92 protein-coding genes and 1 pseudogene (2 of these 93 cut by a window edge) are annotated in these 115,343 nt (G+C 37.9%); 50 read left to right on the top strand and 43 right to left on the bottom strand.

From position 1 onward, the window contains the following. The 4 genes from R2R28_RS18855 to R2R28_RS18840 all read right to left on the bottom strand — a co-directional run. Positions 1-1,437: the 5' portion of a TonB-dependent receptor gene (locus R2R28_RS18855; protein ID WP_316827234.1), read on the bottom strand. Its footprint begins 1,254 nt before the window's first position; 1,437 of the gene's 2,691 nt are visible here — the first part of the coding sequence; it begins with the start codon at positions 1,435-1,437; the stop codon falls past the left edge of the window. Further along, entirely contained in the window at positions 1,421-1,654 is a 234-nt protein-coding gene (locus R2R28_RS18850) for a DUF1456 family protein (RefSeq protein WP_316827233.1), read from the bottom strand. The genes R2R28_RS18855 and R2R28_RS18850 overlap by 17 nt, the downstream gene beginning before the upstream one ends. Before the next feature lie 151 nt (positions 1,655-1,805). Beyond that, a complete protein-coding gene (locus tag R2R28_RS18845; RefSeq protein WP_316827232.1) occupies positions 1,806-3,110 on the bottom strand; it encodes a DEAD/DEAH box helicase in 1,305 nt (434 codons plus the stop codon). Between the two features lie 50 nt (positions 3,111-3,160). Beyond that, positions 3,161-3,379, bottom strand: a complete 219-nt coding sequence (locus tag R2R28_RS18840) for a hypothetical protein (protein WP_316827231.1) — start codon at positions 3,377-3,379, stop codon at positions 3,161-3,163. Positions 3,380-3,616: 237 nt separating this feature from the next. On the opposite strand from R2R28_RS18840, the gene R2R28_RS18835 reads away from it, so the two are divergent. Together R2R28_RS18835 and R2R28_RS18830 are read left to right on the top strand one after the other, a co-directional pair. After that, entirely contained in the window at positions 3,617-4,090 is a 474-nt protein-coding gene (locus R2R28_RS18835) for a ribonuclease H-like YkuK family protein (RefSeq protein ID WP_316827230.1), read from the top strand. A gap of 313 nt (positions 4,091-4,403) precedes the next feature. Then, the gene (locus R2R28_RS18830; RefSeq protein WP_316827229.1) at positions 4,404-4,871 is read left to right on the top strand and encodes an SRPBCC family protein; all 468 of its coding nucleotides are present in this window, start codon (positions 4,404-4,406) and stop codon (positions 4,869-4,871) included. Between the two features lie 10 nt (positions 4,872-4,881). Here R2R28_RS18830 and R2R28_RS18825 read toward each other — a convergent pair whose 3' ends face one another. The 5 genes from R2R28_RS18825 to R2R28_RS18805 form a co-directional block, all read right to left on the bottom strand. After that, entirely contained in the window at positions 4,882-5,460 is a 579-nt protein-coding gene (locus tag R2R28_RS18825) for a DUF4468 domain-containing protein (protein WP_316827228.1), read from the bottom strand. A 92-nt stretch (positions 5,461-5,552) separates the two neighbouring features. Continuing rightward, positions 5,553-6,590, bottom strand: a complete 1,038-nt coding sequence (locus tag R2R28_RS18820) for a porin (protein WP_316827227.1) — start codon at positions 6,588-6,590, stop codon at positions 5,553-5,555. A 37-nt stretch (positions 6,591-6,627) separates the two neighbouring features. After that, positions 6,628-8,034 carry an ammonium transporter gene (locus tag R2R28_RS18815; RefSeq protein ID WP_316827226.1) on the bottom strand — a complete coding sequence of 469 codons (1,407 nt, stop codon included), beginning with the start codon at positions 8,032-8,034 and terminating at the stop codon, positions 6,628-6,630. 349 nt (positions 8,035-8,383) lie between these two features. Next, positions 8,384-9,328, bottom strand: a complete 945-nt coding sequence (locus tag R2R28_RS18810; RefSeq protein WP_316827225.1) for a TIGR01212 family radical SAM protein — start codon at positions 9,326-9,328, stop codon at positions 8,384-8,386. 493 nt (positions 9,329-9,821) lie between these two features. Then, positions 9,822-11,264, bottom strand: a complete 1,443-nt coding sequence (locus tag R2R28_RS18805; RefSeq protein ID WP_316827224.1) for an APC family permease — start codon at positions 11,262-11,264, stop codon at positions 9,822-9,824. 361 nt (positions 11,265-11,625) lie between these two features. On the opposite strand from R2R28_RS18805, the gene R2R28_RS18800 reads away from it, so the two are divergent. The 4 genes from R2R28_RS18800 to R2R28_RS18785 all read left to right on the top strand — a co-directional run bounded on the left by R2R28_RS18800 (position 11,626) and on the right by R2R28_RS18785 (position 17,817). Beyond that, positions 11,626-13,872: a sodium-translocating pyrophosphatase gene (locus R2R28_RS18800; protein ID WP_316827223.1), complete on the top strand. Its 2,247-nt coding sequence runs from the start codon at positions 11,626-11,628 to the stop codon at positions 13,870-13,872. A 140-nt stretch (positions 13,873-14,012) separates the two neighbouring features. Beyond that, positions 14,013-15,737: an amino acid permease gene (locus R2R28_RS18795; RefSeq protein WP_316827222.1), complete on the top strand. Its 1,725-nt coding sequence runs from the start codon at positions 14,013-14,015 to the stop codon at positions 15,735-15,737. 102 nt (positions 15,738-15,839) lie between these two features. Then, on the top strand, positions 15,840-17,171 hold the full coding sequence (locus R2R28_RS18790) for a porin (RefSeq protein WP_316827221.1): 1,332 nt from the start codon (positions 15,840-15,842) through the stop codon (positions 17,169-17,171). A gap of 79 nt (positions 17,172-17,250) precedes the next feature. Then, complete coding sequence (locus R2R28_RS18785) at positions 17,251-17,817, top strand: MarC family protein (protein WP_183768734.1); 567 nt, start codon at positions 17,251-17,253, stop codon at positions 17,815-17,817. 525 nt (positions 17,818-18,342) lie between these two features. Here R2R28_RS18785 and R2R28_RS18780 read toward each other — a convergent pair. From R2R28_RS18780 to R2R28_RS18750, 7 genes are all read right to left on the bottom strand, one after another. After that, complete coding sequence (locus tag R2R28_RS18780) at positions 18,343-19,512, bottom strand: RsmB/NOP family class I SAM-dependent RNA methyltransferase (RefSeq protein ID WP_316827220.1); 1,170 nt, start codon at positions 19,510-19,512, stop codon at positions 18,343-18,345. Positions 19,513-19,541: 29 nt separating this feature from the next. Then, a complete protein-coding gene (locus R2R28_RS18775) occupies positions 19,542-20,753 on the bottom strand; it encodes an amino acid ABC transporter substrate-binding protein (RefSeq protein ID WP_316827219.1) in 1,212 nt (403 codons plus the stop codon). A 106-nt stretch (positions 20,754-20,859) separates the two neighbouring features. After that, positions 20,860-22,389 carry a glutamine-hydrolyzing GMP synthase gene (guaA, locus tag R2R28_RS18770; protein ID WP_316827218.1) on the bottom strand — a complete coding sequence of 510 codons (1,530 nt, stop codon included), beginning with the start codon at positions 22,387-22,389 and terminating at the stop codon, positions 20,860-20,862. 282 nt (positions 22,390-22,671) lie between these two features. Beyond that, complete coding sequence (locus R2R28_RS18765) at positions 22,672-23,070, bottom strand: type II toxin-antitoxin system VapC family toxin (protein WP_316827217.1); 399 nt, start codon at positions 23,068-23,070, stop codon at positions 22,672-22,674. Further along, positions 23,067-23,303 (bottom strand): prevent-host-death protein, encoded by a 237-nt coding sequence (locus tag R2R28_RS18760; RefSeq protein WP_316827216.1) that lies wholly within the window; start codon positions 23,301-23,303, stop codon positions 23,067-23,069. Before R2R28_RS18760 ends, R2R28_RS18765 begins: the two co-directional genes overlap by 4 nt. A 279-nt stretch (positions 23,304-23,582) precedes the next feature. Continuing rightward, the gene (locus tag R2R28_RS18755) at positions 23,583-24,041 is read right to left on the bottom strand and encodes a dCMP deaminase family protein (RefSeq protein ID WP_316827215.1); all 459 of its coding nucleotides are present in this window, start codon (positions 24,039-24,041) and stop codon (positions 23,583-23,585) included. 64 nt (positions 24,042-24,105) lie between these two features. Beyond that, on the bottom strand, positions 24,106-25,542 hold the full coding sequence (locus tag R2R28_RS18750) for an MFS transporter (RefSeq protein WP_316827214.1): 1,437 nt from the start codon (positions 25,540-25,542) through the stop codon (positions 24,106-24,108). 294 nt (positions 25,543-25,836) lie between these two features. Here R2R28_RS18750 and R2R28_RS18745 point away from each other — a divergent pair, with 294 nt between their 5' ends. Beyond that, positions 25,837-26,463, top strand: coding sequence for a LysE family translocator (locus R2R28_RS18745; RefSeq protein WP_316827213.1), 627 nt, complete (start codon positions 25,837-25,839; stop codon positions 26,461-26,463). 496 nt (positions 26,464-26,959) lie between these two features. Here the strand turns inward: R2R28_RS18745 and R2R28_RS18740 are convergent, their stop codons facing one another. After that, a complete protein-coding gene (locus R2R28_RS18740) occupies positions 26,960-28,861 on the bottom strand; it encodes an amidophosphoribosyltransferase (protein ID WP_316827212.1) in 1,902 nt (633 codons plus the stop codon). A 234-nt stretch (positions 28,862-29,095) separates the two neighbouring features. On the opposite strand from R2R28_RS18740, the gene R2R28_RS18735 reads away from it, so the two are divergent. Genes R2R28_RS18735 through R2R28_RS18720 form a run of 4 tightly spaced genes read left to right on the top strand, consistent with a single transcriptional unit; the run spans position 29,096 to position 35,825 of the window. Beyond that, positions 29,096-31,804, top strand: a complete 2,709-nt coding sequence (locus R2R28_RS18735; protein ID WP_316827211.1) for a TonB-dependent receptor domain-containing protein — start codon at positions 29,096-29,098, stop codon at positions 31,802-31,804. Positions 31,805-31,809: 5 nt separating this feature from the next. After that, complete coding sequence (locus tag R2R28_RS18730; protein WP_316827210.1) at positions 31,810-33,147, top strand: DUF4876 domain-containing protein; 1,338 nt, start codon at positions 31,810-31,812, stop codon at positions 33,145-33,147. Positions 33,148-33,152: 5 nt separating this feature from the next. Beyond that, a complete protein-coding gene (locus R2R28_RS18725) occupies positions 33,153-34,682 on the top strand; it encodes a DUF6850 family outer membrane beta-barrel protein (protein ID WP_316827209.1) in 1,530 nt (509 codons plus the stop codon). Positions 34,683-34,685: 3 nt separating this feature from the next. Next, entirely contained in the window at positions 34,686-35,825 is a 1,140-nt protein-coding gene (locus R2R28_RS18720) for a cytochrome-c peroxidase (RefSeq protein ID WP_316827208.1), read from the top strand. Between the two features lie 231 nt (positions 35,826-36,056). Here the strand turns inward: R2R28_RS18720 and murI are convergent, their stop codons facing one another. The 13 genes from murI to ubiE form a co-directional block, all read right to left on the bottom strand. Further along, positions 36,057-36,875 carry a glutamate racemase gene (gene murI / locus R2R28_RS18715; RefSeq protein ID WP_316827207.1) on the bottom strand — a complete coding sequence of 273 codons (819 nt, stop codon included), beginning with the start codon at positions 36,873-36,875 and terminating at the stop codon, positions 36,057-36,059. A 311-nt stretch (positions 36,876-37,186) separates the two neighbouring features. Further along, positions 37,187-37,765 carry an OmpH family outer membrane protein gene (locus R2R28_RS18710; RefSeq protein WP_316827206.1) on the bottom strand — a complete coding sequence of 193 codons (579 nt, stop codon included), beginning with the start codon at positions 37,763-37,765 and terminating at the stop codon, positions 37,187-37,189. Between the two features lie 62 nt (positions 37,766-37,827). Then, a complete protein-coding gene (locus R2R28_RS18705; RefSeq protein WP_316827205.1) occupies positions 37,828-38,358 on the bottom strand; it encodes an OmpH family outer membrane protein in 531 nt (176 codons plus the stop codon). Between the two features lie 100 nt (positions 38,359-38,458). Then, the gene (gene bamA, locus R2R28_RS18700; protein ID WP_316827204.1) at positions 38,459-41,002 is read right to left on the bottom strand and encodes an outer membrane protein assembly factor BamA; all 2,544 of its coding nucleotides are present in this window, start codon (positions 41,000-41,002) and stop codon (positions 38,459-38,461) included. 151 nt (positions 41,003-41,153) lie between these two features. Beyond that, positions 41,154-41,894 carry an isoprenyl transferase gene (locus tag R2R28_RS18695; RefSeq protein ID WP_316827203.1) on the bottom strand — a complete coding sequence of 247 codons (741 nt, stop codon included), beginning with the start codon at positions 41,892-41,894 and terminating at the stop codon, positions 41,154-41,156. A gap of 19 nt (positions 41,895-41,913) precedes the next feature. Further along, entirely contained in the window at positions 41,914-42,726 is an 813-nt protein-coding gene (locus R2R28_RS18690) for a DUF6089 family protein (RefSeq protein WP_316827202.1), read from the bottom strand. Between the two features lie 2 nt (positions 42,727-42,728). After that, positions 42,729-43,610, bottom strand: a complete 882-nt coding sequence (locus tag R2R28_RS18685) for an NAD kinase (RefSeq protein ID WP_316827201.1) — start codon at positions 43,608-43,610, stop codon at positions 42,729-42,731. A gap of 9 nt (positions 43,611-43,619) precedes the next feature. Continuing rightward, entirely contained in the window at positions 43,620-44,282 is a 663-nt protein-coding gene (locus R2R28_RS18680; protein WP_316827200.1) for a CBS domain-containing protein, read from the bottom strand. Then, a complete protein-coding gene (locus tag R2R28_RS18675; RefSeq protein WP_316827199.1) occupies positions 44,282-45,046 on the bottom strand; it encodes an alpha/beta hydrolase in 765 nt (254 codons plus the stop codon). Before R2R28_RS18675 ends, R2R28_RS18680 begins: the two co-directional genes overlap by 1 nt. Positions 45,047-45,325: 279 nt before the next feature. Then, complete coding sequence (locus R2R28_RS18670) at positions 45,326-45,772, bottom strand: GatB/YqeY domain-containing protein (RefSeq protein ID WP_316827198.1); 447 nt, start codon at positions 45,770-45,772, stop codon at positions 45,326-45,328. Between the two features lie 175 nt (positions 45,773-45,947). Next, positions 45,948-46,706, bottom strand: coding sequence for an SDR family oxidoreductase (locus R2R28_RS18665; protein WP_316827197.1), 759 nt, complete (start codon positions 46,704-46,706; stop codon positions 45,948-45,950). 89 nt (positions 46,707-46,795) lie between these two features. Then, entirely contained in the window at positions 46,796-47,593 is a 798-nt protein-coding gene (locus tag R2R28_RS18660) for an outer membrane beta-barrel protein (RefSeq protein ID WP_316827196.1), read from the bottom strand. Beyond that, on the bottom strand, positions 47,590-48,321 hold the full coding sequence (gene ubiE / locus R2R28_RS18655) for a bifunctional demethylmenaquinone methyltransferase/2-methoxy-6-polyprenyl-1,4-benzoquinol methylase UbiE (protein WP_316827195.1): 732 nt from the start codon (positions 48,319-48,321) through the stop codon (positions 47,590-47,592). Before ubiE ends, R2R28_RS18660 begins: the two co-directional genes overlap by 4 nt. A 167-nt stretch (positions 48,322-48,488) precedes the next feature. On the opposite strand from ubiE, the gene yihA reads away from it, so the two are divergent. The 4 genes from yihA (at position 48,489) to R2R28_RS18635 (ending at position 54,750) form a co-directional block, all read left to right on the top strand. Then, positions 48,489-49,112: a ribosome biogenesis GTP-binding protein YihA/YsxC gene (gene yihA / locus R2R28_RS18650; protein WP_316827194.1), complete on the top strand. Its 624-nt coding sequence runs from the start codon at positions 48,489-48,491 to the stop codon at positions 49,110-49,112. A gap of 93 nt (positions 49,113-49,205) precedes the next feature. After that, on the top strand, positions 49,206-50,063 hold the full coding sequence (locus tag R2R28_RS18645; RefSeq protein WP_316827193.1) for a UbiA-like polyprenyltransferase: 858 nt from the start codon (positions 49,206-49,208) through the stop codon (positions 50,061-50,063). Between the two features lie 93 nt (positions 50,064-50,156). After that, a complete protein-coding gene (locus R2R28_RS18640) occupies positions 50,157-51,860 on the top strand; it encodes a M3 family oligoendopeptidase (RefSeq protein ID WP_316827192.1) in 1,704 nt (567 codons plus the stop codon). Positions 51,861-52,326: 466 nt separating this feature from the next. Further along, the gene (locus tag R2R28_RS18635; protein ID WP_316827191.1) at positions 52,327-54,750 is read left to right on the top strand and encodes an outer membrane beta-barrel protein; all 2,424 of its coding nucleotides are present in this window, start codon (positions 52,327-52,329) and stop codon (positions 54,748-54,750) included. 1 nt (position 54,751) lies between these two features. Here R2R28_RS18635 and R2R28_RS18630 read toward each other — a convergent pair whose 3' ends face one another. Further along, on the bottom strand, positions 54,752-55,969 hold the full coding sequence (locus R2R28_RS18630; RefSeq protein WP_316827190.1) for an MFS transporter: 1,218 nt from the start codon (positions 55,967-55,969) through the stop codon (positions 54,752-54,754). Between the two features lie 289 nt (positions 55,970-56,258). Between R2R28_RS18630 and R2R28_RS18625 the strand changes: the two genes are divergently transcribed. Beyond that, on the top strand, positions 56,259-58,208 hold the full coding sequence (locus tag R2R28_RS18625; RefSeq protein ID WP_316827189.1) for an amino acid permease: 1,950 nt from the start codon (positions 56,259-56,261) through the stop codon (positions 58,206-58,208). A gap of 453 nt (positions 58,209-58,661) precedes the next feature. Beyond that, complete coding sequence (locus R2R28_RS29200; RefSeq protein ID WP_410479185.1) at positions 58,662-58,787, top strand: hypothetical protein; 126 nt, start codon at positions 58,662-58,664, stop codon at positions 58,785-58,787. Between the two features lie 40 nt (positions 58,788-58,827). Here R2R28_RS29200 and R2R28_RS18615 read toward each other — a convergent pair whose 3' ends face one another. Both R2R28_RS18615 and R2R28_RS18610 read right to left on the bottom strand, forming a co-directional pair. Beyond that, positions 58,828-58,980 carry a hypothetical protein gene (locus R2R28_RS18615; protein ID WP_316827188.1) on the bottom strand — a complete coding sequence of 51 codons (153 nt, stop codon included), beginning with the start codon at positions 58,978-58,980 and terminating at the stop codon, positions 58,828-58,830. Continuing rightward, complete coding sequence (locus R2R28_RS18610) at positions 58,980-60,959, bottom strand: KUP/HAK/KT family potassium transporter (protein ID WP_316827187.1); 1,980 nt, start codon at positions 60,957-60,959, stop codon at positions 58,980-58,982. The genes R2R28_RS18615 and R2R28_RS18610 overlap by 1 nt, the downstream gene beginning before the upstream one ends. A gap of 369 nt (positions 60,960-61,328) precedes the next feature. On the opposite strand from R2R28_RS18610, the gene R2R28_RS18605 reads away from it, so the two are divergent. The 9 genes from R2R28_RS18605 (at position 61,329) to R2R28_RS18565 (ending at position 68,616) form a co-directional block, all read left to right on the top strand. Further along, positions 61,329-61,670, top strand: coding sequence for a T9SS type A sorting domain-containing protein (locus R2R28_RS18605; RefSeq protein ID WP_316827186.1), 342 nt, complete (start codon positions 61,329-61,331; stop codon positions 61,668-61,670). Between the two features lie 71 nt (positions 61,671-61,741). Next, complete coding sequence (locus R2R28_RS18600) at positions 61,742-62,353, top strand: fumarylacetoacetate hydrolase family protein (RefSeq protein ID WP_316827185.1); 612 nt, start codon at positions 61,742-61,744, stop codon at positions 62,351-62,353. A gap of 3 nt (positions 62,354-62,356) precedes the next feature. Next, entirely contained in the window at positions 62,357-64,090 is a 1,734-nt protein-coding gene (locus R2R28_RS18595; protein ID WP_316827184.1) for a M23 family metallopeptidase, read from the top strand. Positions 64,091-64,268: 178 nt separating this feature from the next. Continuing rightward, positions 64,269-64,733: a thioredoxin-dependent thiol peroxidase gene (gene bcp / locus R2R28_RS18590; RefSeq protein ID WP_316827183.1), complete on the top strand. Its 465-nt coding sequence runs from the start codon at positions 64,269-64,271 to the stop codon at positions 64,731-64,733. A gap of 57 nt (positions 64,734-64,790) precedes the next feature. After that, entirely contained in the window at positions 64,791-65,636 is an 846-nt protein-coding gene (locus R2R28_RS18585) for a transketolase (RefSeq protein ID WP_316827182.1), read from the top strand. 133 nt (positions 65,637-65,769) lie between these two features. Beyond that, positions 65,770-66,726, top strand: coding sequence for a transketolase family protein (locus R2R28_RS18580; RefSeq protein ID WP_109931287.1), 957 nt, complete (start codon positions 65,770-65,772; stop codon positions 66,724-66,726). Between the two features lie 114 nt (positions 66,727-66,840). Next, on the top strand, positions 66,841-67,401 hold the full coding sequence (locus R2R28_RS18575; protein ID WP_316827181.1) for an RNA polymerase sigma factor: 561 nt from the start codon (positions 66,841-66,843) through the stop codon (positions 67,399-67,401). 33 nt (positions 67,402-67,434) lie between these two features. Further along, positions 67,435-68,091 (top strand): hypothetical protein, encoded by a 657-nt coding sequence (locus R2R28_RS18570; RefSeq protein WP_316827180.1) that lies wholly within the window; start codon positions 67,435-67,437, stop codon positions 68,089-68,091. 84 nt (positions 68,092-68,175) lie between these two features. After that, positions 68,176-68,616, top strand: a complete 441-nt coding sequence (locus R2R28_RS18565) for a hypothetical protein (protein ID WP_316827179.1) — start codon at positions 68,176-68,178, stop codon at positions 68,614-68,616. A 48-nt stretch (positions 68,617-68,664) separates the two neighbouring features. Here the strand turns inward: R2R28_RS18565 and R2R28_RS18560 are convergent, their stop codons facing one another. The 3 genes and pseudogenes from R2R28_RS18560 to R2R28_RS18550 all read right to left on the bottom strand — a co-directional run bounded on the left by R2R28_RS18560 (position 68,665) and on the right by R2R28_RS18550 (position 72,441). Then, on the bottom strand, positions 68,665-71,238 hold the full coding sequence (locus R2R28_RS18560) for a hypothetical protein (protein ID WP_316827178.1): 2,574 nt from the start codon (positions 71,236-71,238) through the stop codon (positions 68,665-68,667). 137 nt (positions 71,239-71,375) lie between these two features. After that, positions 71,376-72,134: pseudogene (locus R2R28_RS18555) on the bottom strand (GLPGLI family protein). Between the two features lie 79 nt (positions 72,135-72,213). Beyond that, positions 72,214-72,441 carry a hypothetical protein gene (locus R2R28_RS18550; protein WP_316827177.1) on the bottom strand — a complete coding sequence of 76 codons (228 nt, stop codon included), beginning with the start codon at positions 72,439-72,441 and terminating at the stop codon, positions 72,214-72,216. Between the two features lie 241 nt (positions 72,442-72,682). Here R2R28_RS18550 and R2R28_RS18545 point away from each other — a divergent pair, with 241 nt between their 5' ends. The 10 genes from R2R28_RS18545 (at position 72,683) to R2R28_RS18500 (ending at position 88,391) form a co-directional block, all read left to right on the top strand. After that, positions 72,683-73,405 (top strand): LytTR family DNA-binding domain-containing protein, encoded by a 723-nt coding sequence (locus tag R2R28_RS18545; RefSeq protein ID WP_316827176.1) that lies wholly within the window; start codon positions 72,683-72,685, stop codon positions 73,403-73,405. Positions 73,406-73,422: 17 nt separating this feature from the next. Then, complete coding sequence (locus R2R28_RS18540; protein ID WP_316827175.1) at positions 73,423-74,616, top strand: aspartate aminotransferase family protein; 1,194 nt, start codon at positions 73,423-73,425, stop codon at positions 74,614-74,616. An 83-nt stretch (positions 74,617-74,699) separates the two neighbouring features. Then, positions 74,700-75,377 (top strand): response regulator transcription factor, encoded by a 678-nt coding sequence (locus tag R2R28_RS18535; RefSeq protein WP_316827174.1) that lies wholly within the window; start codon positions 74,700-74,702, stop codon positions 75,375-75,377. A 268-nt stretch (positions 75,378-75,645) separates the two neighbouring features. Continuing rightward, a complete protein-coding gene (locus tag R2R28_RS18530) occupies positions 75,646-76,950 on the top strand; it encodes a HAMP domain-containing sensor histidine kinase (protein WP_316827173.1) in 1,305 nt (434 codons plus the stop codon). Positions 76,951-77,013: 63 nt separating this feature from the next. Then, on the top strand, positions 77,014-78,918 hold the full coding sequence (locus R2R28_RS18525) for a 7TM diverse intracellular signaling domain-containing protein (protein WP_316827172.1): 1,905 nt from the start codon (positions 77,014-77,016) through the stop codon (positions 78,916-78,918). Positions 78,919-79,208: 290 nt separating this feature from the next. Then, positions 79,209-82,121: a TonB-dependent receptor gene (locus tag R2R28_RS18520; RefSeq protein WP_316827171.1), complete on the top strand. Its 2,913-nt coding sequence runs from the start codon at positions 79,209-79,211 to the stop codon at positions 82,119-82,121. Positions 82,122-82,132: 11 nt separating this feature from the next. After that, the gene (locus R2R28_RS18515) at positions 82,133-83,542 is read left to right on the top strand and encodes a RagB/SusD family nutrient uptake outer membrane protein (RefSeq protein WP_316827170.1); all 1,410 of its coding nucleotides are present in this window, start codon (positions 82,133-82,135) and stop codon (positions 83,540-83,542) included. A gap of 56 nt (positions 83,543-83,598) precedes the next feature. Further along, complete coding sequence (locus R2R28_RS18510; RefSeq protein ID WP_316827169.1) at positions 83,599-85,905, top strand: glycoside hydrolase family 3 N-terminal domain-containing protein; 2,307 nt, start codon at positions 83,599-83,601, stop codon at positions 85,903-85,905. A 240-nt stretch (positions 85,906-86,145) separates the two neighbouring features. Continuing rightward, positions 86,146-87,594 carry a glycoside hydrolase family 30 protein gene (locus R2R28_RS18505; protein WP_316827168.1) on the top strand — a complete coding sequence of 483 codons (1,449 nt, stop codon included), beginning with the start codon at positions 86,146-86,148 and terminating at the stop codon, positions 87,592-87,594. A gap of 323 nt (positions 87,595-87,917) precedes the next feature. Continuing rightward, positions 87,918-88,391: a hypothetical protein gene (locus tag R2R28_RS18500; protein ID WP_316827167.1), complete on the top strand. Its 474-nt coding sequence runs from the start codon at positions 87,918-87,920 to the stop codon at positions 88,389-88,391. Positions 88,392-88,555: 164 nt separating this feature from the next. Here the strand turns inward: R2R28_RS18500 and R2R28_RS18495 are convergent, their stop codons facing one another. From R2R28_RS18495 to panB, 3 genes are all read right to left on the bottom strand, one after another. After that, positions 88,556-88,984: a hypothetical protein gene (locus R2R28_RS18495; protein WP_316827166.1), complete on the bottom strand. Its 429-nt coding sequence runs from the start codon at positions 88,982-88,984 to the stop codon at positions 88,556-88,558. Positions 88,985-89,094: 110 nt separating this feature from the next. Next, positions 89,095-89,781: an RluA family pseudouridine synthase gene (locus tag R2R28_RS18490; RefSeq protein ID WP_108198402.1), complete on the bottom strand. Its 687-nt coding sequence runs from the start codon at positions 89,779-89,781 to the stop codon at positions 89,095-89,097. Between the two features lie 196 nt (positions 89,782-89,977). Further along, complete coding sequence (panB, locus tag R2R28_RS18485) at positions 89,978-90,793, bottom strand: 3-methyl-2-oxobutanoate hydroxymethyltransferase (protein ID WP_316827165.1); 816 nt, start codon at positions 90,791-90,793, stop codon at positions 89,978-89,980. A gap of 321 nt (positions 90,794-91,114) precedes the next feature. On the opposite strand from panB, the gene carA reads away from it, so the two are divergent. The 5 genes from carA to R2R28_RS18460 all read left to right on the top strand — a co-directional run bounded on the left by carA (position 91,115) and on the right by R2R28_RS18460 (position 96,323). Continuing rightward, positions 91,115-92,227, top strand: coding sequence for a glutamine-hydrolyzing carbamoyl-phosphate synthase small subunit (gene carA, locus R2R28_RS18480; RefSeq protein WP_316827164.1), 1,113 nt, complete (start codon positions 91,115-91,117; stop codon positions 92,225-92,227). Between the two features lie 319 nt (positions 92,228-92,546). Then, positions 92,547-93,311, top strand: coding sequence for an ABC transporter ATP-binding protein (locus R2R28_RS18475; RefSeq protein WP_316827163.1), 765 nt, complete (start codon positions 92,547-92,549; stop codon positions 93,309-93,311). Positions 93,312-93,388: 77 nt separating this feature from the next. Beyond that, positions 93,389-94,510 carry an ABC transporter permease gene (locus R2R28_RS18470; protein ID WP_316827162.1) on the top strand — a complete coding sequence of 374 codons (1,122 nt, stop codon included), beginning with the start codon at positions 93,389-93,391 and terminating at the stop codon, positions 94,508-94,510. Positions 94,511-94,627: 117 nt separating this feature from the next. After that, entirely contained in the window at positions 94,628-95,584 is a 957-nt protein-coding gene (locus R2R28_RS18465; RefSeq protein WP_316827161.1) for a Fic family protein, read from the top strand. 55 nt (positions 95,585-95,639) lie between these two features. Further along, entirely contained in the window at positions 95,640-96,323 is a 684-nt protein-coding gene (locus R2R28_RS18460) for an XAC2610-related protein (RefSeq protein ID WP_316827160.1), read from the top strand. A gap of 118 nt (positions 96,324-96,441) precedes the next feature. On the opposite strand, the gene R2R28_RS18455 is transcribed toward R2R28_RS18460, so the two are convergent. The 4 genes from R2R28_RS18455 to kbl all read right to left on the bottom strand — a co-directional run bounded on the left by R2R28_RS18455 (position 96,442) and on the right by kbl (position 99,805). After that, positions 96,442-97,017 carry a TetR/AcrR family transcriptional regulator gene (locus R2R28_RS18455; protein WP_113950607.1) on the bottom strand — a complete coding sequence of 192 codons (576 nt, stop codon included), beginning with the start codon at positions 97,015-97,017 and terminating at the stop codon, positions 96,442-96,444. 1 nt (position 97,018) lies between these two features. After that, positions 97,019-97,429 carry a hypothetical protein gene (locus R2R28_RS18450; RefSeq protein ID WP_316827159.1) on the bottom strand — a complete coding sequence of 137 codons (411 nt, stop codon included), beginning with the start codon at positions 97,427-97,429 and terminating at the stop codon, positions 97,019-97,021. After that, complete coding sequence (pheS, locus tag R2R28_RS18445) at positions 97,429-98,469, bottom strand: phenylalanine--tRNA ligase subunit alpha (RefSeq protein WP_316827158.1); 1,041 nt, start codon at positions 98,467-98,469, stop codon at positions 97,429-97,431. The genes R2R28_RS18450 and pheS overlap by 1 nt, the downstream gene beginning before the upstream one ends. A gap of 148 nt (positions 98,470-98,617) precedes the next feature. After that, entirely contained in the window at positions 98,618-99,805 is a 1,188-nt protein-coding gene (kbl, locus tag R2R28_RS18440) for a glycine C-acetyltransferase (protein ID WP_316827157.1), read from the bottom strand. Positions 99,806-100,054: 249 nt separating this feature from the next. On the opposite strand from kbl, the gene R2R28_RS18435 reads away from it, so the two are divergent. The 9 genes from R2R28_RS18435 to R2R28_RS18395 form a co-directional block, all read left to right on the top strand. After that, complete coding sequence (locus R2R28_RS18435) at positions 100,055-102,502, top strand: DUF5686 and carboxypeptidase regulatory-like domain-containing protein (RefSeq protein ID WP_316827156.1); 2,448 nt, start codon at positions 100,055-100,057, stop codon at positions 102,500-102,502. A gap of 184 nt (positions 102,503-102,686) precedes the next feature. Beyond that, on the top strand, positions 102,687-103,625 hold the full coding sequence (locus tag R2R28_RS18430) for a rhodanese-related sulfurtransferase (RefSeq protein WP_316827155.1): 939 nt from the start codon (positions 102,687-102,689) through the stop codon (positions 103,623-103,625). Positions 103,626-103,838: 213 nt separating this feature from the next. Next, entirely contained in the window at positions 103,839-104,189 is a 351-nt protein-coding gene (locus R2R28_RS18425) for a four helix bundle protein (protein WP_316827154.1), read from the top strand. Positions 104,190-104,528: 339 nt separating this feature from the next. Further along, entirely contained in the window at positions 104,529-107,432 is a 2,904-nt protein-coding gene (locus R2R28_RS18420) for a triple tyrosine motif-containing protein (protein ID WP_316827153.1), read from the top strand. 374 nt (positions 107,433-107,806) lie between these two features. After that, entirely contained in the window at positions 107,807-110,821 is a 3,015-nt protein-coding gene (locus R2R28_RS18415) for a TonB-dependent receptor (protein ID WP_316827152.1), read from the top strand. 12 nt (positions 110,822-110,833) lie between these two features. Further along, on the top strand, positions 110,834-112,315 hold the full coding sequence (locus R2R28_RS18410; protein WP_316827151.1) for a RagB/SusD family nutrient uptake outer membrane protein: 1,482 nt from the start codon (positions 110,834-110,836) through the stop codon (positions 112,313-112,315). A 62-nt stretch (positions 112,316-112,377) separates the two neighbouring features. Next, complete coding sequence (locus R2R28_RS18405; protein WP_316827150.1) at positions 112,378-113,751, top strand: glucoamylase family protein; 1,374 nt, start codon at positions 112,378-112,380, stop codon at positions 113,749-113,751. 58 nt (positions 113,752-113,809) lie between these two features. Further along, complete coding sequence (locus R2R28_RS18400) at positions 113,810-114,220, top strand: hypothetical protein (protein WP_316827149.1); 411 nt, start codon at positions 113,810-113,812, stop codon at positions 114,218-114,220. Positions 114,221-114,236: 16 nt separating this feature from the next. Continuing rightward, positions 114,237-115,343 carry the 5' portion of a discoidin domain-containing protein gene (locus tag R2R28_RS18395; protein WP_316827148.1) on the top strand. Its footprint extends 648 nt past the window's final position, so the window shows 1,107 of its 1,755 coding nt (coding positions 1-1,107); its start codon is at positions 114,237-114,239; its stop codon lies off the right edge, out of view.

The following is a 115,343-nucleotide window of genomic DNA, read 5'->3' as shown; positions in this document are numbered from 1 at the left end:
GTTGGAAAATTGGATGTTACCACCAAAATTGGAGCTTGAAGTATTGTTTTCTACCATACGGTTCAGGAGCGAATCTTTAACGAGGATGTTGGTAGTTTCGTTGTAATAACGAATCATATCGTTAATGGTACTGTTGGAATTTCCGCCGTTTGTTCCAAAATTAAAACCCATCGAAAGCGACCGTTTATTATTGGATAAACGCCTAGACCAATTGATGCTTCCGTTTAGATTAGGATTATTGCTACGGGACCCTGAATTAGAAGTCAGATCCTGCCTGATAAAGCCAGTTTTGTATGAGGTAGAAAAAGCATCACTGCGGGTATTGGCCAAAGACCCAGCCAAGGAAGCGTTGAAATAATTCTTTTTCGTGGCACCGTTTAAACCAAGGTTAATATTATTGTTTAAGGAATTCGAGTTACTGTTACTTTCCCTTAAATCGTAAATGGTTCCCTGCGGATTAAATGTTTCGAGGTAATTACTCTGGATAGAACTATTGGTACCATTGCTAAAATTATAACTCCCGTTTACGCTAAATTCTTTCGAAATTTTATCCCTGATATTACCATTTAAACCACCATTGTTCATTTTGGTAAATTCATTATTGGTAATGCCGTAACGGCCGCCAAAACCAATCTGTTTTGTTTTTTTCCAGATGCTGCCATTTGTGCCCAGGTTATGTGCATTATTGGTGGCCGAACTCACGTTCATTCCACCAAAAACCCCTTTATCCATGCCGGGTTTGGTAACGAGGTTGAGCATTTTTTGCGGAGTACCAATTTTTATACCTGTAAAGTTGGCTTCATCACCATAATCGTCTATAACCTGGAGTTTGGCAATAATATCGGCAGGCAACTGTCTGATGTAATCTTCTACATTACTGGTAAAAAAGTCTTCACCATTAACCCGCAGTTTGGTCATTTTTTTTCCCATTGCCGTAACAGCGCCTTTTTCATCAACTTCTATACCCTGCAATTGTTTTAACAGGTCTTCTACTTTGTCGTTCTCTCTTACCGTGTAAGCGCCGGCATTATATTCTATGGTATCTTTTTTAATTTTAATGGGATCTACCTTTACTTTAACTTCTACATCATCGAGCCTGATGCTTTCGGTTTTGAGTATAACCGGATCAAGCTCGGTGCTCCTTTTAGCAGATTCGAGTTCATAAAGTGATGCAAAAGGTTTATAACCCAATGCTGTAATGCTGAGGTAGAATTTGTTGCGGCTTACTTTTGGAAAAGTAAAATTACCTTTCGAATCAGTATTTGAGCGAAGGGTATCTTTGTCGGTAATCAATCGGATACTTACACCCTCAATGGGCTTTTTTAAAGAATCGATTACGTTGCCACTTATTTTAAACTGAGACTGAGCGAGAGCGTTAAAGGAAAAAGTGATCAGTATAAAAAACAATAAAAAGCATAAATTATTGCTTTTTCTCATCCCTCGGACCTCTTTTGTAAATAACCAGACCGTTTAAAAAATTACGCAGGATCTGATCGCCGCAAGGTTTAAAATTCTCATGGTCTTCATTTCTGAAAATATCGCCTAACTCCGCCTTGGTTACTTTAAAGCCAACCAGGTCGCAAATGGTCATAATATCTTCTGTTTTTAATGATAAGGCTACTCTTAGTTTTTTTAATATATCGTTGTTGCTCATGCTTTTTTAATAATTGAATGACTGGATGATTGAATGAATGTTGTTAATTGTTAAAGGTTGTAAAGTTGGAAGGTTTTAAGTTTGCAATGACATTTCGATCAATTAACCAATTTATAAAACTAACCAGTTAACCAATGACGAATGAACCAAACTAACTTGCTATTTCTAATTTAAGTTTTTTTCCTTTAATTTTTTCACCGCTTAAAGTTTTCAATAGTTTTTCCACTTTGTTTCTTTTTACAGCTACATAACTGGTGGTATCTTTAACTTCGATTAATCCAAGATCGTCCTTTAACAAATTACCTTTTTGCAAAAATAAACCAACAATATCGATCTTGTTAATTTTATCTTTTTTACCATGGGCCAGGTACAAGGTTACCCAATCGCTGGCTTCGGGCAATTTGTATTTATCTGATAAAACTTCTTCTTCAATGTCATCAGGTAAATATTTATAATGTTCTTTAGTGGTTAAAATGGCATAGGCTGTTCCTTTGGCGTGCATCCGTGCAGTTCTGCCATTGCGATGAATATAGGCATCTTCGGTATAGGGTAACTGGTAATGCACAATATGTTCTACCTCGGGAATATCCAGACCGCGGGCGGCAAGATCAGTTGTAATCAAAATCCTGTGACTGCCGTTCCTAAATTTCAGCAATGCCTTTTCACGGTCAAATTGTTCCATTCCGCCATGAAAAACATCATGCCCTAAACCGTTTTCGAAAAGCAGATCGCTGATCCGGTCTACCGTTTCCCTATGGTTACAGAAAACCAGCGTATTTTCGCTTCCAATTTTGCTTAATAGCCTGAAAAGATAATCCAGCTTTTCATCAGCCGGGGCAGTTATTTTCTTTAGCTTTAAATCAGGCTTCGCCTCAACATTTTTTGAAAAATCAACTTCTGCAGGTGTTTTCAGTTTTACAAAGTTTGGAATTTCTTCCATTTTGGTTGCCGAAGTAAGTATGCGTTGTTTTAACGAAAGTAATGCACCAATAATGTATGACATATCATTTTCGAAACCAAATTCAAGCGATTTGTCAAATTCATCTAAAACTAATGTCTCGATAAAAGATTCATCAAAATTCTGATGTTCTAAATGGTAAGCGATCCTGCCCGGGGTGCCAATTAAAACTGCGGGTGGATGGGCAAGGTTATTTTTTTCAATCCTTACTGCATGGCCGCCATAACAACAGTTTACCTTAAAAGAAGTACCCATCTGTTTAAAAACCTGCTCAATCTGTAAGGCAAGTTCTCTCGAAGGCACCAATATTAAAGCCTGAACACCTTTTACCTCTGCTTTTAAACTGGAAAGTAAAGGCAATAAAAAGGCCAACGTTTTACCTGAACCCGTTGGCGCAATCAATATTACATCTTTACCGGTTTTAGCCGCCTGCAAAGAAGCTTCCTGCATCTCATTTAGTGCAGAAATATTTAATTTTTTTAAAGCATTTTCTATCATTCCGCCATAAAGGTAATCATTTCTCTTTAGGGCAAAAGCAGGGTATTAAGCTATGGCTTAAAAAATCTGTTTCTAAGTTTACGCAGGGTAGAAAAATTTAATGTTTTATCTAACAACATCAACATGTTACCACGCTTAGACATAGATGACTGCACCTTTTCATTAACGGCATCAACTGAAGATAAAATCCTGTCAGCCAATTCATCTGCAAATTTATTGGCCCTGCTATTTTGTAATAACTGGAGTTCCTGAATTAATTCTGCTTTCATAATTAAAAAGTTTTAATGAATGTACTATTATTTAACGGGGCAAAAAATAATTTGTTTCAATAATTTATAAACTGATCCGAAGTATTATCACTAACTTGTTGATAACTAACTTTTTGTTAGCAAATAAACAACTTACACTTAACACGTATTTAATTTTTAGCGCTTATTTTTATAAAAACCTGATTACCATTTGTCCCAAAGGGATTCCTTTGGAATTAACCTCAAAAAAACACATGTATGACGTGGAAAAAATTTAGTGGTGAAGTTATTCAGTCTTCCATCCTCGAAGAAGTAGAAAATGCAATTATCAGAGAAAGCGAAAACGGTTTTAAACTTAAAGTTTGCATCGGTACCGACTCTCAGGTTAAAGGTGCAATAACCGATTTTGCAACGGTAATTGTATTAGTAAGAGAGCACCACGGTGGTTTTATGTACATCCACCAGGAAAAAAGCACACAACAAGTAAGCATCAAAGAAAGAATGCTGATGGAAGTACAGAAGTCAATCGAAACCGCTTATTCCATCTGCGATTTACTTGATATTTATGATGTAGCTTTAGAGGTACATGCCGATATTAACACCAGCCCGTCGTTTAAATCGAACAAGGCACTTAACGATGCCATGGGTTATATTTTAAGTATGGGTTTTATTTTTAAGGCTAAACCAGAAGCATTTGCCAGCTCTACCTGTGCGGATAAGATGGTACATTAATTTAATCAGACTTCGCAGGTTTTAAAAACTTGCGAAGTCTAAAAAAATTAATTAACCGATTCACTTAAATATACTCAGGTGGCTTAGGTTGTCAATATTTTTGGAAAAAGCGAGGTCTGCACACTTAGGTTACTGCGGTCCTGCTATCCCTCCAAGTCCTCACTCATTCTTCGTTCCGGGCTTTTCGTTCTATCAGTTTATTTACAATGGTTCTTCACTTCATTGCGCCTTTCCAAACCCCGCAGGTCTTTAATAATATTTTATTGTTCTCAACAAAACCTCATCTTTGCTGTTGTCTTTCTAAAACAAGAGCTTGAAAACATATAGAATAGAATTTACTCAAAAACTCCCGGTTGATTTAGACAAGGCATGGGATTTTTTCTCTTCGCCTTTAAACCTCGCAGAGATTACCCCGAAAGACATGACTTTTGACGTTACATCGCCAAACATGGCCAACACCAAAATGTATCCCGGCCTGATTATCACTTATAAAGTTTCGCCCTTGTTTGGAATTAAATTGAGCTGGGTAACCGAGATTACGCATGTTAAGGATAAAGAATATTTTATAGACGAACAGCGCTTTGGGCCGTTTGCTTTCTGGCACCATCAACACCATTTCGAAAAAATAGATGGAGGAGTTTTAATGCACGATATTTTACACTATAGCATAGGTTGGGGGCCCATTGGTGGTATTGCAAATGCCGTTATTGTAAACAATAAAATCAACGAAATTTTTAAATTCCGCTATCAAAAAGTTGAGGAATTATTCGGTAAGTTTTAATTTAAAAATATTACCATTTTTTAGTAGAAATGGTTTCTGTTTTCTTTTTGGCCTTTTCGGCTTTACTGGTTGCCAAATACTTTTTAAACTCATCCCCCAGTTTCTCTAATTTATTATAGGTACTGTTTACCACATCCTTCCATGCACCTGCATTAAGCTTACCAGGACTACGTTCGAGCGGTGTTCCTGTTTTAGTTGTGGCAACAAAATTTCCATAACGATCCCGCTGGTATGGAATGTACAACAAATCAGTAAACCAGAACCTGTATTTCCCGTTACGTGCCTCAAACATAAAACTGTAGCTTACTTCTCCACTTGGATGACCAACAACCAAAACTGTTTTATCAATAACCATCGTCCCTTTGGCTAAAACAGAAGAATCGGTAATACTTTCTTGCGTCATCGATTTTTTATAAGCCGTATTGATGAAAGATTTAGCCCTTTGTAGCAAAGTATCTTTGCTTAACGATTGAGAATCGACCACTTTATAGTAAATAAATTTACCATTATCATCTTTGGTAAACTGTTTCTGCTGTGCAGAAAGATCAATTGAACAGGCAATTAAAAGAAGCAGCGTAATGTATTTCATCAGAATAAATTAATGGACTAAACGAATATTTAAAGATAAAAAAAGCCATCCTGATTTTACAGCAGGACGGCTTGATATTAAAAATTATGACCTTAAAAAGCGTAAACTGCTGCCAATGAGAACTGGCCTGCATTAGGTGCAATTGCTCCGCTCTTGTTAAAGAATGGTTTATCGCTATTATGGTCTAACCTTACCTCCGGGATAAAAGTTAAACCACCCGATTTAACATTGGCTGTAAGCGTTAAAGCTGTAGTAGAACTTGCAGCAGTAGTACCATAAGCTTTAGCTTTAAAATACTCACCCCTTAAACCTATTGTAACGGCATCAGCCACCGCGTACTGTGGATACAATGCAGCACCAGCATAACTTCCCTGTACCGAACTGTCTTTAATATCGTAATTAGCCGCATTTAAACCCAGTTTAAATTTTTCGGTAATCTGATAAGAAGTAGTTAAATCGATAATGGTTCCGTAACCGCCATAACCAGCACCAGATAAGGCATTGATATAAGCCGTCCAACCCTCAACAGGCGCAACCATTAACTGACCGCCAATTGCAGAAACACCACGCGATGCACTGTAAACGTTCCAATCGTTAAATAAACCGGCCATTAAACTTACTTTATCAGAGAATTTATAAGTTGCTTTAATACCCGCATTTTGGAATGGACCATTGGTAAATAAATATGAAGTAGAATAATTGAAGTTTCCTACCGGAGAAATTACCTCGTAACCAATAAACGTACCCATATAACCAGCCGTCATCGAAAACTGATCGGTAAAATCATAATTCACATACAAGTTTTGGATATGAAAAGACGAAGCTGATGGTACGGGATTAACTGATGCATCAGGGATAGACTGGCCCTGGCCCCTTGGACCAAAAGACAACTCGCCAACAAAAGAGGCTTTACCTGTTTTTTTCTTTAGCGCAATATCAATCATCCCCAACGAAACCGAGTTATGATCGGTTACAAAAGATGTTTTTCCGTTTAACGGGTTTTTGGCAAAATCATATTTAAAGTACGTATCAACCGACCCTGAAATTTCAAGTGGTGATGTGGTGGTCTCTTGTGCCATGGCACAGCTTGCGCTTGCCATTGCAAAAATAGCGGTTAAAAGTTTCTTCATGTTTGAGCTTGATTTGAGTTTAGATATTATAAAATCCTTAAGATACTGGTTCGGTTAATGGACTGTTTCTTTCAATATAGATGGCTCTTTCTTCAACCAATAAAGTACCTTGCGAGTATTTCTCGTCGTGTTGAGAAGCATCTAATCCTAATTCTTCTTCTTCTTCAGAAACCCTGATTGGATTAATCAAGTTTACAAATTTGAAAATGATGAATGACACCACAAAGCTGAAAATGATTACGATTAAAGCACCTTTTAACTGGGTAATAAAGAAAGCCGGGTTGCCATAAAATAATCCGTCGGCGCCAGCAGCATTTACTGTTTTGGTAGCGAAAACACCAGTTAACAACATACCAACAATACCGCCCACACCATGGCAAGGGAAAACATCCAAAGTATCATCTAAACTTGTTTTTTGTTTCCATGAAACCACAAGATTAGAAATAACAGCGGCAATGGCACCGATAAATATGCTTGAAGAAATGCTTACAAAACCAGCACCTGGCGTAATGGCTACTAAACCAACTACTGCACCGATACAGAAACCTAATACCGAAGGTTTTTTACCTCTAGCTACATCAAAGAACATCCACGATAAACCAGCAGCACCTGCAGCGGTATTTGTAGTTAAAAATGCCGAAACTGCTAAACTACCTGCGCTTAATGCAGAACCTGCGTTAAAACCAAACCAACCGAACCATAATAAACCTGTACCGATTAATACGTAAGGAATGTTTGCAGGTGGAACTTCTTTATGCTCCAGGTGAGATTTTCTGCGTTTTAAAACCAATGCACCAGCTAAAGCGGCCATACCAGCAGAAATGTGAACTACGGTACCACCGGCAAAATCTAATACACCCATTTTAAACAAGAAACCTTGTGGATGCCAGGTCCAGTGTGCCAATGGAGAATAAACGAAAATGGCGAATAAAACAATAAATAAGATATACGAAGTAAAACGAATACGCTCTGCTACCGCACCAACCACTAAACCTGGGGTAATAATGGCAAACATTAACTGGAAAACTGCAAATAAAGAAAGCGGAATGGTTAAGTCTGCTCCGCCCTGAAGATGTGGTGCACCAGAATTTACCCCTTTAAAGAACAAAAATGTTGATGGATTTCCGATAAAACCGCCAATGGTATCACCAAAAGCCAAACTAAAACCAACAACTGTCCATAAAACGGTAATTACTCCTGCAGCTACAACACTTTTGATCATGGTAGATAACACGTTTTTGCGGTGAACCATACCACCATAAAAAAATGCAAGGCCCGGAGTCATTAAAAATACAAGTGCAGCAGCGATTAAAATAAAGGCAATATCGGGTGCACTGTATTTACCTTCATCAAAATTTGGGAGAAGTGGAATAAATAGAGCGAAAATCGCGACGATCATCAAAATCGCGAAGGGCGCAAACTGTTTAAAGGAAAATTTACTCATAGTTTTTAGTTTAATTTGTTAGTATTATTTAAATAATGGGATTTTTGGTTATTTATTTTTATAAAAATACGACATAATGTATTTTTTACACTATTAAATTGAAATATTTTAATAAAAAACAGTAATTTTTATAAAACAACACAAAAATTAACCTTAAAAATAAAAATAACAAAAAATACAGCCGATTTTAATACAAGATTTTAATAAAAACAAAATCATAAATTACCCATATTTTGTATGATTTTAACTAAAAATTATAAAAATTTAGCTTAAAAACTTATAAATAACAGAAAAACCCATGAAATATCATGGGTTTTTATAAAAATTATATTAAAATTTATTCTTTTTACTAAAAATACTCAGAACCCTGAACCACTCCTCTTTTTTCGATTTCTTTATCCATATAGGTTTGAATTGCCGATTTATTAAGCCCCCAGTTAGGTGCAATAAGTAAATCCCAGTCTGAAATGCCGAAAAGACGTTGAATAACAATATCCGGACGTAAAAGCGGGATTAATTCGCAGAGTAAATCCGTATACTCTTCTAAAGAAAATAATTTAAACGGTTCTTTTTTATATTTCGCCCCCATGATAGAGCCTTCTACCACATGAAGGTGGTGAAATTTTACGAACTTAATTTGAGGAAAACGGTTAATTTCATGAATATAACCGCGCATCTGCTCCCTGGTTTCCCAAGGGAAGCCAAAAATGGTATGCACACACAAATCAAGCTTACTATCTTTTAAAAGTTCTACCGCAGCCACAAACTCAGCATGACTGCAACCCCTGTTAATCTGATCGAGGGTTTCATCATAGATCGATTCCATGCCCATCTCTAAATCCACATCAAAGCGGTCGGTATAACTTTCTAATAAAGCTACCTTTTCTGCATCAATACAATCAGGGCGTGTACCTACAGCAAAACCAACAATATCTTCCGTATTAATCGATAAAGCTTCATCGTACATCATCTTTAAATAATGTACCGGTGCATAAGTATTGGTATTAGGTTGAAAATACACAATGTACTTATCGGCCTTGTAAGATGTTTTCGCCCTCAACATCCCCTCTTCGAGCTGATCTTTAATATTCGGGTTTTTACGCGAAGGCTCCGGCGTAAAAGAATCTACATTACAATAGGTACATCCGCCAAATCCTTTACTGCCATCGCGGTTAGGGCAGGTAAAACCACCATCCACAATTACTTTAAACACACGTTGCCCCTTATACTTTTCGCGTAAATGCGTGCCGTAATTTTTATAACCTTTTATACCTGAATCTACTAGTGTTCCCATTTACTGCAAAAATACGGATTTTGAACGAGATGTGAGATTGGAGAGGTGAGATTTGAGATATTAGGAGTGAGATGTGAGATTGGGTGTACATATATAAGGTATAAGGCAGAAGGTTTAGGGTTTAGGGTTTAGGGTTTAGGAGAAACGAACGGGGTTTAAAACCAATGCTGTTTTTTGGTGAAAAGCAAAACCTGGGTTTCATTTTAATGTTAGTCCCGCCACGTGCTCATACGCCTGCAGGCCTTAGCCACTGGGCCGGTATCTGCCATGCCGGGTTTATAAAACGATGTTCCCTGCACAAAACCAACCAAACTAAACCCGGTAGTAGCGAACACGATCCCGATTTTTTCTATCGGGGGCGTAAAGCGGATAACGGGGCTTCCCCAACCGATTGGAACAGAACCCTGATTTTCAAAAAAAGATTTTAAATTATTATGGCATAAAAAAACCTCGCGGGCTTTTAAAACCGGCGAGGTATGGTATTAATTTTAACTTAAGCTTTCTGCTCTTTTTTATTAATAAAAAAGTAAACAGGAACCCCCAACAACACAATTACCAGCCCCGGCCAGGTATATTGTTGTTTATAAATAAGGAGCAAAATGCAAAATGCGGCACCTATTAATAAGTAAATAATTGGTGTAATGGGATATAACCATGTTTTATAAGGCCTTTCTAAACCAGGTTTTTTTATTCTTAAATAAATAACACCAAAAACGGTAATCATATAAAAGAGTACAATAACAAAGGAGATCATATCTAAAAGATTGCCATATTGTCCGCTTAAACACAAGGCTGAGGCCCAGATCCCCTGCATCCAAAGTGACTTTTCGGGAACCCCGTTTTTATTATTTGTAAGTGCGGCTTTAAAAAACATGCCATCTTCTGCCATACTCTGGAAAACCCTGGCACCAGCCAGCACGATTCCGTTAACGCAACCAAAGGTAGAAATCATCACCAGTACGGCAATTACAATAGTACCAATTCCACTGCCAAAAATCTGCTCAGAAGCTACAACCGCCACCCTATCGTTTAACGCAAAAGCAATACTATCCCTGTTTAAGGTATTGAGGTATACAAAATTGACCAATAAATAAAGGATCATTACTGCGGTGGTACCTAAAACCATTGAGCGTACCACATTTTTTCTTGGATTTTCGATTTCTCCTGAAACAAAGGTTACGTTTTCCCAGGCTACGCTCGAAAATACCGAACCCACCATTGCCGCGGCAATGCCCCCCATTATGGCCATTCCGGAAATGGACTCCCAGCCTGATTTTAGAAAATTCCCGCTAAGATCTGTTTTAAGATTATTAAAAGCGCTCGACCCAAGGGCCATATTCCCACTCCAAAAACTATTTTTAACCAGAAGAAAACCCAAAACAATTAAGCCGATTAAAGCAATAATTTTAGACCCTGTGAAAATATTCTGTAATATTTTGCCGCCTTCAACACCTTTAGTATTAATATAGGTTAAAAGCAGAATAACCGCGATGGCTAAAATCTGTATCCAGGTAATTTTATAACTGCCACTTTGAAAAATTGGCGCAGCATCATTTAATGCAGGTATTAAATAGGCGGTAAACTTACCAAAAGCAACAGCAACCGCAGCAATGGTACCCGTTTGGATTACTGTAAACAGCCCCCAGCCGTAAAGAAATCCCATCATTTTACCGAAAATTTCTTTCAGGTAAGTGTATTGTCCACCTGCCTTAGGAAACATAGAAGAAAGTTCTCCATAAGAAATAGCTGCCGCAACCGTCATTACCCCTGTGATTACCCAAACCACAATTAACCAATAACCAGAGCCCAAATTCCTCATAATATCGGCACTAACAATAAAGATACCGCTTCCGATCATCGACCCCATTACGAGCATTGTAGCATCAAAAAGGCTTAATTTTCTTTTAGAAGGCTTACCTTCCTTTTGAATTTCCATTTTAGTTCAGTTTAGTTTTGGCTAATTTATTTAAAAAAAAGAAATTGTAGGATATTATTTTACGATGACAAAAATTTATTCGCAGGTGCTGTAAAATTTTAACCACAAGAATATTTTGTTATCTTGCTAGAGTGTTGCTAGCGAAGAGTTTGGAGCAGGGAGTATTAAGTTGGGAGCTTGGAGTAGGGAGTTTGGAGTTGAATAACTGACGATACAAGTTTGGAGCTGGGAGTTTGGAGTCTGGAACACAACGCCTGGCGTCTAATATCAGTTAAACAATTAATCAGTTAACCCAATGACCAATGAACCAATGGCTAATGAACTAACAAACCAATAACCAAATATAAACCAATTATTAACTATGGATTTTTTACAAAACAATTTAATTTACTTTATCCCGGCTCTGGGCCTTGTTGGGATTATTGTTATGATGATTAAAAGCGCCTGGGTAAATAAGCAAGATGCAGGAGATGAGAACATGCAGGAGCTTGCCGGCTATATAGCAGATGGTGCTATGGCTTTCTTAAAAGCCGAATGGAGGGTATTAAGTATTTTTGCTGTTTTTACAGCCGCTCTGTTAGCTTATTCAGGAACAATTACCGAAATCAATGGCATCCACCTGCATTCGAGCTGGATTATTTCCATTTCATTTATTATTGGAGCGGTATTTTCTGCCACTGCAGGTTATATAGGGATGAAATCGGCCACTAAAGCCAATGTAAGAACCACGCAGGCCGCCAGAACCAGTTTAAAACAAGCTTTAAAAGTTTCTTTTACAGGCGGTACTGTAATGGGCCTGGGTGTGGCTGGACTAGCCGTTTTAGGTTTGGGTGGCTTATTTATTGTATTCCTTAAGCATTTTAATGTAGTTTCAGTGAACAGCGTTGAAATGAAAACCGCAATAGAAGTTTTAACCGGATTTTCTTTAGGTGCAGAATCCATTGCGCTTTTTGCTCGTGTTGGCGGGGGTATTTATACTAAAGCTGCCGATGTGGGTGCCGATTTAGTAGGTAAAGTAGAAGCTGGTATTCCTGAAGATGATGTACGTAACCCCGCAACCATCGCCGATAACGTGGGCGATAACGTAGGGGATGTGGCAGGTATGGGTGCCGATTTATTCGGCTCTTATGTGGCAACCATCCTGGCCACTATGGTTTTAGGACAAGAAATTAATGTAACTGATAAATTTGGAGGCATGTCTCCTATCCTGCTCCCAATGGTAATTTGTGGATTAGGCATTATATTCTCCATTATCGGCACCTGGTTTGTTACCATTAAAGATGATAAATCGAATGTTCAAACGGCCTTAAACCTTGGTAACTGGTCGTCTATTTTGATTACCGCAGTAGCTTCATTTTTTATTGTGAAGTGGATGTTACCAGAAACTTTAAGCCTGCGTGGATATGAGTTTTCGAGCATTAATGTATTTTATGCCATTATTGTGGGTTTAGTGGTGGGTACCATTATGAGTATTGTTACCGAATATTTTACGGCCATGGGCAAAGGACCTGTTAATTCAATCATTCAACAGTCTTCTACCGGCCATGCCACCAATATTATAGCAGGTTTATCTGTCGGAATGAAATCTACTGTAATTCCGATTTTGGTTTTGGCAGGAGGAATTATGGCTTCTTACCACTTTGCGGGTTTATATGGCGTGGCTATTGCAGCCGCAGGTATGATGGCTACCACAGCCATGCAGCTGGCGATTGATGCCTTCGGACCGATTGCGGATAATGCTGGTGGTATTGCAGAAATGAGTCAGCTTCCACCGGAAGTACGCGAACGTACCGACAATTTAGATGCTGTTGGTAATACCACAGCCGCCACTGGTAAAGGTTTTGCCATCGCATCTGCAGCTTTAACCTCATTAGCCTTATTTGCAGCCTTTGTTGGTATTGCAGGTATTTCTGCCATTGATATTTACAAAGCACCGGTTTTAGCAGGCTTGTTTGTAGGTGGGATGATTCCTTTTATTTTCTCCGCACTTTGTATCCAGGCAGTAGGTAAAGCGGCAATGGACATGGTACAGGAAGTTCGCCGCCAGTTCAGGGAAATTCCGGGTATTATGGAATACAAGGCAAAACCAGAATACGAAAAATGTGTAGCCATCTCTACCAAAGCATCCATTCGGGAAATGATGATGCCAGGTGCCATTGCCTTAATTACCCCCGTAATTGTTGGTTTTATTTTTGGCCCTGAAGTTTTAGGCGGTTTATTGGCCGGTGTAACGGTTACTGGTGTATTAATGGGAATTTTCCAGAGCAATGCAGGTGGAGCATGGGACAATGCAAAAAAATCTTTCGAGCAAGGTGTGATGATCAATGGAGAAATGCACTATAAAAAATCAGAACCACATAAGGCTTCCGTTACCGGAGATACCGTTGGTGATCCTTTTAAAGATACTTCAGGTCCTTCGATGAACATTTTGATTAAATTAATGTCTATTGTTTCCCTGGTTATTGCTCCATACATTGCAGTTAAGGCAATTACAACCGAACACAAGCAAGAAGTTCGAAAAGAAATCAGAATTGAGCAAAAAACTGATGCTTCAGGCAACACAATTAATGATACTTTGATAAATTCGACTGACACTTTGAGACGTTAGTTGTAAAAACATTGATAAAATAATAACTAAAGGGATTTTTAACCAAAATCCCTTTTAATTTTCCGTAATTTTTAATTACGTTTGGAGCTGAATTTATTATTACCATAAAACTATAAAACACTTTAACTAAACTTTTATTTATGAATTTTAGAAAGTCTATTGACTTACTTACACAAGAAGCACAACAAAGTGGAGAAGGGACGCTCAAGCGGACCTTAGGGCCTACCAGTTTGGTTGCATTGGGGATTGGAGCCATTATTGGTGCCGGATTATTCTCTATCACTGGTTCGGCCGCTGCAAATAATGCAGGTCCGGCAATTACAATTTCCTTTATTATTGCTGCTATCGGATGTGCTTTTGCAGGCTTATGTTATGCTGAATTTGCATCAATGATCCCTGTAGCTGGTAGTGCTTACACTTATTCTTATGCTACCATGGGTGAGTTTGTAGCATGGATTATTGGTTGGGATTTGGTACTAGAATATGCCGTTGGTGCAGCTACAGTATCCATTAGCTGGAGCAGGTACCTGGTCAAGTTTCTCGGGTACTTTGATATACATCTCCCCGCGCAGATGGTGATGTCGCCATTTGATACTGCAATTTTAGCAGATGGCACTACAGTTTCCGGAATTCTTAATCTTCCTGCCATCTTTATAGTGGTGTTAATGTCGTTAATCCTGATCAAAGGAACTAAAGAGTCAGCTTTTGTAAATGGTATTATTGTAGGTATTAAGGTTGTAATCGTATTTATCTTTATTATTTTAGGTTGGAAGTATATCAATACGGAGAACTATACACCATATTTTATCCCTGCAGATAAACCAGGTCACTTAGATTTCTTCACGAATGGATGGGGTGGTGTAATCAGGGCCGCAGCAATTGTATTCTTTGCCTATATCGGCTTCGATGCGGTTTCTACAGCTGCACAAGAGGCTAAAAACCCTAAAAAAGATATGCCAATCGGTATTCTTGTTTCTTTAGTAATCTGTACCGTATTATATATCTTATTTGCACACGTAATGACGGGCGTAGCCAACTACGATCTGTTTAGCGGTCAGGATGGGATTGCTCCGGTAGCGGTTGCTATTGATAACATGGGCGCGAAAAATGCTGCTGGTGTGGTTACCCCTGCTTATCCTTGGTTAAACAAAGCCATTATCTTAGCTATATTAGGTGGTTACTCATCTGTAATTATGGTGATGTTAATGGGCCAGTCGAGGGTATTCTTCTCAATGAGTAAAGATGGTTTATTGCCAAAAGTATTCTCTAGTGTTCACTCTAAATTCGGTACGCCGTCAAAAAGCAATTTATTGTTCATGGTTTTCGTGAGTTTATTTGCTGCATTTGTACCGGCCCGCGTTGTAGGAGAAATGACCAGTATCGGAACATTATTCGCCTTTATCTTGGTATGTATCGGTATCGTAATTTTAAGAAAACGCATGCCTGATTTACCTAGGGCATTTAAAGTGCCTTTGGTACCTTTAATTCCAATTCTTGGTGTGGTGGTATGTTTAGGCATGATGGTGTTTTTACCATTAGATACCTGGGTTCGTTTATTGGTGTGGATGATCATCGGTATTAACGTTTACCTATTCTACGGGATTAAAAACAGTGCACTATCAGACAATAAGGTTACTACCTTAATCAGAAGCAATAAAGTGGTATCGTATGTTGGTTTAATTTTAGCTGCGCTATTGGTAGTAGTAGCATTGGTACACCACCATTTATCGTTACAGGCTGCAGAATTAGATCCTAAAACAACAGCTGATTTTGGATTATATTATTTCTCTCTGGCTTTCGCTGTTTTACACTTAATTATTTATGGATTTAGGATAATGAACCTTAAATCTATCCAGGCGAAATAAACAACCCGTTTATTGACAATATTTAGAGCCCTAACATAAAGTTGGGGCTTTTTTTATGTTAATTAATTGTTAATAAAACTACCTTTGCAAAAAATCGATAACATGAACCGCTATTCGACCAGATTAAAAAGGGTATATCTTCTGATCATTGTCTTTTTCCTGCTGTTTTCTTCCATAAGCTACGCCCAAAGAACAATTAATGATGTAATGGACTCCACAACAGTTAACCATTTACTTATTATCTCCAAAAAATATGGTTCATTATCGTTTAGCGGATACTTACAGCCGCAATTCCAAATGGCCCAAACCAATGGTACCCAGGCAGAATATCAGGGTGGAAATTTTGGCGAATTTACCAATAACCGTTTCAGGTTAAGAAGGGGACGTTTAAGGGCCGATTATATGCTTTTGACAGATGATGGTGCCCCATCTACTTATTTTGTGCTTCAGTTTGACGGTACAGAACAAGGTGTTGCGGTAAGGGATTTCTGGGGACGTTATTACGAAAACAAATGGAAAATACTAGCCGTTACCCTGGGCCTTTCTGGCCGTCCGTTCGGGAATGAACTTCAATTATCATCCTCCGTAAGGGAAGCGCCTGAGCGTGGCCGTATGTCGCAGATTTTAATGAAAACAGAGCGCGATCTTGGTGCTACTTTCACCTTAAATCCCCGTTGGAAAGATGCAAAGCTTAAAAACATTGTATTGGATTTTGGTATCTATAACGGTCAGGGTTTAGCTGGTCCTGCAGAATTTGATAACAGTAAGGATTTTATCTTCAGGCTGAGCCACAAAACTTATGCATTTAATAATTTCACTATAGCAGGTGGTATCAGTACACTACAAGGTGGCTTAAACCATCGTTTACCCGTAAGTTATAAAATGGACAGGATTAACAATCAATGGAGCATGGTTAAAGACTCTTCTGCCACGACCATTAACAAAGTTGCACCCAGAAGGTATTATGGTGCCGACATCCAACTGGCTACCAAAACCAAAAGCTGGAAATCGGAACTGAGGGCCGAGGTAGTATCGGGTTTGCAAACCGGTACATCAACCAATTCTACTACGCCGGGCTCATACCCTGTCGACAATAAATCAATTGCCCTGCCCTATTATACCAGAACTTTTAATGGTGCCTATATTACTTTTATACAAACACTAAACAGTACCGATAACCAGCTTATTTTAAAGTACGACTGGTACGATCCAAACACGAAAGTGAAAGGAATGGATATTTCGGGCAGCCGGGGACTTTCTCCTGCCGATGTCCGTTTTGATACTTTTGGCTTTGGTTTATTACACCATTTTAATACGCACTTTAAGGCGGTATTGTACTACGATATCATTAGAAATGAGTCGACTCAGATTCAGGATTATACTGCTGACCGGAAAGATAATGTACTTACTTTAAGAACACAGTTCTATTTCTAATAAATAATTGTACAATTGAGAATTTAATGCAAATTCCGCTACCTTTGCTTAAAATTGTCCTGCTATGAAATTCGATTTTATGAAGTTCAACTTAAGCCAGATCCTATCGACAACGATGGTGCTATTTGCAATTATCGATATTTTAGGAGCAATTCCAGTGGTAATCGAACTGCGTAGAAAGGCTGGCCATATCGAATCAGAAAAAGCATCACTTGTGGCCGCAGGTTTAATGATCCTCTTTTTGTTTGTAGGAGAATCGTTATTAAAAGTAATCGGTCTGGATGTAGAATCTTTTGCGATTGCAGGTTCATTTGTCATCTTTTTTATTGCCATGGAAATGGTTTTAGGCCTTACCATTTTTAAAGAAGAAGCACCAGAAACAGTTTCTATCGTTCCCTTAGCTTTCCCATTAATTGCCGGAGCCGGAACCATGACCACACTACTGTCATTAAAAACAGAATACCATACCCAGAATATTCTGGTTGGGATTATCCTCAATATGCTTTTTGTATATTTTGTATTGAAAAACACCAACAGACTGGAAAAACTTTTCGGAAAATCGGGTTTAAATATCCTACGTAAAGCTTTCGGGGTAATTTTACTGGCCATTGCCATTAAGCTATTCAGAAATAATACAGGGCTTTAAAGGATGGAAAATGGGAGGTGGGATATGGACGAGGGTTCGTTCCGCATCGCGCCTCAGGTTCTCATTGCGAAAAGGCTCTTTTTCAGCCGATGAAGCAATCATAAAGCGATCGCTGCTATAGTTGCAGGATTACTTCATCGTTCCTCCTCGCAATGACAAAAATACAATATAATTGACAATCCTCTTATCAAACTGTAACAATAATTGCGTATCTTCATCTAAAGATAAAAGCTCATATTATGAAAAGCTTTGAAGAATATACCTTAATTATTGGAGCCATCGCTGTATTAATAGAAGCGGTGAAGTACCTTAAAAAGAATTTTAGGTCGTGGTTTGAGCATACCTAGCATTGGCTAGATGCAACAACGTCACCCTGATTTTATTTCAGGGTCTATTTTGCGGAAAAGATGCTGAAACAAGTTCAGCATGACGATGGCGCGGAAAATGTCGCTTAAAAAAACCTTAATAAGGCTAACTTAATTTTATAATCATCCCGATCTTAAAAATCCTATCTTTAAATCTTGCCTAATCCTGGCTTTTCCTGATCAATCTGGCCACAAACATTGTATCGGCGTGATTTCCATAACCTTTAATCAATTCCATTTTTTCCAATTCTAATGGAAGCGTATCAATAATATGCTGAACAACTTCTTCATTTTCTTTTGCAAAAGCAGAGCAGGTAATATAAATTAATGGTTTCCCCGGCTTTAAATATTTCACAATATTCTGTACAATGCCCTTTTGGATGGCCGCAAACTGGTTAATTTTACGTTCTTCGAAAAAAGTAAGCATTTCTGGTGTTCTCCCCCACGTTCCCGAACCGGTACAAGGTGCATCCAGAATAATGCCATCGAATTGATAATGGTGCAAAATCTGATCGTTATTCTGCAACAAATCGATTTCCTTTTTATGGTATTTCTTAATGCCTGCTAAGCGAAAACGCTCATCGAGGTTTAACAATACACTTTCGCGCAAATCTGAAACCAAAAGTTCAATAACTGGCTCTAAACTATGTAAAAGCAGGCTTTTTCCACCCGATGCCGCACAGCAATCCCACCATTTATCCCATTTATTGGGTTTAAAATATTCGCCAGTATGTTGTGAAGATAAATCCTGAACCTGATAACTACCTTCTTTTAGAATCGTTTCGAGTTTAGTTCCATTGGGCAAGGCCAAAGAGGTATCAGTAATCACCTTAACTGCAATATTTTCTTCTGCTAATTTCCCAATGATTGGTTTAGCATCAGCAGCTGCTACCCTGATAAAAAGATCGGGTTGCTTAAAGAACGAAGCAAAAAACGCTTCTTTATCGATATCTGCAGAAAGTGCAGGATGAAAAGGATATACTTCTTTTCTATCAAAGTCAGGATATTTAGCTTTTATCAGGCTTAATTTCTCCTCCAGGGGCAAAGTGATACGCTCTATCAGATCTGGAAAATTTTTCTCTACAATCTGGCTTAAAGTATCGTGACATAGAAAATCAGCTATACTCAACCGTTCTTCATTCGGCAAAGCAGGCAAAACCTTACCCAGCCTAAAAAAGCTATAGATATGCCGGGTTGCCCATCTCCTGTCAGACGAGCCCATTTGCTTATGCTGCTTAAAATAAGCAGGCAGAAAGCGATGCAGGGGCAAACTTCCATCATAACTACTTAAAATCTGTTCAAAGGCTCTTAACTGGTGGTCTGCTCTCATGCAATAATTAAAATGGAAGAAATGATGGATTACTCAACAATATTCAGGGCGAAGTTTTTATACTTCAACAGCATTAAACTGGTGTTAATATAGCCTAATTTTTCATCATGGATAAATGAAAAGTTATTATGAAGTCCTTTGTATTTATCTTTTACAATATAATCTTTATAATCTTCACCATAGGTTACCAATAGTTTGCCGAAGTAATAACCGATGTCAAAACCCTTAAAGGCGTACTCGCCAGGCTCGAAACCATATCTGTAACGATACTTTTTGATAAAGGTAACCACCGCGCTGTTTTTATAATCTATTTTGTAGGATGAGCTGATGATGGTGTTCAGATCCTGCAGTTTATCTGCCGGATAATTTTGTTTTACCCAATTTGGATGACCAAACAGGTTAATAGCATATCCTCCTGCCGGCAGGTTCTTTAATTTATACAGTTTTTCTACCGTTGGCAATACAAAAGCACGATCAGATGAAGTTACAATTACCACATATTGTTTGCCTTTAATCATCTTGGTTTCAAAAGTATAGGCTGAGGCATATTCCTGTACAATAAACTTCGTACTGTTTTGGAAATAGCTTCTTATCGGGGCTGCAAAAGCTTCATCTTCCGTTTTCTTCGGATTGATAAGCACGACAATGGTGCTGGCAGGATTAAAGTTTTTAGCGATATAAGTACCAATTTTTTTCCCATGCAAACCGATATTATTCACCACCGATACTAAATTGGGGTTGTTAAACTCACCCGGATCTGTAGCAGCTAAAGGCGAAACGATAGTGGCATTGTTTTCTTTGATGTAATTGGCGATAAATTTTAACCCCTCTGGAAATACCGGACCTATAATTAAATTGCTCTGTTTAAAACGTTCATTTTTATACAACGTAGCGATATGGGCATTATCATCCTGGGTATCAAAAACGTTGAGTTTAAAGTTTAAACCCTGTGCTGCAGCAGAATCCAAACCTAATTTAAAGCCCTGATAAAAATCGATGGGCATGGCATATTTCTCAATATCAGCTTTTGTGGCCGTTTTTAAGTTTAACTCATCCAACTTAAAGGGAACTAATAAAGAAACGCTCGCCTGCGAGAACTTTTTGATCGTTTTTTTATCCGCTGGCTTTTCTTTCTCGGCTGGTTTGTTGGTTTCAGGTTTGGGCGTTCTTATTTTAGGCGAACAGGCACCCAAAATCAATGTAAACAAAACGGGCAACCAATAAAGCTTCTTAAAATTCATACCTATCGTTTTTAACAAAATATGCTAGCAAAGTTTATTCCACCTTGCTAGCATCACATTTATTTTATGCAGTTTGAACCCCAAACTGAAAACTCACCACTCTAAACTATTCCCACTCGATAGTTGCAGGTGGTTTAGAGCTAATATCGTATACTACCCTATTAATGCCTTTAACTTTATTGATGATTTCGTTAGAGATTTTGGCCAGCACCGGATAAGGTAAGTGGCACCAATCTGCCGTCATACCATCTAATGATTCAACAGCCCTTAATGCAATTACATTTTCGTAAGTACGTTCATCACCCATTACACCAACAGATCTAACCGGCAAAAAGATTGCACCGGCCTGCCACACCTGATCGTAAAGACCAGCTTCTTTCAGGTTATCGATATAAATTTTATCTGCATCCTGTAAGATCGCTACTTTTTCGGGAGTTACCTCGCCAATAATACGGATACCCAGGCCCGGACCCGGGAAAGGGTGACGGCCTAAAATAAACGATTCTAAACCTAAAGCGGTACCAACTCTTCTTACTTCATCTTTAAATAAAGTTTTAAGTGGTTCTACCACTTTAAGTTTCATAAAATCTGGCAAGCCACCAACATTATGGTGCGATTTAATGGTTGCTGAAGGACCTTTAACTGAAACTGACTCGATGATATCAGGATAGATGGTACCTTGTGCCAGCCATTTTACATCCTGAATCAAATGAGATTCTTCATCGAAAACTTCGATAAAAACACGGCCAATAATTTTACGCTTTGTTTCAGGATCTTCTACCCCAGCCAGTTGGCTTAAGAATTTATCTTTTGCATCAACGCCTTTAATGTTCAGTCCGAAATCTTTGTACTGCTCTAAAACACTTTCATATTCGTTTTTACGCAATAAACCATTATCAACAAATATACAGTGCAGGTTGGCACCAATGGCTTTATGCAAAAGTACCGCAGCAACACTACTATCAACACCACCTGAAAGGGCCAATACCACTTTATCGTTACCTACAGTAGCTTTAATATCGGCAATGGTAGTTTCAACAAAAGCAGCAGAAGTCCAATCCTGACTACAGCCACAGATATCAACCAAAAAGTTTTCTAAAAGGATTTTCCCATCAGTACTGTGCGTTACCTCAGGATGGAACTGGATGGCATAAGTATCAGAATCTTTGATGTGGTATGCAGCCACTTTTACGCTATCGGTACTGGCAATCAGTTCGAAATTTGCAGGGATATCTGTAATGGTATCACCATGGCTCATCCAAACCTGCGACCCGAGGTTGATACCTTTAAATAATTTATTTTCCTGATTTACAAAGTTTAAGTTGGCACGACCGTATTCGCGTGTTGAAGATGGCTGAACCGAACCGCCCGAATGCTGGGCAATATATTGTGCACCATAACAAACAGCCAGTAATGGAAATTTTAAATGGTATTTAGATAAATCGATCTGAGGTGCATCTTCCTGACGTACAGAATAAGGACTACCTGAAAAGATGATACCTTTTACATCAGGCGTAACCTCAGGAAGATTGTTATATGGATATATTTCACAGTAAATATTTAGTTCGCGAACCCTACGAGCGATGAGTTGTGTAAATTGCGAACCAAAATCGACGATAATGATTTTTTCTTGCATCCGCAAAGGTAGGTATAAATAAGTATAAATGAAATATGGTAGTAAAACTATTTCAAAACCAATATACTAATTTTTAGTACACACATTTTACCTATATTTACCATACTTTACCACTCGTAACTTACACCATGCTTACACCAAAAATAAACTTCGGAAGGCAGCGCTCATTAAGCTAATGAAAAATGAACGTCATGATATTGGATCCTGAAACAAGTTCAGGAGGACGGATTGGGTAGAAGGTACAATTAACCAATTTGAACAGTTAACCGATTAACCCAAGCATTACCAAATAACCTTCAGTCCTACCGACTGGTACTTGTTAATGTTTTCATCTTTGCTGATTAATGTTATATCATTCTGAATAGCTTGCCAAATTAACATTCTATCAAAAGGATCACGGTGCCAAGTGGCATTTAACTGGTAATGGCTTGCTGCTGATTCTGGCGAAACTGGCATTAAATCAAAACCTAAATCTTTTGCATGGATCATTAATTCATTGGGCTTTAAACCTATAAAATTAAGTTTTCCTAGTGCATATTTAAGAGATATTTCCCAAAGACTGATCGCACTTATAATAATTTTATTTTCATTATTTTCGATAATAGACAGCGCTTGATCTGAAATTCTTTTTGTATCAATTATTGTCCATAAAAACATATGTGTATCTAACAGATAAATCATAGGCCTAAAAGTTCTTCATCAGTCATAGCAAAATCGTCGTTAAAAATCACTTGAGCCTTACCTTCTAAAGGTCCCAGTTTTCTTTTACCCTTATTTTCACCCGATTCTGGGACAAAATAACCAATAACCTCTTTTTTTCTGCCATAAGTTACGGCAACACCAATACCTGCTTTAACATCTTCTAGTACTTCTGAAAAGTGCGCTTTAAATTCTCCAACCGACATTGTTTTCATAGCTAATAGTTTTATAATCAAATATAAACAAAACTTGTCAAGTTGTCAAGATGAAATTTTATCATGATGTACTCCGAAGTCTGTTAACCATTTATGCAGCTAATTTATTTGTTGACCATTAAGGAATTAAGAACATTAAGGCTTAATCCGAAGTTAATTAACCAATTAAACAGTTAACCGATTAACCTAATTAACAAATGACCAATTACTAATTACCAATCACCAAGGTACCAATGACCAATAAACAAATGACCAGTGAACTTAATGACCAGTGAACCTCTACGATTCTATCAAAACAACCTCTACGCCAAACTTCCTTAAAAAATCAACACCTTCATCGCTTGGTAAACCTTTGTAAGCCGCATAAGATTTTGAATAGTACACCAGTTTAATCCCAGACGATAAAATCAACCGGGCACAGGCAATACAGGGAGATAACGTAGTATACAAAGTACAACCTTCTATTTTCGATCCGTTTTTAGAGGCGTATAGGATTGCGTTTTCCTCTGCATGCAAGGCTAATGAGCAGCTTCCTTTACTATCACGTGCACAACCCTGGTCAGGCCATTCCTCATCACAGTTATGTGTGCCAGCAGGCGGACCATTGTAACCAATAGAAATAATACGGGTATCTTTTGTCAACACAGCACCAACATGGGCACGCACGCAATGCGAACGGGCAGCCAGATCGGTGGCAAGATTCATAAATATAGAATCGAAACTTGGTTTGTCAGTCATGTATAAAATTAAAAAAGCCACAACGCATTTAATCGCTGTGGCTACAAAAATACTTTATTAAAAATTAATGTCCGCCAGAAAGTTTTTTGTCGAAACTAATTCCCTGAGACCTTAAAATTCCACTTACTCTCCAGGCATAGAATGCTAAATAAGAGAAACAGATAATACCTACCACATAGCTGTATTGGATACCAGTAAATTCGGATATTGCTCCCTGAGCCCAGCTAATGATACCGCCGCCCATAATCATCATAATCAAAAAGCTACTTCCCTGACTAGTGTGTTTACCTAAACCACTTACGGCTAAGGTAAAGATGCAAGGCCATAAGGTACTGCAGAATAAACCTACACTGGTAATGGCGTAAACACTCGTCATACCGGTCGTAAACATACCGATTAATAGCGCTGTAATGCCGATACCCGAAAAAATCAATAACATACGTGCAGGATTACCTTTACTTGCCATATCAGCAACAATTAATACCAGGATAATCAAGGCATACACATAAAAAGGAGCCAAATCGTGTTTCGCAATAGCGTTAACGGCTAAAAAGATACCGAAAGCTAAATAAGGTGCAATAAACCTCAATATTTTTTGTGTACTCACTTTATCCGTAAAAGCTTCTACAGCACCTGTCCAGCGACCAATCATCATACTTGCCCAGTATAATGAGATATATGGTGCAATATCTTTAATAGCGAAACCAAGATCTTTTTCCATGTAAGCAGGTAAATTACTTGCTGTTGATACTTCAACGCCTACATAAACGAAGATAGCAATCATACCCAATACCAATTGCGGATATTTCAATGCAGATCCCTTAATCGATTTAGCATCTTCTGCTGAGGCTTCTACCAGGGTTGGTCTATCAGGCAATGAAGATAATTTCAAGAAAATAGCCACAGCGATAAAAGCTACTCCCAAAATCAGGTAAGGAATTTTAACACTTTCAATACTGATATCGGTACTTGCATTTGCTGCAGAACCAAAAATGGCAAAACTCACAATCAATGGACCGATTGTAGTACCAAAATTATTAATACCACCGGCTAAAGTTAAGCGCTGCGAACCAGTGGTAATAGGACCTAATGCAATTGCCAAAGGATTGGCCACCGTTTGTTGTAATGAAAAACCCAGCGCCACAATAAATAAGCCCGAAAGCATTAAGGGAAATGAATGCAGGTTTGCAGCAGGATAAAACAACAAAGTTCCAAGTGCAGAAATAACCAAACCGAGTGCCAATGAATTTTTATAGCCCAGTTTATTTACGATATCTTGTCCTATTACGACAGAAATACCATTATAAATTAAAGCACCCACGGTATAGGCTATGTAAAATGCCAACGAAACCAATTGACTTTCGGCCTGAGATAAATCAAAAGCTTTTTTAAATACCGGTATTAAGATATCATTACTGGCGGCCACAAAGCCCCAGAAAAAGAATACCGTGACCAAGGGAATAAACTGGCCCCACTTGGTTTGTGTTTGTTCTGAACTCATTTTTTAAATTTAGTTTTAGTGGCTCTAAACATAAATAAAAAAAACAATAAACAATACATATTAACAAAATAAGTGTATTTCGGACACTAAGCTTTAAAACAACAAACCAGCTAAAGCGTTAACTTTATAACGTTCTGTTTTTTGTTACCAATACTTTATTCAGAAACCGTTTAAAATTTTAAATTAAAAAATGTTATTCTTTCTTTTTTCATATTCTAATAAAATAGATGGTAATAATGTTAGTTGTTTAAACTATAAAATTGCATATTCGCAAATCGTAAAAAACAAAAACGCATGTTTGAAGCCATTTTATTAGGTATAGGTGCAGGGATTATTTCGTCGTTTTTAACAGGACCGGTATTTTTTGCTATGATTAAAACCAGCATAGAAAGAGGCTTTAAGGCTGGTTTTTCTTTAGCCATAGGAGTGATTATCAGCGATGTGATTTTAATTGGCCTGGTTCTTTTTGGCAGTCAGTTTGTTGATTACAAAGCAGAATTTGATAAATATGTAGGCTCTATCGGTGGCCTATTTTTGTTAGCAGTGGGTATATATTACCTGGTTTCAAAAATAACCGTGCATTACGACAGCTCTACTTTACAAAAAGTAAGCAAAAGGGGCTATGTAATTAAAGGATTCTTCATGTGTATCCTCACGCCTTCTACCCTTATGTTCTGGATCATTGTTAGCGGAATCATTTCAGTAAAACTGAATAACATGCTGAACGAAAAACTAGTCTGTTTTTTTATCGCCATGGTTACTCAATTAAGCATTGATGGGGCAAAAAGCTATTATTCCAGCAAACTCCGCTATAAAATAAAAGAAGATGCGCTGAAGAAACTCAATAAAATTGCAGGCGTGGTCATCATCTTCTTTGCCTGCTGGCTTATTGTAAAAACTTATCTGAAATTTTACGCATAGGTTTTTATTACCACTGAGTTCACAGAGAATATCACAGAGCGCACCGAGCATGTTTAGCCACAGATCATACGGAAAATAGCGATATTAAAGCTAGTGGTACATCGATTAATCAATTTTCTTTTGTTTTTGAAAAGCAGGTAAACTGCTACTATCAAGCGTTAGTCCTGCCAAATGCTGCAAGTCCTCACCCGATGAAGGATCGGGTTGCGGGCTTTTCGCGAATGTCAGGTTTAGTTTGAAAACACGGTGCTAGTGGTTCATGAGGACACGAACCGCGGAGTGAGGGCATCAACAAAGGTAATGGTCAACTATAAAAATCCTTCTTTGTGCCTTCGTGCCTTTGTGGTCAAAAATATAACCACGCGTTTGTCACCCTGAGCGTAGTCGAAGGGCATCCTTTTCTGTGCAAACTCAGTGTACTCGGTGGTAAAAACAAGCGCAAAAAAATAGCCCATATTAAAATATGAGCTATTTGTTATTCAAAATATTTTAGGAATTAATAAGCCCTTTGGTTATTTCCTTCTTTCCAGTTAACGAAAGCTTTATTTACCACTTTGTTACCACCCGGTGTTGGGTAATTTCCAGAGAAATACCAGTCACCTTTGTTTTTCGGACAAGCCTCGTGCAAGTTCTCTAAACTTTGGTAAATTACTTCAACTTCGGCAACAGTACCTTTTGGGGTAATAATCTGTGCAATTTTAGCCGAAATCTCTTCAGGGGTAAATGGTTTATAAATTTCCTTCACGTGGTTTACAATTTCCTCTTTCGGTAAAAGTAACGAAGCTTTACATTTGGTATAAACATCTTCAATTACCTGCCACATGCCACGCTCAGTAAGTAACTGAATCGCCGCATCGAAAGCCACAAACTGCCCCATTCTGCTCATATCGATCCCATAACAATCAGGATAACGGATCTGAGGTGCAGAAGAAACAATAATAATTTTCTTAGGATGTAAACGATCTACAATTTTAATGATACTTTGCTTTAATGTAGTACCACGAACAATTGAATCGTCTAACGCCACTAAAGTATCCTTGTGGTTGTTGATAATGCCGTAAGTGGTATCATAAACATGGGCCACCATTTCGCTACGATCAGCATCCTGGGTAATAAAAGTCCTCAGTTTAACATCTTTTACAGCAAGTTTTTCAACGCGTGGCGCTAAAGACAAAAGATCTTCAAGCTGCTCATCCGTTAATGTTTCTTTTTTATGTAAAAGGATATCTTTCTGGTGCCTGCGTACATATTGCTGCACACCATCTACCATTCCAAAAAAGGCTACTTCTGCCGTATTCGGGATAAAGGAGAATACGGTGTTTTTTAAATCGTAGTTAACGGCCTGAAGAATTTTATCGCTCAATAAACGACCAAGTTGTTTACGTTCGCGGTAAATTTCTACATCACTTCCTTTTGAGAAATAGATGCGTTCAAATGAACATGATAATCTTTCGGTAGGCTCGCGGAACTGCTCCATGCTTACCTCACCGTTTTTCTTGATAATTAAAGCATGACCTGGATCAATCTCTTTAACATCTTTAAACTGGATATTAAATGCGGTTTGTAAAGCTGGCCTTTCAGAAGCTGCTACCACAATTTCATCATCGTAATAGTAATATGCCGGACGGATACCTGCCGGATCCCTCATAATAAACGAATCTCCATTACCTACCATACCACAGATCGAATAACCTCCATCCCAGGTTTTGGCCGAGCGGCGAAGAATGTTCGCAATATCCAGGTTATCAGATATTTTATGTGTAATGGCCACATTATCGTGCCCTTCTTTTTTGTAGTGATCGAAAAGCTCCTGGTTTTCATCGTCCAAAAAGTGGCCGATTTTTTCCAGTACCGTTACAGTATCTGCTTTTTCTTTCGGATGCTGCCCCAACTCGTATAATTGCTCCAATAACTCATCAACATTAGTCATGTTAAAGTTACCGGCAATTACCAGGTTACGCGTCATCCAGTTGTTTTGCCTTAAAAAGGGGTGGCAATTTTCGATGCTGTTTTTACCATGTGTACCATAACGCAAATGGCCCATTAACACCTCGCCGATAAAGCTTACGTTGTTTTTGAGCCATTCTGTATCCTGCATTAATTCAGGTGTGTTTTCTTGGATATCAACAAATTTGTTCTGTACATATTCGAAGATATCAGCTACCGCATTTGATGCCATGCTCCGGTATCGGCTGATGTACCTACTGCCCGGCTTCATATCCAGTTTAATGGTAGCAATACCTGCGCCATCCTGGCCCCGGTTATGCTGTTTTTCCATTAAAAGGTATAATTTGTTAAGGCCGTAAAGTGCTGTACCGTACTTTTGCTGGTAGTAAGAAAGTGGTTTTAACAGGCGAATAAAAGCGATTCCGCATTCGTGTTTTATCTGATCACTCATTGTGTGGGTTTGAAGCCGCAAAGTTATCTTTTTAAACCATTACAACCTAAACAAAAGTGTTTTCTTTTGTCACACCGACGTTAATTTGATTTACCAACTAAAACAATGAACATTTGTAAGAATTAGGCTACAAACGTTAAATTATCTAGAATTAGTCTAAATAATTTTGTTAAAAACTGTTAAAATCCCATCTTTGCAGAATCATTAGAATTAGTCTAATTAAGATTACAGGGTTTGGGAAAGTTTTTGAAATTTTTAATCGTTTTTATTATCTGCGGATATGCACCGGTTGCATTGGCGCAAAATGTTGTTTTAAGGGGTAAGGTTTTGGATGAAAAAAACCAGCCAATACCATTCGCTATTGTTAATCTTACCAATATTGAAAGATATACCTATACGGATACATTAGGAAATTTTAACTTTTCAATTCCATCAAAAACTCAAATAACCAATTTCGAATTTAAAATAAGTTACGTTGGTAAAAAGGCCATAGAAGTTAAACTTCCTTTTTCGAGTACAACCGCTGCCTTAATTTTTAAAATGCAGGATTTAAGTCTTACACTGAAAGATGTGGAGGTAAATCAAATAAGAAAAACTCAAAACTCCAATTCATCTATTGTTTTTGACAGACAGGCACTTGAACAATCACAGGCATTCAGTTTAGCTGACGTATTAAACAATTTACCCGGGAAAAAATTAATTGCTCCGGATTTACAAAACCCACAAACGATTACCCTACGCAGTGAGGCCACCGGAATACAATCGCTGAGCAATTCTTTAGGCATTGCTATTATTATAGATGATATACAGCAATCGAACAATGCCAACATGCAAAATAAAAATGTAAGTAAATGGGGAGTTGGTTCTACAATAAACAGTGTACCATATGGCAGCTTCGACACTCCATTTGGTGGTTTAGATTTAAGAGACATTCCGGTTGACAATATAGAAAGTGTAGAGGTAATACAAGGAGTTGCACCTGCTAAATATGGAGATTTAACTGATGGAGCAATCATCATTAACAGGCAGGCAGGAAAAACACCTTATCAATTCAGTACGCGGATTAATGGAGGCTCAACCAACTTCTCTCTATCTAAAGGATATAAACTCAATAAAAGATGGGGTGCTTTAAATTTCAGCGCCAATTATCTTAATTCAAATGAAAATCCGAGTGATAAAACCAAAGTTTATGACCGCTTAAGTGGCAATCTGATGTGGACAAGTTACTTACTTAAAGGATTAAAAAACACTTTATCTGTTGATTATAGTTATAAAATTGATAATGTAAAAATTGATCCTGATGATGGATTTGAAATTAGAACCTACTCTAAAGCCAGAAATTTAAGTGTTAGCAACCGAACCTCCATCAACATTAACAATAATGTTGTTAAATCTCTTAACATGAGTATAGGATACAGTTCGGGCTATCAGGAAACTTACAACCAAAGGTATTTAAATGGAGCCACCAAAGGTATAACTGACAAAGATACCTCAGGAGAGATTTATGAAGGCTATTTTATCCCAGGGAACTATTTATCTGTAGAAAACATAGCAGGTAAGCCATTAAATTTTAATGGAAATATTGGATTGTCAAACGAAATTTATACCGGAAAGTTACTTCATCAGATTACAGTAGGTGGAAATGCTTACTATTCGAGAAATGCAGGCATGGGCGTAATTGTAGATCCGTCAAAACCAAGGTGGGCAAACACAGCTTATCAAAACGACAGGCCATACGATTTTGAGAGCTTACCTGATATTATTAATTATGGTGCCTACGTACAAGATAACTTTAAATTTAAATTTTTCAAAAGGGAATTAAATTTCAACTTGGGATTAAGATATGATGTACAAAATGCACAAGGAAATATCCAGCCCAGATTAAGTGCAAATTATAAACTGAGTGATGATATTGAGGTTAACTCGGCCTATGGGATTTCGACCAAAGGCCCTACCCTTGCCCATCGTTACCCTGCGCCAACTTACATTGATTTGATTCTCCTTAATAAATACACTGGATATGTAAATGAAAGTATTCTTCTTGTTTATACAGACCGTATCATTGCTGATAATAGTAATCTGAAATCGAGCCAGTCTAATCAATTTGAGTTAGGCTTTAAAATGACCAAACCACTTTTCAGCACCTCATTATTTGGTTATTTTAAACACGATTTTAACGGCTTTAGCAATAATACAGTTTACAATACATACGTACTTCCTCAATACGATTATACCTATGTACAAGGTGCCAGGCCTATTGTAACTCCAAATGGTTCTTATACTAAGCGGTATGTTGGTATTAATACGGTTGGTAACGATTTAGATTCTAAAAACTATGGTTTAGAATGGGCTTTATCATTTAAAAAAATCGAAGCGATCCAAACCAGCTTTAGTTTAAATACTTCGTTTAATTATAGCCTGTACCATAATTCGGCTGAGCGGGTTATACCAACAAGTCAGGCAAATATCGACTTAGGAAAAGTAGCTTGGTTTGGAATCTACCCTGCCAATGAATATTACAACTGGAATTTAATGAGCAAATTTAGTGCAACTACTCATATTCCAAAATTGGGTTTTGTGGTTAATCTTCTTGCTGATATCTCCTGGCAAACAGTAAGTAAAACGCTTGCAGACAGCTATCTTCCAATAGCCTATTACGATGTAAATATGATAAGGCATAATATTCCAGCTTTTGATCGAAATAATGCCGAGTATGGTTATTTAAGCTTAACATCTGCTGCAAACAGCAAAACCAAACTGCCATTTTCTTATGTAAACATGTCTATTCGCATTTCAAAAGAAATCAAACAGAATTTGAGAATATCAGTAAACGCATATAATTTTTTAAATGTCAGGTATAGGTATTATAACCCTGATACCAATTCAGTTACCACATATTCGTACCCAACAAGCGTTGGGGCAGAATTATCAATTAAATTTTAATCATAATGAAAAAATCCCTACTTCCTTTCTTAGTCTGCCTGGTTATATTTTTGGCAGCTTGTAAAAAAAATGCCCTTGATGAAGTGCAACCTGTCCAAGCTACTTTTCAGTTAAGCTTTGATGCAGCCACTAAAGACCTGGGCTTGGCATTAACCAATACTGAAATTACGTTAACCAATAAAATGGATGGTACGATAAACAAAGCTAAGGCTGATAAGGATGGCAAAGTTGTTTTTGCAAGCATAACCCCGGGCAATTATAGTGCTGTAGCAAGCTTAACTATTAAGGCGGCAGACTACACCACGCTTACAGGAACATATATTGCCCAAGATATTGTATTTAATGGTAGTTTAGAAACTAATGTTACAGCCACTAATGGGACTTTAGCCATCACATTAAAATCAGGAACTCTAGGTAACTGGGTAATTAAACAGGTTTATTATGGTGGTTCTAGTATCACCAACGGAGCCACTTTTAGAGATCAATTTATAGAACTATTTAACAATTCTAATGAAGTATTATATGCTGATAGCCTATACATTTCTATGGTGCATGGAAAAAGTACAAAAGTATCAAGTGTAGATGTAACACAACCCGCTTTTCAATCTAATGGACAATTTAATTGGGCCAATTCACTGAATATGAAAGCCACTAACCCTAATACAGATTATGTATATTTGAAAACATTATATATGATACCTGGTACAGGTAAAACATATCCTGTACAACCAGGCACAAGCATTATCATTGCTCAAAATGCACTTAATCACAAGGCCTCTTACGTTGGGCCTACAGGAACAGCATATTCTGTAAAAGACCCAAGTTTAACAATTGACCTTAGTAAAGCAGATTTCGAAGTCTATTATGGAGATGTACCTGGTAATGTCTCTTTTGCTTCCGACATAGACAATCCTTTAGTTCCAAATTTAAAAGTTCTTAATACAGGCTACATCAGCGATATGGTTCTTAATTCGAACGGATATGAAGCAATTGTTATTTTCAAAACAAATACAAGTCCTTTATTATTATCAGCATATGCTGATCCTGAGGCAACTGCAATTACTAGTGCAACGAAGCTATATTTACAGCTTCCTATCAATTTAATTATAGATGGAGTAGATATAGCACATACTACTAGTGCGAGCCGTGCTGCCAAAAGAATTCCTGATGCGGTGGATGCCGGTTTTACTTTTACCGCAGGAGGTTCTTATTCATCGCAGTCTGTAATCCGTAAAACTTCAACCACCGCCGGCGGTAGAAGAATTTTAAAAGACACCAATAACTCAACAGCAGATTTTGATTATCTGACTATTGCAGATCCAACAAAAACCATTTTTAAATAAAAAAAGTGAGGTTTCTAATAACAATCAGTTTTATCATATTCTTTTCTGCAGTTGTTGGTGCACAAACAACTGCAGATAGTATTTTTTTAGATAAACAGGCAGAGCAAAATTTCCAATCTTTAAAGTGGGGCATTACTCAACTCCATAATACTGATATAGAAAAAGCAGCATACTTCGGCTTGAACTACAATTATCAAAAGGGTCATTTCAGACAAGCACAGCAAGCTGAAAAATCAAGCTCAGCCTCTTTTGCCACGGAGGGAGTTAGCACTATAGATCGCTTTAAGCTTTATGGCTATTTCTCGTTCAACAGAACCTGGCAGGACAGCCTGGCCTTTAGTCAAAAAGGAATTGAGGACAGTTACACTCCTTATTATTTTATTGCTGGTAAGGCCGGTACATTTGAGCGGCAGAAATACCTGGGTGGTGGTATAATATCTTATAACCTTTTAAAGGATAAACTTTTTATTGGAACAGGAATAGACTACCTATACAATTCTAGTGCTCGATCAGTAGATCCAAGATCATTAATAACAACATATAAAATCGTTTTTAGTCCAGAAATCGCGTTAAAACTTAAAAGGAGTACGATTGGCTTAGGAGTAATCGCAGGTTATGGTGATGAAAAAATTGAGATTGGCTATAAAAATGATAATTACGGAGGCTCACAACTTTACCCTGACAGAATATCGTATTTAAATTTTGGTTATGGATTTTTAGAAATCAATACTACAAATTTCATAAGGAGAAATACTTACACAGGACTAAAATTAAATTATTCGGGAAAGTTTTCTGATTGGAACATGAATGGAAAGTTGAGTTATTTAGTTTCTAAAGAAGTAAATCAACTGGTTAAAGATAATTCCATAAACGATCAGACTTTCGGAACTTATCAATTAGAAACCTATAAAATAAATTTAATCCTGAACAAAAGGATTGATAAAACCAATCATCAAGTTTCGATTGAAGCAAGTCAACATACCGGGGATGATAATTTAGTACGTTTAAATGCAAGAAACTATACCCTTAAAATAACCGACGTTAGTTTGAATTACAGCCATTTTAAATCGAGCTTTGATGGTAACGCCATTACCTGGTTTGCTAAAGCAAATTATAGGGATTTTTATCAGAAAGATGCTGCGGCAAGTCACACTTTACTGTATAGTTATATAAATCCAAAAATTGGCGGAACTGTATATTGGAATAAACTTAAAGGTGATTTTTTATCAACAGAACTTTCAATAGGAACTCGTGTTCCATTAAAGTCAGATGTAATGGTTCCGGTAACACAGGTCAATACTTTTACGCGTGGAGTGGCCTACCCCGATTATTTATACTGGAGCAGCAATGTTGGAGAGCTACAATTTTCAGTTGATTATACCACAGGAAAATTAATCAACAAATTTCGAACAGGCATTTCCCTTAAATCTACTTATTTCAGAAATTTAGGAACGCCAGTATCAAATTTAGATGCAAGTTTTACACCTGGCAAAAATTATCTCGATTTCAATCTGTCCTTAAACCTCTATTTTTAACCCATGAATAAAATTTTTGCCCTTCTTACGCTTGCCCTCACCGGATTAATCCTGTTTTCATTTCAATCGGCAGATTTTAACAATGATGATGAACTGAGCATAGATAGCCTGCGCAAAGTTTATTCAAAACCTACCGATCAATGGCCAAAACCAACGGTAGATAAAGATGCGGTTTTTCAGGAACTGGGCGAACTCCCACCCTCTCCTATTGATTTAAAAAACGATTCGGTTAAGAAGGTGGTGGAGTTGGGTAAAATCTTATTTTTTGATCCGCGTTTATCCGGCTCCAACCAGATTTCGTGTTCGAGTTGTCATGCTCCAGATTTACATTGGACAGATGGCCGCCAGGTCTCCATTGGGCATGATCATTTGGCCAATATCCGCAATGCACCTTCTTTAGAGAATGTTTGGTTTTACAAACGCCTGTTTTGGGATGGCCGTGCAACCAGTTTAGAAGAACAGGCTGTTAGTCCGGTGGCGGCTCATAACGAGATGCACCAGGATATGAAAGCCTTACCTAAAAAATTGAGCAAGATTAAAGGTTATCAGCCTTACTTTACAGCAGCTTTTGGTTCAAAAGAAGTTACCAATAAAAGGGTTTTCGAAAGTCTGGCCACTTTTCAGCGCAGTATAGTGAGCCGCAGAACGCCTTTCGACCGTTTCCTGGCTAATGATAAAAAAGCATTGACTGATCAGCAATTAGTGGGATTACATTTATTCCGTACCAAAGCCCGCTGCATCAATTGCCATAACGGACCTTTATTCACAGATAACGAATTCCACAATGATGGCTTAACTTATTATGCCCGTAAATATGAAGACTTAGGTTTATACAACGTAACCAAGAAACCGGAAGATGTAGGCAAGTTTAAAACGCCAGGACTAAGAAATGTAATGAAAACGGCTCCATGGTTCCACAATGGTTTATTCCCTGATATGGATGGCGTAATGAACATGTACAATGTAGGTATGCCCGTACAGCGTGTAAAACCAGAACAGGTTAATGATCCGTTATTACCCAAAAACGATAAGTTGCTTAAAGGCCTTAAACTAAGTATTGTTGAAAAAGATGCTGTGGTTGCGTTTTTAGAAGCATTATCTTCACCTACTGTACTGCTACGAGTGGAGAAATTACCGCAATAAAAAGTTTGGAGTTTGGAGTTGAGAGTGTTGAGTAGATTTAGCCGCCTTAAAGGCGAGAATTATTTAGAAAGCTTCATGAGTTGGCAGATTTCATTAACCTATATTGTAGTGATTAGATTAAAGATTGCTTGGGCTCCCTTTACCCACCGTCTCAATGACGAATTAGAACGATGCACAATTAACCGCTTAACTATTCCGAACAATTAATCAATTCAAACAGTTAACCGTTTTCTACATCTTACCCGACTTCAGCGCTTCTCCGAAAAATATCGAAGCATGTTCGTCGAAAGCAGCAGGATCACCGCTGGTATAAAAATGTCTCTCGCCTTGTTTAGCCAGTTTTTTTTCGATTTCGGGGTGTCGATCTAAATAATTGATTAAACTATTAGCAACGATCTCTCCCTGCGTTAAAACGTTGATATGATCAGGGAATACCTTTTTTAATTTAGGCATTAATAAAGGATAATGCGTACAGGCCAATAACACACAATCAATTGCTGCAGATTGACTCAATAGCTGTTCGCAATATTCATGGATAAAAAAATCTGCTCCTGATTGTAAATGTTCATTATTCTCGATCAAAGGTACCCACATGGGGCAGCTTTGCTGGTAAACTTTGATATCAGGAAAAAACTTATTGATTTCTAGCAGGTAAGATTGGGAATTAACCGTTCCACGAGTGCCCATTACGCCTACGTTTTTGCTTTGGGTATAAGCATCTATTACCTCGGCCGTAGGCCTGATAACGCCTAGCACTCTCCTATCAGGATACCTGGCAGGCAAATCCTTTTGCTGGATCGTTCTTAAGGCCTTTGCAGAGGCAGTATTACAAGCGAGGATGACCAACTGACATCCTTTTGCAAAAAGCCATTCAACGCATTCTAAAGTATATTTATAAATGGTATCGAAAGAATGATCTCCGTAAGGCGAACGTGCATTATCTCCTAAATAGATGTAGTCGTAATTAGGAAGTTTACCGGCAATGGAACGGAATACCGTTAAACCGCCGTAACCTGAATCGAAAATACCTATAGGAGAAGAGTTTTGCATGTTGTAAAGTTAGTTGAAAAGTTAGTTGAAATGTTGTAAAGTTGGAATGTTTTAATCAATATTAATGACGGAAAAGTTAAAAAAGAAAGTGCCTCGGGGAACGTCATTTCGAGCGAAGTGCAACGCAGTCGAGAAATCTATCGAGGTAGATCTCTCCGCTCCGTCAAGCTCCGGTCGGGGTGACGGGCATTTATATAAATTTACAACCTTAAAGCATCTTGGAAACAAAAAAGCGCAACTAAGTTAAACTTAATTGCGCTTTATATTTTGAATTGGTAGGAGCCTCATGACTCCGAACTCCCGATTCAGGACTATTTCTTAGGTGCAGCTGGTTTTGCAGCAGTTGCTGTAATACCTAATTTAGTTTTAACTGAACCAGTGATATCATCGCCACCATCCCAGAAAACTAAATTGTTACCACCCTGTCCGTTTGCGATATCGAAAACGTAAGCTAAACCTTTTTCTTTAGCTACAGCAGAAATTGCAGTTGCAACTTTAGCCTGGATTGGTTGAAACAATTCACCTTGTTTAGTACCTATATCCTGTGAAGCTTTAGTACGGGCATCAGTGATACGTTTTTCTAAATCCTGTAATTCTTGCCCGGCAACTTGTAACTCTTTACCTACAGTTTCTTTGTTCGCTTCGCTCAACGTTTTTTCTTTAGCCTGAGCAGCTGCCAATTTGGTCTGATATTCTTTGATCATTGCATCAATATCAGCTTGTTTTTGTTTACCTAGGGTCTCTAAAGTTGCTTGAGCGGCTTTAGCCTCTGGTAAATTTGCGAATACCTCTTCAGAATTAATGTGACCCAATTTTTGTTGTGCACTTGCCATATTCGCTGTAAACATTAAACCTGCTGCTACAAAGAATACGTTAATTAACTTTCTCATCGTTCTATTTTACTTTTTTTATTTTTTTCTAATTGTTTTTTCTAAAAATCCAGGCGAATATACTAATTATTTGCAGTCCCCGGCTTGTAACCTAATTTTACAATTACATCATTACTAACGTCGTAACTGCTGCTTGCATAAATCATCATTGTGGCTTCACTGCTCTTATCAAAAATGAAATCCAGGTATTTAGATTTTGCAATTTGTTTAATGGCTTCAGCCACTTTATCCTGAATCGGCTTGATTAATTTAGCTCTGCTCTGAAAAAGATCACCATCAGGGCCAAATTTAGAACGTTGAAATTCTTTGGCCTGTTTTTCTTTTTCGATGATTTCGTTTTCACGGCGCTTGCGCATATCATCAGTTAATAAAACCTGATCTGCCTGATAAGCTTTGTACATCCTGTCGATCTCAGAAAAATTCTGATCTACCTGTTGCTGCCATTGTTTAGAGGCAACATCCAACTGACTTAATGCCGATTTATATTCTGGCAAATGTTTTAAAATATACTCGGTGTCTACATAAGCAAACTTCTGTGCAAAGGCACCGAAAGAAGTGCAAAGTAGAAATGCGATAAAAAGATATTTCTTCATTTTTGTGTGTGTTAATGATACAGTTAATAACCTAAGCTTTCTTTAAACTCATCTTGCAATGATTTATTGCATAATTAGTTATTTTTTTGTTCTTTATCAATTAAAATCCACCTAATTGTTGTGCGATACTAAAAGTAAAGTTTTGCTTTCCTCCATCTGCAACGCCAGGTATCCTATCAAATGCATGGCCATAATCGATACCCAATAAACCAAATATTGGTAAAAATATACGGGCACCCACACCAACTGATCTTCTCACGTTAAAAGGATTGAAATCACCAAACCTGTTCCAGGTGTTACCAGCCTCGGCAAAGGCCAAAACAAATGCTGTTGCCTGCTGACTAGCAATTACCGGATAACGTGCCTCTAATACATATTTAGTATAAATCGGGCTACCAGATTGCTGAGCGATGCTTGGATCAGAACCATTTGGAATAACGGTGTTATTTGCATAACCACGCATTGCGATTAACTCAGAACCCTGTAAGAAATCGAATCCCTGCATACCATCACCACCCAGTTTAAAACGTTCGAATGCTGATTGGCCTACTGCTTTATTGTATGAGCCTAAGAAACCAAATTGGGCCTGTGCTTTAACAACTAAGTTACCGGCAACACGTTGGTACCATTGTGAATCGAATTTCCATTTATGGTATTCAGTAAAGCGATATTTTTCCTTATCAGATGCCGTTGCATAATTCACTTTGTTAAACAATGAATATGGTGGCGTTGCCTGAATCGTAAAACGTAAGAATGATCCTGATTTAGGGAAGATTGGCGAATCCCTCGAATCGCGGCTAATTTCTTGTGATAAACTTAAGTTATAAGATGTACCGGTATTAAATAAATAACCGGTGTAGTTATTTAAGATATATTGTTGCAAACTCACGGCATGGGTTAACTGGAAATAGTTATCCGGCCAGTTTAATCTTCTACCCAAACTAACGGTTACACCATTTAAACGGATTTTCTGAAAAGTTGGATCGCCGTTACTTAAACCGTTTGATTGTAATGAGGTAAATGCACTCACACCAAAACTTACCGGTTTTTCGCCACCAAACCAGGGTTGTGAGAACGAGAAACTATATGATTGGTAATATTTACCGTTGGTTTGTCCACGTAAGCTTAATTTCTGTCCATCACCTTTTGGCAGCGGCTTATAAGCTTTTAAATTAAACAGGTTACGTAATGAGAAGTTGTTGAAGGTTAAACCTAATGTACCGATAATACGGCCGCCACCGAAACCACCTGATAACTCTATCTGATCCGAAGGTTTTTCTTCCACAGCATATTCGATATCCACGGTACCATCTGCCGGGTTAGGACGAGGTGTTGGAACGGTTTTCGATTCATCAAAGTTACCTAACTGACCAATCTCACGGATGGTACGGATTAAATCACTTTTATTAAATTTTTGTCCCGGTTTAGTACGGATCTCACGTAAAACCACTTTATCGTTGGTAATGGTGTTACCTTTTAAAGTAATGCGGTTGTTGGTATACTGCGGACCTTCGTACATACGTAATTCCACATCAACGGTATCGCCATAAATTTTGGTTTGTACCGGATCGATGTTAAAAGTTAAGTATCCGTTATCGGTATACATACTGTTAATGTCGCCACCGTTTTCGCCACCACCGTTTAATTTTTTGTTTAATCTTTCTTCACTAAAAACATCACCTTTTTCGATGGTTAATACTTTTTGTAAAATACTATCCGGGTAAATGGCATTACCAGCCCAGCTGATATTACCGAAATAATATTTTTTACCTTCGTAAAGGTCCATCCTGATGTTAACCTTTTTCTTATTGTACTGGTAAATGGTATCTTTTAATAATTCAGCATCGCGGTAACCTTTTTCATGCAATTTAGCAATCATTTTTACCTTGTTCTCTTCGTACTTTTCTTTTGAGAATTTTCCTGAACCATAAAAACGCCACCAGGTAAACTGTTTAGGGTTTTTTAGGTATTTTCTAAGTTTTGCGGCTTTAAAATCTTTGTTTCCGGTAAAATCGATGTGCTGTACTTTAACACGGTGACCTTTATCGATATAGGCCTCCAAAACCACGCTGTTTTCAGCATTCGGATCCTTCCGGGTTTTGTAATCGATCTGGGTAAAGAAAAATCCTTTATCCAGTAAATATTTTTTAACAATAGCCGAGGTGGTATTATATAGGTTATCATTTACAATTTTACCCGTTTTATCATTCAGTTTTTCCTGAATGGCTGTTTTTTCAGATTTACGGATGCCTTTTAAATCAATAGAGCTTAAACGCGGACGTTCTGATACTTCGATTTCTAAATAAACAGAATCCTGAACAAATTTTTGAATGTTGATTTTAACATCATCAAACAAGCCTTGTGCCCATAAGGTTTTAATTGCATCAGAAGTTGCCTCACCCGGAAGAACGATTTTATCGCCCTTGGTTAATTTAGATAGTGTAATTAATACTTCTTTATCTAAATATTGGGTTCCTATTACTGTGGTACCACCAATGATATATTCTTTAGGACTAAAATAATCGAGATCTAAGCCACCAACCTTTAAAGAAGGGGTTGCCGGTGCCTGACCTTGGGGACGTACTTGAGCGAAGGCCGGAGCGGCTAAAACTAGTAGAATTAAAACTTGAAATATTTTTTTCATTAAAATAATTTGTTCAGTAATGGCCACGAAGGTAACAATGTTTTATAAAGCAAAATTTCTTTATTCTGTTTCCCTTATTATGGTTTCATTTATCGTATAAAAGTGGTGCTAAGTTAGTTTAAACGCTTGTTAAAAAGTGTTAAAAGAAAAATTAGTTTAATTGTTCACTAATTTTACCAAAACGGCGTTCGCGTTTTTGATAGTCTACAATGGCCTCGAAAAGATCTTCGCGCCTGAAATCCGGCCACAAAACATCGGTAAAATAAAACTCCGTGTAAGCCATTTGCCAAAGCAGATAATTGCTGATGCGGTGCTCACCACTTGTTCTGATCATTAACTCCGGATCGGGTATATTTACGGTTGTAAGTTTTGACGAAAACAGGTCTTCATTAATATCATCTAACGAAATGCTGTTATCTTTTACAGCAGCGGCAATTTTTTTGGCTGCTTCTAAAATTTCCCACTTTGCGCTATAACTCAAGGCCAGTGTTAGTGTACATTTCTCGTTATGCGCCGTTTTTGCCATGGCCTCTTTCAAATCATCAATACACTCTTGCGGTAAAGATGCAATGTTGCCGATAGCATTAAGCTTAATGTTGTTTTTATTAAGTGTTTCGGTTTCTTTGTTGATGGTAGAAATAAGGATTTGCATCAAAGCATCTACCTCTTCTTTTGGCCGGTTCCAGTTTTCGGTAGAAAATGCATATAAAGTTAAATACTCGATACCTACTTCTACGCAGCCTTCCACAATGTCTTTTACAGAAAGTACACCTTGCTCATGTCCGAAAACCCGCACTTTACCCTGGCCTTTTGCCCATCTTCCATTGCCATCCATGATTACGGCAATGTGCTTTGGCAGGCGGCTATAGTCTATTTGTTCTTTAAATCCCATTAATTATGTCAAAATCAGCTTAAAAGGAATAGCATTTTGAGGATACAAAGGTAAAAGATATGCCAACACTAACAAATAGATAAGTGTCCCTTTTTCGAAAATCGCCTCTTTGTGTTCCCGCCTGTCCGATTTGGTAGCGTGAAGGATCGGATAAATTAACCCGATTCTGGCCATCTCCAACAAATACGGGGTTAACCGGATAACGACCACTTACATCATCAATATAATCGGTAGAGGGCGTTCTGTAGCCTAATTCTGTAAAAACACTCCAGGTATCTTTGTAGTTATACCTTAAGCCCAAACCGTAAGGAATGGTTAAAACTGCCCTTTTGTATCCATTTTCCTGCCCTTCGGTGGCTAAGTTACCTAAGCTATACCTCTCTCCATTTATTTTTACGGTAGGTTTAAAAACAAGCAAGCCCACACCAGTAAACAGGTATGGTGTAAATTGGCGTGTACCACCGCCAAGGTTAAAATTAAAAAAATTAAAATCAACCAGTCCGCTAAATTCGTTTAATGAAGTTCTAAAACGCAGGTTTCTTTCGCGCAACTGCTCATTGCCAGAGTAGGAATCATCGGCCTTTATATCTCCATAGGTGTAATTTAATCGAACACCCAGGTACTGGTTAAAATTCCGCTTTACATAAACACCTCCGGATAAACCACTAATCTGCAATGGATTGTTCTGGTTAAGATCGCCCATATAACCTGCACCACCAGCCATTACACCAACTTCCCAGGAGGGTGTGCCTACCATTGCACGCTGTGCATGGACGAGCTGCCCGCTGAAAATGAAAAAGAGGGTAACCAATAGCTGTTTGTTTGGCGTCATACTTAGTAGTTACGGGTATCAATGCCCCATAATAATTTATTCCTTAACGTGTTTAAGTACGTTTCATTGTTAAGGCGGATAAGATTTATGCAAAAATCGGCTTTTTTTATACTAATTTTAACCGAACGTTCTACGGTTACGGTACGGCTATCGCAGGAAACAAGGAATTTCGATTCCCTGGCTTCTACTTCAAATGAGAGCTTATTACCGTCGGGCACCACTACCGGCCTAACATTTAAATTATGTGGTGCAATGGGTGTAATTACAAAATTTTTGGAGTCAGGATAAATAATCGGTCCACCGCAGCTTAACGAATAAGCGGTAGAACCTGTTGGGGTGGCAATAATCAATCCATCCGCCCAGTAAGAGTTGATAAACTCATTGTTCATGGAGGCATGGATAATCATCATGGCCGAATTATCGCGACGGTGAATGGTGATATCGTTCAGGGCAAAGTTTTCTTCGCCAAATAAACCATTGTCCGATTCCAGGATTAAAAGTGAGCGTGCATCTAAAGTATATTCTCCTCTACTTAATGCTTTTAACGCCGATCCGATTTCATTTTTGTTGATACTGGCCAGAAAACCCAACCGCCCAAAATTAATCCCGATTACGGGTATGCCCGAATTGCGGATTAAGGATAAAGTATCTAATAAAGTGCCATCGCCGCCCAAGCTCAACAATACATCTGCATGTTCTTTAAGTTCGGCATGGTTATGAAAAATAAGGGTATTTGCCGGCAGCTTTATCTTGCCATGAAGGGATGTTTTAAATTTAGAATATAAAACGGGTTGGATATGGTGCTCGGCAAAATGGTCAAAAACCTCCTGAACATAGGGCAAAACCGTATCATTAAAATCTCTCCCGTAAATTGCAATCCTCATAAAGCAGGTTTATACATTTAAATAATTCATGAAAGAATCGTAACGCTCCTGCGATCCATCATCAATTTGTGTGTTATTGTATACTTCTTTTACCAGGTAATCATACCTTTCGAAAGAAGCTACCAATGAAGTTATTTCTGTTTTATTTACTTTGAGCGTTACTTCTAAACGTGTAGAATCTTCGAAAGAATTAACGTAAGAAGAGAGTACCTGTGCATTATCGGCCTCAACAATCTGGGCGATATGCGCAAGTGAATTATCACGGTTACTGATTTCGAGCACAATAATACCACCAGGTTGATTTACGGCGTATTGTTCTGCTACGGCATTAACCATATTGTTAATGGGAATTAAACCCAGGTAATTTTTCTGTTGATCGAGTACAGGAACAGCGGAAAGTTTTAACTGGCTCAACAACCTGATTACATCATAAGTATGTGCATTGTTCAGCACAAAAACATTGAGCATGTTTACAGCAGCATCACTTAAAAGCGTATCGTGGTTATGGATGTTTAATAAATCATCTTCAGCAACCAAACCCAGCAAAACACCCTCATTAACAACAGGCAGATGCTTTATTTTAAAATCGTTCATGCGATCTAAAGCTTTCTGCACCGTGTCAGCGGTTCTTAATGATGGAATTGCATCTGATATGATTTCTGCAGCAAACATTATTTTAATAATATTCTATCTAAAAATTTATCTAAAAAGCCGTTAAATACTTCGGGATGTTCCATCATAGGCGCATGTCCGCATTTATCTACCCAATTCAATTCAGAATTTGGCAATAACTGGTGAAATTCTTCTGCCACTTCCGGCGGGGTAACTTTATCGTTCTTTCCCCAGATTAATGATACAGGGATAGTAATTTTCGACAATTCTTTGGCCATGTTATGGCGGATTGCCGATTTAGCCATGGTTAAAATCCTGATAACCCTTGATCTGTCGTTAACGGTTTTAAATACGTCATCAACAAGTTCTTTGGTTGCCGTTGCCGGATCGTAAAAAGTAAATTCAACCTTTTCTTTAATGTAATCGTAACTCTCCCTGCGCGGAAAAGAACCGCCAAAGGCATTTTCATATAAGCCCGAACTGCCGGTTAATACCAGGGCTTTTACAAATTCCTGATGTGCAACGGTAAATACCAAACCTACGTGGCCACCAAGCGAGTTGCCTACCAGCACCACCTGGTTTAAATTTTTATATTTAAAAAAACGGTGAATATACCTTGATAAGGCCTTTACACCGAGGGTTAAAATGGGAAGGTCGTAAATGGGTAAAATCGGGATAATTACACGATAGCGATCTTTAAAGTGTTCGATAACGAGCTCCCAGTTGCTTAGTTCGCCCATTAGGCCATGTAGCAATACCAGTGTCTCGCCTTCTCCAGCTTCAATGTATTTAAATCCGTCTTCTTCTATTATCGGGTAAGTCATATCTATTTTAGATGGTATTGTGCTACTAAGTTAGTAGAGTAAAATTAAATTTATGCATTTCTATGCCATTTTTCTGAAATAAAATCGAAAACGGTATAAAAACCTACTTTTAAGTATCTAGGAACAAGTATAAGTATCAAGAAACAAGTATTAAGTATCGAGAGACGAGTATTAAGTATCAGGATACGTATTTTTTAGCTTCGTTCATATAATATAAAGTGGTTAGCGGCAGGCGATAAATTAGCCTTAAACCTTTAAACCCTCTACCTTTTACCTTATTTAAGCCAGTTTTTCTTTAACAATTTCGGCAATTAATTTACCGTCTGCTTTACCAGCCAGTGCCGCGTTTGCCAAGCCCATTACCTTACCCATATCCTTAACCGTTGTGGCGCCGGATTGTTTGATTACGTCTTCAATAATTGCGGCAACCTCTTCCCTATCCAGCTGTTTTGGTAAAAATTGACCAATCACCTCCAGTTCTTCTTCTTCTATTAATGCTAAATCTTCGCGGTTCTGTTGTTTATAAATATCGGCAGATTCGCGACGTTGTTTAATTAGTTTCTGAAGGATTTTGGTTTCAGTTTCTTCTGTAATTTCTTCTGCATGACCTTTTTCTGTCCGTGCCAAAAGCAAAGCAGCTTTTATTGCCCTTAAGCCTCTTAATGTAGCGGCATCTTTAGCCAACATGGCTTTTTTTATTTCCTGATCTATGGTGTTTGATATCATTTTTTTATTGGTTAATTGGTTAATAGTTATTGGTTAATCGTGCTACTGGTATAATTGTTTAATTGCTGGATTGTTAAAGCAAATCGCTTAGTTCACGCTAAACGCATTTTATTGCTCCAATAGCCTGGTTGTTATAAGTTGATTCTACAGTTAACCAGTTTATAAATTTAAACGATTAACCTTTATTTATAATCGTTGCCGTTGCCTGTGCGGTTGGCATAATCAGCATATCGTTAATGTTTACATGTTTTGGCCTGCTTACCACGTACCAGATGGCGTCGGCAATATCATCGGCAATTAAAGGCTCAAAGTTTTCGTATACCTTTTTTGCCCGTTCTTCATCACCTTTAAAACGCACCACCGAAAATTCAGTTTCTACCATGCCGGGATTAATGGCCGTAACTTTTATTCCGTAGGTAAGCAAATCAATACGCATGCCCTTTGTTAAAGCATCAACTGCATGTTTACTGGCACAATATACGTTTCCGTTTGGATAAACTTCTTTACCGGCAATAGAACCTATATTGATGATATGCCCTGATTGATTTGGAATCATCCAGTTAGAAACAATTTTGGTTACATAAAGCAAACCTTTTACATTGGTATCGATCATCGTATCCCAATCGTTGGTATCGCCTTTATCAATAGGATCTAAACCCTGACTTAAACCTGCATTGTTTACCAGTACATCTACTTTTTTCCATTCTGCTGGCAAAATCTCTAAAGCTGCAGTAAGGCTTTCTTTATCGCGCACATCTGCAAAAACCTGTTTAACGGTGATGGCATATTTATCTTCCAAATGGTGGGCAATTTTAGCCAAACGTTCTTCCCTGCGGGCCAATAATACCAGGCTATAACCTTGTTGGGCAAATGTATGTGCACAAGCTTCGCCAATGCCAGAAGTTGCCCCTGTAATGAATGCGATTTTAGACATGTTTATGAATTTTAAGTCTTGGTAAACCCTAAACAAACCCCTTATTGTTTACCTATACCAACAAAGGTAAGTTTTTTTGGATTGTAAGCTTATTGAAAAATCAAACTGAATGTTAATTGACGTAATTTCAACTTATCGATCGGATTGGCATAAACAGTATTGTCATGCTGGAGCAGATCGCCTTTAGAATACGACAGCTTAATTTCGGGCGACATTTTAAAATATTCGAAGTAAAGATCAAAGCCAATCCCTGTTTCGTATGAAAGATAATTACGCTGATTTTTCAACAATTTGTTTACCGGACTTTCACCTTCATCGAAGGTTTTTTTCTTCGAGGCAATATCTATTGAGTATTTAGCGCCACCAAGCCAGTAAGCCCTGAAATTGTTTAACCGGTTTGATTTTACTTTTATACCCAGCGGAAATTCGAACATGGTGGCCTGTACTTTCCGCTCAACAAGACTCTGGAAATTTTTGGTTTGTCCGTTACCTAAATTAATCGGTGCCATTGGCTCGTATTCGTAGCTCACAATTCTATCACTAAAAATAAGTGAAGGGGTTGCCCGGATATCAAAGTTATCGGAGATCATCCTGTTCATTACAAAACCCAGTCCGAAGCCCTGCGAAGGTGTGCTGTAAATGGCATTTAACCTAGAAGTAACCGGAATACCTGAATTTGGATCGTAAGAAACGCCTAATGAATTTGGCACTTCATAAAAAGGTTCTCGCCAATTCTGCTTTTTAAGGATTTTATATTCGGCAGATATATATTGAAAATTAAAACCAAAACTCCAGTCTTCATCATCTATACCGCCACCCCAGTTTTGAGCAAAAGCAGTTGTAGAAACAGCGAAGAGTGAAATAATGAGGCTTAATTTTCTGATCATTTGGTTCCTATATATATCGAACTTATTCCAAACGTTAAAATTCTTTGTTTGGTACTTTTGAAACCGATTTTTTCCATTAAGCCAGTAAAATCTTCTCCATCAGGAAAAGCAGCAACCGACTCCGGCAGGTACGTATAAGCCCTGTGGTCTTTAGAAAACAGCTTTCCGAAGAAAGGTGTTACCTGCTTAAAATAGAAACTATATAATTGTTTTACCGGAAATACCTTTGGTTTAGAAAATTCTAAAATCACCATTTTACCGTTCGGTTTTAATACACGGTACATATCGGTAAGTCCTTTTTCGAGGTTTTCGAAATTACGCACGCCATAGGCACAGGTAATGGCATCAAAAGTATCATTTTCAAAGTGCAAACCTTCTGAATCGCCAACCTGGACGGTAAAAATTTCGTTTAAGTTACGTTCATTGATTTTCTTTTTGGCTACCTCAAGCATACCTTCAGAAATATCTACACCGATTACCTTTTCGGGATGGAGTTTTTTAATGGCCTCGAAGGCAAAATCGCCGGTTCCGGTGGCTACATCAAGCATAATCCTCGGCTGGCTGGAAACCAGTTCTTTAATCGCTTTTTTACGCCACAATACATCAATGCCTAAAGAAAGAAAATGATTTAAAAAATCGTAAGTGCCCGAAATGTTATTGAACATGGTTGCAACCTGCTCTTTTTTAGTTGCATCTTCTACTTGGTATGGGGTGATATTCTGATTCATGATATACGGCAAAGATATGGAAAAGTCGGGAGTCTTTAGTCCGGAGTCCGAAGTCTTTGGCGCAAAGTATTCAGTGTAATGTCAAAAATGAGATTTAAAAAAGATTATCAAATTGGACTCCGGACTTCCGACTTCGGACTTCCGACTCAAAACCCTACCTTTGTACCATGATTATCAAAACGGCAACATTTGTTTGCAGCAATACCCAGATTTCGGCCTTACCGGCACCATTAATGCCCGAGTATGCATTTATTGGCCGCTCTAACGTGGGTAAATCTTCATTGATCAATATGTTGGTTAACCAGCATGGATTGGCTAAAACTTCTCAGCGTCCGGGTAAAACCCAGTTAATTAACCACTTTCTGATTAACGAGAAATGGTATATCGTCGATTTACCTGGTTATGGTTATGCGAAGGTTTCGAAAACAAGCAGAGAGAAATGGGAGAAATTTATCCGTGCGTACATTACCAAAAGAGAAAGTTTGCAGTGTGTTTTTGTATTAATTGACAGCCGTTTAGAGCCTCAGCAGATTGATATTGAATTTTGCTACTGGCTGGGCGAAAAACAGATTCCATTTTCACTGATTTTTACTAAAGCTGATAAACAGGGCATGACCACCACCCAGAAAAATGTTGCCGCCTTTAAGAAAAAACTGGGGGAGTTTTTTGAAGAAATTCCCGCCACCTTTATTTCATCTGCAGAAAAAGGAACCGGAAAGGATGAGGTTTTAGACTTCATTTATGAGGTGAATAAAGATTTTGTTGTACCAACAGACTATAAGAAATTTTAACCAGTTTTCAGTTCGCAGTGCATAATTTTCAGTTTAAATTAAAAAAATCTGTGTAATCATCCCCCTACAGGAAATTAATCAGTTCTAAAATAAATGAAAAAATACTTTTCACTCGTATTATTCGCTCACTCTGTTTTTGCGCTTCCATTTGCCATGATTGGCTTCTTTTTGGGCGTAACCACTACAGAAAATCCATTTTCGTGGTATAAATTAATTCTGGTTCTGTTATGTATGGTTTTTGCCCGTAACTCGGCTATGGCTTTTAACCGCTATCTCGATCGGAATATTGATGCCAAAAATCCGCGCACTAAAATGAGGGATATCCCTGCCGGCAAAGTTTCGGCCAACGAAGCGTTAATTTTCGTTATTGCCAATTGTGTATTTTTTGCCATTACCACTTACTTTATTAACCCACTTTGTTTCTATTTATCGCCAGTGGCTTTATTTGTGGTTTTGTTTTATAGCTATACCAAAAGATTTACGGCTTTATGTCACCTGGTGCTGGGATTAGGTCTTTCTCTGGCCCCGATTGGTGCTTATATTGCTGTAACCGGACATTTTGCTTTAGTACCTGTGCTTTATTCGTTAACCGTTCTTTTTTGGGTGAGTGGATTCGACATTATCTACGCACTGCAAGACGAAGAATTTGACCGTGAAGAAAAATTACACTCCATCCCATCAGCTCTTGGCATTAAAAATGCTTTAAATGTTTCGGTGCTGTTACATATATTATCGGCTACCTGTGTAATTTTACCGGTTTTTTTCACCTCTTTTAGCTGGGTTTATTACGTAGGTATTGTGTTTTTCTGTTCCATGTTGATTTATCAGCATTTACTGGTTAAACCGAACGATATCAGTAAAGTAAACAGGGCTTTTCAAACCTTAAACGGTTATGCATCGGTGGTATTTGCCGTATGTTTTTTAATAGATGCGTATTTGAGACATAAATAATAAATGAGAGAATGAGTGAGTTTTGAAGGGAGAGAATGGTAAACATTCAATCATTCTTTCATGCAATCATTCTCTAATTCAATAATTACAAAAATGATAACTAAGAAACCCAGAACATATATCCCACAGGAATTAAGCATTACCTGGGAAAATTTAGAACCTCTTTTTACCGAACTTCAACACCGAGAAATAAACAGCACTGCAGCACTAGAACAGTGGTTAAAAGACCGCTCAGAACTGGAGGCTGCTTTGGAAGAAGATTTTGCCTGGAGATACATTAAAATGAGCTGCGATACGGCCAATGAGGAGTTGGTTAAAAACTTCCAGTATTTTGCGACTGAAATAGAACCAAAAATTTCTCCGTTAGGCAACGAATTGAATAAAAAATTTGTCGAAAGTCCGTTTATGGATGACCTGGACAAAGAAAAATACTTCGTTTATAGCCGTGCAATCAAAAAAGCCTTAGAACTTTACCGTGATGAAAATATTGAACTGTTTACTGAATTACAGGTAAAACAGCAGAAATATCAGGGTACTACGGGCGCGATGAGCGTGGAGATTAACGGCCAGGAATATACCTTGGAACAGGCTTCGATCTTCATTAAAGATTTAAACCGCGAGGTGCGCGAAAATGCCTGGAAAACGATCCAGCAACGTCGGTTAATTGACAAAGACGATTTAAACATTCTTTTTGATGAGTTGATTAAATTGCGTAATCAGGTTGCCTTAAATGCAGGTTTTGAAAACTACCGCGATTATATGTTCCAGGCTTTGGGCCGTTTTGATTACACCCCGCAGGATTGTTATGATTTTGCCAATGCCATCGAAAAAGAAATTGTTCCGATTTTAAAAGAGCAGGCCGAAAAACGCCGCGAAGCTTTAGGTTTGGACGTATTAAAGCCATGGGATTTAGAAGTAAGCGTAAGTGGCAAACCAGCTTTAAAACCTTTTAACAATGGCGAAGAACTGATTGATAAAAGTATTGCCTGTTTTAATGCGATTGATGAAAAATTAGGTTCAAAACTGGCTACCATGAAAGCCAATAACCTTTTCGATGTAGAGAGTAGAAAAGGTAAGGCACCTGGCGGCTACAACTATCCTTTGGCCGAAACCGGAGCGCCATTTATCTTTATGAATTCTGCAAACTCACTTCGCGATTTAACCACAATGGTTCACGAAGGCGGTCATGCCATCCATACTTTTTTAACCGCAGGTTTAGAATTGAACGATTTTAAACATTGTCCATCAGAAGTGGCCGAACTGGCTTCTATGAGCATGGAACTCATTTCTATGGATAATTGGAACGTTTATTTCGACAATGAAGAAGATTTAAACCGTGCTAAAAAAGAACAATTGGCCGATGTTTTAAAAACATTGCCTTGGGTTGCGGTAATTGATCAGTTTCAGCACTGGATTTACACCAACCCGAACCATACCGCTGCCGACCGCGAAGAAACTTTTAAACAGATTTACAACCGTTTTGGAGCAGGCTTTGCCGATTGGACAGATTTACAACAGCAATTTGGAAACGGCTGGCAAAAGCAACTTCACCTTTTCGAGGTTCCTTTTTATTATATCGAATATGCCATTGCACAATTAGGCGCCATAGCAGTTTGGAAAAACTATAAAGAAAACCCTGAAAAAGCATTAGAACAATACCTTGCCGCACTTTCTTTAGGTTACACTAAACCAATGAATGAAATATATGAAACCGCAGGTATCAAATTTGATTTCAGCGCAGAATATGTAAAAGAACTCGCGGGTTTTGTGAAATCAGAACTGGAGAAATTAGGGTAAGGAAAGCTAGAAGGTTTGAAGGCGGAGGGCTGGAAGGTTTTCCCTCAAAGTTAAATAAATGAAAGTCGTGGCATTTTGTCACGACTTTTTTGTTTATAACCGCAGATAAAAAGGATGAACACAGATTAATATTATTGAATAAAAATATCTGGTCTTAGCATCTCGCTAAGACCCCGTACTTTTTTGCCACGGAAACGCAGAGAACACGAAAACCTTTACGCTTCGACTCCGTTCAGCGTGACCAATCGAGTGGGATTCAACTAAAGCGATCGCTATTGTACTAAACCCTGAACTTTGCACAACACCAATGAACAAATGACCAATGAACCACTGAACTATTTTATGTAAAAAAATGTTAATTGGGTTAAACATTGTTAAAAATCAGTGCTTAATGCACCTAATGATTTAGTTTCGTTCAATTCCTGATCAGATAAAAGGAAAACTAATCATCATCCCCTAATTAACAATGAAAATATTCGCTCCGTATTTTATTCTATCGTTATTATTTTTGAATATCGTTTCAGCACAAACGACAAGAATCCGTATCACGGGTACCGTAATTACAAAAAACGGTGTAAAGGTTTCAGCTAATCTTAAGTTTACCAGCCTGGCAGATAGCTCTTTTGTTAAAACTGTAAGCACTAATCAGGAAGGTAATTATTTACTAGAGAATTTCCCGGCGGGTAAATTTGTTGTAATCGTTAATGCTGTGGGTTATAAAACCGTGCAAGAAACATTTGCATCGCTCCCAGGCAAAGCCAGTATCGATTTAAGTTTTAACCTGGAAACAGAGGCAAAAGAACTCGAAAGTGTTGTAATAGCCGGTCGTAAACCACTAATTGAGCGCCGCAACGATAAAACGGTAATGAATGTAGAAAACAGTATTGTTTCAACCGGAAATACAGCACTCGAAATCCTTGCTAAAATGCCGGGAGTATCTGTTAACCAGGACGGGATCATCAGTGTAAAGGGGAAATCTGGTGTAAACGTTCTGATTGATGGAAAATCAACCTATTTATCTGCCGAACAACTGGCTACGCGATTAAGATCGTTAAATGGTAACGAAATTAAAGCGATTGAACTGATTACCAATCCTTCTTCAAGGTATGATGCGGAAGGCAATGCGGGTATACTCAATATTAAACTAAAAAAGAATACCAATTATGGCACAAATGGAAATATAAACCTGGGTTTCGGCTACGGGAAGAATGCCAAAAGCGATGCCGGGATCTCGATTAACCACCGCGACAAAAACCTGAACATTTTTGGCAGCTTTGCAAACAACAACAATAAAGCAAGCGAAAACCTTGATATCTTGAGGATCGCGAAAGGTGATAACCAGGATACTTATTTCCACCAATACAATACGCAGGTGAGGTTTACCCATAACAACAATTATAAAGCCGGGATCGACTATTTTATTAACGAGAAAAATACCCTTGGTTTCTTAACCACTGGTTATTTTAATAATGGCCACGACTTATCAAACGGCGGAACAGCCATCGGCTCAAGTTTTACGAAGGTAGATTCTTCGATCATTGCTGATAACCCGGCTAAAAACAAATACCGTAACCAGGCTTATAATCTCAATTACAAAAGTGTAATAGATACGCTCGGTCAGGAATTTGCTATCGATCTGGATTATGTACAATACCATAGCGAAGAAAATACGCTTTACCAAAATTTCTTTTTTGACCAGAACGGTTTAACCTTTAAATCACCTGCCATTTTCAGAAATGCGACTCCTTCTTTTATCAAAATTAAGGCTGCAAAAATTGATTATACGCTCCCATTAAACGCCAGTACAAAATTAGATATGGGTTTAAAAAGCAGCTGGGTAAGTACCGATAACGATTTTCAGTTTAAAAACCTGGTTGGAACAGACTGGAAGAATGATATAAAAAGAAGTAACCATTTTATTTACGACGAAAACATCAACGCCGCCTACGCGAGTTTAAAACACGAATTTAAATCAACTAACATTGAAGTTGGTTTAAGAATGGAACAAACCAACTCAAAAGGTAACTCTATTAACGATAACAAAATTGTAAATCGCAGTTATTTTGATTTTTTTCCGAGTTTTAGCCTCAACCAAACCTTAAATCCAAATCATGAAATCGGCTTTTCATACAGCAGAAGGATTGACCGCCCTGATTATAAATCATTAAATCCATTTGTATATTTTGTTGATTTATATACTTTTAGTCAGGGAAATTCTTTTCTTAATCCACAGTATACCAATGTTTTTCAACTTTCATACGATTACAAAAAGGCATTAAATATTTCGCTCGGTTATAACATTACCAATAACCTCATCATGGATGTACTGTTACCAGGCAATGGACAGAAAACACTTTATCAAACGGTACAAAACCTGGATAAACAATATGCTTACGATTTAACCATTGGCTATCCTACTACAATTACTAAATTCTGGAGTATGGACAATACATTTACCAGCACTTACAACCAGATTAAAACCACAAATTTAGGAGATGGTGTATATGATCGAAAAAAAGTGAATTTCATGATTAACAGCAGTCACACCTTTATCCTTAGTCCATCAGCCGCAGCAGAACTTTCTGGCGAATACCTATCATCGCAGATTTACGGCACTTATGCCATTAAACCATACTATGGAATTGATTTAGGCTTAAAAAAATCATTCTTCGATAAAAAACTTAATGTCAAACTTGCGGCCAACGATATCCTTAATTCAAGAAAGGCGAGGATCAGCAGTGCACTTTCCGGTTTGGAGTATAACCTCACCCAAAAACAGGAAACCAGGGTTTACAGGCTTACTTTAAACTACATTTTTGGTAGCAGCAGCCTTAAGGGCACTCGTGATCGTAAAACCAGCGTAACCGATGAAGAAGGTCGGATTAAATAAGTTATGATTCGTTTTTCTGCCTGATCTTCGAGATGACTAACATCACCAAAACCGATAAAAGGATCATAACCAAATAACTGTAGCTCAGGTTACGTTCGTCTTTTGCGGGGATCAGGTTTACTATACCATAACTCAACACAGAAACAATTACGTAGGTAAAACCTCCTGTCAATCCGCCCGCTATCCCTGCATTTTTAGGAAATTTGCTCAAACAAAAAGTAAAATAGTTGTTAAAAGTATAACCTGCACCAACGTGAATAATAAAAGCAAAGAAAATTAACGACCAAAGGTTCGATACAAAATTTAAGCTTACAATCATTAATACCACAAAAGCAACCTGCAGCAACGAATTAATCATTAACCTCTTAAAGAAAGGCCTGTTAATGGTTGCCTTACCAATAAAGCCACCAACCATCCAGGCGAACCCCAAAAACAGAGAACTATAACCCGCTATAACAGGTGAAAAATTTAAATGATGCTCTATAATAAACGGTCCGGTCATGTTGTAAACCATCACCATACAGTAAGCCAGTCCCAACATTACGATACCTAAGGTAAAACTGGTGGTTTTGATCATTTCAGCATAAATACCCGTAATTTTTTTCAATTGAAAATCAGTAAAATGTTTTAAGGTTTCACCACTAAATACAATCTCGAGTAAAGCAAAAACCACTGCAAAACCTGCCAGGAAATAAAAATTAGATTCCCAGCCAAAAGCAGTTTGCAGGTAACCACCAATAAACGGGGCAACAATTGGTCCGGTACTCCAGATGATAGAGAACAAACTCAGGTAATGTTTGAGCTGATCGCCCTTAAAAAGATCTACAAAATATGCTCTTTTTGCTACCACAATAGCCCCAACGGTAATCCCATGAATCACACGCATAAAATAAATCAGGTAAATATTATGGGTTGTGGCAATAACTAAACTCGCGACAGCAAAAATCAATAATGCATAAAGGGAAATTTTATACCGGCCAAAACTATCGAGTACGCTGCCAATAAAAAGCTGTGAGATTCCATAACTAATCAAAAAGATGCTTAGAGTAAGTTGTACCTGCACATTGCTTACGTGTATTGCCCCTGCCATGTCAGGTAAAGAAGGAATATAAATATCGGTAGCAAAGCCAGAAATAGGGAGCAAAGCAAAAGCCAGTAATGTGGCTATGCCCTGATTGTGTTCTTTAATATATTTTATTTGTGCTGTATTCGTATCCATGTGTTACCCTAATAATATTTATATTCTAATCAAACAAGGCCTTAAATACTCCTCACTGCCTTTATTGACTAACAGGGGCAAAAGTAACCATTCTAAAAAGCCAAAAATTATGCGAATCAAATAAAGGCTTATTCAAGCCAAATAATTGTGGTTTTTGACTTAAATTCAATAATTGGAATGCTTTTTCATGACATTTTGCATCCAAAATGCTGTGTAATGAAAATTATATCCTGCTTTAAACGTTTTTAACCAAACTTTTTATAAGTTTGAAGAAACAATCAAACAAAAGATGTTCGAAAAGCTATTCAGAAAGAAATCTATTTCCAAGATATTACAAGATGCGGCAAAAGGCTATGGCGACCATGAAAACACATTACATAAAACACTAGGTGTTCGCGACTTAACAGCTTTTGGAATTGCAGCAATTATTGGCGCTGGTATTTTTAGTACGATAGGTAAAGCAAGTGCCGACGGCGGTCCGGCAGTAATCTTTTTGTTTATTTTCACGGCAGTTGCCTGTAGTTTTGCGGCCTTTGCTTATGCAGAGTTTGCCTCCATGGTTCCGGTTTCCGGCAGTGCATATACTTATTCTTATGTGGCCTTTGGCGAATTGGTTGCCTGGATTATCGGTTGGTCGCTCATTATGGAATATTCCATCGGTAACATCACCGTTGCCATATCCTGGTCTGATTACTTTACGGGCTTACTCTCCACGATAAAAATACCCTTCTTGGGCATAGATGGTATCCACGTGCCCGATTGGATGACAATGGATTACCTGAGCGCCTATAATGGGCATAAACATGCGGAAGCACTTTTGGCTGCCGGTAAAAACTTAGCAGCCTTAGATCCGGCGACAGCTTTGGCCAATAATGCATGGCTTACCGCTCCACAAATAGGTGGTTTTCACCTTGTGGCAGATATTCCTGCTTTGGGCATTATCATTTTAATTACCTGGTTAATTTACCGCGGCATGAAAGAAAGCCGTAATGCAAGCAATGCAATGGTTGTAGTTAAATTGGCTGTAATTCTATTGGTTTTAGCGGTAGGTATATTTTATGTTGATACTAAAAACTGGGATCCATTCGCGCCTAACGGTGTTGCTGGTGTTTTAAAAGGCGTTTCGGCAGTGTTTTTTGCTTACATCGGTTTTGATGCCATTTCTACCACTGCCGAAGAATGTAAAAATCCTCAACGCGATTTACCCCGCGGAATGATGTGGGCAATCATCATTTGTACGATATTATATGTTGCTATTGCCCTGGTTTTAACGGGTATTGTTAAATCAGATACTTTAGCCGTTGGCGATCCGCTAGCATTCGTTTTCGACCAGATTAATTTAAAATTAATGAGTGGTATTATTGCAGTAAGTGCAGTATTTGCCATGGCCAGCGTATTATTGGTTTTTCAAATGGGCCAACCACGTATCTGGATGAGTATGAGCAGAGACGGATTGCTACCGAAATCATTTTCGAAAATCCATCCTAAATACAAAACACCTTCATTTGCAACCATTGTAGTTGGTTTTGTTGTTGCTGTTCCATCGCTGTTTATGAACCTGACGATTGTTACTGATCTTTGTTCTATCGGGACATTATTTGCTTTCGTGCTGGTTTGCGCAGGTGTTTTGGTATTGCAGAACAGGCCCGATGTACAACGCGGGAAGTTCAAAATCCCTTATGTGAATAGTAAATTTATTATTCCCGTTGTTTTTATAGCAACAATAGCTTTTGCGTTTACAAAATATAGTAAAGAAACAAAAGCATTCTTTTTCAATTCGCCAAAAACCATTCAAACCGTAACTTTTGTTACTTCTTTAAGTGGCGATGAGCTAAAAATTGTGAAAGAAGAAATTGTTAAAAATGCCGCTCCGCAAATTATTCTGGCAGAAAAAGTTGATGCTGAATCTTATTTGAGCGCTTTGCCTGCAGATCGTTACGAACAATTTATATCGGCTTCAAAAGTATCGATAGAAAAGAAATACGAAAGTGGCTGGGGCTTGTTTAAACATAAAATCCCAATGTGGATCTTTTTGATCATCTGCGTGATGATTACTTACTACTGTATTACTAAAAACCTGTCGTTAATCCCTGTTTTAGGACTGATCAGCTGCTTGTATATGATGTGCGAGCTAGGCATCTCCAACTGGATTGGTTTCGGTATATGGCTCGTAATAGGCCTTGTAGTTTATTTTGCCTATGGCTACAGGCACAGTAAACTGGCAAATCCGGAGATATAGTTTTAGCAAATGAAATACAATCCTTTAATACATCATCGAAGATCGATAAGGTTAAAGGATTACGACTATTCAAAAGCGGGAGCCTATTTCATCACAATCTGCTGTGAAGATAGAATCCACAGATTCGGAAAAGTTTCGGGCAATGAAATGCTCCTAAATGAATCCGGAACTATTGCTTACAATGAATGGATTAATTTAGCTGACAGATTTCCAAATTTTGAACTGGATGTTTTTCAGATCATGCCGAATCACATGCATGGCATCATCGTTTTATCAGATATTTCTTCTTCTGCTGAACTGTCTGGGCGACCATTGCGGTCGCACAAGAAGAAGATAATTTAAACTGGGCGACCCCCCGCAAGGGTCGCCCAGACAATTGCAGACATAGCCGGCGCATACAAATCAATCGTTTCAAATCGCTGCCTGCAACTGTTCAAATCACACAATAAAACAATGGGAAAGCTCTGGCAACGGAACTATTACGAGCACATCATCCGTGATGAAAGAGCATACCAGAACATCTCGAATTATATCATCAATAATCCCGGCAAATGGAATGAAGATAAATTTCATCTGTAAATAAAAAAATCCCCTTTCTTTAGCAAAAAGAGGATTCTATTTATTTTTTCTTGATAAAGGCAAGCGTGGTAATCATCACCAGCCCCAGGCCTGATGCAATCATATAGTTATTTGCATGATCCAAATGATATATCTTGGCGGCGGGTCCTGCTATAAAAAGCACTATCCCTAACATTAAAATTGCTGTTCTCATTATACCGGCAATCTATGCAACTCAATGTCATCCGGTGTAACGAAAATCAACGGCACTTTCTCAACATCCACATAACTGCTATCCAAACCGAAACTGCGTTCTTCGGACAAACTTAATTTTTTAAGGATAAAGTAATAATCCATAATGGTACGCTCGTAGAAACTCAATTTTGTAAACTTAGATAAGTGTTTTTCCAAAAGTACAAACCTGAAATCGCCTGCAATTTTATGTTTATTTAATGAAGTATATTGACTGGTAATGTCGATTTCGCCGTTTTTAACCAACTCTTCAACCACTTTACGGTAAAGCAGGTTTACACGTTGCTCGATCCTGAAACCTAACCTGAAATCAATCCTGATCAGCTTCCCTGGAATTAAGAATTCTACTTTATAATCAAGCGTATAAGGCTCATCCATTACATCAACGTGCACCAGCCAGTACACATCAGCCCGTTTTGGCTCTTTCTGGATGATTGAATAGATAATCTTCGATTCGATCTCTGTTTTAAAGTTCGCACTGGTTAAATACACCAATTGAGAAGAATATTTAGGAACAGATTCATCATTACTTAACTCGCTTAAAATCTCGTAATAATCTTCAATTTCTACATATTTTACAAAGCGGTTTTTAATCTTACGGGCAATAAACCAGCTCCACATTACGGTAAACAACGCTGAACCAATTAGTACGGTTAACCAACCTCCATCTGAAAATTTGTGAAGGTTACTGAAAAGGAAAGTACCTTCAATAATTACATACACGGAAATAAAAATGGCTATCAGATATTTTGGGAAACGTTTGCTTCTTAAATAAACACTCACCAAAATGGTTGTCATTAACATCGCGATGGTAATGGAAAGACCATAGGCAGCATCCATTTTAGAAGATTCTTTCCAAAAAAACACAATGCTACAACACCCTAACCAAAGCATCCAGTTAATAGAAGGCACATAAAGTTGTCCTTTTTGAACAGATGGATAAACAATTTTGATTTTTGGCCAAAGGTTTAAGCGAACAGCCTCCGATATCAGGGTAAAGGAGCCACTAATTAAAGCCTGACTGGCAATAACGGCAGCCATAGTGGCCAAGATTACCATCGGCACCTGAAAGTGGCTGGAAATGATCTGAAAAAAAGGATTCATTTTTGAACTTGGAATAAAAGTACCTTCGTTCTGTAAAATCCATACCCCCTGACCCAAATAATTTAAAATCAAGGTTATTTTAACGAAAATCCAGCTGATTCTGATGTTATTCCGACCGCAATGGCCTAAATCAGAGTAAAGTGCCTCGGCTCCTGTTGTACAAAGAAATACACCTCCTAAAATAATAAAGGCTTTACTGTTTGTTGCCAATAAGTGAACGGCATAGTAAGGATTAAGCGCCTTTAATATACTAAGATCTTTAACGATAAATAAAAGTCCGGCAATACCTAAAACGGTAAACCAAACAAACATTACCGGTCCAAAAAGCTTCCCTACGAGATTGGTTCCAAATTGCTGGATAATAAAAAGCACAGTTAAAATGGCAATCACAACCGGAACTACCGGCACATCGAATTTACTGGTTAACCCTTCAATGGCTGATGTTACGGTAATACTTGGCGTAATTACGCCATCGGCTAGTAAGGCGCAGCCGCCTACCACAGCAGGTACAATTAACCATTTTGCCTTTTTCCTCACCAGAGAAAACAATGAAAAGATTCCACCCTCACCTTTGTTATCGGCCCGTAGGGTTATGATTACGTATTTAATGGTGGTTTGTAAGGTAAGTGTCCAGATGATGCAGGAAAGCACCCCGAGAACAACGTCTGTAGTAATCGACCCCGGATGATGAGCAATGCCTTCTTTTACGCCTAAAATGCTGGTAAAAATTGCATTGAGTGTATATAAAGGTGATGTACCAATGTCACCGAACACAATTCCTAAACTAATTAGAACACCGCCGGCGGTTAACGCGTTGACATTTTTATGATTTGACACTTCGTTGATATTTTTAGTGCGGCAAAAGTAAACTAACTATAACAATTTAACAACCAAATTATTGTGTATTTTTAACACTATGAAAATAAATTTTTATTGTTAAATTGTGTTAAATTATGGCTTTTAAACAAAATGTTTAATTTCTTTGTTTTAAATTAATACATTTGCTATACCAATTTGATGAAACTCTACGCTAAGATAACGTTACTCACAAAAATAGCTTGCACATTGTGCATTGCAATGGTGTGCGGCGTAAATTCTTGGGCACAACAACCTGATAGCATTCATATTAGCTTAAAAAACAGAACGAAAAAAGTAGGCAGAATTCCTGAAATTAAAGCGAATATTACTCCTTATAAACCGCTTTATATGTCTATAGGAGGCCCGGCAATGTTCAACAGTTATTCAACAACTCCTAAAAATACAACGGTTGCAGTTAAAGATAAATTGTTAACCATCGTAAAAATATATCCCAATCCGGTAGAAGAACAGCTCAACATTATCCTCTCTATTGGAAAAGATGGCACTCAAACGACTATTAAAATCATCGATTTATTAGGTAATGAAGTAGCAACGCTTGCCAACGAACGTTTAAATTCCGGCGAGCAAACTAAAACATTCAATATCCCAAGCAGAATAAATCCAGGCATCTACTTTTTAAGGGTAATTGCAGGGTCAGAAAGCCAGGTAAAACGGATCTCAGTTTTATAAGACCATTTTGTTTTCTATTTTTGATTGACGTGGGTTTAACCTCGTCTATTTTCTCATATATAAATTTTAAGATGAAGATAATCGCCATTGGCAGAAACTATGCCGAACATGCAAAAGAGCTGAACAATCCGGTACCAACTACGCCGGTAATTTTCCTGAAACCTGATACTGCAGTTTTAAAAGACAATAAGCCTTTTTACATTCCAGATTTTTCTGATGATGTACATTACGAACTGGAAGTAGTTTTAAAAATCTGTAAAGAAGGGAAACACATTGCCGAAAAGTTCGCGGCCAGTTATTATGATGAAGTGGGTTTAGGTATCGATTTTACAGCTCGTGATATTCAAAGCAAACATAAGGAAAAAGGATTGCCTTGGGAGCTGGCCAAAGCTTTTGATAACTCTGCGCCTATCAGCACTTTTACTGCAAAAAGCGATTTCGAAGACCTTTATAACTTAAATTTCGAATTAAAAGTAAATGGAGAAAGCCGTCAGGTTGGCCATACTAAAGATTTATTATTCTCGTTCGAGAAGATAATCAGTTTTGTTTCGCAATACATCACCTTAAAAAAAGGCGATTTAATTTTCACCGGAACGCCACAAGGAGTTGGCAAAACAAACCGTGGCGATAAACTAGAAGCATGGTTGGAAGGAAAGCAACTTTTAAATTTTGATGTAAAGTAACGAATGAGTAAAAAGCCGATCCAGTACAAGTTAAGATTTTCCATTTCAATTTGCTTTCTAATTGCTTCAACTTTTGTTCAGGCACAACAGATTTTCAGTAACAATAAATACCCGATTACCGATTTCAGGCAGCCCTTGGATATTATCCCTCCTGCCCTTGCAGGCTCTTTTGGCGAAATACGAGGCAACCATTTTCACTCAGGGATAGATTTCAGAACGAACCAGCGTGAAGGTTATCCTGTTTATGCAGTGGCTGATGGATATATTTCGAGATTAAGGGTACAGAACAGTGGCTTCGGGCAGGCATTGTACATCAACCATCCAAATGGTTTTACAACGGTTTATGGTCATTTACAACGTTTCGCGCCAAAAATTGCAACCATTGTTAAAAACCTCGAATACGAAAAAAAATCTTTTGAGATTGACGAATTTCCTGATGCAACCTTAATTCCGGTACATAAAGGTGAAATTATTGCCTGGTCGGGTAACCGCGGCAGTTCTGGCGGCCCTCATTTACACTTCGAAATCAGGGATACGAAAACAGAAGAAACCATCAATCCGCAGTTTTTCGGAATTGCGATCCCTGATAATATCCCTCCGGTAATCCATGGTTTATATGTGTACCGCTTAAATGGTAAAACTTTTAACGAATCTACGCCCAAACAGGCCATTGCCATTACAGGTGCAAATGGCCGTTTTAAAACCACAACCCCAATCAATTTAACAGGCGAGGCGGGATTTGGCATTGTAGTAACCGATCGCCACAACGGTTTATCGGGCACAAATGGCGTATATTCTATTCAGTTAGAGGTTGATGGTAAAATGGTGTACACTTCGGCGTTGGAACGTTTTGCTTTTGAAGACAGTAAGGCCATTAACTCTCATATTGATTATCCAACCTATTTAAACAGTAAAAGAAGCATCCAGAAAAGTTTTGTAGATCCGGGTAATCCTTTAAAAATTTATAGCGGATTGATTAATAACGGCCGTATTAATTTTAACGATGGTGCGCAACATCAACTCCGCTACATGATTACCGATTCGAAAGGAAATACATCGGTTTTACCTTTTACGGTAAACGCAGGTTCGGCGCCTATTGCTGCACCAATTGTACCCGCCGGAATGATTTATCCATATAATAAGGTAAACGAATTTAATGCTGAAGATGTGAAAGTGGTTTTCCCGCTCGGTACGTTATATAGCGATTTAAATTTCACTTATAAAAAATTACCAAGGCCAGCAGGTAACGCCTGGTCGGCAGTGCACCAGATCCATAACCGCTATACTCCATTACACATTGGTTTCGACCTCTGGATTAAGGCCGATAATCTGCCTGAAAACCTACGAAGCAAGGCACTGATTGTAAATTCAAATGGTTCATCGCAAGGTGGCAGCTTTGATAATGGCTATGTTAAAGCTACACCAAAAAACTTCGGCAACTTTTATATTGCTACGGATACCATTGCCCCAAGGATTTTGCCGGTCAATATTTCAGAAGGAAAAAACATGGCTGGTTTATCTAAAATATTCTTTAAAATAAGTGATAATTTATCTGGTATAAAAAGCTTTAACGGGTATATAGATGGCAAATGGACACTAATGGAGTTTGATACCAAAACGGCAACATTATGGCACAGTTTCGACGAAAGAACAACTTCTGGCAAGCATACATTAGAACTGGTTGTAGTGGATATGAAAGAAAATACGAGAAAATATACTGTAAATTTCTCTAAATAGGAACAGGATTTTTAAGATTAAATGATTTCAAGATCATATTCGTATCAGTTTTTAGGCCTTGAACTCAGAAATGTCATCTTTTAACATATCACGAACAGTATAATACATTAAACTGTTTAAATTGCACATGGTTAAACATTCTATCATTAAAACATTCAAAATTCAATCATTATAATATATGGCAGCGTTAAAAGAAGGTGATCAGGCACCGGCAATTACATCGAAAGATCAAAATGGCATCGAAGTTTCTTTAAGCGATTACAGAGGCAAAACGGTTGTTCTTTATTTCTATCCGAAGGACGATACCCCGGGCTGCACGGCAGAGGCCTGCGATTTTAGAGATAATTATCAGGGTTTACAGGCCAAAGGCATTGTGGTTTTAGGTGTAAGTGTTGATGATGAAAAATCGCACCAAAAATTTGTAACCAAACATAACCTACCATTTACGTTATTAGCTGATACCGATCAGAAAATCGTGAACGATTATGGTGTTTGGGCAGAAAAAAACATGTATGGCAAGAAATATATGGGTACTGTACGTACCACATTTATTATAGATGGTGATGGCAAAATTGCACACATCATCAAAAAAGTTGATACTAAAAACTCAACACAGCAAGTACTCGATTTAATCAATAACTAATTATGATATAGCGGGTAAAATATTACCTTTGCTATGTAACAACAACCTCTTATTTTAATGAAACATACAATTAAAGAGCTAGAAGATATCGCCTCTCAGATCAGAAGAGATATCGTAAGAATGGTTCACGGATGTCAATCTGGCCACCCAGGTGGTTCATTGGGTTGCGCCGATTTTTTTACCGCCTTGTATTTCGAAGTCCTAAACCACAATAAAGATTTCACAATGGATGGTGTTGGCGAAGATTTATTCTTCTTATCTAACGGGCATATTTCTCCGGTTTGGTACAGTACACTTGCGCATGCAGGTTATTTCGATAAAAGTGAATTGGCAACTTTCCGTAAACTGGATTCCAGGTTACAAGGTCACCCAACTACTCACGAGCACTTACCAGGAATCCGCGTAGCTTCCGGCTCATTGGGTCAGGGTATGTCTGTAGCCATCGGTGCTGCTTTAACCAAAAGGTTAAATGGCGATAAATCTTATGTTTTTACCTTACACGGTGATGGTGAATTACAGGAAGGCCAAAACTGGGAAGCTGCAATGTTTGCGCCATTCCATGAGTTAGATACGTTAATCTGCAGTGTGGATTATAATGGTCAACAAATTGATGGTCCAACTAAAAAAGTACTTTCTTTAGATAGTCTTCAGGATAAGTTCGAAGCTTTTGGATGGCATGTAATCAATACCGATGGTAACGATATGCAGGCTATTGTAGAGGGATTGCATTATGCTAAAACCTTAACAGGAAAAGGCAAACCAATCTTAAACTTAATGAGCACACAAATGGGTGCTGGTGTAGATTATATGATGGGTTCTCACAAATGGCACGGTACAGCACCAAATGATGAGCAATTAGCTGCAGCTTTGGCACAATTACCCGAAACTTTAGGGGATTATTAACCCCCTACCCCCTGAAGGGGGAACTAACAGCAAGGTAAAAAAATAGATAGCGCTACCTACCTTGTGCTTAAATTAGAGCTAAAAAAAATTAAAATTTACACTAATAAAGAAAGCCCCTTTAGGGGTTTGGGGTATGAAAAAATATACATATACAGAAAAAAAAGATACACGTTCGGGTTTTGGTGCTGGCTTACATGAGGCTGGTAAGAAAAACGAAAATGTGGTTGCCTTATGCGCCGATTTAGTTGGATCGCTTAAAATGGATGCTTTTATTAAAGATTTTCCTGAGCGTTTTACCCAGGTTGGTATTGCAGAAGCAAACATGATCGGTATTGCAGCAGGTATGACTATTGGTGGTAAAATTCCTTTCACAGGTACTTTTGCTAACTTCTCTACCGGTCGTGTTTACGATCAGATCCGTCAATCAGTAGCTTATTCTAATAAAAACGTTAAAATCTGTGCATCTCACGCGGGTTTAACCTTAGGCGAAGATGGTGCAACTCACCAGATTTTAGAAGATATTGGTTTAATGAAAATGTTGCCAGGAATGGTGGTCATCAATCCTTGTGATTATAACCAGACTAAAGCAGCAACTTTAGCCATTGCAGAATACGAAGGCCCTGTTTATTTACGTTTTGGCCGTCCGGTTATTCCTGTATTTACAGATCCTGATCAGAAATTTGAAATTGGTAAAGCCTGGATGGTTAACGAAGGAACCGATGTTACCATTATTGCTACCGGCCACATGGTTTGGAAAGCAATTGAAGCTGGTGAGAAACTAGCTGAACTGGGTATTGATGCTGAAATTATCAACATCCACACCATTAAACCTTTGGATGACGAAGCCATATTAAAATCAGTTAAAAAAACCGGTTGTGTGGTTACCTGCGAGGAGCATAACAAATTTGGTGGCTTAGGCGAAAGCGTTGCCCGTTTATTAACTACTGAATTACCAACGCCACAAGAGTTTGTAGCTACTAATGATACTTTTGGCGAAAGCGGAACACCAGATCAATTAATGTCCAAATATGGCTTAGATGCGGTGAACATTGTGGAAGCTGTTCAAAAAGTAATTGGCAGAAAAAAATAGATTTGAAACATTAGATATGAGAAATTAGATGTGAGATTGCAGACACTTTGTGTCTAAGCTAATCTTATGTCTAATGTCTCACATCTCCATTCTCACATCTCAAATCTATATATAATGAAACAAGTTGAAGATTCAGAAATCCTTGCACTGTTTGCCGTAGAGCGCACGCGTAATGAAGCCTTTAACCTGTTATTAAAAAAATATCAGCAAAAAATATACTGGCACATCCGCAGGTTGGTGTTAAACCACGATGATTGCGACGACCTGTTGCAGGAAGTATTTGTTAAAGTTTGGAAAAATCTCGAGAAATTCAGAAGCGATTCTCAGCTCTACACCTGGATTTACCGCATTGCCACCAATGAATCGATTACCTTTTTAAACAAGCAGAAACAGCGCAATAATACACCTCTAGACGAAGTATCATCTGAGCTCGCAGATAACCTGGTTGCCTCATCCTATTTCAATGGTGATAAGCTCGAACTCAAACTGCAAAAGGCAATTCTCACCCTGCCTGAAAAACAACGGATCATTTTCAATATGAAATATTTCGATGATATGAAATATGAAGAAATTTCGGAGGTTTTGGGTACATCCGTTGGGGCTTTAAAAGCATCATTTCACATCGCAGCAAAAAAAATTGAAGCTTTTATTACAAATGATGAAATAGACTATTAAACCTTTTCACTTTAATTGTATCATATATCTGTGATGAACGAAAATATAGAAAATAACGATTGGATAAACGAAGCCCCTACCCTTGCGGCCATGGGGAAACGCAATCCTTTCTCCGTTCCAGATGGATATTTTGAAAATAGTGATGAGGCCATTTTTTCTGCAGTCTTTTTAGATGGATTGAAACAGAAAACAAATGACAATAATTTTGACGTTCCGCAGCATTATTTTGAAGAATTAACAGAACGGATACAAACCCGCATTGCCCTTGCAGAAATGCCGAAGGCAGAAAATACTTTTGCCGTACCCGAAAACTACTTTGACACTTTACAAAATAGGATTACGGATAGAATTGCAGCAGCAGCACCAAAAAAAGAAGCAAGGATTATTCCTTTATGGCGACGCAACATCGTTAAATATGCAAGTGCTGCATGTTTCGTTTTAATGGCTTCGTTTGGTGTATATTTTTATCAGAATGGATCATCTAATGACGTTCAGCAAGTACAGTCGGCAGAAGCTGCGAATGAACAAATGTTATACGACATTGATGAAAGTACCATCATTGATCATTTAGAAGCTCAGAATGCGGCATCATCTAATATAAAAACTACTTCTGCCTCAGATACAGAAATGGAAAACTACATCCTGAGCAATTTCTCATCAAACGATTTATCTCAGGAATTAAATAATTAATGAACCATCATGATCTACCGAATAAAATGCATACCAAATCATGATCGCTTCATCACAATTGAAAACAATAACAAATTGATGAAAATGAAGAATTTACTTTTTGTTGCTTTAATGTTTTTATTACCCACTACCTTATTGGCTCAGAGACCAAAAGGAGAAGAAATAGAATCACTTAAAATAGCTTTTTTTACCCAAAAACTGGATTTATCTCCCGAAGAAGCCAAAATTTTCTGGCCGATTTATAACGATATGCAGGAAGAACAAAATGCCCTGCGCAAAGAACGCATGCAAAAAATGATCTCTTTCCGTAAAACAACCGAAATTGATAATTTAACCGATGCACAAGTGCAGAGTTTAATTACCAGCGAGTTCGATTTTAAACAAAAAGACCTCAACCTGGATAAAAAATATTACAATAAATTTAAATCGTCTTTGCCGATTAAAGTGGTAGGCAAGTTTTACAGGGCCCAGGAAGGTTTTAAACGCGAACTGCTCAACAGGTATAAAGGCGGTCAAAAGTCATAACAAAAAGACTTACAGCGATGTAGGTCTTTTTTGTTTAAAGGAATGGCGCTACTTTATCGACATGGATACGTTAAGCATAATATACCTGCCCAAAATGGAAGATGAATAATTTGTTGAAGTTACTTCACTGATGTTCAGATTGGTAAAAGCTTTAAGGTTCGCCAGGTTTTTTCCTTGTATACTATACTTAAAACTTCCTTTTGTAGGATTATATTGAAGTTCTGTATCAATCAGATTAAAGTTCTGACCATTCATTCTATACATATTGTATGATGAAAAGTTAAAAATCTGATCACTGATTTTATACCTATACTCTAAACTATATTTATAAGCGTTACTTGCTGCAATTTTAATACCCTCATTTTTTGTTCTATTTAACATCAATTCCGTACCAATTCCAAAATTAACCGGCAGATCAAAACCTGTATTAATTTTAGCGTTTAGCGAGTGGTTAATAGAAGTATATTTTTTTACACCACTACCAAATTGACTATAATAATTTGTAATAGAAGGTGCATAACTTCCGGTTAATGTAATAGAAAGTAATGGAATGAATTTTTTAGTATTAATATTGGCATTAAAGGTTTTAATCCCCTTATAGGGTTGTTTTTCGGAGTAATTCAAAGTGTTTTGGAAGAAATTGGTATACAAAAATCCGTATCTACTATAACTTCCATTTAAAGCAACATTTATAATGAAATAACTATTAAAAAAATCATTATAACCATAGCTTAAGCCTGCTGTATGAGTATTATAGTTATAAAAATTAGTCAAACCACTATTTAGATTTCTAATGTCGGTAAGAATATAATTTTCGTAGTACTCGATAGGCTGTGGATTATTATTTTTATAATTATACGTTAATGATATATTTTGGACCTGGTTAGGTTTATATGATAATGATAAACGTGGCTCTAAAATTAAATAGGTACTATCCTTACCCATGTTTTGCAAAAACTGTAATGTTGATTTTAATTGAGCTGTAACTTTTATGGGCTGATTATCATACACGTATTTTCCATCAATATAACTTTGATTAACTTTAAATAGGTTATCATTTATAAAATCACTTCCCATTAAAACCTGATTACCCTCATTTATCTTGAATAAATTGGAGTTTATTTTAAAGTGATTTATCTCATTGCCAATATTTAGGTAAAGGAAGTTCTTGTTATGCCTTTTTAATCCCTCAAAATCCAGTTTAAGTTTAAAATTTTGATTATTAATCATTTGAACTAGATTTTGAGCACCACTAAATACTGGTATACTCTTGTAAAGTTGAGAGCTTGTTTTGTAAGTTTGACCTACATCATCGGCCAAAATTCTTGCAGAGAAAAGATAAGCAGTTTTTTGATTTGCCTTAATTGTATATTTTAACTGGCCATTAAAATTTCGGTTTAAATCTGATTGATTTTGAAGAACACTATCGCCAATCATCTCATTAAAAATGGAAAAAGCAGTACTGTTAAATTGCTTCGGTTCTTGTTTATAGACAAATTTAGCCCAAAAACGGGCATTTTTTTTAACAAGATAATCAGCACTAAAATCACCCTTAAATGTTTTATTTAAACTCGTTCGATTATCGTTATCTTCTGTATAGATAGAATTCGGTGGAAAATAGGTATTCTGTACTGATGTTTGTCCAAACAATTTACTCCAAGAATAAAAAAGCGAATAATTAATTTTAAATCTGTCTGTTATCCTGGTTATTGCATTTAAACTCCCTTGAGTTGTATTATTTATAGTATAAAGGGTTGCATCAAAAGGATTATAAGTACCGATTTCGTGTTTGATAATTTGGTTATTACCAGTAAATTTTCTGTTTTCATCTACTAAATTCAAAATATTACTGTTCAATTCTCCATTTAAATTACTGTGATTTACAAAAGCAAATGCTTTGGTTTTATCTATAAATGAAATAAGATTAGTGGAAATTTGTCGTCTTTCGATTGTGCCAAGCCCGGCATCCACACTTCCAATGATTTTCTTTGCTTTTTTATTCTTGACTTTCAAGTTAAGAACGATGTCATCACTATTAATAATGCCTTTAAGTAAATTATCTTCAACATAATGCTCCAATGCCTGTACTTCTTCAACAAATTCGGGTTTAAGGTTTTTGGTAATGGCTTTATAACCCTCTGCGGTTAAATCATCACCTTCCAATAATACCCGACTAATTTTTTTACCCTTAAAAAAGATTGTCCCATCCTTATTTACTTCCATACCGGGCATCTTCTTTATCACACTTTCCAGATTTCGATCTTCAGGACTTGTAAAACGCTGAACGTTATAGGTTGTGGTATCATTATTTATCTGAATGGCATTAGGCGCTTTGATGTAAATCTCATCAAGCTGCTTTTTATCTTCTGTTAGCGAGAAATTGTGCTTGAATATTGCTTGCTTTATCAGATCATTACGGGTAATAATCAGTGTATCCTTTTTGTAACCAATATATGCGGCAATCAAGAGGAATTTAGCAGATTGATCTATTTTGCCGCCGATGCTATAATTCCCATCATCATCAGAAAAACCATAAAATAAGAGTTCTTCACTTTCGAAAGTTTTAAGTTGAATGGAAGCGGAAGGCAATTTTTCGTTACTTGAAGCTATAATTCCAGCCAATTGTACGGTTTGACCGAAGACTATATTATAAAGAAAGAGAAAAGCTAAAATAATAAACCACCTGACCATTAAAATTTTGCTTGTTTTTCGGGAACATTTAAGAAACACGGAAAAATGACAATAAATCCAATTTTCATTTAAAATTTTTCCTGCTTAGTTGCTAAAACAACTGTACCAGATGACCACCCACCATTTTTTCCCGTATTAACTACTTTAGCCATCTTTTCAAAATCTGCTGTTTTTTTATTTAACAAAGCAATAAATTCCCTGTGCGTAATAGGTTTGTCTTTCGCATAGCTGGCAGGAATTGTAATAATATTTTTTGCTAATTTGGTTTTTAAATCTATACCAGTTAGTTCATAAGTAAAAATGTTTTTATCATCGTTGATTTTAACGATTAATCCTGGTAAACCACAAAATTTCCATGGCCCATTTTAAATCGGAATATCATTGGCAAACCATGATATGTATGATCTACCTCTAAATTCTAATAATGCCTTGATACATTTAAAACCAAGAATTTGTTTTTTTTCTTTGGTAATTTTCCACTTAAAATTTGCTAAAGAATCATCGATTAAATAGGTTTTAACGACTATGTTATCGGATAGTAGTAATGTCTTACTTTTAAAATCTTTAAGAACAAATTTAGTCCGACCTTTGAAAACATCAATCCTAATATTTTCATCCAAATCTTGTGGCTTAATATCTTTACTGAGATTCACCTGTAAAGATTTATTATCTTTAATATATAATACAGAATTTATTGTACTTGTTGAATTTAAAACTGCATCAACCACAGTTAGTTTATAACTTACTGTACCAGATATTTGGGCTTTTGAAAAAACCGAGATAAATAAAAATACTGCTGTAAATATAATCCTAGTATTCCAAGTCATTTTATTAAGATTTTTTATAATACTTTTAAATCAGCCCCTTTTTTCAAATATTGAAAAAGGGGCCGAGGTCGAATAATTATTATTCGCATTCTGCTTGCAATGCTCTAGCATTAGCCATTGCTTCTGCACATGTATCTCCATAGGCCACGTAGTTACAACTATGTGTTCCGTCTGCATCGTATTGCATAATTGTTGCTCTACACATAAATAGGTTACTCTGCTCATTTTTTGTAATAACCATAATTTCACTAGCAAATGCGCCAACACTCATCAGGCACATCATCATTACAACTAAAATTTTCTTCATTTTTTTTAGGTTTTAAGGTTAATTATTTGATTAATTGTTCCTCAAACCTCATTTTAAAAAAACTAAAATAAAATTTTCTGCACCGACTACCATCTAATCAACACGAACAACCATAGGCGACATGAACGACCATTTTCATGTTTTCTTAAATTCTATTCATTTGTTAAATTGAAACTGAACAATTAACTTAGGATCAAACATCCCCGAATAAAATAATTAAACGCTTTAAATATTTAGGGATATGTATACTTGCCTTGCCATTGATGATGAATTTTCAGCTTTAGAAATCATAACCGATTATATTGCTGCCCAGCCCGAGCTCAAATTATTGAAATCATACATCAATGTTGATAAAGCACTCCAGGAAATCGAAATCCTTAAAAAACCAGTTGACATCATATTTCTCGATATTGAAATGCCAACTATGAACGGCCTTGAAGTGGCAAAATTAATCAAGCATAAAACCCATAAACTGGTGTTTGTTACAGCTCATTCTGATTATGCTATTCATTCTTATGAGTTAGAAGCAGATGGTTTTTTGTTAAAACCATTTTCTTATACAAAATTTGATCAAATCATTAAAAAAATATTTACAGGTCATGCTAAAGCGCAAACAGAAAAAGCAAGTGATTTCATTCTGTTAAAAAGTACTGAGCAAAGAAACAGGTTTATAAAAATCAAACTGGATAAAATTTATGCCGTTGAGGCCCGGGAAAGATTGATTAAGATTTATTTACAGCAGGAAACCATATTATCTAATTCAAGCTTTTCCGAAGCTTTAGCTTTATTATCTGTAGAAAAAGGTTTTTCCCAGGTGCATAGGTCATTCATTATTGCAGAAAACCAGATTGCAACTTTAGAAAGATCCTACATCATTATGAACAATGGCATCAGGATCACTATCGGTAGAAAGTTCCTGGATTTTTATCATAAGATGTCGAAGAAGAAAAAGAATCTTTCTTAAATCCGTACTTTTGTGCCATGCTTACCCAACGACAGTTGTTTTTACAACACAATGCACAAACCTCTCCTGAACCACTTATGCTTGAATTTGTTAGGGCAAAAGGTGTTTTTATATACGATGCTGCCGATAAAAAACATTTAGATCTGATCGCCGGTATCGGTGTAAGTAATGTAGGCCATTGCCACCCGGCCGTAGTTGAAGCCATCCAAAAACAGGCCGAAACTTACATGCACCTGATGGTTTATGGCGAATATGTGCAAACGCCACAGGTAAATTTTGCCAAAGCCCTTGCCGATATTTTACCACCGAGTTTAAGCTGCACCTATTTTTTAAATTCAGGAACAGAAGCGGTTGAAGGCGCCATGAAACTGGCCAAACGTTATACAGGTCGTAAAGGCTTTATTGCCTGTAAAAATGCTTACCATGGCAGTACCCAGGGTGCTGAAAGTTTAATGGAAAGCGATTTTTATTCTTCAGGATATGGCCCATTCTTACCCCACGTGAGCTTTATAGCGCACAATAATATTGCTGATCTCGAAAAAATCACTACGGAAATCGCCGCTGTTTTTATAGAGCCCATTCAGGGTGAGGCCGGAATACGTGTAGCCGATTTAGCTTATATACAGGCTTTAAGAGTAAAATGTACTGAAACCGGAACGCTATTAATCTTTGATGAAATACAATCCGGTTTTGGCCGCAGCGGTAAAATGTTTGCTTTTGAACATTATCAGGTTGTACCCGATGTTTTACTACTCGCCAAAGGAATTGGTGGCGGAATGCCGATCGGCGCTTTTATCAGTTCACTCGAAATCATGTCCGTTTTATCGCATACACCTATTTTGGGCCACATGACAACTTTTGGCGGCCATCCGGTTTGTTGCGCCGCAGGTTTGGCTACTTTACGTACACTTGTTGATAATCGTATTGTTGATGAAGTGGAAGAGAAAGGACAATTATTCAAACAGCTTCTTCAACATCCTGCCATTAAAGAAATCAGGGGAAAGGGATTGATGCTTGCCGTTGAATTTGAAAACTTCGAAACCAACAAAAAAATCATCGATGCTTGTATCCTTGATGGCGTTTTATCCGATTGGTTTTTGCACTGCAGCAACTCCATGCGCATTGCTCCTCCTCTAATTATTAGCAAAGAAGAAATTGAAGAAGCCTGCGCGATCATCTTAAAAAATATTAACTTCGTTTTAGAAGAATAAAGCATAAAGCGCCAAGCTGAAAGCGATATATTAACTAATGATAGCATAAACTGAAAATTGTAAACTGAAAACTATCTACTGAAATGAATGTACTAATCGTTGAAGATGAAAAAAGCCTCGCGCTTGAAATGGATGAATTCTTAAGTAAAGAAGGCTTTATTGTAGAGCATGCCTGGAAAAAATCTTCTGCGGAAGAAAAGATATTTGTGAACAGTTATGATTTCATCTTACTCGATTTAGGCTTGCCGGATGGCGATGGTTTCGATATTTTAAAACAGCTAAAAGCGACTAAAGACCGTGATGATGCCGTAATTATTTTAACAGCCCGTAGTGCCGTAGACGATCGTATTAAAGGCCTTGATGAAGGTGCAGACGATTATTTACCAAAACCATTTTCATTGAATGAGCTTTTGGCAAGGATGCACGCCATTACCCGCAGAAAACACAAGCTAGAAAAAAATGAAATCAATGTTCATGATTTTCTGCTCAATATCCAGAACAGGACCGTTGCCTTTGGTGATGAAAGATTAAGCCTCACCAAAAAGGAATTTGAGATTTTTAATTACCTGGTACTGAATAAAAATCGTGTGGTATCCCGTATGAGTTTAACAGAACATGTTTGGGGCGATATTTTAGAAGTAAACTCTGATTCGAATTTTGTTGATGTACACGTTAAAAACCTCCGTAAAAAACTGGCCGCAGTAAGCCCTACAGATTGGTTTGAAACGGTGAGAAGTATCGGGTACAGGATTAATTGTTAGAACTCGAAAAGTCAGGAGTCCGAGGTCGGAAATTAACGGATTGATGGTTTATGGCTTGATAGATCATGGTCAAATGATTAGTATGATATAGCCGATCTACAATAACCAAATTTTTGAGGTTATGGAAAGCAGGCAATTCCAACATGAACCATCAACTATAAAACCATGAACCATGTTAAGTTTGCATTTACGCACCTGGAACAATTAACCAGTTAACCCAACGATAAATGAACCCTCATCCATTTTACATAAAACATCATCCATTTGCATGAAGTTACAGGTTAAATTTTCTTTATATAATGCAGTAACCAAAATTGCCATCATCCTGGTATTAGGTGCCATTATTTTATTTTCTTTAGACAAACTTGCCTATAACCAACTCGATAATCGTTTAATAAAAAAGAAAAACAAAATTATCGAGCATTTAAATGATGATGAGATTGATAGCCTTTTAAATAAACAACAATCATTTACCGATTATAACATTTTAAAGGAAGAATTTATTGTTTTGACTGACATACCCGATGGTCAGCAAGATTCTACGGCTAAGGTTTTTACCGAAAAAAGAGAAATTGAAGGCGATGTAGAAGTTTATCGCATCCTGAACTATAAATTCTCATACCATACCAACTGGTACAACCTTGAAATTGGCGAAACCATGACTACCCTCCAATCGATTAAAAATTCCATCAGGTTTTACATGCTGATTGTATTGGTAGCTGCCTTGTTGATTACTTTGGTTGCCGATTTTACCTTTTCCAACTTCCTGCTGAAACCTTTTTACCTTATTATCGATAAAAAAATCAACCTGGTTGATGATCCGTCACATTATAACTATCAAAACATCCCAACCAGTACCAACGATTTTAAAATTCTCGATAATAGCATTAACTCATTAATGCGAAAAATAAACACGCTTTTCGCTCTAGAGAAACAGTTTATTGCCAATGTATCACATGAGCTGCTTACGCCCATCTCCATTTTAAGTACACGTTTCGAGAATATGCTCAACACGCCCGATATTCCGGTAGAGCACGAAAATAAAATTTATGCTTCTTTAAAAACATTAAATCGTTTAAAGCTGATTATCAATAGCTTATTGTTAATTTCAAAGGTAGAGAACAATCAATACTTAAAAACCGAAGAAATTAGCCTAAAACAGGAAATAACGGATATTCATGAGGACCTTGAAGATCGTATTATGGATAAGAACATCAGTTACCAGGCCAATCTTACAAAAGATTTCCATTTTACCGGGAATAAAGCTTTAATTCACACCTTGCTGATTAATATTATTAATAATGCGATCAAATATAATGTTAATGGGGGTTCAATAACCATTACGGATAAAACCGAGGCCGAAAAATACATTCTTACCATCAACGATACCGGCTCGGGCATGAGTGCTGAACTGGTTGAAAATGCCTTCGACCGCTTTAAAAGAGGAAATAGCGAAGAAAACGGCTTTGGATTAGGACTTGCTATTGTTCAAAGTATTGCGAAATTTCATAAAATTAAGGTCGATATAAAATCTTCAGAGCACAAAGGAACCAGTATCTCCTTAATTTTTTAAAATGAAATTCGGCTGATAACCTGATTGATCCGGCATCATTGCAAATTTGTACCTTTGTAAATCATGCTGGCACCAACTTATTTAAAGCGTTTTCCTTATTTCGCTGTTATCGTGTTATTGTTTTCTGTTTCAAGCTTAAAAGCACAGAAAATAGTAGAAATGCAGGATTCAGTTGCACAACATATCTTTACCTTTAAAGAAATTGAGGTATTGGAAGATGCAGATAATCACTATACTTTTGAGGATATTAAAAGTAAAGCCTCCGATCATAAATTTAAAGCAAGCCTAAGCAGCACCCCACAAACCAAACAACTCAACAGAACTTACTGGTTTAGGATTAAAATTAAGCAAAATGAGCTTGCAAGCAAGCCATTTATTCTCGAATTCTTCGATCAAACGATTGATCACATTACGGCTTATATTCCACAACCTGATCAAAAATACACGGTAGAAAAGCTGGGAGATGCCAATCAATTTGATAAAAGGCTCATTCACCATAAAAACTTCGAAATTCCGATCCAAAACGATGGAAACGAAACTCAAACCTATTATTTCAAAATCAACTCCTCTCAAATTGCCGATATTATCATCGTATTGAGAACTACCGAATGGTTTATTTCTTATGCTTTAGATGAGTATTTCTATTTTGGTATTTTTTACGGGATGATCCTGGTTTTCAGTTTCTATAACCTCATCATTTTTATCGCCATCAGGCAAAAACAGTACCTTTATTATGTACTCTATAATTTAAGTGTAGGCTTTTTCGAAATGAGTACCGATGGCATTGCCTATCAGTATTTATGGCCGAACGCACCTGCATGGAATCAGGTTGCTTATGCATTTGCTTTATGTGCTACCAGTATTTTTGCACTTCTCTTTACCCGCGAGCTTTTGTATGTTAAGGCCAAAGCGCCAAAATTAAACCGGTTTATCTTTGGTATTATTGTTTGCAGGATTGTTTTCTTCATCTATTGTTATCTGTTCGATCAAACCTTGTTCAGTTATAAATTTATTGAGGCCATTCCATTATCTGTAGCCTTTTTTACGGGCATTTATATTTACCGAAAAGGTTACCAACCAGCCCGTTTCTTTGTTTTAGGCTATAGTTTCCTTTTTGCAGGCTTTACACTTAAATTCCTGATCATGCTAGGTATTGCCTGGCTTAATTTTGGGGCCATTAGTTATTACAGTCTGAGTTTTTGTTTCGTGCTCGAAATGATCTTTCTATCCTTTGCCATAGGCGATAAAGTGCGGATCCTAAAAGTTAAAAAAGATAAAGCACAACAGAAAATTATCAGGCAGATGGCGGTAAATGCCAAACTGAAAGACAGCATCAATCAGGAGCTTGAAAGCAAGGTAGAAGAGCGCACCCGCGAGGCTTACCATAAATCGCTCATCATCGAAAGCAAAAACCAGGCACTGGAAGAAGCCAACTCTCTTTTACAACAACAGGCAGAGGAAATTTCGCGAATGAATGTGCTGCTGGAGCATGACAATGAAGAACTGCAAACCAGTGTAGAAAAGGTAACGAGAGACCGGGTAATGTCGACAGAGGTGGGTTTTGAAGAATTCAGTAAAATTTATCCTGACAAAGAAACCTGTTATGAATTTCTTGCCGAACTAAAATGGAGCAATGGTTACCACTGCCGCAAATGCAGTAATGACCATTATTTTGCCGGACATATTTTACATAGCCGCCGCTGCAGTAAATGTGGTTATGAAGAATCGGTAACCACCTACACCATTTTCCACAATACACGCATCCCGATCAATAAAGCATTTTATATGATCTTCCTCATTTATTCTTCAAAAGGAAAAATCTCCTCCCATAAACTATCAGAACTGCTCTCAATCAGGCAAAGTACCTGCTGGACATTCGGATCACGCATTAAAAAAGTGATGGATGACCGGAAGAAAACTTTGAAAAAAACAGCTAAAAACGGCTGGAGCCAGCTTGTAATCGAATAATTACAGCCTTTCATTCGTCACAATATTGTTTGTTTTATACCTTTTTTCTCAAGAAACGGAAGGGTATTTAAGCGTATCAAATTGCTACCGGAGCACCATTCTTCTGAGCTACTTAAATGCTGATTATCAGCACTAAAACACGTTTTTACATCACGGTATTAAAGCGTATCGAAATCAATACAAATAACTAAAAATCAATTAGTTACACAAAATTTAACATTCAAAAAACTTGTATTTAACATTAATACGGTGTTAACTTTACCGCATATATTATTAACAAGAGCAAAATTATGAGAAAAAAGTTTACATTGCTTATGGTGTGTATTCTCTGCGGTATCTCTCTGAGTATGGCGCAGAATATTACCATAAAAGGTCTGGTAAAAGACAAGCAAGGATTACCACTGCCTGGTGTATCTGTAAAGGTGAAAGGAACTAACCAAGGTGCCTCTACTACAGAAAACGGGGCCTATACAATCAGCGCTCCCCAAAACTCAACTTTAGAATTTACATTTATTGGTTACAAAACGATTGAAGAAGCAGTAAATAATCGCACAACACTAAACATTACCTTATCTGATGATAACCAACAGTTAAATGAGGTGGTGGTTATCGGGTACGGTACCACAACCAAAAAAGATTTAACTACAGCTGTAACTTCTATCTCAGCAAAAGATATCGAAAACCAGCCTGTTACCAATCCGCTACAGGCTATTCAAGGTAAGGCAGCAGGTGTTCAGGTAATTTCGCAATCGGGTAAGCCTGGTGCTGGTGTATCGGTAAGCATTAGGGGGAACACTTCAATTACAGGCTCTAACAGTCCGCTTTATGTAATTGATGGGGTAACTTCACGAAATGCAGATTTCTTAAATCCATCAGACATTGAAACTTTAACCATTTTAAAAGATGCTTCAGCAGCAGCCATTTATGGTTCTAGTGGTGCAAATGGAGTTGTTTTAATCACAACAAAAAAAGGAAGTGCAGATAAATTGAGGGTAGGTTTTAATGCTTTTACTGGTTTTTCTAACCTATGGCAGAAACTTGATGTTTTAAACGGCGACCAATACAATGCCTTGCTTAAGGAAATGGGCTACACTGCATTCGGCAACCAAAATACCGATTGGCAGGATGTTACCTTTGGTACCGGAACACAGAATAACTACCAGGTTTCTTTATCAGGAGGCATTAAAGGAGGTCAGTATTACTTCTCAAGTGGTTACCAACAAGATAAAGGTACTGTTGCTCCTGCTGTGTTAGATAAATATACGGTTAACTTTAATGGTTCTCAGAATATCACCAGCTGGTTAAAATTAACGGGTACAGCAGCTTTAACTTACAGAAAATCGGTTGATGTTGGCGATAACAGTGGTGTTGCTGGTGGTGGCGTAATTTTAGCCGCATTATCAACTCCTCCAACTATTGGAATTTACAATCCGGATGGTAGCGGGCAATATGCAGGTAACCCTAACCAGGGTGGTTGGGAAAACCCAATTTCTTATGCTTACCGTATGACCAACGGAACCAACAATTTCCGTTTCTTAGGATCGTTTGCTGCGCAGATCAATTTTACCAAAGATTTATTCTTTAAATCGAGCATCAGTACCAATTTAAACAGAAACCGTTATCAGAATTTCTTAGATCCTTTTACTTCTGAGTACGGAAGAACACAACAAGGACGTTACCAGAGCAACAGAACGAAAGATAATGTATGGTTAAATGAAAATATTGTAAACTATACCAAAAACGTTGGCAAAAATGCTTTTACAGCTACCGGCGGTATGACCATACAAGAATCTGATTACAAGTATTATAATTATGAAGATTCTAAATACCTGGATGCAAACAAAAATTTATTACCAGCTGCTACCTCTGTAGCTTTAACCATTCCATCTTTTGCACAATGGTCTAAGCGTTCTTATTTAGCCCGTGTAACTTATGCTTATGATGGTAAATACCTGTTTAGTTCTAATTTCCGTGCAGATGGTTCATCACGTTTTGCAAAAGAAGGCCGTTACGGTTACTTCCCATCTGCATCAATCGGATGGCGTATTTCTGGTGAGAACTTTATGAAAGAGAGTAAAACCATTAACGATTTAAAAATTAGGGGTAGCTGGGGTAAAGTGGGGAACGATGAAGGTATTGGAGATTATGCTTATTTAGCATTATATCAACCAACTACTTCTGGTTCTTACAACTTTATTCAATTGGCCAATCCTGATTTAACATGGGAAAAAACCACGCAAACCAATGTGGGTTTAGATTTAAGCATGTTTAACTCGAGAATTACCTTTACAGCTGATGCCTATATTAAAAAAACTAACGATCTGCTGTTAAATGTTCCCTTGGCCCTTAGTACAGGTTTTGATACCCAGGCCAGAAATGTTGGATCAATGGAAAACAAAGGTTTTGAGTTTGTATTATCAACAAAAAACATAGTTAAAGATAAATTTACATGGTCTACAGACTTAAACTTCTCTTTAAACCGCAATAAAGTAACCAGTTTAGGTAATTCTTTAACTTCGATTAATTTTGGTGGTATCGATAGCCGCGATGCAGCCATCAGGGTAGAAGTTGGTAAACCACTTGGTGCTTTTTATGGTTACGTTTATCAGGGTGTAGATCCGGCGAATGGTAATGCTAAATTTGCTGATTTAGACAATGATGGTAAAATAACCGCAGCAGACCGTACTTACATCGGAAATGCACAACCTAAGTTCACTTACGGGATGAACAATACTTTAAATTACGGTTCATTCGGCTTGTCGTTCTTCTTCCAGGGCGTACAGGGTAACGATATCTTTAATGCATCACGCATTGATCTTGAAGGTCTTTATGATTCAAAAAACCAATCAACTGCAGTATTAAACAGATGGACAACTCCAGGTCAAATTACCGATATCCCCAAAGCATCAAAAGGTCAGACTGATAACTCGCGTACTTCAAGCAGATTTGTGGAAGATGGCTCTTACCTGCGCTTAAAATCAGCTACTTTATCATATAACTTCAGCTCGGATCTGTTGAAGAAATTAAATATGAGCAAAGTAACGGTATTTGCAACCAGTTATAACTTGTTAACCTTTACCAAATACACAGGTTTCGATCCTGAGGTACAGCGTTATGATGGAAATAGTCCATCTATGGGAATCGATTATGGAACATATCCACAAGCTAGAACTTTCTTATTTGGTGTTAACGTAGGCTTTTAATTTAAACGAAGATGAAACTTAAAATATATTCATTAATTACAGTAAGTGCTGTTACAATGGCATTAAGCAGTTGTAAAAAAGACTTTCTGGATAAGCAACCCATTAGCCAGGTAACACCGGATGTTGCCTTTGCAGATGCCGCAGCAGCAGAAAAATTGATCCAGGGTGTTTATGATGGCATGTACAATGATTATCACATTATGGATTTTATGACCAATGGTGATGCTACTGCTGATAACTGCTATGCTGGTGGTGATAACCCAGATAATATCCAGATTGATCTTTTCAAAGTGGTAAACACCAATGCAAACGTAACCAGGGATTATACCGCGTTGTATAAAGATATCAAAAATGCCAACCTGGTAACAGATAACGTTCCTAACATACAGGATCCAAAATTAGATGTAAACGACAGGCGCAAACAAATCCTTGCAGAGGCCAGGATTTTACGTGCATACATGTATTTTAATGTGGTAAGGTTATTCGGTGCTGCTCCCCTTGTATTAAAAATCCCTTCAACAACTGAAGAGTTTTCTCCACCAAAAGCAAGCGTTGATGCCATTTATACTCAAATCATAACAGATCTTGAATATGGTGCAGCCAATGCACGTATAGCTGCACCAAACAAAGGATTAATGACAAAAGGCGTTGCCAATGCGCTTTTAGCTAAGGTATATGCAACTAAAGCCAATCCCGATTGGAATAAAGTAAGCACTTATGCCGATGCTGTTATCGGTGGTGGGTACTCTTTAGTAACAAACTACGATTTCTTATGGGATCAAAACCACAAAAACAACTCAGAAGCAATTTGGGAAATGCAATATGATGGCTGGGGTGGTTTACATGGCAACTGGATGCCAAGTCAGCTTTTTGGTGCCGGATGGAAAAAATTTAATACACCAACCAATGATTTGGTAAGCACATTTGATGCTGAAAAAGATGTAGTTCGCAAAAAATCAAGCATTTTGATTGATGGAGTTGGATGGGATGATGATTATTGGAAAAACCCTGCAGTATATCCGCATGTAAACAAGTACAGAGCGGATGATAAAACAGATACTTACTTAATCCGTTTGGCTGATATTAAGTTATTAAAAGCAGAGGCATTAAACGAATTAAGTGCTTCTGGATGGTCTGCAGCTGCAACAATCGTAAACGAGGTGCGTAATCGTGTAAATTTAGGTGTAACGCCGGCAGCAGATCAGGCTTCTATGCGTTTGGCTATCGAAAAAGAACGCCGCTTGGAACTGGCATTTGAAGGACATCGCTGGTTCGATTTATTAAGAACAAACAGAGCCGTTACCGTAATGAATGCTCAAAAAGATGGTAACGGTAATTCATTGAATTACAACATTAGCACAGCGAACCTGTTATTCCCGATTCCACAATCAGAATTGGACAGAAACCCTAACCTACGTTAATTTCTATATTAAAACAAAGGCGGCCAAGGTCGCCTTTGTTTTATAACCCAACCCCTATGATGTTTAAAAGAACCCTGCTCTCACTTCTGGCAATGGGAAGCTTAATCAGCACCCAGGCCCAAATCAAAAACACAAACCAGGCTAAAATTGATGCTTTATTAAGCAAAATGACCCTTGAAGAAAAAGTGGGTCAGATGGCACAAATAACCCTAGATGTAATCGGCACAGGTAAAAGCCGCTTCGAAAGCGATGAGCCTTTTACGCTCGATAAAGCAGCAATGGACAAAGCGCTAATCCAGTACCATGTGGGCTCGGTATTAAATACCTCAAACAACAGGGCACGTACGCCACAGGTTTGGTATAAAATCATCAGTGAAATTCAGGATGTTGCCATTAAAAAAGGCAAAAATAAAATTCCTGTAATTTATGGTGTTGATGAAGTACATGGTGCAACCTATACTGCTGGTGCCACCATGTTCCCTCAGCAAATTGGTCAGGCGGCTACATTTAACCGCAGCCTGGTTAAAAACGGCGCTTCAATCACCGCTTATGAAACCCGTGCAAGTTCAATTCCCTGGAACTTTGCCCCTATTTTAGATTTAGGTGCCGATCCGCGTTTTCCCCGCCAGTGGGAAAGTTTTGGAGAAGATCCTTATGTGGTTACCGAATTAGGAAAAGCAGCGGTTAAAGGTTATGAGGGTGATGATAATAATGTGGCTAATCCTTATAAAGTAGCAACTTCTTTAAAACACTTTTTAGGTTACCAAACACCAACAACAGGAAAAGACAGAACCCCTGCTTTCATTTCTGATCAGGCTTTAAGAGAATACCATTTGCCACAATTTAAAGCGGCTGTTGATGCTGGTGCACATACCGTAATGATTAACTCAGGTATTATCAATGGCATTCCGGTACACTCCAACTATAACATCGTTACCAAATTATTAAAAGAAGAATTGGGTTTTAAAGGTTTGGTGGTAACCGATTGGGGAGATATCGAAAATCTTTTCAAAAGAGACCATATAGCAAAAGACGATAAAGAAGCAATTATGCTGGCCATTAACGCCGGAATAGATATGAGCATGATTGCTTATAACTACGAAGTATTCTGCGATAACCTGATTGCTTTGGTGAAAGAAGGTAAAGTGAAACAGGAAAGAATCGATGATGCCGTACGCCGGATTTTACTGGTAAAATTTGCGACCGGTTTATTCGAAAAACCAACCACCAACCCTAAAGATTACCCAAAATTTGCAAGTAAAGAATTCCAGACTGCGGCTTATAATACCGCCGCAGAATCAATCACTTTATTAAAGAATACCAATAACATCCTTCCATTAAAAAAAGGGATAAAACTTTTGGTTACCGGGCCAAATGCAAACTCAATGCGTACGTTAAACGGCGCATGGACGTATAGCTGGCAGGGCGAAAAGGTAGAAGAATTTGCAAAAGATTATCATACCATTTTAGAAGCACTACAACATAAAAATGGTGCAGATAACATTAAATACCTCCCAGGCGTAAGCTATAAAATGGACGGTAAATATTTCGAAGATTTTGCCGATAAAATGGATGAAACCATTGCTGCTGCCAAAGATGTAGATGCTGTGGTATTGTGTTTAGGCGAAAATACCTATACTGAATCTCCCGGTAATTTGAGCGATCTTTATATTTCTGATCAGCAGATCGAACTGGCCAAAAGAATAGCTGCAACCGGCAAACCTGTTATTTTAGTGTTAAATGAAGGTCGTCCGAGGATTATCAGTAAGTTCGAGAAAAGCATGAGTGCTGTGGTTCAAACTTATCTTCCAGGCAACTATGGTGCAGATGCCTTGGCCGATATTTTATTTGGTGAGGTAAATCCATCAGGAAAACTGCCTTACACCTATCCTCAGTTCCCGAATGCCTTATTTACCTATTATCACAAACCTTCAGAAGCGCGTGAAACCGTAGAAGGTGTTTATAACTACGATTCTGATTACAACCCACAATATGTTTTCGGTCAGGGTTTAAGTTACACTACTTTTAAATACAGTAACCTTAAATTAAGCAGCAATACCTTAAAAACCGGCGAAGCTTTAACCATTTCTGTTGAGCTGAGCAATACCGGAAGCAGAGCAGGTAAAGAAAGTGTACTGCTTTTCACCACTGATTTAGTGGCAAGTGTAATTACACCAGATGTAAAACGTTTAAGAGGCTTTGAAAAAATCGACTTAAAAGCCGGCGAAACCAAGACAGTTACTTTCACTTTAACGCCCGAAGATATTGCCGTTGTAAATTTAGAAGGCAAAAAGGTAACCGAAGCAGGCGAATTCAAAATCCAGATCGGCGACCAGAAAATAAACTTTAATTACACCAATTAAACCAATCCTGTTTTTGAATATGAGGCTGTATCATAAGCTGTAAATTCAATTATAATTTGTCATGTTGAGCTTGTCGAAAATTCTTCGAAACATTTTCAACGGATCCTTCGACTACTTGTCCCGATTTTTCATCGGGAGGCTCAGGATGACAATTTATGTTTTGTGCTACTGCTATTTTAAATATCCTATCATTTTTATACTATGCGAAATACCCTGAAATCTCTAACCAAAACCATAATTATGAAACCTTTTTACAACCTGGGCACTGCGCTGAGCATCCTGATTGTTGCCTGTGCCTGCAGCAAAAGCCCCAGGGCAAATGAAAGCGACAATCTACCACCTACATCTACCGAGCCTGTTAAAACTGATGTAGCATTCTGGTTAACCAAAGGTGATCAGTCGCAATTGTTAAAAAAACAGAATGTTGCCTTAAATTTTTCAACAGCAACCAACAGCAACCCAACCATTGAGGTAGATCCGGCTACTACTTTCCAAAGCATTGATGGTTTTGGTTATACCCTAACTGGTGGCAGTGCAAGCCTGATTAACGCTTTACCAGCCGCAGCGCAAGATAAATTGTTAAAAGAGCTTTTTAGTGCCACTGATGATGCCATTGCGGTAAGTTACATCCGGATTAGCATTGGCGGGTCTGACTTAAGTGCTTATCCATTTACATACAACGATCTGGCGGATGGAGAAACCGACGATAATTTAGCTAAGTTTTCTATCGCTAAAGAACAGGCAGATTTAATCCCGGTATTAAAAAAGATTGTGGCCATTAACCCAACAATCAAATTTTTAGGTTCCCCATGGACCGCCCCTACCTGGATGAAAACCAATAAAAGTTTTATTGGCGGTAGTTTGAAGCCAGAATATTATCAAACTTATGCCAAATATCTGGTAAAATACATCCAGGCCATGAAAGCTGAAGGAATTGTAATTGATGCCATTACGCCTCAAAATGAGCCACTGCATCCCGGTAATAACCCAAGTATGTATATGACGGCTTTAGATCAGGCAGAATTCATTAAAACAGCTTTGGGTCCAATATTTCAGAGCAGCGGGATTAAAACGAAAATTATTGTATATGATCACAACGCTGACAAGCCGGAATATCCGATTACCATTTTAAATGATGCTGATGCCAAAAAATACGTTGATGGTTCTGCATTCCACTTATATGCCGGTCCGATTACGGCACTTACGCAGGTACATAATGCACACCCTGACCGTAACGTATACTTTACCGAACAATGGGTTGGTGGCCCGGGCAACTTTGCAGAAGATTTAAAGTGGCATGTATCCACCCTTATTGTTGGGGCCACCCGTAACTGGAGCCGCAACGTTTTAGAATGGAATTTAGCTGCCGATCCGAACTATAATCCACATACCGATAAAGGTGGCTGTACCACTTGTTTAGGTGCTATAACCATTGCACCAGCGGTTAGCCGAAATGTGGCTTATTATGTAATTGCCCATGCTTCTAAATTTGTAAAACCAGGTTCTGTACGAATTGCTTCAAACATTACAAACAACCTTCAGAACGTAGCTTTTAAAACACCTGATGGCAAAAACGTATTGATTGTTTGCAATAATAACAGTTCAGAAACCGCATTCAATATTAAATACAATGGTAAAGCAGTAAACACCAGCCTTGATAAAGGTGCGGTGGGTACTTACGTTTGGTAAAATCTTTTTGTTTAATTGTTTAGTTAGCCTCGCATTGCGGGGCTTTCTGGTTTATAGAGTGGCTACCATCCCGATCCAGATTCGTCATTTCGACCGTAGTGGAGAAATCTATCTAGAAAGATTTTTAAGACTTCTAAGTTGCTCGGGATTTGCAATCCACAGTCTAATTTTGTTAGCGTACCGATAAGCCTTTTAGTTTTTGCCACGGATTTACGGAAAACACGGAAGAATTTATCGGCTTGGCCTCATTCCGCTATAGAGGCTTCAACATTTTTTTTGGCAGGCCCTTTGCTTAACAATAAAAAAATCAATCCGATAATAAAATGAAAAACATCATCCCAGTATTAAGTCTTGCTGCTTTATTTGTGGCTGCCTGTCAGGGCGGCACTGCAAAAAAGACACAGGCCAAAATAGATTCTACCATTGTAACCAATGCCGAAACCGCGCCAAATGCCATTCAGTGTTACCAATATATTAAAAACAGAGATACGGCCACCCTATCGCTCAAAAACGAGGATAATAAGGTAACAGGCACGCTCGGTTATAATTTATACGAGAAAGATAAAAATGCAGGCACAATTGCCGGAGTAATTAAAGGCGATACCATTATTGCCAGTTATACATTTCAGTCAGAAGGGCAAACATCTGTCAGGGAAGTTGCTTTCTTAAAAAAGGGCGATCAGTTGATCGAAGGTTTTGGTGATGTGCAGGAAGTTAAAGGCGAAACAAAATTTAAAGATATCAATCAGCTAAAGTTTGAAGGATCAATGGCTTTCGGTAAAATTGAGTGTAAATAATACTTCGTCATCTCAAGCCATAAATCGTCAATTATTAGGAGATACAACGAAGCAATCTTTCATTCATGCCAGTTCGTACGCTAAAGATTGCTTCGTCGGCTGAAGAAGCCTTCTCGCAATGACGATTTTTAGGTTGGCCGGGATTTGCAATCCCGACCAAATTTCTATTTACCTACAGCATCCTTCGCTGCCTGTGTCCACTCCTCACTTAACTTAAGCACATAATCAGAGTATTTTTGTATTTCATCAGGCTTTAACTTAGCAGCCCAGCCTGTTGCCTGATTTGCCCAGGCGGTGTATTTATCGCTGATGGCTTTAATTTCTGCTGCATTTTTGCTTTTTACAGCCGCAACATACTCATCTTTTAATTTGCTATACTCTGCCAAACCTTTATTTACTTCTTCATTGGAGAAAGTAGGAACATCGGTTTTAACAGTTTCAGTTGTTGTAGTGGTCACTTTCGTAACAGTGTCGCCGTTTGCAGAAATTGCGCTTGAATCTTTAGTCGTTTCTGTTTTTTTTGTGCTGTCGCAAGAAACTAATGTTGTGGCTAATAAGCCAGCTGCAGCAATAGATAAGATGGTGTTTTTCATTTTGATTTGGTTTTAGCCCCAAAGTGACGAAATATTGTGCCAAATCGTAAAAAATCCGGTTAAATACTTAAATATTGTAACCGGAACGTAGAATTAGAGGAGGTATGTGCTTACAAATCTTCAAATCTCTCCCAAAAACCATCAACCGGGAGTTTTGCAAAAATATTTACCGGCTCCTTTTTTACCGGATGAATAAACTGTAAACGGCGGGCGTGTAAACAGATACTCCCTTTTCTGCTGCCGCGTGGATAACCATATTTATTATCGCCCATAATCGGGCATCCCATAGACGATAGCTGAACCCTGATCTGGTGCGAACGTCCTGTTAAGGGATCTACTTCCAAAAGGTAATAATCGCCCACTTTTGCCTTCACTTTATAAGAAAGTTCTGCCCGCTGACTACCTGTAACTTCAGTATTGTAATAAGAAACCACGTTTTTCTGCGGGTTTTTAACCAACCAGTGAATCAAAGTAGCGGATTCTTTTTCTGGCTTATTCTTTACTACCGCCCAATAAGTTTTTTTTACTTCCCTATTTTTAAAAACAGCATTCATCCGCTCTAAGGCTTTACTGGTTTTGGCGAATAAAATTACGCCGCTTACCGGTCTATCTAAACGGTGTACTACACCTAAAAAGGCACCATTAGGTTTGTTGTATTTTTTAGCGATATACTTTTTAACCTGTTCATCTAAAGGTTCATCGCCGGTTTCATCAACCTGCACAATATCACCTGCCCTTTTATTAATGGCGATTAAATGGTTGTCTTCAAAAAGGATGTCGTTATCGGTAATGGGCATTAGTTTAGTTCATTAGTTCATTCGTCATAAGTTCATTTGGTTAAGCAAATTGCCTATTGCGAAAGTTTATTGGTTAATTTGTTTAGCTTATGGGCGATTTCAGACTCAAGACTACAGACTTGGGATTGCTAACTAATACTGGTTAATTGTATAAATCGGTTAACTGACTCAAAACTCCCAACTCAAAACTCCAGGCTTAATACTGTTCTTTCTCGTTCGGGAAATCATTTCCCTTTACATCACGGATATAAGATTGTGCAGCACCTAAAATTTCGTCGTAAAGGTTAATATACTGGCGTAAAAAACGGGGTTTAAAGCCTTTGGTTAAACCAATCATATCATTTACTACCAAAACCTGCCCATCACAGGCTTGTCCGGCTCCAATACCGATAGTTGGGATATTCAGGCTTGCTGTAACTTCTTTACCCAAAGCAGCAGGAATTTTCTCCAACACAATAGCAAAGCAACCTGCAGCCTGCAAAGCCAAAACATCGGTTTTTAATTTATTGGCTTCTTCTTCTTCTTTAGCACGAACGGTATAGGTTCCAAATTTATAAATAGACTGTGGAGTTAAGCCCAAATGCCCCATCACCGGGATACCAGCCGTAATGATACGCTGAACCGATTCGATGATTTCTTCGCCACCTTCTAATTTAACGCCATGGGCACCCGATTCTTTCATGATCCTGATGGCAGAATTTAAAGCTTCTTTTGAATTACCCTGATAAGAACCAAAAGGTAAATCGACCACTACAAAGGCGCGTTTAACCGCTCTGATTACAGATGCAGCATGATAAATCATCTGATCTAAAGTAATAGGTAAAGTTGTTTCATGACCAGCCATTACATTGGAAGCAGAATCGCCAACCAATAAAACGTCTAATCCTGCGTCATCTAAAATAGTAGCCATCGAATAATCGTAGGCCGTTAGCATCGATATTTTTTCACCTCGTTGCTTCATTTCCTGTAAAGTATGCGTGGTGATGCGTTTGATTTCTTTATGTACCGACATGGGATTTGTTTTGTGTTGTCAAAAGTATTGTTTTTTCTTTAATTAAGCTGAAAGACCAAAGGTAAAAGACTAAAGCAACCTCAAGCTTAAATCATTTTTCTTAAAAATCCAGCTTCACAGCTTTCAGCTTTGGTCTTTCCGCTTTTTACTTAAACCTTATTTCACTTTTCTCTTTACATTTCCAATCTAAAACTCTATCTTTGTACCCCGAAATGGAAGGGATATATTCATCTTTTTTTGCACCCTGCAAATACGGCTTAAATGCCGAAAGCCATTCTTTTTTCAACTCTTTTTTAAATCAAAATCCATATTGTAATTACCATGACTAACTACACCAAGTTACCTGCGATTTTATTACTGGCCGATGGCACAGTTTTTTACGGCAAAGCGGCCGGAAAAATTGGCACCACTACTGGCGAAATTTGTTTTAATACCGGGATGACAGGTTACCAGGAAATTTTTACCGATCCAAGTTATTTTGGACAGATAATGGTTACCACCAATTCACATATTGGCAATTACGGTATCCATAAAGATGAAATCGAATCAGGTTCGATTAAAATCGCTGGTTTAGTTTGTAAAAATTACAACATCGTTTACAGCCGTAAAGAAGCAACAGAATCTATTCAGGATTATTTCCAGAACGATAATTTAGTGGCCATTTCTGATATTGATACCCGTGCATTGGTTCGTCACATCAGGGATAAAGGTGCTATGAATGCCATTATTTCTTCAGAAATTACCGATTTAGAAGAATTAAAACAAAAACTGGCTGAAGTACCTTCAATGGAAGGCTTAGAGCTTTCATCAAAAGTAAGTACAACAGAGCCATATTTTTATGGAAACCCTGAAGCGAGCTTAAAAGTTGCCGCTTTAGATTTAGGCATTAAGAAAAACATTTTACGCAGTTTCGAAAACCGCGATATTTACGTACAGGTTTTCCCGGCTAAAACTACTTTTGCCGAAATGGAAAAATTTAGTCCGGATGGTTATTTTATTTCTAACGGCCCTGGCGATCCATCGGTAATGCCTTATGCTGTAGAAACCATTAAAGATATTTTAGCAGAAGATAAACCATTGTTCGGGATCTGTTTAGGTCACCAGTTATTGGCCGAAGCCAATGGTATCGGCACCATGAAAATGTTTAACGGTCACCGTGGATTAAACCACCCGGTTAAAAACATCATTAAAAACCACTGCGAGGTTACTTCTCAAAACCACGGCTTTGGCGTAATTCCTGATGAAGTTAGAAATTCTGATAAAGTAGAGATTACACACATTAACCTAAACGATAAATCAATCGAAGGTATCCGTGTTAAAGGCAAAAAAGCATTTTCAGTTCAATATCACCCTGAATCTTCTCCAGGCCCGCACGATTCGCGTTACTTATTCGACGATTTCGTTGAAGTAATGAAAGGCGAGTTGGTTTGGTAGGGTTAAGGTAGAAGGTTGAAAGGCTGAAAGTTTGAAGTGAAAGCTTAAAACCAAAGGTTTAAGGTAGAAGGCCAGAAGGTGGAAGGTTTAGGGCGAAAGTTCAAACAAATGAACCAATGACCAATAAACCAATGACCAATGAACCAATAAACCAATAAACAAGAATAAGATCTGCGGATTTGCGGCAAAAACAGGCTGACAGTCCGCAGATTTCTTTTATAATCTATTTCGCCTGCTTAAAACATCATTTTACCGATATTTTAGATCATCTCCATCATAATTCATTTTCAATTCATTTAAAGCTCCTTACATTCGCAATATGGAAACAAAGAAAGCCATTATCAGTGTTAAAGACCTGGTAAAAAAGTACGATGATTTTGTGGCCGTTCAGGGGCTGAGTTTTGAAGTTTATGAGCATGAAATTTTTGGACTGCTTGGTCCTAATGGCGCTGGAAAAACCACCACACTCGAAATTATCGAGACTTTAAGAGAAAAAACGTCAGGCGAAATTATTGTCGATGGCTTTTCTGTTGATCAACAAGCACACGCCATTAAGCAGATTATAGGTGTGCAATTGCAGGCCGCTGGTTATTACCCTAACCTTAACCTGATTGAGCTGATTGAACTTTTTGCCGGCTTATATGGCGCCAACATTAAACCAATGGAAATGCTGGAAAAAGTAAATCTTCAGGATAAGGCAAAAGCAAAATATAAAGCACTTTCTGGCGGACAGAAACAACGCTTTTCTATCGCAACCACACTGATCAACCAACCCAAAATTATTTTCCTTGACGAACCTACAACAGGGTTAGACCCACAGGCCCGCAGAAATCTTTGGGACCTGATTATCGAGATCCGCAATGCTGGCACAACGGTTGTAATTACTACACACTATATGGATGAGGCCGAGCAGCTTTGTGATCGTGTTGCTTTTGTAGAACGTGGTCAGATTATCGCGCTGGATACTCCAGATAATTTAATCGATAAATTAGTAAGCAGTGGTTTTGAGCGCAAAAAAGAGGTTAAAAAGGCCAACCTGGAAGATGTTTTCATCAATCTTACTGGTCAGGAATGGCGTGAGTAACCCCTTAACTCCCTAAAGGGGGAACTTAATGTCGAAGTTTAATACATAGTTCAAAAATAGAATCCAGCAGAATTAATATGCAAAAAAATATACACGATAGAAATTCAGGCTCCCCTTTAGGGGCTGGGAACTATAGTAACCTTACAGCAACCCTTGCCCTCGCCAAAGCGAGTTTCCGGTCGATTATGCGGAGCCCTTCGGCGGTGGTGTTTACGCTAGCTTTCCCTTTAATATTTATCCTCGTTTTTGGCTTTTTGGGCGGCGGCGGCACCCACATCGATGTTGGGGTAACACCAGGCTCTGATGTAAACAACCCGGTTATGGGTATGCTGGAAAAAACAGGTATGATTCGTTTGGTTAAAAATAAATCGAAAGCCGATTTTGATAAATTGCTTGAAAAAGGCAATGTAGATGCCATGATTGATGTGCATAGAAAAGTAAATTCTGCAGCCTATTCGGTTAATGTGGTTTACACTTCCGCATCAAGAGATAAAGGCGGAATTTTAAAATCGGTTTTAAACAATATTTTTTATGATAAAACCTTAAAACCAACCGTAGCAGAAATAAAAGAAAGCACCATAACCGGTCGTGAATATAAAACCATCGATTTTATCCTACCCGGACAGTTGGGGTTCTCACTTTTGAGCACAGGTGTTTTCGGAACGGCATTCGTTTTTTTAAGTCTGCGCCAAACTTTGGTCATTAAACGCTTTTTTGCTACACCAGTAAGACGATCGAGCATTGTAATAGGCGAAGGTATAGCCCGTATCGGTTTCGCTTTAATAGGTGCTTTATTTATCATTTTAATCGGACACTTCTTTTTTGGCTTTACACTCGTCCACGGGGCAATCACGGTCGTCAATATGCTGATACTGGCAACAATGGGCATTATTGTTTTTATGGGCTTTGGTTTTATTATTTCGGGCATTGCAAAAAGCGAAAGTATGGTACCGCCTATCTCTAATATTGTAACCTTGCCACAGTTTTTATTATCAGGAACTTTCTTTTCTATAGAAGCTTTTCCAAGCTGGTTACAGCCCATCAGCAGAGCTTTACCTCTAACCTATTTAAACGACGCCATGCGCAAAGTTGCTTTTGAAGGCGTAGGCTTATGGGATGTTAAATTCCAGATTATGATCCTTTTACTTTGGGGAATTGGCATTTATGCCGTAGCCGTTAAAGTATTTAAGTGGGAATAACCAACATGATAAAAAGAATTTAAAAAGATAACCGCCTGGTTATCTTTTTTTTTGTGAAAAATTTTAATATCGGATAGTAGTATTTTTATATTCAACCGATAATTAGTATATTTGGGTGTGTGGGATTTTGATTTAAGCGATTTAGAAGAGTTACAACAACAAATAGGCAGGTTGTACGATAAAAAGACCAAGTTGGAAAACTCGAGGCCCTTGCCTAATAGTGCCCTACACCGCATCAAAGAAGATCTTACCCTCGAGTGGACGTACAACTCGAACAGTATAGAAGGAAATACCCTAAGCCTGAAAGAAACCCAGATGGTTTTACAGGAAGGCATTACCATTAAAGGCAAATCACTAAGAGAACACTTCGAAGCCTTTAACCACGAAAAAGCCATCGATTATCTCTACACCCTTGTAAACAATAAATATATACTCAGGAGCATCGATATCTTATCATTGCATGGCTTGGTTTTACGCAGCATTGAAGATGATTATGCCGGCCGCTTAAGAAATGGCGGTGTGCGTATTGTTGGCGCAAATTTTACGCCCCCCAATGCCAATAAGGTTTCCGATCTGTTAGATCAGTTGATCATATTTGTTAATGATAACCCTTTAGGTTTAAATGATATTGTATTATCAACTATCTTTCACCATAAACTGGTTTGGATACACCCTTTTTTCGATGGAAACGGTCGTACGGTAAGGCTCGCTATGAATCTATTATTGATGCGTAAAGGCTTCCCCCCTGCCATTATTCTTAAAAACGACAGAAAGAAATACTACGAAGCACTTAATCAGGCCAATAAGGGTAAATACCATAAACTCTGCCTGCTTATGCTGCAGGCAGTAGAACGTTCTTTAAATATCTATCTAAATGCATTACCCAATAGCACATATGGCGATTACGAACCTATTTCGCACATCGTTTCAGAGCCTGATGTTCCTTACGGGCAAGAGTATGTAAGTTTATTGGCAAGGCAGGGCAAAATAGATGCCTACAAAGAAGGCAGGGATTGGCTTACCACAAAAGCTGCAGTAAAAAGCTATATCCAAACGCGCAAAAGGAAACGTTAACTTTTTTTAACTTTTTGCGGTTTGATAATGATGTAATTTTACCAAAAAATATTAAATGAAAAATTTGATCATCTTCTGTAGTATTTTATTGATTGCCAATACTGCAAAAGCACAGTTTAAATTCCTCGCCAATAACAGCTCAAATCAATATAAGGCCAAAATTATTGTAGATAAGTGCGAGAGCAGAACCTGTGATGGAAAAGCGACTATTATTATTTACGATAAAGCAACAGACCGCGAAATAGATACTTTTCATTCTGAAGACCTCGAATTTGGCTTAACCGAAACGCAGGATGCTAAACTGGGCTGGCTCGAACTCGGAAAATATCAGACACCGCTAATTTTCGGCGATTTTAATTTTGACGGACTTGAAGATATCGCCATCAGAAATGGGAATAAAGGTGCTTATATGAGTCCATCTTACGATGTGTACCTGGCAGCAGCCGAAAATAAGTTTGTACTGAACAGCGAATTAACCAAACTGGCCAGCGAAAATCTCGGCATGTTTGATATAGATAAAAAAGCACAACAGGTATCCATCCATCAAAAAGACGGATGCTGTTTCGATAAGACGATTAATTACAAATACGGCAATAAAAATGCACTATATGAAGACTCATCGGTAATTGAAGATTCGAGTATTGCTGATTATGTTACGGTGATTACCCAAAAACTGGTTGACGGCAAAATGAAAAGAACGGTGCAGAAATTTAAGATGAAAGATTATTATAATCAATAGCCAAAATCTACCGTCATTTCAAGCGGAGTACCACCCAGCGGAGAAACCTATCTCGGGATAGATCTCTCCACTGCGTTTCGGTCGAGATGACGACTTTGAGAATTAAATTCTGATTATTTTAAAGTGCTGCTTTTACCAAAAACGGCAAGATCTCTTTCTGAAAGCTTACAAAATTCTTGCGTACGTCTGAATCGCTTACCGAGGTAAATGCAAACGAGAATACAATGCTCTTACTGGCTTTTAGCAAAAAGGCTAATCCTTCTCTTCTGGCCGGGTTATTTTTAAAGTTATCCAGTTGTAGATATGCTGCAAGCAGCAAAGCCTCCAATTGATCTGATAAATGCTTTAGAAATTCCTGTGAGTTTGCATTTTCGCGTACAAAATCCCAACCTATAAACTCATTACAGGCCGTAAAAGACAAACGGCTGGTTTTCATTACCAACGCTTTTAAATGCTCTTCTTCTGAGGCGTAACTTACTTTATTGTGTAAAATTTCGTGCAGGTTCTGATCAAGATAATCCATCAGGATGCTATCCAATACCTGCTCTTTACTTTCAAAATATTTATAAATGGTTGCTTTGGCAATACGTGCCTTTTTTGCAATTTCGTTTACGCTGGTTTTATGATAACCGTATTTTCTAAATAATTCTTTGGCAGCCTTTTTTACTGTTTCTTTTATTTTTTCAGCTTCCATTTTAATTGTTTACGTGTAATAGTGTGTTGCCCTGCAACGAGATATTGTATGCTTTTAAGCTTTTTTCGGCAGGTGCTTTTTGTGGACTGCCATCAAGCAATGAGAATTTTGCTCCAGAACAAGGGTCTGTTGCGGTTACCCCGCTATCGTCAGGCGCTACTTTGCAGATTTTCTCCGGATTTACGGTACTGCAACGATCGAAGGCAACATAAGTACCCAGTGGTGTTTTTACGATCAGCAAGCCACCAACGCCGTAATTTGGCACTACTAACACATTATTTACCGCTTTGATGCTAAATTCGGTTAGCGTAACATTGTAATTTACGGGTACATCCGGAATGTAACCTTCATCCTTACCGCAACCTGTAGTTAATACCAGGATAAATAATATGCTGTATAAATATTTCATCATTAAATTAAAGCAGATTTAAATTGCTTTAAGAAACGTGCATCATTCTCAGAGAATAAGCGCAGATCTTTAATTTCGTATTTTAAATTGGTGATCCGTTCAATTCCCATCCCGAACGCGAAACCGCTGTATTTTTTCGAATCGATACCACAGTTTTCCAAAACATTTGGATCTACCATACCGCAGCCCAAAATTTCTACCCATCCACTGTATTTACAAAACTGGCAGCCGGCTCCTTTACAAATGGTACAAGAAATATCCATCTCTGCAGATGGCTCTGTAAAAGGGAAATATGACGGACGGAAACGCACTTTAGTACCTTCTCCGTACAATTCCTGAACAAAATAAAATAAGGTTTGCTTTAAATCGGCGAATGAAACATTTTCATCAACATACAAACCTTCTACCTGATGGAAAAAGCAATGTGCCCTGGCGGAAATGGCCTCGTTACGGTAAACACGGCCCGGCATAATTGCCCTAAAGGGTGGTTGCCCCTGCTCCATCATCCTCACTTGTACAGATGAAGTATGTGTACGCAAAGCGATATCACCTTTTGCGCCACCTTTTTTAATGAAAAATGTATCCTGCATATCTCTTGCAGGGTGCTCTTCAGGGAAGTTTAACGCAGAAAAGTTATGCCAATCATCTTCAATCTCAGGACCTTCTGCTACCGTAAAACCAAGCTTAGCAAAAATCTCTACAATTTCCCTGCGTACTAAAGCTAAAGGATGGCGTGAACCAATCTCAAAACCTTCGCCCGGTAAAGTTAAATCAAGTTGAGAATTTTCACTTTTGGTTTCGGTACTTTCAGTAGATTCTTTTAATGTTTGATATTTTGATTCGGCAAGTTGTTTAAATTCATTTAAAACTTTACCTAAAGATCTTTTTTCTTCAACAGAAACGGATTTAAATTCGTCGAAAATCTCTTTAATTACCCCTTTGCTTCCTAAATATTTAATACGGAATTGCTCTAGTTCGTCTGCTTTTTCAGTTACGAAAGCATTAATTTTTTCGGTATATTGTGTTATTTTGTCCTGTAACATGGCTCCAAATATACAGCAAATTATCTAATAATTTTAGGGTTGCCGGGTTCAAATAATCTGTTTACAATACCATTATATAAGAAAATGAACCCATAAACAACAAAAGCCGCTAAATAGCAGCTTTTGTATTATCTTAAATCTTATTATTTTAAATCACGCCAAGTTCTTTTCCTACTTTGGTAAAAGCAGCAATTGCTTTATCTAAATGATGTTGCTCATGCCCGGCAGATAACTGTACACGGATCCTGGCTTTGCCCTGAGGCACCACAGGATAAAAGAAACCAATTACATAAATACCTTCTTCAAGCATTTTAGCCGCAAATTGTTGTGCAATTTTAGCATCGTACAACATTACGGGAACAATTGGGTGGAAACCTGGTTTAATGTCAAATCCAGCTGCCGTCATTTTCTCACGGAAATATTGGGTATTGCTTTCTAATTTATCCCTTAATGAGGTAGTTTCGCTCAGCATATCCAATACTGCAATAGATGCACCTGCAATTGCCGGAGCTAAAGTATTTGAAAATAAGTATGGACGTGAACGTTGACGCAACATATCGATAATTTCTTTTTTACCAGAAGTAAAACCGCCCGATGCACCGCCTAAAGCTTTACCTAAAGTACCGGTAATGATATCAATGCGATCTATTACATTAAAATGTTCGTGGGTTCCGCGACCGTTTTTACCGATGAAACCAGTACAATGCGATTCATCAATCATGATCAGGGCTTCATATTTATCAGCCAGATCAGCAATTTTATCTAATGGAGCAACCGATCCATCCATAGAGAAAGCGCCATCGGTAACAATAATTCTGTGACGGCAATCTTTTGCAGCGATCAATTGTTTTTCCAGGTCTTCCATATCCGCATTTTTATAACGGAAACGTTGTGCTTTACATAAACGTACCCCATCAATGATCGATGCATGGTTTAATTCATCAGAAATAATGGCATCTTCAGCATTAAACAAAGGCTCAAAAACACCCCCGTTTGCATCAAATGCAGCCGCATATAAAATGGTATCTTCTGTACCTAAAAACTTAGAAATTTTTGCTTCCAATTCTTTATGTACATCTTGTGTTCCACAGATAAAACGTACTGAAGACATTCCATAGCCATGATCGTCTATCGCTTTTTTGGCTGCTTCGATCACTTTTGGGTGAGAAGAAAGTCCTAAATAATTATTTGCACAGAAATTGACTACTTCAGCGCCGCCGCTTACTTTAATATCGGCACCCTGAGGAGTAATAATGATCCTTTCGCGTTTAAATAATCCAGCGTTTTCGATTTCTTCAAGCTCTTTTTGAAGAACTGGTTGTAATGTTTTGTACATGGCCTTTTTATATGGTTGAATTTATGTCCAAAGTTATAAAAAAAAGTCTTTTCTGCCCTATAAAGGCAATTTTAACCACTCATTTCACAAACAAACGTTTGATTGATCTTATAATCGTAATTACAGCTTTAATTTTGATAAAAACCATACCTATTGACTACTATTTTTTCGATCTTAACAAACTTTAACACACAACTATGTGTATAGTGTTAAAAGATATTCGATATTTATAGCTTACTAATCTACCTTATGATAAGAATTTGCGCGCTCCTATTTTTTTGTGGCCTCACCAATTTTGTTTTTGCTCAACACTTTACAGTTACCGGTACCGTTAAAGATACGAACGGACAACCTGTTCCGTTTGCATCTGTTTATTTAAAAAATACCACTACAGGTACTTCGGCAAATGTTGATGGAAAATATTCGGTAAAGCTGAAAACCGGAGAACATACTTTAAGTTTTAGGGCTGTGGGTTACAAGCAGCAGGAGCATATTGTAAATGTATCGGCAGATCTTTCACTCAATGTAACGCTATCACCAGAAAGTTATACTTTAGAAAATGTAAATATCAGGGCAAATGCCGAAGATCCTGCTTATGCCATTATCCGTAAGGCTATTAAACAAAGAAAAGCACACTTAAATGAAGTTAAAGCGTTTAGCTGCGATGTTTATATTAAAGGCGTTCAGCGTTTAAGGGGCGCACCTAAAAAATTCTTCGGTCAGGATATACAAAAAGTTTTAGAACTGGATACCAACCGAAAAGGTATTATTTATTTATCAGAATCGCAGAGCAAATTTAATTTCAGAAGGCCTAATGATGTGCATGAAGAAATGATTTCATCTAAGGTTGCCGGAAGGAACAATACTTTTAGTTTTAATAAGGCATCAGACCTGATTATCAATTTTTACGATAACTATCTGCTAGAAAATAAGTTAAGTGCAAGGGGTTTTATTTCGCCAATAGCTGATAATGCCCTTTTTTATTATAAATATAAGTTACTTGGCGAAAGCAAGGAAAATGGTGAAACCATCCATAAAATCGAGGTGATTCCACGTCGTGAAAATGATCCGGTTTTCAGGGGCATTATTTATATTATTGATGACAGCTGGAGAATTTACAATACTGATGTTTACCTGACCAAAAACGCAGGGATCAACTTTATTGATACCTTAAACATCAGTCAGCAGTTTACCAAGGTAAATGAGGTGTATATGCCTACCACCATTAATTTTCAGTTTGCAGGCAATGTATTAGGCTTTAAAATAGCAGGTTATTTTGTGGGGATTTACAGTAATTATAACCTTGATCCTAAATTTCCAAAAAACTTTTTTAGTGGTGAGATTTTAAAAGTTACCGAAATGGTGAACAAGAAAGATTCTGTGTACTGGAAAAACAACAGGCCCATTCCTTTAACCGAGGATGAAAAAATCAACTATGTAAAAAAAGACAGCGTTGCTAAATTAAAGGAATCGAAGAAATACCTCGATTCGCTTGAAAAAGACAACAATAAGTTTGGAATTGGAAAATTATTACTGAGGGGTTACAGCATTAACGACCGGTATGATAAAGAATATTGGTCATTCGATCCTATACTGAAATCGATATTTTATAATACGGTAGAAGGTTTTGCTGTTAAATATGGTGTTACCTACCGAAAGGTATTTGAAAACAACAGAAACTATTCCATCCGCCCGGAATTGAGGTATGGTTTTGCCAATCAAAAACTTACCGGCACTTTAACCGGAAGCTACTATTATAACCCACTTAAACGGGCCAGTGTGGGTGCATCGTTCGGTAACGGCATTTTCGACCTGAACAATCTTGGTTCTATGACGACATTGGGTAACTCCATCAATTCATTATTTTATGAAAAAAACTTTGCTAAGTTTTATGAAAAGAGTTTTATTAATATCAATACTACCCGCGAACTGGCTTCAGGTCTTCAGGGAAGTGTAAGCGTAGATTATAGCAGAAACAAAACATTAACGAATAACTCTACATTTAAAATTATCGATGCGAAAGAAAGGGAGTTTACCTCAAACAACCCTTTTAGTCCGGCAACAGAAACACCGCTATTTCCTACATATAATACTTTAAGTGCAACGGCAAGTTTAACCTATACTATCGGACAGCAATACATTAGCCGCCCTGATGGCAAGTTTTATACGGAATCTAAGTTTCCGAAAATTACGGTTTTATATAAAAAGGGATTTAATGGTGTATTAAACAGCGATGTTGATTACGATTTTGTAAAACTTGAAGTTTCTCAGGATAGGATTGGGTTGGGATTATGGGGATATACCTCGTTTTTGGCAGGTGTGGGCAAGTTCCTGAACAACGAAAAAATGTACTACCCTGATTTTAAACATTTCGCGGGTAACATTTCTACCATCTTCCCTCCTAATTTAAGGAAATTCCAATATTTAGATTTTTACCAGTTTAGTACGAACCAACAATATTTCGAGGCCCACCTGGAGCATAATTTTGCTGGTTTCTTTATGAATAAAATTCCTTTATTGCGCAAAGCGAAGCTGGAAGAATTTATCGGCGGAGGTTATCTGTCTTCTCCTGAAAAAAGAAATTACAAAGAATTTTATTTTGGTATCCAGCGCCTCGTATTACGCGCCAGTTATGGCTTTGCCTACGACGGTGGAACCAAGTTAACGCAAGGATTTAGGATTTCGTACGGCTTTTAATAGGGTTTAAGGCATAGGGTATAAGGCGTAAGGTAAGCTTCAATTAATTTTAGATGTGATTCTTAAAAAAGGAATACTCTGAAAGCAGTAGTTAAAAACCTTATACCTTAAGCCTTTTACCTTAAACCTTTTTTACTATCTTTGCCCCGCTTTAAACGCCGTTTGCAACGGTATCAACAGCGTTATGAAAAAATATCAGACCTTACTTTACTATTGCTATAGTTATATAGCAGAGGCAGAACAATTTGCTGCCGATCACCTTAAATTTTGTAAATCGTTAGATTTAGTTGGCCGTATTATCGTTGCCGACGAGGGTTTAAACGGAACCGTTTCTGGTACTGCCGAAGCTTGCGAAGCTTACATGGAAGCCATACACGCCGATGAAAGATTTGCAAAAACAGAATTTAAGATAGATGATGTTGAAGAGCCTTCTTTCCTGAAAATGCACTGCCGTTATAAATCAGAGATTGTACACTCAGGTTTAAGGGATACTTCGATTATTAATCCGAACGAAAAAACAGGAAAACATTTAGAGCCCGTTGATTTCATGAAAATGAAAGATGATGAGGATGTAATCATCCTTGATGTACGTTCTAATTACGAACATAACCTGGGTAAATTTAAAAATGCAGTAACCCTTGATATTGAGAATTTCCGCGATTTCCCTGAACAGATCAATCAGCTTGCCCAATATAAAGACAAGAAGATATTAACGTACTGTACAGGTGGGATTAAGTGCGAAAAAGCTTCTGCTTTGCTTTTACACCATGGTTTTAACGATGTTTACCAATTACATGGTGGCATTATTAAATACGGAAAAGAAGCCGGAGGAAAGGATTTTGAAGGCAAATGTTATGTTTTCGATAACCGTATTGCCGTTGATGTAAACGAGGTAAACCCTAGTATTGTTTCGGTTTGTTATAACTGTGGTAAAACCACGCCTAAAATGATCAACTGTGCCAATCCGGAATGTAACGAGCACATTACCCAATGCGATGATTGCGGAGATGCACTACAGGGCTGCTGCTCAACAGCGTGCACTACCAATCCACGCAAGCGTCCATATGATGGCACTGGATATTATGTAAAGGTTCCGCAGCCGGTGGCTATGAAAATCGGTTAATGGTTCATAGTTTTATGGTTGATAGCCTATAGCCATAGTTAATTAGTCCATCGATTAATGATCCGTAGTTTTATGGTTGATGGCCTATAGCCATACTTATATTGTTCATGGTCCGTGGTTTGTAGCCAATAGTAATTTAACTTAGCTAAAATTCAAATAATTATAAGTCGTAATATTGAGAGAGATAATTATATTTATTTCAAATTCAACGTTATGGCTTTCAAATTTGAAGAACTAAAAGTTTGGCAGATTTCGCTAAATCTCATTAATGAAATAGACGTTATAGCAAAAAATTTCCCAAGGATAGAACTTTTTAGTTTAGCCAATCAAATTAAAAAAGCTGCAGATTCAGTAAACCTTAATATTGCCGAAGGCTGCATGGGACAATCAAAGGCTGAGTTTAAAAGATTTTTAACCTACGCTGTCCGTTCTGGATTAGAAGTGGTAAGTTGCCTTTTCATGGCATCTTCCAGAAAATATATTACGGAATCTGAATTTAGAAGACTCTATACTGAATACGAACAGCTTTGCAAAATGATTTCGAAGTTGAAGGCTTCGCTTTAAGGAAGTATTTTTTGGCTGATGGTTCATGGTTGATGGTTTGGTAGCCATTAGTAAATCAGGGTTTTGAAGCATTCTCTATCTAGCTCATGGTTCATAGTTGATCGTTTGATGGCTAGGTATAATAAACCCCTGCTATAAAGTATTAGCCACTAACCTAAGCAATTCGGCTATCAACCATGAATTAAAAACCATCAACCCTATACAACCATCAAACCACGAGCTAACCTGACCATTAACCACTAACCTAAGCAATTTGGCTATCAACTATGATCCAAAAACCATCAACCATAATACATCTCTCGCCCGTTTTAAACTATTTTTCATTTACTTTGTGTAATAATGGCTTTATCCAGTAACCATTTTATGCTAAACTATTCCCGTTTCCTATTACTGCTTTGTTGCTTTACTGTAAACTCCTATGCATCAGAAATTAAAAGCATTGGCGTACCATATATAGAAAATTATCCCAAATCTGTTTATTCATCCGGTAATCAAAACTGGAGCATCACAAAAGATAAAAATGGCGTAATGTACTTTGGCAATGCCGAAGGACTTTTAACTTTTGACGGTCGTTACTGGCAAAAATACCAGCTCCCTAACCGACAGATTGTTAGATCGGTAGCTACAGATAACAAAGGAAGAATTTATACTGGCGGTTTCGGCGAATTTGGTTTCTGGGCAATTAAAAACAACAGGCTAAGTTATAATTCACTCATCAACCTTTTACCAAAAGATATAAAAATCAATGATGAAATCTGGAAAATTTATGTTGATCAGGACCGGGTAATCTTTCAGTCTTTTTCAAAAATCTTTATCTACAAAAACAATAAAATTGAGGTGGTAAAATCGCCATCTTCCTTTTTGTTCCTGCATAAAGTACGCAACAGGTATCTTATTGAGGTACTGGAAAAAGGCTTATTTGAATTAGTAGGAAACCGGTTAATCCACATTCCAAATAGCGAAAAACTGGGTAAAGAAGGCATCCTTTCTATCCTTCCTTATAAAACGGATGGTTTCATTATCGGCACCAGCAAACAAGGCTTATTTACCTATGATGGAAAAGACTTTGCACCACTAAATACGCCAGCCAATGGCTACCTCAAAACCTATCAACTTAATAACGGGGTAAGTTTATTGGGCAAATATTTTGCTTACGGTACCATTCTTAACGGCTTAATTATTATTGATGAAAACGGAAGGGTTGTTCAGCGGATTAACAAATCCAGCGGCTTACAGAACAATACCGTTTTAAGTTTATATGCGGATAATGAGCAAAATTTATGGACAGGCCTGGATAATGGCATTGATCGGATAGAACTTAACTCTCCCCTATATTTCTATTTTGATAAAACAGGACAATTTGGAACGGTTTACTCGAGTATTATTTTTAACAATAAAATTTACCTGGGTACCAACCAGGGTTTATTTTATAGCGAATGGTCTCCTGATAACCTGTTACCCTTTAATTTTAGATTAATCCCCAATTCGCAAGGACAGGTTTGGGAACTGGCGATTATCGATAACGAATTGATTTGCGGGCACAATAGCGGAACTTTTAAGGTAAATGGCGATCAGATTGATTGGCTTTCCAGATCCGCAGGCGGCTGGACGATCAAAAAGCTAAATTCCAACCCCAATTATCTGGTTCAGGGCACTTATACCGGACTATCGCTCTTTACTGAATCTCCGGGTTCGGGTTTAAAATTTGCGGCAAAAATTGGAGGATTTGACGCACCATCGAGATATGTAGAGCAAGATAACAAAGGCGACATTTGGGTGGCCCACGCATATAAAGGTTTATATAAATTAACTTTAAGTCCTAACTATACCAGCGTAACAGGTACAAAATATTTCGACGAAAAGAATGGCTTACCGGGCAATTACAACATCAATATATTTAATTTGGAAAACAAAATTGTGTTTTCATCTGATGCTGGTTTTTATACTTACGATGAGTTAAGCGATAAATTTACAAAGTATGCGGCATTAAATAAAGAACTTGGTTCGTTCCAATCGTCGAACAAAATCATTAATGCAGGCGGTAAAAAATACTGGTTTATCAATCATGGTAAAACAGCCCTGGTTAATTTTAGTGAGCCGGGCAAGGTAGAAATCGATTCGAACCAGTTTAGTATTTTAGACGGCCGGATGGTTCAATATTATGAGAATATCAGCCGCATCAGCAGTTCCATTTACCTGATCAGTGTTGATGATGGTTTTGTTATTTATAATCCTACGGCACAGCTCAACCTGCAAAAGCAGAAATTACCAGTCATTTTAATCAGGCGCGTGGAAGATATTACCGATAAATTTTCACTCATTAGTGAAACTGGAAATTCCGAAGATGCTACAGAGATCGAAAACAGCCGTAACAACATCCGTATTTCTTATGCGTTGCCCTATTATCGCCAGGCAAAGGTTAAATTTCAGTTTTACTTAGAAGGATATTCTAAAGCCTGGTCTGACTGGACTTATGCCACACAAAAAGATTTCACCAACTTAAGCGCCGGAAACTATGTTTTTAAAGTGAGGGCTAAGATCGATGATAGCACGGTAAGTGAAGAAACCCTTTATGCCTTTACCATTTTGCGCCCCTGGTACCTCAATAACTGGGCAATATTGTTTTATGCAGTCCTGTTTGTTGTGGTATTAATTCTCGGCAAGAAAATTTATGAAAGAAAACTACAACGTGATAGTCAGAAAATAAGCGACCGCCTGCAGGCCGAGCAAGAAGAAATATTAAAACAGGAAGCAGAAACCAACGAAAAACAGATCATTAAACTGCAAACAGAGAAACTGCAGGCTGAACTGGCATCGAAAAACAGGGAACTGGCCAATTCTGCCATGACCTTGGTATACAAAAATGAGCTGCTCCAAAAACTAAGTGATGAAATTACCAAGTTAAAGGACGAAAATGGTAAAAAACTTTCTGACGATCAAACCAGAAAAATCCAGAAAGTAATCAACGACGGCATGAACGATGAGCGCGATTGGCACCTGTTCGAGAATAGCTTTAACGAAGCGCACGAGAGTTTCTTCAAAAAATTAAAAGCGCAACATCCTGATCTTGTTCCAAACGATTTAAAACTTTGTGCTTACCTGAGGATGAACATGAGCAGTAAGGAAATGTCGTCGTTACTAAACATCAGTTTACGTGGGGTAGAAATACGCAGGTACCGTTTACGTAAAAAACTGGAAGTACCCCATGATAAAAATTTAACCGAATTTTTAATGGAGCTTTAGTGCCCGCTACGAGATTAGAATTTTCCATTTCTAAAGTATCAAACCTGACTAAAATCCCTCTGTGATTTCTATTGAGAAATCTATTTTTATGTGTTTTACGCCCAAATCATAAATTGGGCACTACATCATTACCTCTCATAAAGGTTTTTACAGCCCCACAAAACACTTAGTGTTCTTTGTACACTTATACCTATGTTAATATTTTGTTAAAATCTAAAAAAACTGCGTTTTTAGGCTAAAATCGCATTTGGTTTATTCTGTGATGAAACATTAGAGCGCAAGTTGATGTATTAATGTTGAGGTACAAACACTTGCACATGAGCAAAAACAACCTCACATTTAACTAACAATTAAACTAAAATTTATAATAAAGCATGAAAAGAATCTTTACAAGAATTTCTGTTCTCGCTGCATTTTGTTTGCTAACAATTAACGTAGCATTAGCGCAAAACATTACCGTAAAAGGTAAAGTAATTGATGGAGGTGACAAAACTCCATTACCGGGCGTATCTATATTAATTAAAGGCACACAAAGTGGCACCCAAACAGATGTAAACGGCAACTACACCCTTAGTGCGCCGGCAAACGCCACATTAGTATTCAACTTTGTAGGCTACACAGCACTTGAGCAGGCTGTAAATAATCAAACCACCATTAATGTATCATTAGCATCATCAACACAACAACTAGAGCAGGTTGTGGTTGTGGGCTATGGTACGCAAAGAAAAATTGATGTGACGGGGGCTGTAGCTTCGGTTAAGGGTGAGGATATCAATAAACAGCCTTCTACAAACCCAATCAGTGCTTTGCAAGGTAAGGTTGCTGGTGTTTCGATCAGCAATAACGCAACCCCTGGTTCGGCGCCTCAAATTACCATTCGCGGTACAGGAACCATTTATGGCAACACAGGACCTTTATACGTTGTTGATGGTGTTTGGTATGACGACATTACATTTTTAAACCCTGCAGACATTGCAAGCATCAATATTCTTAAAGATGCATCAAGTCAATCTATTTATGGTGTTAGGGCTGCAAACGGTGTAGTATTGGTTACTACCGTTAAAGGCAAAAATGGAAATGCCACTGTAAATTATAACGGAACAGTTGGTATACAGAGTGTAACCAATCAGGTTAAAATGACCAATGCGAGTGAATATGCAACTGCAGTAAATGAGGCTTATGCTATTAACAAGGCAGCTACCCCATTGTTCGCTAATACAAATTTGGGCGAAGGTACCGATTGGTATGATCAGGTCTTACGCAATGCAATGATCAACAACCACCAGGTTTCTATCAATGGGGCCAGCGAAAAATCAAGCTATAATTTTTCATTGGGTTATGTTAATCAGGATGGTATCATTACCAATAACAATTACAAAAGATATACTGCACGCTTATCTAACGATTTCCAGGTTTTTAAGAATTTAAAAGTTGGATACAATGTTACCGGAAGTTCGAGTAAATCAAATAATGCTCCGGCATCAATTTACAGGGCTTTATATACTGCATCGCCGGTTGTACCTGTTTTTAATGCTGATGGGAGCTACGGCGATCCTAATACCTACCAGTTGGGTAACGGAAGCAATGTAAACCCGCAGGCTACTATTGATTTTAATAACAGCATCACATCGAAGTACAGGGTTACCGGAAATGTATATGCTGAATTAAAGTTTGCAAAACACTATACATTTAAAACAAGTGCGGGTGGTGATTTCGGACAGGAAGAAAACAGGATTTACACCCCATTATATTATGCCACTACCGGACAGAATACTAAAATAAGTACACTTTCTATCGGCAGAACTGAAACCAGAAACTGGATTTTAGAAAATACCCTAACTTATGAAAACAAGTGGAGCGACCACAGTTTAACTATTTTAGCAGGGCAAACAGCACAACGTTATAAATCGTACACCATAACCGGTACTGCACAAAATGTGCCTTTTGCCAGAGATGGTGATTTATATCTAAGCTTAGGTAACGCAGCAGGCAGAACCATAGAAGATAAAGGTTCGTTAAACACCGCAACTTCATATTTTGGAAGAGTTAACTATAGCTTCAAAAACAAATACCTGTTAAATGCTTCTTTAAGGGGCGATGCCGCATCACAATTTTTTGGTGGTGGCGATTTATGGGGATACTTCCCTTCTATTGGTGCCGGATGGGTAGTAACCAACGAAGATTTTATGAAAGATCAAAAAATCTTTAGCAATTTAAAAGTACGTGGTAGCTGGGGTAAAGTAGGTAATGCGGGCGTTCCGATTAACCCTACAATCTTAACTGTAAATCAAAGTGCTGCATTAATTGCATTTTATAATGGTATTGCCAATACAGGTGCAAGTGTAACAACAATAGTTCCTCCAGCTCTTTTCTGGGAACGTAGTGCTGGAACTGATATTGGCTTGGAAATGGGCTTTTTTAATAATAAATTATCAGTTGAAGCCGATTACTATAACAGAAAAACTGAACAGGCTATTTTCAACGTCCCAATTTTAGGCTCTTTAGGTACAACAGATAGCAAAATATTAGCCAATCAGGCAGATTTTAGAAATCGGGGGTTCGAATTATCTGCAACATGGTCTGATAAAACTGCCGGTGGTTTAACCTATTCAATTAGTGGTAACATCGGTATCAATAGCAATACAGTATTAAACGTAACTACTGGTTCAAATGCAATTGATGCAGGTGGCGACGGCTTAAACAACGCTGTAATTCCGACAAGAACAGTGGTTGGCCGGCCGATCGGCTCTTTCTATGGCTATCAGGTAACCGGAATTATCCAAACAGCACAAGAAGCAGCTGCTTCGGGCATGCCGGGTGCCAGACCAGGCGATTTTAAATACGCAGATTTAAATGGGGATGGCATTGTAGATTCGAAAGATAAAACTTTCTTAGGTAACCCAAATCCTAAATACACTTATGGTATTAATACCAATTTTGCTTACAAAAACTTCGATTTAACACTTGATATCCAGGGTGTGGCCGATGTTGATGTATTTAATGCTAATCTGGGTAACAGGTTTGGTAACGAGAACTACACTAAAGATTTTTACGATCACAGATGGACCGGACCCGGAACCAGCAATACTTACCCATCTACGAGTTTAGCGGGCGGAAATAACAACCAAACCAACTCATTTTATATCGAAAGTGGTGCTTACATCAGGTTAAGGAACATCCAATTGGGTTATAATCTGCCACAATCATTGATATCAAAATGGAAAATGCAAAAATTAAGAGTATTTGCCAACGCCCAAAACGCAGTTAATCTGTTCGGGTATAAAGGTTTTACTCCAGAGGTTGGTGGTGTACCTACAAAAGCAGGTATCGATTTCAATGTATATCCAATGTTTGCTACCTATAACATCGGTGTAAACTTAACCTTTTAATTGATTTTGAACATGAGAACATATATAAATATAAGTTTACAAAAATGGTGTGCAGTTGGTGTGTTATCAACTTTAATATTCGCATCATCATGTAAAAAGGACTTCTTAAATGTCGACCCACAAGGTCAGCAGGCAGCCCAGCAATTCTGGAAAACACAGGAAGATGCTACCAAAGGTGTAAATGCGATATATGCAAATTTACGCACCTGGGAGAATCTCGCCTTCCCTGCATTAGCGATCGAAAGTACCGGGTCTGATGAGGCCGATAAAGGCAGTACGGTAACCGATGCTACATTTTTTAACCTTTACGATACCTTTACTGTAACTTCTACCGAAGGCTCTTTACAAAGCTTTTGGACAGGCCAGTATAGAAATATAAACCTTTGCAACCAGGTGTTAGACAATATTCCAAATATTTCGATGGATGCCGGTTTAAAAGCCCGTTATTTAGCAGAAGCGAAGTTTGTTAGGGCTTATTCTTATTTCAGGCTGGTAAGGGCTTACGGCGGTGTACCTTTACGATTAAAAGTACCTGCTGATGCATCAGAATACAACATTCCGAGAGCAGATAAAGCAGCTGTTTATGCTCAGATAGAGAAAGATTTGAATGAGGCAGCGGCAGTATTACCAGCATCGTACGGTTCGAATGATATTGGAAGGGCTACAAAAGGTGCTGCCATAGGCATGCATGCAAAAGTAGCCATGTATCAGCAAAAATGGGACGATGTTTTAGCTTTAACCAACCAGGTAATTGGTATGGGTTATGCGCTTTTCCCTGATTTCGAGAAAGGATTCCGCACGCAGAACGAAAATAATGTTGAATCATTATTCGAAGTTCAATGCGAATTTGTTCCCGGAAATAACGATGCATCCAACTCTCAATACAGCCAGGTTCAGGGTGTAGCTGGCGAGCCAGGTGGTGGCTGGGGCTTTAATACCCCATCTGCAGAGTTGATCGCTTCTTTCGAAGCTGGCGACCCCAGAAAGGATGCTACAATTTTATTCCCTGGAGAAACTACTCCGCAGGGCGATTTTATCAAAACAAATGTTGTAAACATTGGCTACAACCAAAAATCATATGTGCCTTTCAGCATGTTTGTTTCTGGTAACCAAGGCTCACAGCAAAACTTCAGGGTATTGAGGTTTGCTGATATCCTGTTAATCAATGCTGAAGCGGCCAACGAACTTAATAATCCAACGCTGGCGTTAACATCATTAAATAAAGTACGTGCACGTGCCAGAGGAGGCCTTACAGGCATTCTTCCGGATGTTACCACTACCGATAAAACTGCTTTACGCAACGCTATCTGGAAAGAAAGACAATCAGAGCTGGCATTAGAAAGCGACAGGCTTTTTGATGTGATCCGCCAGGGCAGAGGCGCACAGGTTTTAGGCCCTAAAGGCTGGAAAGCTAATAAAAATGAAGTGTGGCCAATCCCACAAACAGAAATTGATTTAAGTGGCGGCTTGCTAACGCAAAACCCTGGTTACTAATACATCTTTTGATAAAGGTTGTCAGCATGAGCTGACAACCTTTCTTTCCTTACCCTATTACTATGCTAAACATTGTCCCAAGCAAAATAACTTACCTACTGATAACAGTTTTGTGTCCTTTTTTGCTCTTCGCAGCCTGTACAAAAAGCAAAAACACAACTTATGTTCCCGATTTAACAATCAAAAAAAATCTTTCTGATATCGAATTACTGGATCTGGTTCAAAAACAGACCTTCCAATATTTTTGGGATGGCGCCGAACCTACATCCGGTGCTGGCAGAGAGCGTTTTCATGTAGATAATGTATATCCGGATAATGATAAAAACACGGTAGCTACAGGCGCAACAGGTTTTGGTTTAATGGCTATTTTAAGCGGAATCGACAGGAATTATGTAACCAAAAAAGAAGGACTTGAAAGATTAAATAAAATATTGGATTTCCTATCCAAAGCCGATCGTTTTCATGGCGCATGGTCGCATTGGATAAACGGTGAAACAGGAAAAGTACGTCCATTCGGACAAAAAGACAATGGAGGTGATTTAGTGGAGACCTCATTCGTTGCTCAGGCTTTAATCTGTATAAACGAATACTATAAAAACGGAACCGAGCCCGAAAAAGCTTTGGCAAAAAAAGCCAGTGAACTTTGGAAGGGAATTGATTTTAACTGGTTCCGAAACGGACAAAATGTATTGTACTGGCATTGGTCGCCAGAATATAACTGGGAAATGAACTTCCCGGTTAAAGGTTATAACGAATGTTTAATTATGTACGTGATTGCCGCCTCATCCCCTACCCATACCATACCCGCTGAAGTTTATCACGAAGGCTGGGCAAGAGGTGGGGCAATTAAGGCAAATTTCGATCTTTATGGACATCATATTCCATTAGATTATCAAGGCGCAAAAAATTCTGTGGGTCCGTTATTCTGGGCACATTATTCATATTTAGGTTTAAATCCAAAAGGATTAAAAGACCGCTACGCCGATTATTGGCAAAACAATGTCAATCAAACATTAGCCATACACGATTATTGTGTAGCAAACCCGAAAAAATTTAAAGGTTATGGCGAAAATAACTGGGGTTTAACTGCCAGTTACTCGGTTAAAGGTTACGCCGCTCATAGTCTTCAGGAAGATTACGGTGTAATATCTCCTACTGCAGCCATATCATCTATCCCATATACACCAAAAGAATCGATGAAAGTAATCAGACATCTTTACGAAGATCTTGGCGACAAAGTTTGGGGTAAATACGGTTTCTACGATGCCTTTTCTGAAACGGATAACTGGTATCCCAAAAGATATTTAGGCATCGACCAGGGACCAATGGTGGTGATGATCGAGAACTATAGATCAGGCCTGCTTTGGAAATTATTTATGGGAAATAAAGACGTTCAAAATGGTTTAAAAAAACTGGACTTCCAGTTTCAGCCATAGTATTGAGTTGTATATAAATGTTTAGCCACCATATATTTCAAATTAAATCTACAGAACCATGAAAAGAATTATTTTAATACTAACAGCAATGATCGGGATCACTTTTGTGAATTCAAGTTTCACAACCATCCCAAAACATAAGCCGGCTACAACAAAAAACAATAAAAAGGTAAAATTTAATACTGTTAATGTAACTGCCACAAATTCAACCAGTGATGGTGTGCATGTAACTTTGCAAAACACAACAAGTGGTGGTGCTTATTATTTCTTTATACCGCCAAATACACCCAATGGAGTTGTTTTAGGTCAAATACCTGAAGGTTCAGATATTTATAATGTTGGCTTAACTTCAACAGGCGGAGCCCATAACATGTGGATTTACTGGGAACATCAATCCAACGTTACCGGATTGAGTGCGAGCGGAATGGCACTTGGCTGCCAAAGCTGCGCCCAGATTAAAATCTTTTAATTAACCCTATTATCCAATGGCTAAACATTTATTCAAAATATTTTTAATTACAACCCTGTTCTGCAGCACTTATGCCGTGTATGCACAGCAGAAAACCTATTGCAACCCCATTAATATCGATTATGGTTATACGCCCATCGAATCTTTTACCGAGTGGGGTAAACACCGCGCCACCGCCGATCCCGTAATTGTAAATTATAAAGGAGATTTTTACCTTTTCAGCACCAACCAATGGGGTTACTGGCACAGTGCCGATATGCTGAACTGGAAATTCCACGAAAAGAAATTTCTTCGTCCATGGAATAAAACCCAGGATGAACTTTGCGCACCTGCCGTAGGCATTGTTGGCGATACGATGGTGGTTTTCGGAAGTACTTATACCAAAAACTTCACCCTGTGGGGAAGCACTGATCCAAAAGGCAATAAATGGTTTCCCTTGGTCGATTCTTTAGAAATCGGTGGCTGGGATCCCGCATTTTTTACCGATGATGACGGCAAATTTTACATGTATAACGGAAGTAGTAACAATTACCCGATGTACGGTGTAGAATTAGACCGTAAAACATTTAAGCCAAAAGGAACTCGTATGCCAATGTACCTGCTCCAAAGCTGGAGATATGGCTGGCAGCGTTTTGGCGAATATATGGACGATACTTTCCTCGATCCTTTTGCCGAAGGTGCCTGGATGACCAAACATAATGGCAAATATTATTTCCAGTATGGTGCACCGGGAACCGAATTTAGTGGCTATTCTGATGGTGTTGTTGTTGGTACCAAACCTTTGTTCTATGATACCCCTACAGTTCCACAATCTGATCCTTTAAGCTATAAAGGCGGGGGATTTTCGCGGGGTGCGGGTCATGGTGCAACTTATCAGGATAACAGCAAAAATTACTGGCATGTTTCTACCAGCATTATCTGTGTAAAAAATACCTGGGAACGTAGAATTGGCATATGGCCAACCGGTTTTGATAAAGACGATGTGATGTGGACCAATACCGCCTTTGGCGATTACCCGCTGTATTTACCTGCTGCAAGGAAAGAAGGTGGTCCTGCCGGACCGGGCTGGATGCTCCTTAATTATAAAAAACCGGTAACGGTTTCCTCAACTTTAGGAAGTTTT

The sequence above is a fragment of the Pedobacter miscanthi genome, assembly GCF_032678605.1.
Classification (GTDB): domain Bacteria; phylum Bacteroidota; class Bacteroidia; order Sphingobacteriales; family Sphingobacteriaceae; genus Pedobacter; species Pedobacter miscanthi_A.
Note: the sequence above shows the minus strand (reverse complement) of the source record. Positions and strands in the feature narration are given on the sequence as shown.

What these genes read in the sequence shown, in the direction of transcription:
- R2R28_RS18850 (WP_316827233.1), bottom strand. Translation starts at nt 1,654, where the DNA reads ATGAGCAACAACGATATATTAAAAAAACTAAGAGTAGCCTTATCATTA.
- R2R28_RS18845 (WP_316827232.1), bottom strand. Translation starts at nt 3,110, where the DNA reads ATGATAGAAAATGCTTTAAAAAAATTAAATATTTCTGCACTAAATGAG.
- R2R28_RS18840 (WP_316827231.1), bottom strand. Translation starts at nt 3,379, where the DNA reads ATGAAAGCAGAATTAATTCAGGAACTCCAGTTATTACAAAATAGCAGG.
- R2R28_RS18835 (WP_316827230.1), top strand. Translation starts at nt 3,617, where the DNA reads ATGACGTGGAAAAAATTTAGTGGTGAAGTTATTCAGTCTTCCATCCTC.
- R2R28_RS18825 (WP_316827228.1), bottom strand. Translation starts at nt 5,460, where the DNA reads ATGAAATACATTACGCTGCTTCTTTTAATTGCCTGTTCAATTGATCTT.
- R2R28_RS18820 (WP_316827227.1), bottom strand. Translation starts at nt 6,590, where the DNA reads ATGAAGAAACTTTTAACCGCTATTTTTGCAATGGCAAGCGCAAGCTGT.
- R2R28_RS18815 (WP_316827226.1), bottom strand. Translation starts at nt 8,034, where the DNA reads ATGAGTAAATTTTCCTTTAAACAGTTTGCGCCCTTCGCGATTTTGATG.
- R2R28_RS18810 (WP_316827225.1), bottom strand. Translation starts at nt 9,328, where the DNA reads ATGGGAACACTAGTAGATTCAGGTATAAAAGGTTATAAAAATTACGGC.
- R2R28_RS18805 (WP_316827224.1), bottom strand. Translation starts at nt 11,264, where the DNA reads ATGGAAATTCAAAAGGAAGGTAAGCCTTCTAAAAGAAAATTAAGCCTT.
- R2R28_RS18800 (WP_316827223.1), top strand. Translation starts at nt 11,626, where the DNA reads ATGGATTTTTTACAAAACAATTTAATTTACTTTATCCCGGCTCTGGGC.
- R2R28_RS18795 (WP_316827222.1), top strand. Translation starts at nt 14,013, where the DNA reads ATGAATTTTAGAAAGTCTATTGACTTACTTACACAAGAAGCACAACAA.
- R2R28_RS18790 (WP_316827221.1), top strand. Translation starts at nt 15,840, where the DNA reads ATGAACCGCTATTCGACCAGATTAAAAAGGGTATATCTTCTGATCATT.
- R2R28_RS18785 (WP_183768734.1), top strand. Translation starts at nt 17,251, where the DNA reads ATGAAGTTCAACTTAAGCCAGATCCTATCGACAACGATGGTGCTATTT.
- R2R28_RS18780 (WP_316827220.1), bottom strand. Translation starts at nt 19,512, where the DNA reads ATGAGAGCAGACCACCAGTTAAGAGCCTTTGAACAGATTTTAAGTAGT.
- R2R28_RS18775 (WP_316827219.1), bottom strand. Translation starts at nt 20,753, where the DNA reads ATGAATTTTAAGAAGCTTTATTGGTTGCCCGTTTTGTTTACATTGATT.
- guaA (WP_316827218.1), bottom strand. Translation starts at nt 22,389, where the DNA reads ATGCAAGAAAAAATCATTATCGTCGATTTTGGTTCGCAATTTACACAA.
- R2R28_RS18765 (WP_316827217.1), bottom strand. Translation starts at nt 23,070, where the DNA reads ATGATTTATCTGTTAGATACACATATGTTTTTATGGACAATAATTGAT.
- R2R28_RS18760 (WP_316827216.1), bottom strand. Translation starts at nt 23,303, where the DNA reads ATGAAAACAATGTCGGTTGGAGAATTTAAAGCGCACTTTTCAGAAGTA.
- R2R28_RS18755 (WP_316827215.1), bottom strand. Translation starts at nt 24,041, where the DNA reads ATGACTGACAAACCAAGTTTCGATTCTATATTTATGAATCTTGCCACC.
- R2R28_RS18750 (WP_316827214.1), bottom strand. Translation starts at nt 25,542, where the DNA reads ATGAGTTCAGAACAAACACAAACCAAGTGGGGCCAGTTTATTCCCTTG.
- R2R28_RS18745 (WP_316827213.1), top strand. Translation starts at nt 25,837, where the DNA reads ATGTTTGAAGCCATTTTATTAGGTATAGGTGCAGGGATTATTTCGTCG.
- R2R28_RS18740 (WP_316827212.1), bottom strand. Translation starts at nt 28,861, where the DNA reads ATGAGTGATCAGATAAAACACGAATGCGGAATCGCTTTTATTCGCCTG.
- R2R28_RS18730 (WP_316827210.1), top strand. Translation starts at nt 31,810, where the DNA reads ATGAAAAAATCCCTACTTCCTTTCTTAGTCTGCCTGGTTATATTTTTG.
- R2R28_RS18720 (WP_316827208.1), top strand. Translation starts at nt 34,686, where the DNA reads ATGAATAAAATTTTTGCCCTTCTTACGCTTGCCCTCACCGGATTAATC.
- murI (WP_316827207.1), bottom strand. Translation starts at nt 36,875, where the DNA reads ATGCAAAACTCTTCTCCTATAGGTATTTTCGATTCAGGTTACGGCGGT.
- R2R28_RS18710 (WP_316827206.1), bottom strand. Translation starts at nt 37,765, where the DNA reads ATGAGAAAGTTAATTAACGTATTCTTTGTAGCAGCAGGTTTAATGTTT.
- R2R28_RS18705 (WP_316827205.1), bottom strand. Translation starts at nt 38,358, where the DNA reads ATGAAGAAATATCTTTTTATCGCATTTCTACTTTGCACTTCTTTCGGT.
- bamA (WP_316827204.1), bottom strand. Translation starts at nt 41,002, where the DNA reads ATGAAAAAAATATTTCAAGTTTTAATTCTACTAGTTTTAGCCGCTCCG.
- R2R28_RS18695 (WP_316827203.1), bottom strand. Translation starts at nt 41,894, where the DNA reads ATGGGATTTAAAGAACAAATAGACTATAGCCGCCTGCCAAAGCACATT.
- R2R28_RS18690 (WP_316827202.1), bottom strand. Translation starts at nt 42,726, where the DNA reads ATGACGCCAAACAAACAGCTATTGGTTACCCTCTTTTTCATTTTCAGC.
- R2R28_RS18685 (WP_316827201.1), bottom strand. Translation starts at nt 43,610, where the DNA reads ATGAGGATTGCAATTTACGGGAGAGATTTTAATGATACGGTTTTGCCC.
- R2R28_RS18680 (WP_316827200.1), bottom strand. Translation starts at nt 44,282, where the DNA reads ATGTTTGCTGCAGAAATCATATCAGATGCAATTCCATCATTAAGAACC.
- R2R28_RS18675 (WP_316827199.1), bottom strand. Translation starts at nt 45,046, where the DNA reads ATGACTTACCCGATAATAGAAGAAGACGGATTTAAATACATTGAAGCT.
- R2R28_RS18670 (WP_316827198.1), bottom strand. Translation starts at nt 45,772, where the DNA reads ATGATATCAAACACCATAGATCAGGAAATAAAAAAAGCCATGTTGGCT.
- R2R28_RS18665 (WP_316827197.1), bottom strand. Translation starts at nt 46,706, where the DNA reads ATGTCTAAAATCGCATTCATTACAGGGGCAACTTCTGGCATTGGCGAA.
- R2R28_RS18660 (WP_316827196.1), bottom strand. Translation starts at nt 47,593, where the DNA reads ATGATCAGAAAATTAAGCCTCATTATTTCACTCTTCGCTGTTTCTACA.
- ubiE (WP_316827195.1), bottom strand. Translation starts at nt 48,321, where the DNA reads ATGAATCAGAATATCACCCCATACCAAGTAGAAGATGCAACTAAAAAA.
- yihA (WP_316827194.1), top strand. Translation starts at nt 48,489, where the DNA reads ATGATTATCAAAACGGCAACATTTGTTTGCAGCAATACCCAGATTTCG.
- R2R28_RS18645 (WP_316827193.1), top strand. Translation starts at nt 49,206, where the DNA reads ATGAAAAAATACTTTTCACTCGTATTATTCGCTCACTCTGTTTTTGCG.
- R2R28_RS18640 (WP_316827192.1), top strand. Translation starts at nt 50,157, where the DNA reads ATGATAACTAAGAAACCCAGAACATATATCCCACAGGAATTAAGCATT.
- R2R28_RS18635 (WP_316827191.1), top strand. Translation starts at nt 52,327, where the DNA reads ATGAAAATATTCGCTCCGTATTTTATTCTATCGTTATTATTTTTGAAT.
- R2R28_RS18630 (WP_316827190.1), bottom strand. Translation starts at nt 55,969, where the DNA reads ATGGATACGAATACAGCACAAATAAAATATATTAAAGAACACAATCAG.
- R2R28_RS18625 (WP_316827189.1), top strand. Translation starts at nt 56,259, where the DNA reads ATGTTCGAAAAGCTATTCAGAAAGAAATCTATTTCCAAGATATTACAA.
- R2R28_RS29200 (WP_410479185.1), top strand. Translation starts at nt 58,662, where the DNA reads ATGGGAAAGCTCTGGCAACGGAACTATTACGAGCACATCATCCGTGAT.
- R2R28_RS18615 (WP_316827188.1), bottom strand. Translation starts at nt 58,980, where the DNA reads ATGAGAACAGCAATTTTAATGTTAGGGATAGTGCTTTTTATAGCAGGA.
- R2R28_RS18605 (WP_316827186.1), top strand. Translation starts at nt 61,329, where the DNA reads ATGTCTATAGGAGGCCCGGCAATGTTCAACAGTTATTCAACAACTCCT.
- R2R28_RS18600 (WP_316827185.1), top strand. Translation starts at nt 61,742, where the DNA reads ATGAAGATAATCGCCATTGGCAGAAACTATGCCGAACATGCAAAAGAG.
- R2R28_RS18595 (WP_316827184.1), top strand. Translation starts at nt 62,357, where the DNA reads ATGAGTAAAAAGCCGATCCAGTACAAGTTAAGATTTTCCATTTCAATT.
- bcp (WP_316827183.1), top strand. Translation starts at nt 64,269, where the DNA reads ATGGCAGCGTTAAAAGAAGGTGATCAGGCACCGGCAATTACATCGAAA.
- R2R28_RS18585 (WP_316827182.1), top strand. Translation starts at nt 64,791, where the DNA reads ATGAAACATACAATTAAAGAGCTAGAAGATATCGCCTCTCAGATCAGA.
- R2R28_RS18580 (WP_109931287.1), top strand. Translation starts at nt 65,770, where the DNA reads ATGAAAAAATATACATATACAGAAAAAAAAGATACACGTTCGGGTTTT.
- R2R28_RS18575 (WP_316827181.1), top strand. Translation starts at nt 66,841, where the DNA reads ATGAAACAAGTTGAAGATTCAGAAATCCTTGCACTGTTTGCCGTAGAG.
- R2R28_RS18570 (WP_316827180.1), top strand. Translation starts at nt 67,435, where the DNA reads ATGAACGAAAATATAGAAAATAACGATTGGATAAACGAAGCCCCTACC.
- R2R28_RS18565 (WP_316827179.1), top strand. Translation starts at nt 68,176, where the DNA reads ATGAAGAATTTACTTTTTGTTGCTTTAATGTTTTTATTACCCACTACC.
- R2R28_RS18550 (WP_316827177.1), bottom strand. Translation starts at nt 72,441, where the DNA reads ATGAAGAAAATTTTAGTTGTAATGATGATGTGCCTGATGAGTGTTGGC.
- R2R28_RS18545 (WP_316827176.1), top strand. Translation starts at nt 72,683, where the DNA reads ATGTATACTTGCCTTGCCATTGATGATGAATTTTCAGCTTTAGAAATC.
- R2R28_RS18540 (WP_316827175.1), top strand. Translation starts at nt 73,423, where the DNA reads ATGCTTACCCAACGACAGTTGTTTTTACAACACAATGCACAAACCTCT.
- R2R28_RS18535 (WP_316827174.1), top strand. Translation starts at nt 74,700, where the DNA reads ATGAATGTACTAATCGTTGAAGATGAAAAAAGCCTCGCGCTTGAAATG.
- R2R28_RS18530 (WP_316827173.1), top strand. Translation starts at nt 75,646, where the DNA reads ATGAAGTTACAGGTTAAATTTTCTTTATATAATGCAGTAACCAAAATT.
- R2R28_RS18525 (WP_316827172.1), top strand. Translation starts at nt 77,014, where the DNA reads ATGCTGGCACCAACTTATTTAAAGCGTTTTCCTTATTTCGCTGTTATC.
- R2R28_RS18520 (WP_316827171.1), top strand. Translation starts at nt 79,209, where the DNA reads ATGAGAAAAAAGTTTACATTGCTTATGGTGTGTATTCTCTGCGGTATC.
- R2R28_RS18515 (WP_316827170.1), top strand. Translation starts at nt 82,133, where the DNA reads ATGAAACTTAAAATATATTCATTAATTACAGTAAGTGCTGTTACAATG.
- R2R28_RS18510 (WP_316827169.1), top strand. Translation starts at nt 83,599, where the DNA reads ATGATGTTTAAAAGAACCCTGCTCTCACTTCTGGCAATGGGAAGCTTA.
- R2R28_RS18505 (WP_316827168.1), top strand. Translation starts at nt 86,146, where the DNA reads ATGAAACCTTTTTACAACCTGGGCACTGCGCTGAGCATCCTGATTGTT.
- R2R28_RS18500 (WP_316827167.1), top strand. Translation starts at nt 87,918, where the DNA reads ATGAAAAACATCATCCCAGTATTAAGTCTTGCTGCTTTATTTGTGGCT.
- R2R28_RS18495 (WP_316827166.1), bottom strand. Translation starts at nt 88,984, where the DNA reads ATGAAAAACACCATCTTATCTATTGCTGCAGCTGGCTTATTAGCCACA.
- R2R28_RS18490 (WP_108198402.1), bottom strand. Translation starts at nt 89,781, where the DNA reads ATGCCCATTACCGATAACGACATCCTTTTTGAAGACAACCATTTAATC.
- panB (WP_316827165.1), bottom strand. Translation starts at nt 90,793, where the DNA reads ATGTCGGTACATAAAGAAATCAAACGCATCACCACGCATACTTTACAG.
- carA (WP_316827164.1), top strand. Translation starts at nt 91,115, where the DNA reads ATGACTAACTACACCAAGTTACCTGCGATTTTATTACTGGCCGATGGC.
- R2R28_RS18475 (WP_316827163.1), top strand. Translation starts at nt 92,547, where the DNA reads ATGGAAACAAAGAAAGCCATTATCAGTGTTAAAGACCTGGTAAAAAAG.
- R2R28_RS18470 (WP_316827162.1), top strand. Translation starts at nt 93,389, where the DNA reads ATGCAAAAAAATATACACGATAGAAATTCAGGCTCCCCTTTAGGGGCT.
- R2R28_RS18460 (WP_316827160.1), top strand. Translation starts at nt 95,640, where the DNA reads ATGAAAAATTTGATCATCTTCTGTAGTATTTTATTGATTGCCAATACT.
- R2R28_RS18455 (WP_113950607.1), bottom strand. Translation starts at nt 97,017, where the DNA reads ATGGAAGCTGAAAAAATAAAAGAAACAGTAAAAAAGGCTGCCAAAGAA.
- R2R28_RS18450 (WP_316827159.1), bottom strand. Translation starts at nt 97,429, where the DNA reads ATGATGAAATATTTATACAGCATATTATTTATCCTGGTATTAACTACA.
- pheS (WP_316827158.1), bottom strand. Translation starts at nt 98,469, where the DNA reads ATGTTACAGGACAAAATAACACAATATACCGAAAAAATTAATGCTTTC.
- kbl (WP_316827157.1), bottom strand. Translation starts at nt 99,805, where the DNA reads ATGTACAAAACATTACAACCAGTTCTTCAAAAAGAGCTTGAAGAAATC.
- R2R28_RS18435 (WP_316827156.1), top strand. Translation starts at nt 100,055, where the DNA reads ATGATAAGAATTTGCGCGCTCCTATTTTTTTGTGGCCTCACCAATTTT.
- R2R28_RS18430 (WP_316827155.1), top strand. Translation starts at nt 102,687, where the DNA reads ATGAAAAAATATCAGACCTTACTTTACTATTGCTATAGTTATATAGCA.
- R2R28_RS18425 (WP_316827154.1), top strand. Translation starts at nt 103,839, where the DNA reads ATGGCTTTCAAATTTGAAGAACTAAAAGTTTGGCAGATTTCGCTAAAT.
- R2R28_RS18420 (WP_316827153.1), top strand. Translation starts at nt 104,529, where the DNA reads ATGGCTTTATCCAGTAACCATTTTATGCTAAACTATTCCCGTTTCCTA.
- R2R28_RS18415 (WP_316827152.1), top strand. Translation starts at nt 107,807, where the DNA reads ATGAAAAGAATCTTTACAAGAATTTCTGTTCTCGCTGCATTTTGTTTG.
- R2R28_RS18410 (WP_316827151.1), top strand. Translation starts at nt 110,834, where the DNA reads ATGAGAACATATATAAATATAAGTTTACAAAAATGGTGTGCAGTTGGT.
- R2R28_RS18405 (WP_316827150.1), top strand. Translation starts at nt 112,378, where the DNA reads ATGCTAAACATTGTCCCAAGCAAAATAACTTACCTACTGATAACAGTT.
- R2R28_RS18400 (WP_316827149.1), top strand. Translation starts at nt 113,810, where the DNA reads ATGAAAAGAATTATTTTAATACTAACAGCAATGATCGGGATCACTTTT.